The sequence below is a fragment of the Halopelagius fulvigenes genome, from assembly GCF_042662625.1.
GTDB classification, from domain to species: domain Archaea; phylum Halobacteriota; class Halobacteria; order Halobacteriales; family Haloferacaceae; genus Halopelagius; species Halopelagius fulvigenes.
In genome coordinates, this window is sequence record NZ_JBHSXH010000015.1 from 1,196,696 (window position 1) to 1,308,186 (window position 111,491).

107 protein-coding genes, 7 tRNA genes and 2 pseudogenes (1 of these 116 cut by a window edge) are annotated in these 111,491 nt (G+C 66.5%); 62 read left to right on the forward strand and 54 right to left on the reverse strand.

The genetic code is table 11. From position 1 onward, the window contains the following. From ACFQEV_RS16340 to ACFQEV_RS16360, 5 genes and pseudogenes are all read right to left on the reverse strand, one after another. Positions 1–437, reverse strand: a pseudogene (locus ACFQEV_RS16340) (DNA-3-methyladenine glycosylase family protein); the annotation flags it as partial. A gap of 83 nt (positions 438–520) precedes the next feature. Continuing rightward, positions 521–1,720 carry a M24 family metallopeptidase gene (locus tag ACFQEV_RS16345; protein ID WP_379698337.1) on the reverse strand — a complete coding sequence of 400 codons (1,200 nt, stop codon included), beginning with the start codon at positions 1,718–1,720 and terminating at the stop codon, positions 521–523. Between the two features lie 85 nt (positions 1,721–1,805). After that, positions 1,806–2,207 carry a DUF5789 family protein gene (locus ACFQEV_RS16350; protein ID WP_379698340.1) on the reverse strand — a complete coding sequence of 134 codons (402 nt, stop codon included), beginning with the start codon at positions 2,205–2,207 and terminating at the stop codon, positions 1,806–1,808. Between the two features lie 104 nt (positions 2,208–2,311). Further along, positions 2,312–3,397, reverse strand: coding sequence for a Gfo/Idh/MocA family protein (locus tag ACFQEV_RS16355; protein WP_379698343.1), 1,086 nt, complete (start codon positions 3,395–3,397; stop codon positions 2,312–2,314). 155 nt (positions 3,398–3,552) lie between these two features. Next, positions 3,553–4,542 carry an aldo/keto reductase gene (locus ACFQEV_RS16360; RefSeq protein ID WP_379698346.1) on the reverse strand — a complete coding sequence of 330 codons (990 nt, stop codon included), beginning with the start codon at positions 4,540–4,542 and terminating at the stop codon, positions 3,553–3,555. Positions 4,543–4,691: 149 nt separating this feature from the next. Between ACFQEV_RS16360 and ACFQEV_RS16365 the strand changes: the two genes are divergently transcribed. From ACFQEV_RS16365 to ACFQEV_RS16380, 4 genes are all read left to right on the forward strand, one after another. Continuing rightward, entirely contained in the window at positions 4,692–5,174 is a 483-nt protein-coding gene (locus ACFQEV_RS16365; protein ID WP_379698349.1) for a peroxiredoxin family protein, read from the forward strand. Between the two features lie 43 nt (positions 5,175–5,217). Continuing rightward, positions 5,218–5,877, forward strand: coding sequence for a helix-turn-helix domain-containing protein (locus ACFQEV_RS16370; RefSeq protein WP_379698353.1), 660 nt, complete (start codon positions 5,218–5,220; stop codon positions 5,875–5,877). A gap of 71 nt (positions 5,878–5,948) precedes the next feature. Next, positions 5,949–6,278: a HalOD1 output domain-containing protein gene (locus ACFQEV_RS16375; protein ID WP_379698356.1), complete on the forward strand. Its 330-nt coding sequence runs from the start codon at positions 5,949–5,951 to the stop codon at positions 6,276–6,278. A 113-nt stretch (positions 6,279–6,391) separates the two neighbouring features. Beyond that, positions 6,392–6,736, forward strand: a complete 345-nt coding sequence (locus ACFQEV_RS16380; protein ID WP_379698359.1) for a hypothetical protein — start codon at positions 6,392–6,394, stop codon at positions 6,734–6,736. Between the two features lie 186 nt (positions 6,737–6,922). Here the strand turns inward: ACFQEV_RS16380 and ACFQEV_RS16385 are convergent. Further along, positions 6,923–6,996 (reverse strand) — tRNA-Tyr (locus ACFQEV_RS16385). 105 nt (positions 6,997–7,101) lie between these two features. Between ACFQEV_RS16385 and ACFQEV_RS16390 the strand changes: the two genes are divergently transcribed. The 3 genes from ACFQEV_RS16390 to ftsZ all read left to right on the forward strand — a co-directional run bounded on the left by ACFQEV_RS16390 (position 7,102) and on the right by ftsZ (position 9,276). Continuing rightward, a complete protein-coding gene (locus ACFQEV_RS16390; RefSeq protein WP_379698361.1) occupies positions 7,102–7,683 on the forward strand; it encodes a double zinc ribbon domain-containing protein in 582 nt (193 codons plus the stop codon). A 210-nt stretch (positions 7,684–7,893) separates the two neighbouring features. After that, positions 7,894–8,073 (forward strand): ribbon-helix-helix domain-containing protein, encoded by a 180-nt coding sequence (locus ACFQEV_RS16395; protein WP_092537739.1) that lies wholly within the window; start codon positions 7,894–7,896, stop codon positions 8,071–8,073. A gap of 3 nt (positions 8,074–8,076) precedes the next feature. Continuing rightward, positions 8,077–9,276 (forward strand): cell division protein FtsZ, encoded by a 1,200-nt coding sequence (gene ftsZ / locus ACFQEV_RS16400; protein ID WP_379698364.1) that lies wholly within the window; start codon positions 8,077–8,079, stop codon positions 9,274–9,276. A gap of 178 nt (positions 9,277–9,454) precedes the next feature. Here the strand turns inward: ftsZ and ncsA are convergent, their stop codons facing one another. Next, positions 9,455–10,423, reverse strand: coding sequence for a tRNA 2-thiolation protein NcsA (gene ncsA / locus ACFQEV_RS16405; RefSeq protein ID WP_379698366.1), 969 nt, complete (start codon positions 10,421–10,423; stop codon positions 9,455–9,457). 351 nt (positions 10,424–10,774) lie between these two features. Between ncsA and ACFQEV_RS16410 the strand changes: the two genes are divergently transcribed. Both ACFQEV_RS16410 and ACFQEV_RS16415 read left to right on the forward strand, forming a co-directional pair. After that, positions 10,775–11,419: a DUF7095 family protein gene (locus ACFQEV_RS16410; RefSeq protein WP_379698369.1), complete on the forward strand. Its 645-nt coding sequence runs from the start codon at positions 10,775–10,777 to the stop codon at positions 11,417–11,419. 162 nt (positions 11,420–11,581) lie between these two features. Then, positions 11,582–15,298, forward strand: a complete 3,717-nt coding sequence (locus tag ACFQEV_RS16415) for a glycoside hydrolase family 97 N-terminal domain-containing protein (RefSeq protein ID WP_379698372.1) — start codon at positions 11,582–11,584, stop codon at positions 15,296–15,298. Positions 15,299–15,310: 12 nt separating this feature from the next. Here ACFQEV_RS16415 and ACFQEV_RS16420 read toward each other — a convergent pair whose 3' ends face one another. Next, positions 15,311–15,502, reverse strand: coding sequence for a hypothetical protein (locus ACFQEV_RS16420; protein ID WP_379698374.1), 192 nt, complete (start codon positions 15,500–15,502; stop codon positions 15,311–15,313). 84 nt (positions 15,503–15,586) lie between these two features. Between ACFQEV_RS16420 and ACFQEV_RS16425 the strand changes: the two genes are divergently transcribed. Continuing rightward, positions 15,587–15,802, forward strand: a complete 216-nt coding sequence (locus ACFQEV_RS16425; protein WP_379698377.1) for a zinc ribbon domain-containing protein — start codon at positions 15,587–15,589, stop codon at positions 15,800–15,802. Here ACFQEV_RS16425 and ACFQEV_RS16430 read toward each other — a convergent pair whose 3' ends face one another. The 5 genes from ACFQEV_RS16430 to ACFQEV_RS16450 all read right to left on the reverse strand — a co-directional run bounded on the left by ACFQEV_RS16430 (position 15,803) and on the right by ACFQEV_RS16450 (position 19,043). Further along, positions 15,803–16,612 carry a class I SAM-dependent methyltransferase gene (locus ACFQEV_RS16430; protein WP_379698380.1) on the reverse strand — a complete coding sequence of 270 codons (810 nt, stop codon included), beginning with the start codon at positions 16,610–16,612 and terminating at the stop codon, positions 15,803–15,805. A 52-nt stretch (positions 16,613–16,664) separates the two neighbouring features. Beyond that, positions 16,665–16,793, reverse strand: a complete 129-nt coding sequence (locus tag ACFQEV_RS16435; RefSeq protein WP_379698382.1) for a hypothetical protein — start codon at positions 16,791–16,793, stop codon at positions 16,665–16,667. Positions 16,794–16,861: 68 nt separating this feature from the next. Further along, positions 16,862–17,692, reverse strand: a complete 831-nt coding sequence (locus ACFQEV_RS16440) for a deoxyribonuclease IV (RefSeq protein WP_379698384.1) — start codon at positions 17,690–17,692, stop codon at positions 16,862–16,864. Positions 17,693–17,791: 99 nt separating this feature from the next. Continuing rightward, complete coding sequence (locus ACFQEV_RS16445; RefSeq protein WP_379698386.1) at positions 17,792–18,616, reverse strand: lipoate--protein ligase family protein; 825 nt, start codon at positions 18,614–18,616, stop codon at positions 17,792–17,794. A gap of 70 nt (positions 18,617–18,686) precedes the next feature. Continuing rightward, the gene (locus tag ACFQEV_RS16450; RefSeq protein ID WP_379698388.1) at positions 18,687–19,043 is read right to left on the reverse strand and encodes a hypothetical protein; all 357 of its coding nucleotides are present in this window, start codon (positions 19,041–19,043) and stop codon (positions 18,687–18,689) included. Between the two features lie 130 nt (positions 19,044–19,173). Here ACFQEV_RS16450 and ACFQEV_RS16455 point away from each other — a divergent pair, with 130 nt between their 5' ends. Then, positions 19,174–20,085, forward strand: coding sequence for a serine/threonine-protein kinase RIO2 (locus tag ACFQEV_RS16455; protein WP_379698390.1), 912 nt, complete (start codon positions 19,174–19,176; stop codon positions 20,083–20,085). Between the two features lie 10 nt (positions 20,086–20,095). Here ACFQEV_RS16455 and ACFQEV_RS16460 read toward each other — a convergent pair whose 3' ends face one another. From ACFQEV_RS16460 to ACFQEV_RS16470, 3 genes are all read right to left on the reverse strand, one after another. Beyond that, positions 20,096–21,292 (reverse strand): lycopene cyclase domain-containing protein, encoded by a 1,197-nt coding sequence (locus ACFQEV_RS16460; RefSeq protein ID WP_379698392.1) that lies wholly within the window; start codon positions 21,290–21,292, stop codon positions 20,096–20,098. Positions 21,293–21,507: 215 nt separating this feature from the next. After that, positions 21,508–21,870: a group I truncated hemoglobin gene (locus ACFQEV_RS16465; protein ID WP_379699918.1), complete on the reverse strand. Its 363-nt coding sequence runs from the start codon at positions 21,868–21,870 to the stop codon at positions 21,508–21,510. Positions 21,871–21,967: 97 nt separating this feature from the next. Beyond that, positions 21,968–22,606, reverse strand: coding sequence for a helix-turn-helix domain-containing protein (locus tag ACFQEV_RS16470; protein WP_379698395.1), 639 nt, complete (start codon positions 22,604–22,606; stop codon positions 21,968–21,970). A gap of 333 nt (positions 22,607–22,939) precedes the next feature. Between ACFQEV_RS16470 and ACFQEV_RS16475 the strand changes: the two genes are divergently transcribed. Further along, on the forward strand, positions 22,940–23,950 hold the full coding sequence (locus tag ACFQEV_RS16475) for an ABC transporter substrate-binding protein (RefSeq protein ID WP_379699921.1): 1,011 nt from the start codon (positions 22,940–22,942) through the stop codon (positions 23,948–23,950). A gap of 9 nt (positions 23,951–23,959) precedes the next feature. Here the strand turns inward: ACFQEV_RS16475 and ACFQEV_RS16480 are convergent, their stop codons facing one another. Together ACFQEV_RS16480 and ACFQEV_RS16485 are read right to left on the reverse strand one after the other, a co-directional pair. Then, positions 23,960–25,009, reverse strand: a complete 1,050-nt coding sequence (locus ACFQEV_RS16480; protein WP_379698397.1) for a TrmB family transcriptional regulator — start codon at positions 25,007–25,009, stop codon at positions 23,960–23,962. Between the two features lie 78 nt (positions 25,010–25,087). Continuing rightward, positions 25,088–27,157, reverse strand: coding sequence for an alpha-amylase family glycosyl hydrolase (locus tag ACFQEV_RS16485; RefSeq protein WP_379698400.1), 2,070 nt, complete (start codon positions 27,155–27,157; stop codon positions 25,088–25,090). Between the two features lie 104 nt (positions 27,158–27,261). Between ACFQEV_RS16485 and ACFQEV_RS16490 the strand changes: the two genes are divergently transcribed. Further along, the gene (locus ACFQEV_RS16490; protein WP_379698403.1) at positions 27,262–29,361 is read left to right on the forward strand and encodes a DUF7997 domain-containing protein; all 2,100 of its coding nucleotides are present in this window, start codon (positions 27,262–27,264) and stop codon (positions 29,359–29,361) included. A 6-nt stretch (positions 29,362–29,367) separates the two neighbouring features. Here ACFQEV_RS16490 and ACFQEV_RS16495 read toward each other — a convergent pair whose 3' ends face one another. Beyond that, positions 29,368–30,495, reverse strand: coding sequence for an ABC transporter ATP-binding protein (locus tag ACFQEV_RS16495; RefSeq protein WP_379698406.1), 1,128 nt, complete (start codon positions 30,493–30,495; stop codon positions 29,368–29,370). Between the two features lie 216 nt (positions 30,496–30,711). Here ACFQEV_RS16495 and ACFQEV_RS16500 point away from each other — a divergent pair, with 216 nt between their 5' ends. The 4 genes from ACFQEV_RS16500 to ACFQEV_RS16515 all read left to right on the forward strand — a co-directional run bounded on the left by ACFQEV_RS16500 (position 30,712) and on the right by ACFQEV_RS16515 (position 34,982). Beyond that, on the forward strand, positions 30,712–31,977 hold the full coding sequence (locus ACFQEV_RS16500) for an extracellular solute-binding protein (protein WP_379698409.1): 1,266 nt from the start codon (positions 30,712–30,714) through the stop codon (positions 31,975–31,977). Positions 31,978–31,986: 9 nt separating this feature from the next. Then, entirely contained in the window at positions 31,987–33,006 is a 1,020-nt protein-coding gene (locus ACFQEV_RS16505) for a carbohydrate ABC transporter permease (protein WP_379698411.1), read from the forward strand. Next, positions 33,003–34,151: a sugar ABC transporter permease gene (locus tag ACFQEV_RS16510; protein ID WP_379698414.1), complete on the forward strand. Its 1,149-nt coding sequence runs from the start codon at positions 33,003–33,005 to the stop codon at positions 34,149–34,151. The genes ACFQEV_RS16505 and ACFQEV_RS16510 overlap by 4 nt, the downstream gene beginning before the upstream one ends. Positions 34,152–34,391: 240 nt before the next feature. Then, positions 34,392–34,982 (forward strand): 50S ribosomal protein L15e, encoded by a 591-nt coding sequence (locus tag ACFQEV_RS16515; RefSeq protein ID WP_379698417.1) that lies wholly within the window; start codon positions 34,392–34,394, stop codon positions 34,980–34,982. Between the two features lie 63 nt (positions 34,983–35,045). Here the strand turns inward: ACFQEV_RS16515 and ACFQEV_RS16520 are convergent, their stop codons facing one another. Together ACFQEV_RS16520 and ACFQEV_RS16525 are read right to left on the reverse strand one after the other, a co-directional pair. Continuing rightward, positions 35,046–35,873: a CPBP family intramembrane glutamic endopeptidase gene (locus ACFQEV_RS16520; protein ID WP_379698418.1), complete on the reverse strand. Its 828-nt coding sequence runs from the start codon at positions 35,871–35,873 to the stop codon at positions 35,046–35,048. 63 nt (positions 35,874–35,936) lie between these two features. Next, positions 35,937–36,257 (reverse strand): rhodanese-like domain-containing protein, encoded by a 321-nt coding sequence (locus ACFQEV_RS16525; RefSeq protein WP_379698421.1) that lies wholly within the window; start codon positions 36,255–36,257, stop codon positions 35,937–35,939. Between the two features lie 147 nt (positions 36,258–36,404). On the opposite strand from ACFQEV_RS16525, the gene ubaA reads away from it, so the two are divergent. Next, entirely contained in the window at positions 36,405–37,214 is an 810-nt protein-coding gene (gene ubaA / locus ACFQEV_RS16530; protein WP_379698423.1) for an SAMP-activating enzyme E1, read from the forward strand. Positions 37,215–37,266: 52 nt separating this feature from the next. Here ubaA and ACFQEV_RS16535 read toward each other — a convergent pair whose 3' ends face one another. Continuing rightward, on the reverse strand, positions 37,267–39,093 hold the full coding sequence (locus tag ACFQEV_RS16535) for a methyl-accepting chemotaxis protein (RefSeq protein ID WP_379698426.1): 1,827 nt from the start codon (positions 39,091–39,093) through the stop codon (positions 37,267–37,269). Positions 39,094–39,302: 209 nt separating this feature from the next. Between ACFQEV_RS16535 and ACFQEV_RS16540 the strand changes: the two genes are divergently transcribed. From ACFQEV_RS16540 to ACFQEV_RS16570, 7 genes are all read left to right on the forward strand, one after another. Further along, positions 39,303–40,238, forward strand: coding sequence for a formate/nitrite transporter family protein (locus tag ACFQEV_RS16540; RefSeq protein WP_379698428.1), 936 nt, complete (start codon positions 39,303–39,305; stop codon positions 40,236–40,238). A 185-nt stretch (positions 40,239–40,423) separates the two neighbouring features. Beyond that, positions 40,424–43,201, forward strand: a complete 2,778-nt coding sequence (gene mutS / locus ACFQEV_RS16545; RefSeq protein ID WP_379698431.1) for a DNA mismatch repair protein MutS — start codon at positions 40,424–40,426, stop codon at positions 43,199–43,201. Next, complete coding sequence (locus ACFQEV_RS16550) at positions 43,198–43,602, forward strand: NUDIX hydrolase (RefSeq protein WP_379698433.1); 405 nt, start codon at positions 43,198–43,200, stop codon at positions 43,600–43,602. The genes mutS and ACFQEV_RS16550 overlap by 4 nt, the downstream gene beginning before the upstream one ends. 71 nt (positions 43,603–43,673) lie before the next feature. Next, a complete protein-coding gene (gene mutL / locus ACFQEV_RS16555; RefSeq protein WP_379699923.1) occupies positions 43,674–45,953 on the forward strand; it encodes a DNA mismatch repair endonuclease MutL in 2,280 nt (759 codons plus the stop codon). A 61-nt stretch (positions 45,954–46,014) separates the two neighbouring features. Then, positions 46,015–46,977, forward strand: a complete 963-nt coding sequence (gene kdgK1 / locus ACFQEV_RS16560; RefSeq protein WP_379698436.1) for a bifunctional 2-dehydro-3-deoxygluconokinase/2-dehydro-3-deoxygalactonokinase — start codon at positions 46,015–46,017, stop codon at positions 46,975–46,977. A gap of 116 nt (positions 46,978–47,093) precedes the next feature. Then, complete coding sequence (locus ACFQEV_RS16565) at positions 47,094–48,362, forward strand: PGF-CTERM sorting domain-containing protein (protein WP_379698440.1); 1,269 nt, start codon at positions 47,094–47,096, stop codon at positions 48,360–48,362. A 143-nt stretch (positions 48,363–48,505) separates the two neighbouring features. Next, positions 48,506–49,915, forward strand: a complete 1,410-nt coding sequence (locus ACFQEV_RS16570) for a dihydrolipoyl dehydrogenase family protein (RefSeq protein ID WP_379698442.1) — start codon at positions 48,506–48,508, stop codon at positions 49,913–49,915. Between the two features lie 22 nt (positions 49,916–49,937). Here the strand turns inward: ACFQEV_RS16570 and ACFQEV_RS16575 are convergent, their stop codons facing one another. Then, positions 49,938–51,146, reverse strand: a complete 1,209-nt coding sequence (locus tag ACFQEV_RS16575) for a sensor histidine kinase (RefSeq protein WP_379698444.1) — start codon at positions 51,144–51,146, stop codon at positions 49,938–49,940. Positions 51,147–51,298: 152 nt separating this feature from the next. Here ACFQEV_RS16575 and arcD point away from each other — a divergent pair, with 152 nt between their 5' ends. From arcD to ACFQEV_RS16590, 3 genes are all read left to right on the forward strand, one after another. After that, positions 51,299–52,777: an arginine/ornithine antiporter ArcD gene (gene arcD / locus ACFQEV_RS16580; protein WP_379698447.1), complete on the forward strand. Its 1,479-nt coding sequence runs from the start codon at positions 51,299–51,301 to the stop codon at positions 52,775–52,777. Between the two features lie 105 nt (positions 52,778–52,882). Beyond that, positions 52,883–53,533 (forward strand): helix-turn-helix domain-containing protein, encoded by a 651-nt coding sequence (locus tag ACFQEV_RS16585; RefSeq protein WP_379698449.1) that lies wholly within the window; start codon positions 52,883–52,885, stop codon positions 53,531–53,533. Positions 53,534–53,746: 213 nt separating this feature from the next. Continuing rightward, positions 53,747–54,442 carry a DUF6663 family protein gene (locus ACFQEV_RS16590; protein WP_379698452.1) on the forward strand — a complete coding sequence of 232 codons (696 nt, stop codon included), beginning with the start codon at positions 53,747–53,749 and terminating at the stop codon, positions 54,440–54,442. Between the two features lie 18 nt (positions 54,443–54,460). Here ACFQEV_RS16590 and ACFQEV_RS16595 read toward each other — a convergent pair whose 3' ends face one another. Next, positions 54,461–55,435, reverse strand: a complete 975-nt coding sequence (locus tag ACFQEV_RS16595; RefSeq protein ID WP_379698454.1) for a C-terminal binding protein — start codon at positions 55,433–55,435, stop codon at positions 54,461–54,463. A 191-nt stretch (positions 55,436–55,626) separates the two neighbouring features. Between ACFQEV_RS16595 and ACFQEV_RS16600 the strand changes: the two genes are divergently transcribed. Beyond that, positions 55,627–56,052 carry a CopG family ribbon-helix-helix protein gene (locus tag ACFQEV_RS16600; RefSeq protein WP_092537807.1) on the forward strand — a complete coding sequence of 142 codons (426 nt, stop codon included), beginning with the start codon at positions 55,627–55,629 and terminating at the stop codon, positions 56,050–56,052. Positions 56,053–56,061: 9 nt separating this feature from the next. Here ACFQEV_RS16600 and rdfA read toward each other — a convergent pair whose 3' ends face one another. After that, on the reverse strand, positions 56,062–56,826 hold the full coding sequence (rdfA, locus tag ACFQEV_RS16605) for a rod-determining factor RdfA (protein WP_379698457.1): 765 nt from the start codon (positions 56,824–56,826) through the stop codon (positions 56,062–56,064). 466 nt (positions 56,827–57,292) lie between these two features. On the opposite strand from rdfA, the gene ACFQEV_RS16610 reads away from it, so the two are divergent. The 3 genes from ACFQEV_RS16610 (at position 57,293) to ACFQEV_RS16620 (ending at position 61,297) form a co-directional block, all read left to right on the forward strand. Further along, positions 57,293–58,858 (forward strand): hypothetical protein, encoded by a 1,566-nt coding sequence (locus ACFQEV_RS16610; RefSeq protein WP_379698460.1) that lies wholly within the window; start codon positions 57,293–57,295, stop codon positions 58,856–58,858. Between the two features lie 73 nt (positions 58,859–58,931). Beyond that, positions 58,932–60,161: an outer membrane protein assembly factor BamB family protein gene (locus ACFQEV_RS16615; protein WP_379698463.1), complete on the forward strand. Its 1,230-nt coding sequence runs from the start codon at positions 58,932–58,934 to the stop codon at positions 60,159–60,161. Between the two features lie 77 nt (positions 60,162–60,238). Next, positions 60,239–61,297 carry an iron transporter gene (locus ACFQEV_RS16620; protein ID WP_379698466.1) on the forward strand — a complete coding sequence of 353 codons (1,059 nt, stop codon included), beginning with the start codon at positions 60,239–60,241 and terminating at the stop codon, positions 61,295–61,297. Between the two features lie 80 nt (positions 61,298–61,377). Here the strand turns inward: ACFQEV_RS16620 and ACFQEV_RS16625 are convergent, their stop codons facing one another. Further along, on the reverse strand, positions 61,378–61,548 hold the full coding sequence (locus tag ACFQEV_RS16625) for a hypothetical protein (RefSeq protein ID WP_379698469.1): 171 nt from the start codon (positions 61,546–61,548) through the stop codon (positions 61,378–61,380). Between the two features lie 250 nt (positions 61,549–61,798). Between ACFQEV_RS16625 and ACFQEV_RS16630 the strand changes: the two genes are divergently transcribed. Continuing rightward, entirely contained in the window at positions 61,799–62,809 is a 1,011-nt protein-coding gene (locus ACFQEV_RS16630) for an ion channel (protein ID WP_379698472.1), read from the forward strand. Between the two features lie 110 nt (positions 62,810–62,919). Here the strand turns inward: ACFQEV_RS16630 and ACFQEV_RS16635 are convergent, their stop codons facing one another. Continuing rightward, positions 62,920–63,252, reverse strand: coding sequence for a DUF5789 family protein (locus tag ACFQEV_RS16635; protein WP_379698475.1), 333 nt, complete (start codon positions 63,250–63,252; stop codon positions 62,920–62,922). Positions 63,253–63,368: 116 nt separating this feature from the next. Here ACFQEV_RS16635 and ACFQEV_RS16640 point away from each other — a divergent pair, with 116 nt between their 5' ends. Further along, positions 63,369–64,751: a sulfatase family protein gene (locus ACFQEV_RS16640; RefSeq protein WP_379698477.1), complete on the forward strand. Its 1,383-nt coding sequence runs from the start codon at positions 63,369–63,371 to the stop codon at positions 64,749–64,751. A 133-nt stretch (positions 64,752–64,884) separates the two neighbouring features. Next, entirely contained in the window at positions 64,885–67,071 is a 2,187-nt protein-coding gene (katG, locus tag ACFQEV_RS16645; RefSeq protein WP_379698479.1) for a catalase/peroxidase HPI, read from the forward strand. A gap of 318 nt (positions 67,072–67,389) precedes the next feature. Here the strand turns inward: katG and ACFQEV_RS16650 are convergent, their stop codons facing one another. Beyond that, entirely contained in the window at positions 67,390–67,986 is a 597-nt protein-coding gene (locus tag ACFQEV_RS16650) for a dihydrofolate reductase family protein (protein ID WP_379698481.1), read from the reverse strand. Positions 67,987–68,278: 292 nt separating this feature from the next. Here ACFQEV_RS16650 and ACFQEV_RS16655 point away from each other — a divergent pair. Both ACFQEV_RS16655 and ACFQEV_RS16660 read left to right on the forward strand, forming a co-directional pair. Continuing rightward, positions 68,279–69,798 (forward strand): annotated as a pseudogene (locus ACFQEV_RS16655) (sensor histidine kinase). Between the two features lie 221 nt (positions 69,799–70,019). Then, complete coding sequence (locus tag ACFQEV_RS16660) at positions 70,020–70,367, forward strand: DUF7344 domain-containing protein (protein ID WP_379698483.1); 348 nt, start codon at positions 70,020–70,022, stop codon at positions 70,365–70,367. Positions 70,368–70,767: 400 nt separating this feature from the next. Here ACFQEV_RS16660 and ACFQEV_RS16665 read toward each other — a convergent pair whose 3' ends face one another. The 3 genes from ACFQEV_RS16665 to ACFQEV_RS16675 all read right to left on the reverse strand — a co-directional run bounded on the left by ACFQEV_RS16665 (position 70,768) and on the right by ACFQEV_RS16675 (position 74,296). Beyond that, on the reverse strand, positions 70,768–73,812 hold the full coding sequence (locus ACFQEV_RS16665) for a PAS domain-containing sensor histidine kinase (RefSeq protein ID WP_379698485.1): 3,045 nt from the start codon (positions 73,810–73,812) through the stop codon (positions 70,768–70,770). Between the two features lie 226 nt (positions 73,813–74,038). Continuing rightward, positions 74,039–74,113: transfer RNA gene (locus ACFQEV_RS16670), tRNA-Ile, on the reverse strand. 110 nt (positions 74,114–74,223) lie between these two features. Further along, a tRNA-Asn gene (locus tag ACFQEV_RS16675) sits at positions 74,224–74,296 on the reverse strand. Positions 74,297–74,438: 142 nt separating this feature from the next. On the opposite strand from ACFQEV_RS16675, the gene cca reads away from it, so the two are divergent. Continuing rightward, on the forward strand, positions 74,439–75,806 hold the full coding sequence (gene cca, locus ACFQEV_RS16680; RefSeq protein ID WP_379698487.1) for a CCA tRNA nucleotidyltransferase: 1,368 nt from the start codon (positions 74,439–74,441) through the stop codon (positions 75,804–75,806). On the opposite strand, the gene ACFQEV_RS16685 is transcribed toward cca, so the two are convergent. The 4 genes from ACFQEV_RS16685 to ACFQEV_RS16700 all read right to left on the reverse strand — a co-directional run bounded on the left by ACFQEV_RS16685 (position 75,785) and on the right by ACFQEV_RS16700 (position 79,724). Beyond that, the gene (locus tag ACFQEV_RS16685; RefSeq protein ID WP_379698489.1) at positions 75,785–76,804 is read right to left on the reverse strand and encodes a histone deacetylase family protein; all 1,020 of its coding nucleotides are present in this window, start codon (positions 76,802–76,804) and stop codon (positions 75,785–75,787) included. The two genes, cca and ACFQEV_RS16685, sit on opposite strands and share 22 nt — an antisense overlap. A 4-nt stretch (positions 76,805–76,808) precedes the next feature. Continuing rightward, positions 76,809–77,240, reverse strand: coding sequence for a histone family protein (locus ACFQEV_RS16690; protein WP_379698491.1), 432 nt, complete (start codon positions 77,238–77,240; stop codon positions 76,809–76,811). Positions 77,241–77,390: 150 nt separating this feature from the next. Continuing rightward, positions 77,391–78,923 carry a single-stranded DNA binding protein gene (locus ACFQEV_RS16695; protein ID WP_379698493.1) on the reverse strand — a complete coding sequence of 511 codons (1,533 nt, stop codon included), beginning with the start codon at positions 78,921–78,923 and terminating at the stop codon, positions 77,391–77,393. 243 nt (positions 78,924–79,166) lie between these two features. After that, entirely contained in the window at positions 79,167–79,724 is a 558-nt protein-coding gene (locus tag ACFQEV_RS16700) for a hypothetical protein (RefSeq protein WP_379698495.1), read from the reverse strand. Between the two features lie 141 nt (positions 79,725–79,865). Between ACFQEV_RS16700 and ACFQEV_RS16705 the strand changes: the two genes are divergently transcribed. From ACFQEV_RS16705 to ACFQEV_RS16715, 3 genes are all read left to right on the forward strand, one after another. After that, a tRNA-Arg gene (locus ACFQEV_RS16705) sits at positions 79,866–79,938 on the forward strand. A 201-nt stretch (positions 79,939–80,139) separates the two neighbouring features. Then, positions 80,140–80,325 (forward strand): hypothetical protein, encoded by a 186-nt coding sequence (locus tag ACFQEV_RS16710; protein WP_379698497.1) that lies wholly within the window; start codon positions 80,140–80,142, stop codon positions 80,323–80,325. A gap of 74 nt (positions 80,326–80,399) precedes the next feature. Beyond that, positions 80,400–80,472: transfer RNA gene (locus ACFQEV_RS16715), tRNA-Arg, on the forward strand. A 486-nt stretch (positions 80,473–80,958) separates the two neighbouring features. Here ACFQEV_RS16715 and ACFQEV_RS16720 read toward each other — a convergent pair. Beyond that, the gene (locus tag ACFQEV_RS16720; RefSeq protein WP_379698499.1) at positions 80,959–81,195 is read right to left on the reverse strand and encodes a DUF7564 family protein; all 237 of its coding nucleotides are present in this window, start codon (positions 81,193–81,195) and stop codon (positions 80,959–80,961) included. A gap of 150 nt (positions 81,196–81,345) precedes the next feature. Between ACFQEV_RS16720 and ACFQEV_RS16725 the strand changes: the two genes are divergently transcribed. Further along, positions 81,346–81,996, forward strand: coding sequence for a DUF309 domain-containing protein (locus tag ACFQEV_RS16725; protein WP_379698502.1), 651 nt, complete (start codon positions 81,346–81,348; stop codon positions 81,994–81,996). A 1-nt stretch (position 81,997) separates the two neighbouring features. Here ACFQEV_RS16725 and azf read toward each other — a convergent pair whose 3' ends face one another. Next, positions 81,998–82,780 carry an NAD-dependent glucose-6-phosphate dehydrogenase Azf gene (gene azf, locus ACFQEV_RS16730; RefSeq protein ID WP_379698504.1) on the reverse strand — a complete coding sequence of 261 codons (783 nt, stop codon included), beginning with the start codon at positions 82,778–82,780 and terminating at the stop codon, positions 81,998–82,000. 99 nt (positions 82,781–82,879) lie between these two features. Between azf and ACFQEV_RS16735 the strand changes: the two genes are divergently transcribed. After that, positions 82,880–83,224 (forward strand): dihydroneopterin aldolase family protein, encoded by a 345-nt coding sequence (locus ACFQEV_RS16735; RefSeq protein WP_379698506.1) that lies wholly within the window; start codon positions 82,880–82,882, stop codon positions 83,222–83,224. Positions 83,225–83,308: 84 nt separating this feature from the next. Continuing rightward, the gene (locus ACFQEV_RS16740) at positions 83,309–83,860 is read left to right on the forward strand and encodes a DUF5790 family protein (protein ID WP_379698508.1); all 552 of its coding nucleotides are present in this window, start codon (positions 83,309–83,311) and stop codon (positions 83,858–83,860) included. A gap of 1 nt (position 83,861) precedes the next feature. On the opposite strand, the gene ACFQEV_RS16745 is transcribed toward ACFQEV_RS16740, so the two are convergent. The 4 genes from ACFQEV_RS16745 to ACFQEV_RS16760 all read right to left on the reverse strand — a co-directional run bounded on the left by ACFQEV_RS16745 (position 83,862) and on the right by ACFQEV_RS16760 (position 87,502). Continuing rightward, complete coding sequence (locus ACFQEV_RS16745) at positions 83,862–84,608, reverse strand: creatininase family protein (protein ID WP_379698511.1); 747 nt, start codon at positions 84,606–84,608, stop codon at positions 83,862–83,864. A 57-nt stretch (positions 84,609–84,665) separates the two neighbouring features. Further along, on the reverse strand, positions 84,666–86,597 hold the full coding sequence (locus tag ACFQEV_RS16750) for an ABC transporter ATP-binding protein (protein WP_379698514.1): 1,932 nt from the start codon (positions 86,595–86,597) through the stop codon (positions 84,666–84,668). Positions 86,598–86,686: 89 nt separating this feature from the next. Further along, on the reverse strand, positions 86,687–86,956 hold the full coding sequence (locus tag ACFQEV_RS16755; protein ID WP_379698517.1) for a DUF7538 family protein: 270 nt from the start codon (positions 86,954–86,956) through the stop codon (positions 86,687–86,689). A gap of 21 nt (positions 86,957–86,977) precedes the next feature. Beyond that, positions 86,978–87,502 (reverse strand): DUF192 domain-containing protein, encoded by a 525-nt coding sequence (locus ACFQEV_RS16760; protein ID WP_379698520.1) that lies wholly within the window; start codon positions 87,500–87,502, stop codon positions 86,978–86,980. Between the two features lie 86 nt (positions 87,503–87,588). Between ACFQEV_RS16760 and ACFQEV_RS16765 the strand changes: the two genes are divergently transcribed. Then, positions 87,589–87,661 (forward strand) — tRNA-Val (locus ACFQEV_RS16765). Positions 87,662–88,218: 557 nt separating this feature from the next. Here ACFQEV_RS16765 and ACFQEV_RS16770 read toward each other — a convergent pair. Then, a complete protein-coding gene (locus ACFQEV_RS16770) occupies positions 88,219–88,824 on the reverse strand; it encodes a hypothetical protein (protein ID WP_379698523.1) in 606 nt (201 codons plus the stop codon). A gap of 249 nt (positions 88,825–89,073) precedes the next feature. Continuing rightward, positions 89,074–89,721 carry an NADPH-dependent F420 reductase gene (locus ACFQEV_RS16775; protein WP_379698526.1) on the reverse strand — a complete coding sequence of 216 codons (648 nt, stop codon included), beginning with the start codon at positions 89,719–89,721 and terminating at the stop codon, positions 89,074–89,076. 311 nt (positions 89,722–90,032) lie between these two features. Between ACFQEV_RS16775 and ACFQEV_RS16780 the strand changes: the two genes are divergently transcribed. Beyond that, complete coding sequence (locus ACFQEV_RS16780) at positions 90,033–91,034, forward strand: ion channel (RefSeq protein ID WP_379698529.1); 1,002 nt, start codon at positions 90,033–90,035, stop codon at positions 91,032–91,034. Positions 91,035–91,042: 8 nt separating this feature from the next. Here ACFQEV_RS16780 and ACFQEV_RS16785 read toward each other — a convergent pair whose 3' ends face one another. After that, a complete protein-coding gene (locus tag ACFQEV_RS16785) occupies positions 91,043–91,537 on the reverse strand; it encodes an FxLYD domain-containing protein (protein ID WP_379698532.1) in 495 nt (164 codons plus the stop codon). 189 nt (positions 91,538–91,726) lie between these two features. Here ACFQEV_RS16785 and ACFQEV_RS16790 point away from each other — a divergent pair, with 189 nt between their 5' ends. Beyond that, positions 91,727–92,779, forward strand: coding sequence for a DUF7972 family membrane protein (locus ACFQEV_RS16790; protein WP_465261219.1), 1,053 nt, complete (start codon positions 91,727–91,729; stop codon positions 92,777–92,779). A gap of 43 nt (positions 92,780–92,822) precedes the next feature. Here the strand turns inward: ACFQEV_RS16790 and ACFQEV_RS16795 are convergent, their stop codons facing one another. Next, positions 92,823–93,443 (reverse strand): DedA family protein, encoded by a 621-nt coding sequence (locus ACFQEV_RS16795; protein WP_379698537.1) that lies wholly within the window; start codon positions 93,441–93,443, stop codon positions 92,823–92,825. 149 nt (positions 93,444–93,592) lie between these two features. Between ACFQEV_RS16795 and ACFQEV_RS16800 the strand changes: the two genes are divergently transcribed. Next, positions 93,593–94,246, forward strand: a complete 654-nt coding sequence (locus ACFQEV_RS16800; protein WP_379698540.1) for a helix-turn-helix domain-containing protein — start codon at positions 93,593–93,595, stop codon at positions 94,244–94,246. Positions 94,247–94,331: 85 nt separating this feature from the next. Then, positions 94,332–94,754, forward strand: coding sequence for a HalOD1 output domain-containing protein (locus tag ACFQEV_RS16805; RefSeq protein WP_379698543.1), 423 nt, complete (start codon positions 94,332–94,334; stop codon positions 94,752–94,754). A 135-nt stretch (positions 94,755–94,889) separates the two neighbouring features. On the opposite strand, the gene ACFQEV_RS16810 is transcribed toward ACFQEV_RS16805, so the two are convergent. After that, positions 94,890–95,030 carry a hypothetical protein gene (locus ACFQEV_RS16810; RefSeq protein WP_379698546.1) on the reverse strand — a complete coding sequence of 47 codons (141 nt, stop codon included), beginning with the start codon at positions 95,028–95,030 and terminating at the stop codon, positions 94,890–94,892. Positions 95,031–95,172: 142 nt separating this feature from the next. Between ACFQEV_RS16810 and ACFQEV_RS16815 the strand changes: the two genes are divergently transcribed. Continuing rightward, positions 95,173–95,715, forward strand: coding sequence for a hypothetical protein (locus ACFQEV_RS16815; RefSeq protein ID WP_379698549.1), 543 nt, complete (start codon positions 95,173–95,175; stop codon positions 95,713–95,715). A 59-nt stretch (positions 95,716–95,774) separates the two neighbouring features. Continuing rightward, a tRNA-Phe gene (locus ACFQEV_RS16820) sits at positions 95,775–95,848 on the forward strand. 422 nt (positions 95,849–96,270) lie between these two features. On the opposite strand, the gene ACFQEV_RS16825 is transcribed toward ACFQEV_RS16820, so the two are convergent. From ACFQEV_RS16825 to ACFQEV_RS16845, 5 genes are all read right to left on the reverse strand, one after another. Continuing rightward, positions 96,271–96,636 carry a DUF2892 domain-containing protein gene (locus tag ACFQEV_RS16825; RefSeq protein WP_379698552.1) on the reverse strand — a complete coding sequence of 122 codons (366 nt, stop codon included), beginning with the start codon at positions 96,634–96,636 and terminating at the stop codon, positions 96,271–96,273. Positions 96,637–96,753: 117 nt separating this feature from the next. Continuing rightward, positions 96,754–97,029, reverse strand: a complete 276-nt coding sequence (locus ACFQEV_RS16830; RefSeq protein ID WP_379698554.1) for an acylphosphatase — start codon at positions 97,027–97,029, stop codon at positions 96,754–96,756. A 132-nt stretch (positions 97,030–97,161) separates the two neighbouring features. Then, positions 97,162–98,007 carry a DUF502 domain-containing protein gene (locus tag ACFQEV_RS16835; RefSeq protein WP_379698557.1) on the reverse strand — a complete coding sequence of 282 codons (846 nt, stop codon included), beginning with the start codon at positions 98,005–98,007 and terminating at the stop codon, positions 97,162–97,164. A 100-nt stretch (positions 98,008–98,107) separates the two neighbouring features. Next, the gene (locus ACFQEV_RS16840) at positions 98,108–100,120 is read right to left on the reverse strand and encodes an alkaline phosphatase PhoX (protein ID WP_379698560.1); all 2,013 of its coding nucleotides are present in this window, start codon (positions 100,118–100,120) and stop codon (positions 98,108–98,110) included. A gap of 167 nt (positions 100,121–100,287) precedes the next feature. Beyond that, positions 100,288–100,746 carry a metal-dependent hydrolase gene (locus ACFQEV_RS16845; RefSeq protein ID WP_379698563.1) on the reverse strand — a complete coding sequence of 153 codons (459 nt, stop codon included), beginning with the start codon at positions 100,744–100,746 and terminating at the stop codon, positions 100,288–100,290. A 157-nt stretch (positions 100,747–100,903) separates the two neighbouring features. Here ACFQEV_RS16845 and ACFQEV_RS16850 point away from each other — a divergent pair, with 157 nt between their 5' ends. The 4 genes from ACFQEV_RS16850 to ACFQEV_RS16865 all read left to right on the forward strand — a co-directional run bounded on the left by ACFQEV_RS16850 (position 100,904) and on the right by ACFQEV_RS16865 (position 104,688). Further along, complete coding sequence (locus ACFQEV_RS16850; RefSeq protein WP_379698566.1) at positions 100,904–102,877, forward strand: alpha-amylase family glycosyl hydrolase; 1,974 nt, start codon at positions 100,904–100,906, stop codon at positions 102,875–102,877. 259 nt (positions 102,878–103,136) lie between these two features. Further along, positions 103,137–103,406: a hypothetical protein gene (locus tag ACFQEV_RS16855; protein WP_379698569.1), complete on the forward strand. Its 270-nt coding sequence runs from the start codon at positions 103,137–103,139 to the stop codon at positions 103,404–103,406. Positions 103,407–103,708: 302 nt separating this feature from the next. Next, complete coding sequence (locus ACFQEV_RS16860; RefSeq protein ID WP_379698572.1) at positions 103,709–104,050, forward strand: hypothetical protein; 342 nt, start codon at positions 103,709–103,711, stop codon at positions 104,048–104,050. A 194-nt stretch (positions 104,051–104,244) separates the two neighbouring features. Continuing rightward, the gene (locus ACFQEV_RS16865) at positions 104,245–104,688 is read left to right on the forward strand and encodes a hypothetical protein (RefSeq protein WP_379698575.1); all 444 of its coding nucleotides are present in this window, start codon (positions 104,245–104,247) and stop codon (positions 104,686–104,688) included. Between the two features lie 181 nt (positions 104,689–104,869). Here the strand turns inward: ACFQEV_RS16865 and ACFQEV_RS16870 are convergent, their stop codons facing one another. Continuing rightward, positions 104,870–105,007: a hypothetical protein gene (locus ACFQEV_RS16870; RefSeq protein ID WP_379698578.1), complete on the reverse strand. Its 138-nt coding sequence runs from the start codon at positions 105,005–105,007 to the stop codon at positions 104,870–104,872. Positions 105,008–105,298: 291 nt separating this feature from the next. On the opposite strand from ACFQEV_RS16870, the gene ACFQEV_RS16875 reads away from it, so the two are divergent. From ACFQEV_RS16875 to nucS, 5 genes are all read left to right on the forward strand, one after another. Then, positions 105,299–105,493, forward strand: coding sequence for a cold-shock protein (locus tag ACFQEV_RS16875; protein ID WP_092537887.1), 195 nt, complete (start codon positions 105,299–105,301; stop codon positions 105,491–105,493). A gap of 264 nt (positions 105,494–105,757) precedes the next feature. Beyond that, complete coding sequence (locus ACFQEV_RS16880) at positions 105,758–105,952, forward strand: cold-shock protein (protein WP_092537891.1); 195 nt, start codon at positions 105,758–105,760, stop codon at positions 105,950–105,952. 200 nt (positions 105,953–106,152) lie between these two features. After that, entirely contained in the window at positions 106,153–106,347 is a 195-nt protein-coding gene (locus ACFQEV_RS16885; protein WP_092537891.1) for a cold-shock protein, read from the forward strand. 268 nt (positions 106,348–106,615) lie between these two features. Continuing rightward, the gene (locus tag ACFQEV_RS16890; protein ID WP_379698582.1) at positions 106,616–107,032 is read left to right on the forward strand and encodes a VanZ family protein; all 417 of its coding nucleotides are present in this window, start codon (positions 106,616–106,618) and stop codon (positions 107,030–107,032) included. A 104-nt stretch (positions 107,033–107,136) separates the two neighbouring features. Next, complete coding sequence (gene nucS, locus ACFQEV_RS16895; RefSeq protein WP_379698585.1) at positions 107,137–107,889, forward strand: endonuclease NucS; 753 nt, start codon at positions 107,137–107,139, stop codon at positions 107,887–107,889. Positions 107,890–107,943: 54 nt separating this feature from the next. On the opposite strand, the gene ACFQEV_RS16900 is transcribed toward nucS, so the two are convergent. After that, the gene (locus ACFQEV_RS16900) at positions 107,944–109,179 is read right to left on the reverse strand and encodes a DUF7282 domain-containing protein (RefSeq protein WP_379698588.1); all 1,236 of its coding nucleotides are present in this window, start codon (positions 109,177–109,179) and stop codon (positions 107,944–107,946) included. Between the two features lie 365 nt (positions 109,180–109,544). On the opposite strand from ACFQEV_RS16900, the gene ACFQEV_RS16905 reads away from it, so the two are divergent. Further along, positions 109,545–110,075 (forward strand): 50S ribosomal protein L16, encoded by a 531-nt coding sequence (locus tag ACFQEV_RS16905; protein ID WP_379698591.1) that lies wholly within the window; start codon positions 109,545–109,547, stop codon positions 110,073–110,075. 131 nt (positions 110,076–110,206) lie between these two features. Beyond that, positions 110,207–111,085, forward strand: coding sequence for an ATP-grasp domain-containing protein (locus ACFQEV_RS16910; RefSeq protein ID WP_379698594.1), 879 nt, complete (start codon positions 110,207–110,209; stop codon positions 111,083–111,085). 45 nt (positions 111,086–111,130) lie between these two features. On the opposite strand, the gene ACFQEV_RS16915 is transcribed toward ACFQEV_RS16910, so the two are convergent. Then, a protein-coding gene (locus ACFQEV_RS16915; protein WP_379698597.1) for an Hsp20/alpha crystallin family protein crosses the window boundary here: on the reverse strand, positions 111,131–111,491 show its 3' portion. It continues 2 nt past the right edge of the window; the window shows 361 of its 363 coding nt (coding positions 3–363); only part of the start codon is in view: it crosses the right edge, with 1 base visible at position 111,491; it ends in the stop codon at positions 111,131–111,133.

The following is a 111,491-nucleotide window of genomic DNA, read 5'->3' on the forward strand; positions in this document are numbered from 1 at the left end:
TTCCACCGGAGGGCCGTCGGCGTCCGACGCGAGATGGCGGCCCAGCAGGCGGCCTCGAACGGCGTCGGGAAGCGGACGTGGTGGTAGCCGCGCAGGTCGGCGACGGCGCGCGCGAACGCCGGGTCCGAGGCGGCGGCGTCGTACAACGGCGAGGGGTCGTCGGAGAAAGAGAGGAACGAATCGAGGCGCTCCGCCACCGCGTTTCCGTCGCCCGGTTCCTCGACCCACTCCACCCGGGCGCGCACGAGGCCGCACTCGTCCGCGTGCAGGTGGGCGACGAACGGTTCGGGGGCGAACCCGCCCGTGACGACGGCCTCGCGGTGACCGGCGGTGCCGTCGGACGCGGGCGCGAACCGGTCGAGGTACTCGACCGACCGCCGGAAGTCGTACGGCGCCGCGACGGGAAGCGCGAGACTCGTCCACTTCGCAACTGCCATGGCGGGACCAGCGTTCGACTCCCCTTGAACCTCCGCCGAGAGCGGAGCGAAAGTGACCCGTTCGGCGGAAGTGGTGGGCGGAGCTACCGAATCACGTTCGATTCGAGGTCGCGGGGGTAGTACGTCAGCGTCTCCGTCCCGTTCTCGGTGACGGCGACGGTGTCGGAGTGGCGGTAGCCCGCCTCTTCCGTGTAGATGCCGGGTTCGGCGGTGTAGACGTGTCCGGGGGCCATCCGCTCGTCCCCCTCGGAGGCGTCGGCGTAGTCGGCGGCGACGTGGTCGGTCCACCCGCCGTCGATGTACGGCGGTTCGTGGCCGTCGAGGCCGATGTTGTGTCCGACGTGGTGTTGCGCCAAGTCGGCGACGCCCTGTTCCTCGAAGTACTCCGTCACGGCGTCGTCGACGTACGCTATCTCGACGCCGGGGCCGAGCGAGTCGATGGCGATGGTCTGGGCTTCGAGCATCACCTCGAAGTAGTGGGCGTCCTCCGGCGAGGGGTCGCCGACGAACATCGTGCGTTCGAGTTCGGAGTAGTAGCCGTCCACGTTCGCCGTCGCGCCGGTGATTATCGCGTCGCCCTCCGAGAGCCGTTCGTTCGGCGTGTGGCCGTGCGGAAGCGTCGTCTCGCGGCCGCTTACGTAGCCGGCCGTCACCGGGCCGTCGCCGCGGACGCGGACGGCGTATCGGTCGCCGAGGGTATCGAGCATCGTGCGCGACGCCTCCATCGAGGCGCGTTGGGAGACCGTCGCGGGGTGCGCGCCGACTTCGGTGTAGTCGGCGAGGTGGCGGTGGCCGAGGTTGGCCCACTTCGCCGACTCGCGGATGCAGTCGATTTCGGCGTCGGACTTCTCCCAGCGCATCCGTCCGACCCAGTTCTGCGTCTCCACGTCGAGAACGTCCGACAACGACGGCCCGCGAAAGCCCATGACGCCGGGCGCGCCGTCTGCGTCCGCAGCGACGCGTTCCGCGCCGAGTCCGCGGAGCATCTCAACCGCCGTCTCCGTGGGGTCGCCGCCGGGGTAGTCGAAGTAGCGGTGGACGGCGTCGATGGTCGGCGTCTCGGAGACGCGTTCGACTTCGAGGCGGGGGACGGTGATTTTGACGCGGTCCTGGGTCACCGCGAGGACGACCGGTCGCTCCGTCTGGACGTGGTGAAAGCCGGTCAGATACTCGATGCTCGTCGCGTCGAACCACACCGCCGCGTCGGCGTCCGCGTCGGCGAGGCGGCCGCGGACGAGCGTGAGACGGGTTTCGAACTCTGCGTCGGGGAGACGAGTCGCCATACGCTCACGTCGGAGGTGCGCGGATAAATAGCCACGAGAGGCGGAAACGTTCGGACGGCGGGACGGCGGACGGCGCGTCGGGGGGTCAGTTTCCGCTCGTGCGGTCGTCCTCGACGTCGTCTATCTCTTCGAGGTTTCGCTGGTCGTTCGCCTCCGCCGCGTCGACGCCGCCCTCGGGCGTGCGGTCCGACATCGCCTCGCCGGTCAGTTCGTTGTAGACGGCCTCGCGCGCCTCTTGGGCCGAGTCGTACTCGTCGTCGAGGCGGTCGAACACGCTCCCGAGCGACTCCGTCTCGTTCGGCAGGTCGCTGGTCTGGTCTCCGTACGCGCGCGATAGTTCCTCGCTTGTCGCGGGGTACTTGTGGTCGTCCAGCGAGGTGTCCGTCTCTTTGAGGATGTTCTCGACGTGTTCCGTGCGTTCGTGTCTCCGCTCGTTCGCGTCTCGGATGTCTCGTTCCGCCAGGTCGTCGGAGTCGTCCGGTGCCATGTCTGGACGGAGGGTACCGACGGGGAAGGACTCTGTGGCCCGGCAGGCGATAGGTCAGAAATCGCGGTCGAAGAGGGCGGCGGCCGACCGTTCCGCGCCGGCGCTCAGTCGTCCGACGCGTCCGAGGAACGCGGCGTCGTCCCGGCCGTCGCCTCCGAGACGGAGTCGATGTCGATGCTCACCCACTCGCCGTCGGCGCGCGCGGACTCGTAGGCCGCCTCCGTGACGGCGGTGACGCGCAGGCCGTCGTGGGCCGTCGCCGGCGGGTCCGTCCCCTCGCGGAGGGCGCGCAGGAAGTCCGCCGCGCGGTTGTGCTGTTTCTCGAAGTCCACGTACGGGACGTGCTCGGTGCTGTCGGGGTCGATGGTCTTCAGGTTGCGAGGCTCCCACTCCCGGCCTTCGAGGTACACCGCACCGTCGTCGTCCCAGACGTGGATGTGCTCTCGCGTCGCGGGCGCGTCGCCGTTCACCGCGACGGTGGCCGTCGCCCCCTCCTCGAACCGGATGCGCAGGCTTCCGACGCCGTCCACGCGCCGTTCGTCGTCGATGAACTGCATGTCGGCGGAGACCGCCGTCGGGGTCAGTCCGGTCGTCCACAGAATCGCATCGAGCAGGTGGCTCCCGGTGTCGTACAGGTAGCCGCCGCCGCTCAGGTCCGGGTTCTGCCGCCACGTGCCCTCGAAGCGGTCCACCCAATCCTGCGTCACCTCGGCGGTGAGCCAGTTGGGCGACCGGTCCGTCCCCTCCCAGCGCTTCCGGGCCGACCGGAACGAGGGGTTGAGGTGGCGCTGGTAGCCGACCATGAGCATCTCCTCGCTCTCTCGGGACCGTTCGTACAACTCGCGGGCCGTCTCCAAGTCCGTCGTCATCGGCTTGTCGCAGTAGACGTGGAGGCCGGCGTCGAACGCGGCGGACACCTGCTCGTAGTGGAGCGTATGAGGCGTCCCGACGAGAACCGCGTCCAAGTCCGTCTCCTCGTCGTACATCCGCTGGTAGTCCTCGTACTGCGAGGACTCCGGGACGTGGAACGTCTCCCCGCCCTGCTTCCGTGCGGACTCGTTCACGTCGCAGAGCGCGGTGACGCTGACGTCCGGGTGCGCGTCGAACTCACCCCCGACGGTGGTCCCGATGTATCCCAGCCCGATGACTCCCATCTGTAGCGGCGTCGTGAAAGAACGGTCGTCGTCCATGCGTGGTTTCGCCGGTAAGGCGGGCGGCGCAATAGGTGTTTGGTAAATGTCACCCCCTGGAGGGAAACGTCACGAGATGGAGAACGGGCGCGGTTAGGCAACGTTTCGATCGGTACGTTTTCTAATACGTTCGCGCGGATCGGACGCCCTCGGCGTCACCAGCGGTGGTGGACGTGTTCGCGAACGCGTTCGTCGTACACCGACTCGACGCGTTCGAGTTGGTCCGCCGAGAGGGGCGGAAGCGAGGCGGCGGCGACGTTGTCGGCGATGTGGTCGGGGTTCAGCGACCCGGGGATGATCGTCGAGACGGCGTCGAACGAGAGAATCCACCGGAGCGTGAACTGCGCCAGCGTCGTTCCCTCGGGGACGACGGCTTCCAACTCCTCCGCCGCGGTCAGTCCCTCCTCGAACGGGACGCCCGCGAACGTCTCGCCCACGTCGAACGCGTCGCCCTCGCGGTTGTAGTTGCGGTGGTCGTCCTCGGGGAACTCGGTATCTCGCGAGAGTGCGCCCGTGAGGAGGCCCGAGGCGAGGGGGACGCGGACGATGACGCCCACGTTCCGTCGCTTCGCCTCGCGGAAGAACACCTCGGCGGGACGCTGACGGAACGGGTTGAAGATTATCTGCACCGTCTCGACGCCCGGATACTCGATGGCCTTCAGTCCCTCCTCGACTTTCTCGACGCTCACGCCGTAGTGGGAGAGTTTACCGTCGTCCCGCAGAGCGTCGAGGGCGTCGAACACCTCGGGGCGGTAGTACACCTCGCGCGGCGGGCAGTGAAGCTGGAGGAGGTCCAGCGAATCGACGCCGAGGTTCTCTCTGCTTCGGTCCACGAACCGGTCGAGGTTCTCGGCGGTGTAGCGGTCGGCCTCGTGGGGGTCGAGGCGGCGGCCCGCCTTCGTGGCGACGGTCACGTCGTCCCACGCGTCGCGTTCGTCCACCACCTCGCCGACGAGTCGTTCGCTCCGGCCGTCGCCGTACACGTCCGCGGTGTCGAGGAAGTCGATGCCCTCGTCCAACGCCGCGCGGACGGCGTCGCGTCCCTCCTCGTCCGAGACGTCTCCCCAGTCGCCGCCGAGTTGCCACGTTCCGAGTCCGATCTCCGTCACGTCGTACCCCGTCGTTCCAAGCGGTCGGTGGTCCATAGGTAGCGAGTGTCGTCCCCGGCCCCTAAGTGTGGGTCCACCGGCAGAACGCGCGGGCGACAGGGCGGACGCCGTCGGAGACGTTGACGTTGTGCGCGCGGGGTGCCGGACCGCCCGGAGAATATACGGACGGCGTCCCTCGTTCGGGTGTGACTCTCGAACAGACGCAAGCGCCCGACTTCACGCTCGAAAACACCGGCGGCGGCGAGACGACCCTCTCGGAGACGCTCGACTCCGGGCCGACCGTCGTCCTCGTCAACCGCGGCCACTGGTGCAGCTTCTGCGCGGAACAGCTCCAGACGTTCAGCGAGGTGTCGTACGACCTGTGGTTCAACGACGACATCGACGTCGTCCCCGTCGTGACGGACCCGATGGACGAGGTGACGGAGATGCGCGACCGCTTCGACCTCGACATCCAACTGCTCGCCGACCCCGAGGGTACCGTCACCGACCAGTACAGCGGTACCGAGGAGACGAGTCACGGACTCACCGGCGTCGCCGCGACGTACGTCGTGGACGAGGACGGAACCGTGCGGTACGAACAGGTCGCGGACCACCCCGCCGACCGAACGTACGGAAACTGGGTCCGGTACTTCATCCGTAACGACTACGAAGACCCGTTCGAGGGCTGAACGGACCCGCCGTTTAACGGCCGGCCGGTCCCTACTACCGCCCGTGACTTCCATAGCCGACTTCCTCATGCCCGCCGCCGCCTTCCCGTTGGGGAGGGTCTTCGAAGAACGGCCGGAGGTGCGACTGGAACTGGACCGCGTGGTTCCGAACACGGACACGGTGATGCCGTTCTTCTGGGTGCACGACCCCGAGGGGGAGATGGAAGAGATCCTGGAGGTGTTCGACAGCCTCGGAGAGTTGCGGTCGGTCGTCCTGATGGAGGACTTAGGCGACAGGGGCCTGTTCCGCGCGGAGTGGGACCCCGACTACATGGGCATCATGGGAGCCATCGCCGCCACGGACGTGACCGTCGTCTCCGCTAGCGGGTCGGAGTCGGGGTGGACGTTTGAACTCCGCGCTCGGTCCTCGGAGTCCTTCTCGGAGTTCCAACGCCACTGCGACGACCACGGGATACCCGTGAGTCTCACCCGTCTCAGTCGACTCACCGAGACGACGACCGGTTCGGGGTACGACCTGACCGAAGAGCAGTACGAGGCGTTGGTCCTCGCCTTCGAGAGGGGGTACTACGACGAACCCCGGCGGACGAACCTGGAGGAACTGGCCGCGGAGCTCGGCATCTCGCGTCCGTCACTCTCGGCGCGTCTCAAGCGCGGGTATCGCAACCTCCTCGCGGCGACCATCGTCGACGACGGAACGACGTAGCCCTGCGTTACTTAAACGGGTTCTATAATTAGTGCCAGCGGTGAACCGTGCGCGGAGCGATTTCCGATCCAATGCCGAATTCTACGGGACGGGACGAGTCGGTTCCGTTCACCTACGATATCCCCTCCGAGGAGTCTCCCAGCAGTGCAGTCGTCGCGGCGGTGGCCGCGGTGGCGGGGTACAGACCCGTCGCGGCCGAACGGACGGGCGAGGACGACGCCGTCCCCGTACTTGACCCGTTGTACACCGTCGTGAACCCCGACGCCCTCGACGCGATGTTTCGAGACGACGGGTCGCCCGCCATCGCCGGCAGAGTCCGATTCACGTACCACGATTGCGACGTCGCCGTCCGCAGTGACGGCGTCGTGACGGTCACTCCGCCGGAGTGCGTCGCGGAGTGAGGAATCGACCGGTCGTACCCCCCGGCGTCGAACGCCCCGCCTCGTTTTCGCTGCGAACAAAGTCCGTCTCCCTCCCAAGAACACTATAATAGTCCGACTCCGTGTTAGGGAATATGTTAGTCACTATCTACCAGTACAAGCACGAGGAGGTCCAGTTCGACGACAATCGGACGACGGGCGAGTCCCAAACGGAGGACTCGGTGAACCCGGAGGCGGAGGAGTACTTCGGCGAGGAACTGGACATCGACGCCGAGGTGTGGGAGACGGTGGAGTACGAGGGGTCGCCGATTCAGCGCCGGGAGGTCACCCTCGACGACGTCACGGCCGTGTCGATGCCGGAGGAGGCGGAGTCGAGGGGCGGCGAACTCCCCGGGACGACGGTCCAGATCCGCCGCGAGGGAACCATCGAACAGCTCGAACACGCGACGGTAATCGAAGCGGAGGACCGGGCGCCGTAGGGAGTCAGGTCGCTGGCTCCCTTCGTCGCAGTCGCCCCAAAAACGAGTCAGTCCGCTCTCCTCGATTTGAACAGATAACAGACGGTCGGCCTCGCTCCCTCAGCCGCTGCGACTGTCATGTTCAAATCGCGTCGAGAAATCCTTCACACGCACACCGCTTGCTTCGCTCGCGGGTGTGAGGTTCAGTCCGCTCTCCCCGATTTGAACGGGGGGCAAGCCGATCTACAGTCGGCTGCTCTACCAAGCTGAGCTAAGAGCGGTCACGTTCGTCTTTCGGACTGTCGCTCTTAAGGATTATCAATTTCGTCCGATCGGAACCGACGCGTCCGAACATTGAAATACCGTCGGGAGAATCAACGTGACGAATGAGTAAGATCACGTTCCGCGCCGACGACGATCTCGTCGAGCGACTGGAGGGGTTAGATACCTCCAAGAGCGAGGTGATGCGTGACGCGTTGCGTACGTACCTCGACCGGGCGGAGCGTGAGTCGTCCGACGCCGACCGCTCTGACGCGACTTCGGCCGACTCCGTCGACGACGCACTCGCCGCCCGCGTGGACGAACTCGTCACCGAACGCGTGGACGAACTCCTCGCCGCACGCCTCGGCGACCGACGGACGCCGCCCCGCGACGTAAACGTCAACCTCACCGTCGAGGGCGCGCGGGCGACCGAAAGCGGCGTAAACGCCGACGAGAGCGCCGCCGCCGGGTCCGAAGCGCGTAAGACAGACGCCGACGAGGAGCGAACGACCGCCGAGAGTCGGACGAACGCCTGTGGGAAGTGCGGCGAGGCGGTGTCCGACGAACACGTGTACTGTCCGAACTGCGGCGAGAAAGCCAACCACCGGGTGTTCTGCGAGTGCGGGGACGAACTCCGCTCGGACTGGGCGTTCTGCCCCGGATGCGGCCGTCGTACGTCCGCGGCCGACGTACTCGAACGTCCGTAAACCGCCTCAGTCGCCCGCATACGATATTCTGAGCGGTTTGTCTTACACTCGCCGTTACATTTATAACGTATCGCTCTGTGGTAACTGTCGCGTAAGACGGTCGTCTTACACACCGGCCTCGCGGCGGGGAAACGCTCTCCGTCCTGCGTTTTCGGGTGTGTAAGACGCTCGCACATAGGTGCGCGCCGTCTTACCGGGGGAATGCAAAATATGGAGCGTGTGACACTACGAATTCCGAAGCAGCAGATCGAAGAAGTTGAACGCATGGTCGAAACCGGGGAATTCCCGAACCGGAGCGAGGCCATCCGTTCAGCGGTGCGCGAGATGCTCAACGAACAGCAGTCCGAGAACCGCGAACACTCGGGCAAGCGAACCTGGGCCAAGGTGTAGACGATGCAGGATATCGTCCGCGAGGCCATGGAACGCGATGAGGCAGAGAAAGAGGCCGCCGACATGGCCGACGACGACGAGGGATTCGGTGACCCCCGAATCGTCATCGTCGGCTGTGGCGGCGCCGGAAACAACACTATCAACCGCCTCTACAACATCGGCGTCGACGGTGCCGAGACGGTGGCCATCAACACCGACAAGCAGCACCTGAAGATGATAGAGGCCGACACGAAGATACTCGTCGGTAAGTCCCTCACGCAGGGTCTCGGCGCGGGCGGCGATCCCTCGATGGGCGAGCGCGCGACCGAGATGGCGCAAGGGACCGTCAAAGAGGTCCTCGGTAACGCCGACCTCGTGTTCGTCACCGCCGGCATGGGTGGCGGCACCGGGACCGGTGCGGCGCCCGTCGTCTCGAAGATAGCCAAAGAGCAGGGTGCCATCGTCGTGGGCATGGTTTCGACGCCGTTCAACGTCGAGCGTGCGCGCACGGTGAAGGCCGAGGAAGGACTGGAGAAGCTCCGCAACGAGGCGGACTCCATCATCGTCCTCGACAACAACCGCCTGCTCGACTACGTGCCCAACCTCCCCATCGGGAAGGCGTTCTCCGTGATGGACCAGATCATCGCGGAGACGGTGAAAGGCATCTCCGAGACCATCACCCAGCCCTCGCTCATCAACCTGGACTACGCGGACATGTCCACCATCATGAACCAGGGCGGCGTCGCGGTGATGCTCGTCGGAGAGACGCAGGACAAGAACAAGACCCAAGAGGTGGTCAACGACGCGATGAACCACCCGCTTCTCGACGTGGACTACCGGGGCGCATCCGGCGGCCTCGTCCACATCACGGGCGGTCCCGACCTCACCCTCAAGGAGGCCGAAGGTATCGCGAACAACATTACCGAACGCCTCGAAGCGTCCGCGAACGTCATCTGGGGCGCTCGCATTCAGGACGAGTACAAGGGCAAGGTGCGCGTCATGGCCATCATGACCGGCGTCCAGTCGGCGCAGGTCCTCGGCCCGACGACCCAGAAGCAGGCCAACAAGTCTCGGCAGAGCATCGAGTCGCCTTCGGAATTCGACGCGAGCAACAACGTCGAGGCCCCGAACCCGTCCGGTCGGTCCGGCACCGGCGGGTCGTGGCAGTCCGACGGCGGGCGCGACCAGTCCGAAGGAACGAACGGACTGGACGTCATCCGATAACGCACCGAACACGACCGCGGTCTCTATCGGTCGCTCACCTCGTCAACGTCAACTCGGTTCTTCGGACCCGCGCGGTCGGACCCGCCGCGCGGGCCCACTTTTGCGATACGCAACGGAGCCCGGAGCGGTCGCTCCCGTCGGAGGCGGTACAAAACGAGGACGTCGCGTCCGACGCCGGCTACACCGCTCGAAGCGACTCCAGCAGGCTACACTTCCGGCAGACGTCGCGGGCCGTCTTCGACCCGCACCGCTCGCACTCCTTGAGGTCGGCGTCGTCGTCGCCGCCGCGGTACCGGTCGGCTGCGAGTTCGGCGATTTCCTCGTACCCGGACATGATCGAGTGTCGCGTCCCCGGGTGTTTGTCCTCCAGTTCGAGCATCAGTTCCTGAATCTCGCCGCGGAACGCCTCGGAGGCGTGCGGGCACTCCGTGATGTGCGCGGGGAGGTCCTTCAGGTGGGCGTACAGGGCGACTTCCTTCTCGGGGATGTCGCGGAGCGGTTTCGCGCGCGGAACGAAGTCCTCCGAGCGGTTTCGGTCCTCGAAGCGGCCGAGACTGGCGTCGAAGTGGCGCGCCATCTGTTCGACGTCGCCTTCGAGGACGTTCATCAGCGCAGTCTCCGCCTCGTCGTCCAAGTTGTGGCCCGTCAGCAGTTTGTCCGCGCCGAACTCGTCGGCGTAGCGTTCGAGCAGGTCCCTACGGAAGACGCCGCAGTACGCGCAGGGAGCCATGTTCTCGGGGTTGTCCTCCACCACGTCGTCCATGCGGACGCCGAACTCCTCCTCGTAGGAGACGAGTTCGTGCCGCATCTGGATCTCCTCCGCGAGTTCGACGCAGGCGTCCACGCTCTCGTCGCGGTAGCCCTCGATGCCCTCGTGGATGGTCAGCGCCACCATCTCGATTCGGGGGTCGGGGCCGAACGTCTCGTCTAAGATGTGGGTGAGCACGACGCTGTCCTTCCCGCCGGAGAGGCCGATGACCCACGTCTGGGGGTTCTCGGGTGTGGCGTCTCGCGGGACGAGACTGTCCTTTCGGATGCGGCCGCGGACGCGCTTTTCGACCGAGGCGCAGAAGTGACTCTCGCAGAGGTGTCCCCCGGAATAGGCCGCGTGCATCACCGCGTCGCGGTCGCACTTGTCGCACTCCATCACCGGGTCGTTACCCGCCGGGAAGGATACCGGTTTCGTCTCCGGCCCCGGCGGGCCACGCGGCGAACCGGCGTCACCGACCGCGGCAGACGGTCCCGCCGGTCACCGGGCGTCGAGCGAAGGGGGAAGAGACGGGCGTGTGAGGATGGGGTGGGGAAGTGGTGAGGGGATGGGGTGAGCATCCGACGAGTGCGCACCGAACGGCCCGCGTGAAGGGGGGGAACGGGGAACGACCGAACCGAACGCCTCCCCGGATACTACTGGTATATTCCGTCACATCGGTTAAATGTCCGTCGATCTAACTGAACCGCTGGCGAAACGTATTCCCCGACGAAGGGCGGACCAACGCCCATGGAGCGAACGCGCGCCCTCGACCGGGTGACGGAGATACTCGACGCGGTGACGGCCGGGCCGACGCCGGTTCCCGTCCGCGAACTGTGGGTGTACGGCGACGTGGCACTCGGACTCGACCCGGTCGAGCGACTCGACGTGTACGTGACGAAGGACTTGCTTTTCCGCGGCGACGCCGACCGCGAGGAGGAGTTTCGGAAGTCCCACGGCGTCAAGGGCGTCGGCAAGAGCGTCTCCGCGGAGTGGGCCGAGGAGTACCCCGAACACCTCCGCGCGAACGCAAACGGGCACGCCGCCCCGGAGAAGTGCCTCGCCGCGCACCTGTTGGAGGACGACGAACCCGTCCACCTCGAAGTGTGCAACGCCTCCTTCGACGACAACGTCACGCAACGACTGAAGGGCGCGGTGGCCCGCGACGCGTACGAACAGATACTCGACCCGCGCGGCGTCTGCCTGTACGCCGACGGCCAGCGTTCCGACGCCGCGTTGGAGAAACTCCGCGGCGGCGAACTCGTCTTCCCCACACTCTCGGAGTCGTTGGAGATGCTCGGACTCGACGAGGCGGAAGCCGAGAAGGCGGCGGAGACGGTTCGGGACTACCGCCTCTCGCAGTCCGGCGCGACGGTTCGCGGCGACGTGGTCTGAGCGACGTACCCCTCCAGCAGTCCCGTTAGTCCCTTCTCGCGGCGTCTCGCCCCACCCGAGAGCCGTATCTAACGGCGCGTCCCGTCCGAGCGGGCTCGGTCCGGAGCCATTAATTGAAAGCGTGAATAAAATTTATCACAAACGTTCGAGTGGTGGTAGGTGATGTCAAACCAACGCGATGTGCAGGAGTCGTCTCGACTGAGTCGCCGCGGGTTCGTCGGCGGCCTCACGTCGCTGTTCGCGGCGTCGGCGTTCTCGGTGAGCGTCGATGACGCCGCCGCGGCGCAGGTGACGGAGGGTGATGATTCGGATACGCAGACGCTCGCCTCGCCGGACGGAACCGTCGAGGTGGCCGTGGACGTATCGAACGGGGTACCGAGTTACAGCGTCGTCCACGACGGAACCACCGTCGTCGAGGACTCGACGCTCGGCTTCGAGTTCCAGAATCAGGACGCCTTCCGCGAGAGGGTGACCGTCACGGGCACCGAGCGTTCGACGACGGACGAGACGTGGACGCCCGTCTGGGACCAGTACGACGAGATACGCGAGCACTACGAGGAACTGCGGGTCGGACTCCGGGAGTCCGGCGGCGAGGGGCGAGCGCTCACGCTGGAGGTTCGAGCGTTCGACGACGGCGTCGGCTTCCGGTTCGTCTTCCCCGAGGAGAGCGGGTTCGGCGACTTCGTGATAACCTCGGAACGGACGGAGTTCGCCTTCGCCGACGACTACACTGCGTGGTGGATACCGAACGACTTCAACAGCTACGAGTACGCATACGAGGAGACGCCGCTGAGCGAAGTCGGCGCGCAGAGTTCCTTCGGCGGCGTGCACACCCCGATGACGATGAAGGCGGGCGAGGACAGCTACGTGAGCGTCCACGAGGCGAACCTCGTGGACTACGCGTCGATGGCCGTCGAACCCTCCGAGGCGGGTTCGACCACGTTCGAATCGACGCTGGCTCCCCTCCCCGACGGGACGAAGGTGACGGCGTCCGCGCCGCACCGAACCCCGTGGCGGACGCTCCAACTGGCGACGCGGCCCGGCGAACTCGTGGAGTCGAACCTCGTCGTCAACCTCAACGAACCCCTCGACGAGGAGGCGTTCGCGCGGGGGACCGACTGGATAGAGCCGCAGAAGTTCATCGGCATCTGGTGGCTGATGATAACCGGCCGCGCCGACTGGGAGTATCGGGGCCCGGAGACGGGCAACCACGGCGCACAGACCGGCCGGATGAAGCGGTACATGGACTTCGCCAGCGAACACGGAATTCCGAGCGTCCTCGTGGAGGGGTGGAACCGAGGGTGGGACTCCTACCCCGGCGACGGGAGCACGATGGACTTCGACGAGACGTACCCCGACTTCGACATCCGGGAGGTGACGCAGTACGGGCAGCAACTCGACCCGCCGGTGGCGATGACGTCGCACAACGAGACGGCGGGCAACGTCTCGAACTACGAGTCCCAACTGCGCTCGGACTCCAGTCCATTCGCGTTCTACGACGAGTTGGGCATCAACTCCATCAAGACCGGCTACGTCGCCGATAGCGGCGTCACCATCGACGGGACGACGTACAACCACCACTGCCAACCGCTGGTCAACCACCACCACCTCGTCTACCGGGAGGCGGCGAAGCACCGGCAGATGCTGGAGGTGCACGAACCCATCAAGCCGACCGGCGAGCGTCGGACCTACCCCAACGTGATGACCCGCGAGGGCGTGTTGGGACAGGAGTACGACGCCTTCGGCTACATCTCGCCGTCGCACCACGTCACGTTCCCGTTCACGCGGATGCTCGGCGGCCCCGTCGAGTACACGCCCGGTATCTTCGACATGGACTCGGGGTCCGGCGGCATCGAGACGACGCGGGCGAAGCAACTCGCCATGTACCCGACGTACTTCAGCGGCCTCCAGATGGTCGCGGACCTGCCGAGCTCCTACCTCGCGGAGCGAGACGCCGCGTTCGGCGTCGGCGAGGTGGCGCAGGCCGAGTTCGGCGAGTCGGAGGGCTTCCCCACCGCCGCGAAGTGGGCCGGCGCGCAGGGCGAACGCTACGTCGCGGTGGACCCCAACAGCGCCGACGCCGGGTCCGCGGTGTCGTGGACCGTCGAGGGCGTCGCGGAGGCGGGCGAGTACGACGTCCACCTCCGCTACGCCAGCGACGAGGAGGAGAACGCCGTCCCCGCCGACACCGACCGGACGGCCACCGTGACGGTGAACGACGCCGAGAGCACGCAGGTCACTTTCCCGCCGACGGAGTACTGGGACGAGTGGGCGACGGTTTCGACCACCGTCTCCTTTGAGTCGGGCGACAACGACCTCTCGGTGGTCCTGACCGACGGGGACACCGGCGGTCTCAACCTCGACGCCGTCGCCGTCACCGAGGCGGGCGAGTCGATGCCCGACCCGGAGACGGACCCCATCCGCGGACCGACCGTGGACGCGTTCCAGTTCATCGAGGACGTTCCCGCCGCGGGGTGGGACGACACCCGGATGCTCGACGGCGAAATCGGCTCCTACACCGTCACCGCCCGCCGCAAGGGCCAGGAGTGGTACGTCGGCGCGATGACCGACGAGGACGGCCGCGCACTCGATATCCCGTTGGACTTCCTCGCCGCCGCGCCCGGGAAACGGAAGGGCCACGGGAAGGAGAAGAACGGCGAGGGACACGAGAGGAAGAACGGCGAGGGGAAGGGCCACACGAAAGGGAAGTACGTCGCGGAGATGTACTCCGACGGCGTCGACGCCGCCTACGACGAGAACCTGACCGACGTCCGCATCGACGAGTTCCTCGTGGACGCGGAGACGACGGTGCTGGCGTCGATGATAGAGTCCGGCGGCACCGCCATCAGACTCAGGCCCGCCGCCCGGGAGGACGTCTCGGAGTTGCCGACGTACGAACGGCCCGAACAGGACGTGGACGTCTCCATCTCGGGCGAGACGTTCGTCAGAGAGCAGTTCGTCGAGGCCACGGGCTCCAACGGCGGCGACTACGTCGGCGGCACGACGGTCGAACTGGTCGTGGACGGCGAGGTGGCCGCGACGGCGAACGTCCGCTTCCCGCCGAACTCCGAGGGGGCGACGTACGAGTTCTCCTACGCCATCGACGACCCCGGCACGTACGACGTGACCGTCCGGACGACGGACGGGACGACGCTGGCGTCGAAACGCGTGACGGTCAAGCCGCCGGTGACCGTCGCCTCCCTCTCGGACCCGTCGGGCGACGACGCCGGCCCCGGCGGGTACACCTACCCCACCGCGGACGCCTTCGAGGAGGGCGCGTTCGACCTGCGGTCGTTCACCGTCGAACAGACGCCGAGCGAGTACGAGTTCACCTTCGAGGTGGCGAACCTGTACAACGCCTTCGGGAGCGACCGGGGCTTCTCGCCGCAGATGTTCGTCCTCTGGGTCCGGAACCCGAACGCGGACGGCGGAACCACCTCGACGCTCGACGACCTGAGCGCCACCGCGTCGTTCGAGGAGGCGTGGCACTACCGCCTCGAAGTCAGCGGGTTCACGAAGAGCGCGGTCGATTCCGCCGGCGCGGCCCTGACCGACGCCGACGGGAACGCGGTCACGGTCGGAGAGTCCGTGGACGCGTCGGCGAACACGGTCAGTCTGAGCATCGACCGCGCCGCGTTCGACGGCGCGGACGCCGCCGAGTTGGAAGTCGTCCCGATGGTCCAATCCGAAGACAGGGGCAGTCTCCGACCGGTCGCGGAACGGAGCGCCGACTACGTCTTCGGCGGGGCGACGGCCGGAGCGGTCGAGAACGCGCCGCGCATCGCCGACTTGCTGACGCCCTCGGGCGTCGCGCAATCGGACGCACTCGCGTACACGGCGGACGAATTAGCGACGATTCCGTTCGTCTCGCTGGGGTAGTCCGCCGGTGACTCACTCGTCGCGGCGTCCGAGTTTCCGCGCCCGACGCTCCGCTTCCTCGCGGGCGAGCGACTCGGCTTCCTCGCGGTCCACCACTCGCGGATTCGACGTCTCGGCGTCGATGACCGAGTAGAGCGCGAGCGTTCCGGCGACGGAGAGGAGGGCGAAGAGGACGGCGAACAGGGCGAAGCCGGCACCTTCCATGCGCGGACGTCCGCGCTCTCGCGAAGTAATTCTTCCCCCGCCGACGGGGAAGGTATTTATCCTCATGTCGGAATTAGCGAACGTATGAGCCCTCCAGAACGCGACGACGAGAGCGGTTGCCCGAAGTGCGGCGGCACCGAAACCGAGATGGACTCGATAGCGACGAGCGGAACCGGCTTCTCGAAGCTGTTCGACGTGCAGAACCGAAGTTTCACCGTCGTCACCTGCGCGAACTGCGGGTACTCCGAACTGTACCGCCGCGGTTCCAGCGGTAACCTCGTGGACCTGTTCTTGGGGTAGTCACGCCGCCTCGGGCGCGCGCCCGACGGTGACGTCGAACGGGACGACTTCCGCGCGGCGGTAGCGACCCTCGCGCATCTGTTCGACGACGGCGCGACCCATCTCTCGCCAGTCGCGGCGAAGCGCGTCGTACTCCGCCTCCGAGAGGACGCGCCGGAGTTCCGTCTCGTGGGCGTCGATGCCCGCGCCGTTGGCCTTCCGCGCCGCGCTCTCCAGGTGGTGTTGGTCGTACGGCGGTTCGACCGTCTTCTGGTGGTAGTAGCGCCGCGTCCGCACGTCGCGCAGGCCCACCTCCTCGAACAGCGTCGCCACCCGGTCGCCGAGGGCGACGTTCGTGCCGACGCCCTCGATGTACGCCTCGCGGACGGAGCGTTCGAGGGGGACTTCGGCGGCCACCGTCGAATCGACGCCCACGTCGGCGTTGTTCGGTTCGACGGCGGCCACGAGGTCGGAGGAGACGCGGGCGAACGCCGACACCGCCGCGGCGGGGTCGGGCAGGTTCACGAGGAGGGCCTGACAGACGACTAAGTCGAACGCGTCGTCCGCGAAGGGGAGGCGCGTCGCGTCGCCGGTCAGGGTCTGGAGTCCCGTCTCCTCGCGGGCGACGCGGGTGAGTTCGGGGTCCGCGTCGAGGCAGACGACGTCGCCGGGCGTCTCGTCGTCGAGGACGCGGGCGAGTTCGCCCGTCCCGGCCCCGGCGTCTAAGACGCGCGTCCGGTCGCCCAGCGAGAGGTCCGAGAGGGCGTCGCGGGAGTCGTCCCACATGCCCTCGCGCGTCCGCCGGAGGTACGATTTCGAGAACTTCCGCACGGGCGTCGGTACCCACGGCGGCGACAAAAGAGAGTCGGTCCGCGCCGTCGGGTCAGTCGCCGCCGCGCCGCGTCCGTCGGACGAGGGCGGCGACGCCGCCGACCAGTCCGGCGAGTCCCGCGACCGGTCCGAACCCCGGCGTCGGGCCCCGGCGTCCATTCGAGTCGGGGTCGCCGGTCACCCCTAAAAGATCCTCTAATTTTTATTCGTGCAAAAGTCACCTATCTACGGGTTTCGAGACTTGTACCGTCAGTTCTCTCTGAGTTCTCTCACTCGATTGATATTCCACTCGAACCCTTTGCCGTCCTCGTTCGGCGTCTCCAACACGAGGGGGACGTCCGCGAGATCGGGGTGATTGACGAACGCGCGCATCCCCTCCTCGCCGATGAGGCCCTCGCCGATGTGGGCGTGTTCGTCCTTGTTCGTCCCGCACTCGTGTTTCGAGTCGTTCAGGTGGACGCACTTGAGGTGTTCGAGGCCGACGGTGGCGTCGAGTTCCGCCACCGTCCCCTCGACGCCCTCGGCCGTCGAGAGGTCGTACCCCGCGGCGAAGGCGTGGGCGGTGTCGAGGCAGACGTCGAGGTCCTGTTCGGACGCTTCGAGGACGTACGCCAGGTGCTCGAAGTCGTCGCCCATCTTCGTTCCGCTCCCGGCGTCGCTCTCGATGAGGACGGTCACGTCGTCGGGGATGTCGAGTTCGTCGAGGACGGAGACGGCGTTGTCGAGGCCCTGTTGTTCGCCCGCGCCGGTGTGCGCGCCGAGGTGGACGTTGACGTACGGGACGCCGAGTTTCCGGGCGGCGTCCACCTCCTTCTGCATCGAGTCCAACGACTTCTTCCGGAGGCCGTCCTTCGGCGTGCAGAGGTTCACGAGGTAGGAGGTGTGGATGACCCACGGCCCCACGTCGTTCTCCTCGGACAGCGACCGGAACTGCTCGGCGTCGTCGTCCGCGATGTTCGGGTCCTGCCACACCTGCGGGGAGTGGGTGAATATCTGCCCGCAGTTCCCGCCGTCTTCCAACTGCCTGTCGACGGCGTTGAACACGCCGCCCGCGATAGATTCGTGTGCGCCAACTCGCATGACGGAGCGCAGGAACTACGGGAGTATAGGGACTTCGGAGTGAAGACAGTCAGGCGAACGGACGCGAGAGGGGCCGACGACCCCGACGGCGGCCGACGGCTACCGACCCTTCGGACGCCGCCGGACCCACTCGTCGGCGGCGTACTTCTCCGCCGCGCGTTCGCGCGCGCGGTCCAGTTCCTCGTCGGTCCACGACCCCTCCTCGGCGTCGGCCCACTCCGCGAGGGCGGACTCGACGGCCGCCACCGCGTCCGAACGCGTCGCGTCCGAGAGTTCGTCCGCACCGACGACGCGTTCGCGGAACGTCTCGGGCGAGACGTCGTGACCCGAGAAGACGTCAAGGTGGTCCCCCGCATGCACCGAGTACGTGAGCGAACCGTGCTGGATGACCGCGTCTCGCCGGCGGTACTGGGCGTTGCCGCTTATCTTCCGGCCTCTGGCGACGATGTCGTGGGCGGGGTGAAGCGCCCGGAGGTAGCAGGCGGGCGACCATATCTCGGGGGACTCCTCCGCCGCGAAGTCGGCGTCCACGCCCATCCGGCGGAACGCGTCGAGGACGGGTTCACAGAGGATGCGGTAGCAGTCCATCAGGTCGCCCGGGAGGTCGGACTTCGGCGCGACGACGGAGTAGGAGACGTCGCCGTCGTAGTCGTGGTAGATGCCGCCGCCGCCGGTCTGCCGTCGGGTGACGGAGACGCCCGCCTCCGCGCAGCGGTCCCAATCGACGGTGTCGGGGTCCTGGTGGTAGCCGAGAGAGAGCGTGCTCGGTTCCCACCGGTAGACGCGCACGGTTCGCGGGCCGCCCGACGCCGCCGTCTCGGCGGCAATTTCGTCGAGCGCCATCTGCATCGGGCCGTCGCGGGCCTCCTCGCGTATCAGTCGCCACTCGCGGTCGGCGAGGGGTCCGCGGGCATCCACGGTCATGCTCCGGGGTACGACTGACCGCCGGAAAGTGGTTTCGTCGCCCCTCGGAAGCGTCGGCCGCGAATGGCTCTCAGGCCAGTAGCCGGCACATCAGCATGAACAACCGTTCGAGGTTCTTCGAGAGCGTCGATTGCTTCTCGCTCTGGAGGACGACGTCCTCCTTGGCCGTCTGCAGTTCGATGGTCTGACCGTGGTCCGTGTGGTCCACCATCTTCAGGCTGGTGACGGCATCGAGGGGGACGACGACGTACCGGAAGTCCTCGTCGGCGATGTCGGCGCGACAGTGTTTCCCCAACACGTGGACGCTCCGTTCGGTCACGCCCACTTCGTACCCCACGTACCGCATCCCCGCGACTTCCGCGCCCGCGCGCTCTCCTTTCACCTTCGCCTTCAGGAGGTCGTCGCCAATGAGGAGTCCCTCGACCATAGTCGGCGGTGTTCGACTGCGGATATAAAACTACGCGAGAATGTCCGGATTTCGTATCGCAATATGTAGTGTACGCCCGGCTGGGGCGAAACTCGCGTCCCTTTTACGCCTCGCGGGCGTCGGTTCGGGTATGGTGCGGAACGTCGCAGGCGTGATGGCCGAGCTCGAACCCGAGGACTTCTATCTCCTCTCGGGCGTCGAGCAGGGGATGCGCTTCAGCGAGTGGGTCAACCGCGGCAAGCTCCCCGACCTCACCGGTCTCACCCCCGAGAACGTCGAATACAGGTTGGACCGGTGCGCGACGAGAGAGCTGATAGAGCGGAAGACCATCCAGTACGAGGGATACAAACTCTCGGTGAAGGGGTACGACGCACTCGCCCTCCGGACGTTCTCGAAGCGGGACACGATACAGGGCGTCGGCGCGCCGCTCGGCGTCGGCAAAGAGAGCGACGTGTTGGAGGTGCAGTCATACAAGCCGTTGGCGCTGAAGTTCCACCGCGAGGGGTACACCAACTTCCGGGAGGTGATGCGCGAACGCGACTACACCTCCGACCGACAGCACGTCTCGTGGCTCTACACCGCCCGGAAGGCGGCCGAACGCGAGTACGAGGCGCTGGAGGACCTCTACCCGGACGTGTCGGTGCCGCGACCCGTAGACCAGAACCGCCACGCGATCGTCATGGAGAAACTGGAGGGCGTCGAACTGGGGAAGGCCAAACTCGCGGACGAACAGGCCGTGGGCGTCCTCGACCTGATTCTCGCCGAAGTCGCCGCCGCGTACGAGGCGGGCTACGTCCACGCCGACATGAGCGAGTACAACGTCGCCGTCGCCGAGAACGGCGTCACCGTCTTCGACTGGCCCCAGGCCGTCCCGACGGACCACGACAACGCCCGCGAACTGCTCGCGCGCGACGTGAAGAACCTGCTCGGCTACTTCCGCCGGAAGTACCCCGCCGCGATGCCCGACGCGGTGGACGAACCGGACGTCTGCGACGCCGTCGCCGCCGACGAGTTCGAGACGGTCCGAGACTACGCCGAGTAGTCCGCTCTTTTCACTCCGAGGCGTTCGGCGAACTCGCCGCAGGAGGGTCTCTGGCCGCCAGCGTCTCGTGGATGCCGAGGACGAACGCGGGGACGACGATCATGAACAGGTGTTCTTCGAGTGGGATGCCGAGCAGTTCGACGCCCGTCCGCAACGGGATGGCGAAGACGCCGACTTCGAGCGTGTACCAGTCCCAGACGTACGCGACGGGGTAGACGACTGCTATCGTCCGGGCCGTCCGCCGAACGGCGTCCCTCCCGGCGCGAACGAGGAGAACGGCGGCGAACGTCCCGAACAGAACCTCCGTCGCCAGATACGTGTACGGCCCGAGGACGCCGATGTCAGGGAGGGGAACGCCCGCGAGGGGACGGTACGCGACGGCGACGACCAACAGGGCGAGGAAGACGTACGCGCCGCGGATGAGAAGCATCGTCGCGAGTCGCGGCGTCGCCCCGCGAGCGACCACGACGACGGCCCCGAACGCGAGCGCCGCGACGGAGGCGAACGCAGGGAACAGGCCGGTTATCGAGCCCGCGACGACGAGAAACAGGCCGAGGCCGACGAGGGCGTCCGCGAGGCGGAAGGCGTTGGCGTACCCGAGGACGACGGCGACGGTTCGTTTGCCGATGGAGCGGTCGTACTCGTAGTCTTGGGCGTCGTCGATGACCTTGACGCCCGAGAGGACGAGCAGAAAGACCGTCGCGAAGGCGAGCGGCGTCGCGGCGACGCCGCCCGTCTGTACGTAGTAGCCGCCGAGGATGCTGAGCGCGATGCCGAGGGGGTAACCGACCGTCGCCGTCACGGGGTTCATGTCGAGTTGCGGGGCGTGAAAGAAGCCGAGGAACCAGGTGGGGACGACGAGGGCGAGGACGCCAATATCGACGAGGGAGGTGAGCGCGGCGGCGCACGCCGCGAATCCGAGCGTCGCGCCCGCCAACCCGACGTAACACCCGCGGCGACTCATCGGGTGGTCGTCGTCCTCGCCGCGGCGGTAGAAGTCCACGTAGCCGTCCTTGACGTGGGCCGTGTAGACGGCGAAGAATATCGCGGCGGCGTGGACGGCACCGGCGAGGAGTCCGAACTCGCCCGCGAGGATGGCACCGAACCACGACGCCGCGAGCGGCGGCAGCATGAACACCGGGTGCACCTGCGACGCGAGGGCACCGACCGCCGCTCTCGTCCCCGTCCCGTGGCGTGCGATGGCCATAGCGTCTCTAGCGGCGCCGACGCCGAAAACGGTACGACCGATTCGCACGCCGTGCGAGCGGTGGCCGCAGACGAGAAGATTCACGCGAAAGCGACGTGATAAAACTGAATTACAGGATATTAAACTGGTTCGTCAGGGTGACTGTCGCCGCCGGACGGAGCGACCGCTACCGACGTCGACGCGGAGAAGTGAGAAACAGGTGGGACCGACCGCGCTTAGTTCGCGACGATGGGGTCTTTCAGGGCGGCGACTTCCGACATGATGACCTCGACGTTGTCGTCTCCGACGCCGTTCTCGCGGAGTGCGCGTTCGAGGTGGTCCGCGACGGCGTCGAAATCCGCCTCGGTGATGCCGAGGTGGGCGTGCGCCTCGTCCATGTCGGCCCCGGAGTACTCGACGGGGCCCCCGGCGACGGAACTGATGAACTGCACTTGGTGCGCCCGGAGTTCGTCCATATCCATTCCGTGGAAGTATTCGACGAGTCGTTCGTCCAACAGCACCCGGTCGTAGAAATCGTCGACGACTGCTTTCACGGCCTCTTTACCGCCTATCTGCCGATATACGGATTCGGACATCAGGGACGCGCGTACGTTGACGGGGCGTCGGCATAGCGTCCACCACTCACATGTAGGGCCTTATATAAGGCGAGTGGCGAACCGCGGCGGAGGAGGGCGGTCAGACGCCGAGTATCTGGTTCAGAAGTTTCGACTGCGCGACGGCGAGGTGTTCGGTGAACGTGGAGACGGAGACGCCGAGTGCCGACGCCACGTCGGCGGAGTCGGCCTCCTTCGGGCGTTCGAAGTAGCCCATCTCGTGGGCGGTGCTGAGCACTTCGTACTGCCGGTCGGTGAACGCCGACCGGTCCACGAGGACGAGCGAATCCCCGCCCTCGGGGTCCGACCGCACCAACCGGCGGACGCCGACGGTGTCGCACCGCGCGCGCAGGTCCGAAACGACGCGCCGAACCGTCTCCACGTCGGGCGCGACGAAGGAGACGGCGACGGTTCTGCCGTCGGCGTCGATGCTCCGAACCGGGCACCCGTGGTCGGGGACGCGCCCGCACGGGCAGTCTTCGCCCGCGGCGGTGAATCGAAACACCGACCGCGAGTCGTCGCCGAACACCCGTTCCGCCTCCTCGGGGACCGGCGGGTCGTCCTCGGCGCGTCTCACCGTGACCTCGCCGACGACGGACCCGCCCCGGGACGCCGCCTGCCGGTCGGTGACGACGGACTCCACCTCGAAGTCCTCGCTCATCGGGGCGACGGGACATCCGGTGACGCCGCCGACTTCTAGTTCCGCGTGAACGCCGATCATACCGACCCAACCGCCGCCGGGCACAAGGCGTCTGCGAAACGAGTCGACCGGCCGACTGCGGCGACGCATTAGGCCGACCTAAAATCCGAAACGCACTTGTCGTATTAGGGCAGCCTAAACCTCATGGCAGAAGATTCGCGGGGACGAACCGGTTCGACGCGGTGACAGTACCTCAAAGCCGGCGGCGCACTCGTCGGCGGCGGTCTGTCGGCGGGGTGTACCGGCGGGAGCGGGTCCGAATCGACGCCCGCGGAGACGGGGACGGAGACGGACGCGGCGGCCGCTGACGGAACCGAGACGACGGCGGACGCCGACTCCTCGTACTCGGTGACGATGCCGCCGATGGGCGAGGTGACGTTCGAATCCGTCCCGGAGTCGTGGATAGCCTACTTCAGCAACTACGGCGACATGGCTATCGCTCTGGGGCAACTCGACGGCCTCCGCGGACTCATCTTCACCGAGAACTGGCCGCTGTCCTTCTACGACTACCTCCCCGGCGTGGACGTCTCCTTCGACGACGTTCCGCAGATGATGGGCGAGGGAGGACTCGACAAGGAGGTGTTCTACGAACTGGACTGCGACGTGCACCTGATGGACCCGAACTTCATCCGGCGCCTCGCCGACGAGTGGGCCGCGGAGGACTTCGCGGAGGTGGAGACGAACGTCGGGCCGATACTCGGCAACTCGATTCGCCGCCGCGGGGAGGAGTGGCACGACTACCCCTACCTCTCGCTGTACGAGGCGTTCGAGAAGATAAGCGAGGTGTTCGACGAACGGGAGCGATACGAGGCGCTTTCGGCGGTGCACGAGGAGATGCTGTCGAACGTCGAATCGAAGTTGCCGCCGGAGGAGGAACGGACGACGGTCGGTCTCCTCTCTATCAACTCCGACTTCGAGAAGGGGGCGTTCTACGCCTACCCGGTCCACGACGAGAACGGCCACAAGCAGTACCGCGACTTGGGGATGCGCGGCGCGTTCGACGACGTCATCGACGGCAGTTACGCCCAGTGGGACTACGAGCAACTGCTCGAAGTGGACCCCGACGCCCTCCTGTTTCAGTACGGGTTCTCCCACGTCTCCACCGAGGAGTTCGAGGCGAAGATTCGGCGGATGCGCCAGGACCCCGTCGGAAAACAGCTCTCGGCGGTGAAGAACGACCGACTGTACCGCGGCGGCACCTCCTATCAGGGACCCATCGTCAACCTGTTCCAGACGGAGGCGGCGGCAAAGCAGTTCTACCCCGACGCGTTCGGCGAGTGGAACGGGGTGGAGACGTTCGCCGCCGACGAGGGGCCACTGTTCGACCGACAGCGAGTCGCCGATATCGTCACCGGGGAGTTCTGACCGGGGCGCTCAGAGCAGGGAGAGTTCGACGGAGTCGGCCTCGAAGTCCTCAACGAACGCGCCGCCGCCGCCGACGCTGAACGTCTCCTCCCCGTCGGTGACGACCAGCGTATTTTCGACGGGGAAGGAGTTCGTCGACGGTTCGAGCAGGCCCTGCCGCACGTCCACGATTCGGCCTTCGAGTTCCGTCGGGCCGTCGTCGTAGTGGACCGGACGGCCGGTGACGCGCGCCGCCACGTCGTCGCCCGCGCGGAGGTGAAGCGTCGCTTGGAAGACGGCGTGCCGGAAGTCGTCGTACGTCGCGGGGAGGTCCGCCGGTTCCCGGGTGTACACCTCCGCGGCCATCGGCCAGTAGTTCCCGAGGAACGACCCGACGATGACCGGTCCGAGCTGTTCCTGCGCGAAGACGATGGCCTGCGCCGCACTGTTGGACCGGGTGACCATCTCCGCGGGGGCGACGAGTCCCGACTCGTAGTCCACGGTGAGCATCGTCGGCATCGGTTGGTCCCACGCCCGCGCGACGGAGGCGAGGCCGGACAGTTCCACGTCCGTGCCGGGTTCGACGCCCGTGACGATGAGGAGGACGAGGACGCCGCGTTCGACGGCGGCGCGCAGTTCGTCGGCCACCTCGTCGAGGAGGTGATACGGGATGCCGAGCGTCACTTCCGCCTCCGCGCGGGCGACGAGTTCGGAGACGCGCTTCAGCACCGTCACCCGTGATTTCACCACCTCGAAGCGCTCCGACCGGGGTGCCGCCCGCGAGAACCGCGACTCCAAGGCGGGGCGCATGTCGTCTAAGTCGGACGTGAGCGCCTCCACCACGTCCGCTGGCGGGTTCGCCCGAATCGTCGTCGGGACGGCGTGGTCGTTGACCTCCACGAATCCCCTGTCGTCGAGTTTCTCAGCGATGCTGTACACGTACCGCTTCGAGACGCCCGCCTCGTCGGCGATGGTACTCGCCTTCGCCTCGCCGAGTTCCAGAATCGTCAGATACGTGTCTACCTCCTTGTCCGAGAATCCGAATCGCTGCAGCATGTCGGCGAGCGACGCGTCGTCCATACCGCTACATGCAGAGGGGCCGTACTTACATCACTCGGTCAGTTCGGCCCTCGACGCGCCGTGGGCGGGCGGTTCTCGCTACTCCGCCCGGAGGACGACGGCGTCCTCGACGCGGATGCCGCCCTCCGTCGCCACCTCGTCGCCAGAGACGAGGTCCGATGACGCCACCGGGCGGTCCAGCGAGACGGTCGCGGCGTCGCCGCCGAAGTTCAGGACGACGACGAGTCGGTCGTCGTCGCCGTCGCCGTCGCCGCCGCGTTCGTAGGCGACCACGTCGTCGGCCGCCGCGCCCGCGACGTCGACGGTCACGGGTTCGACGCGGTCGCTCCGGAGGGCGGGTTCCTCGTTGCGGACGGCGACGAGGCGGCGGTGGAACGCCGTCGAGTCGCCGTCGCCGTCGTGCCACTTCATCGTGCCGCGTCGCTCGGTCACGCCGCGTTCCTGCCCGTAGTAGATCATCGGCGTGCCGGGGAGCGTCAGCGTCGCGGCCGCCGCCGCGCGGAGGGCGTCGGGCCCGCACTCCGCGAGGTAGCGGTCCTCGTCGTGGTTCTCGACGTACCGCATGTGGGCTGCCTCGTCGGGGTAGCCGCGGCGCGCAGAGTCCGCGAGGGCGTCGAGTAGTTCCGTCGCGGGGGCCTCGCCGCCGCCTATCCGCCGGAGGGCGTAGTAGAGGTCCGTGTCGTAGTGCAGGTCGAACTCGTTCTCCCGGAAGTCGGCGTCCCGCGGCACCGTCTCGTCTAAGAGGAGAAAGTCGGGGTCGTGCGCCTTCGCGCGGGCGCGAACCTCCTTCCAGAAGCCGTGGGGGACGCCCCACGCCACGTCGCACCGGAACCCGTCCGCGACGGGCAACCACTCGTCTACGACGTCGAGCATCCACTCCCGCGTCCGGAGGGAGTCGTAGTTCAGGTTCGGAATCTTCGTCCAGTTGAAGTAGTAGGCGGGCGCGCCGTCGGCCGCCCACTCGACGTCGGAGGTGTCCTCCTCGGCGGGGACGCGGCCGTACAGGTCCTCGTACCCCTCGACGCCCGCCTCGTGGAGTTGGTACGCCGGGTGGTCCCGAGAGGTGTGGTTGACGACCAAATCGAAGAGGACGCGGATGCCCGCCTCGCGGAGTCGGTCGACCAGCGACTCGAACTCCTCGCGCGTCCCGAGGTCCGAGGCGGTGTCGAACAGGTCGGTGATGTGGTAACCGTGGCGGGTCGGACTCTCGACGACGGGCGTCAGCCACAGGGTGTCGACGCCGAGGTGTTCGAGGTACGGGACGCGGCGGCGAATCTCCTCGAACGTCGTCTCGACCGTCTCGCCGGCGAACTCGTGGACGAATATCTGGTACATCGTCGCGTCGCGGACCCACTCCGGCGGGTCGGCCGGGCGGCGGAACGACGCCTCGCCGTCCTCGACCGCGAGTTCGAGGGTGTCGGCGATACCGTGGCGTTCGGTGACCGGGACGGCGTGGACGCGCGTGAGTTCGGAAATGGTGTCGACTGTGACGCGGAGTTCGTCGTCCGCGACGAGAACGTCGTCCCGCGAGAGGGAGTCCCGGTCGTCGAGGTAGAACTCGACGTCGGGTCGGGAACCGTCCGGCGCGGGGTCGGCGTCCGCGGCGACGACTATCTCGTCGCCCTCGCGTCGGCCGTCGAGTGAGACGCGGGGGCGGCCCGGCCCCTCGACGGAGACGTCCACGTCGGCGTACGGTTCGAAGCCGTCGTCGAACGCGAAGATGAGGTTGTGGTCGCCCGGCGGGAGGCGCGCCTCGACGGCCCACTCACCCTCGTCCTCGTCGAACGTCGCGCGGTGCCGACCCATCGTGAAGTCGTTGAACCGCCCGATGACGGAGACGGAATCGACCGACTCGGCCGGGACCGCCACCTCGTCGGCCGCCACGGCGACGCGGACGTTCGTTCGGGGGTCGGGGAACGCGCGGACGGTCTGTCGGTGGGTGCCGTCCGGGGCGTCCAGTTCCAGTCGGTACGCGCCGGGGACGTCGGGGTCAAGGTGGACGACGGGGCCCACTCCGACCGTCGCTTCGCTCCCTTCGGGCCGGTCGAGGAGGCGCCACGAGAACGCGGCCGTCGCGTCCGGATTTCGGGGCGCGAGTTCGACCGGCGACCCGACGTGCGTGAACCGAGGCGGTCCGGGATGGTGCATACCCACACGCCCACGCCGACCCTGTTTACTGTTTCGCTCCGAGATGAATCTGTGAACGAATATTACACCAAAAGTTATACCTCTGCGGCGGGGAGGCTCCACCAATGCAACTTCGAGACGCGCTGAACGACTACAAGCGTCACCGGGACCACGAGACGCGGTTTCCGGGCGAGTGTCGGACGACGACCGGCCGTTTCTCCGGGCTGGACGGTCGATTGGTGCACGTGGACGAGGACGGGCGACTCCGCGACTTCAGCTACCCCCTCGTCGGGCTGACGGGCGTCGCCCGGTCCAGAGTGGGCGTCCGACCGGCGGGTGCCGCGGACTCGGAGACGGCGTGGTTCGACGCCGAGACGGGCGAGCAACGGTACTACGGGAACACCGCGCTCGTCGTGACGACGCACGAGACGCCGCACGGCGTCGTCGCGCAGTACGACCTGACGCTCGGCGACGTGCACGTGACGCACGTGGACGTCTCGGAGGTCGACGGCGAACTCGACGTGGTCGCGTGCGTGGGGTTCGCCCCCGACGGCCGCGACACCCGCATCGGCCAACTCCGCCACGGCGACGCCGTGGAGGTGTACCACGCCGAGGAGCACGACTACCTCGCCAGCGCGACGGGGTTCGAGACGCTCCGCGGCGAGGCGTTCGGCGACTTCAGCGGACTCGTGGGCGACGCCCCCGACCCGTACCCGCGCCCCGTCTCCGACGACCGGTACGAGGAGGGTCAGTTGAGCGGCGACGTGGTGGGCGTCCTCCCCGCGCGCGAGGGGTCGGCGACGTTCGCGACGCTCCTGACCGACCGGGCGGAGTGCTCCCGGGCCGACGCCCTCGACGCCGTTCGGGCCGCCGCCGAGGAGTACGCCGACGCGTCGGCGCTGGAACGGGCCGCCGAGACGCAGGTCGGCGACGTCTCCGGCCCGCACGCCGACGCCGTGGCCGCCGACCTGCGCGTCCTCTCGCTCCTGTCGGGACCGCGCGGCCTCCGCACCGCCGGACCGGATTTCGACCCGTACTACGTCTACTCCGGCGGGTACGGCTACACGTGGTTCCGCGACGACTCCGAGATATCGCTGTTCCTCCTCGAATCGGACCGCCGGTTCGACCTCGGACTCTCGGAGTGGCACGAGAAGAGCGCGCGGTCGTACCGCGAGACGCAGTTGGAGGACGGGTCGTGGCCGCACCGCGTCTGGCCGTTCGACGGGTCGTTGGCCCCCGGCTGGGCGAACGGCCGACTGGAGGCCGGCGGCGACGTGGAGTACCAAGCCGACCAGACCGGCAGCGTCGTCTCCTTCCTCGCGGCGTACCTCGCGGACGCCGACGTTGACAAGGCCGACGAGGTTCGAGCGACGCTGGAACGCGCGCTCGCCGGGATGGACGACACGCTGGCCGACGACGGCCGCCCCGCGACGTGCCAGAACGCGTGGGAGGACGCGTCGGGCCGGTTCGCCCACACCGCGGCGACGTTCCTCGAAGCGTACTCCGCGCTGGCGGCGGCCGGTATCGAGGGCGTCTCGGAGCGAGCGCTCGCCCGCGCCGAGGACGTCTACCGCGCCGTAGACGACCTGTGGGTCCCGGAACGCGGCATCTACGCCCTCCGGGAGTACGGCCCCGACGCCGACGCGGCGGGCGAACTCGACGAGCGCTGTGACTCCGCGGCGCTGGCACTCGCCGCCGCGCACCGCGCATACGCCGACGTGGGCGAGGTGGACGGGCGGCGACTCGACCGCCTCGTCTCTCACGTCGAGACGGTCACCGAGGAACTGTACCGCGACCCCGAGGAGAGCGACGTGGCGGGACTCGTTCGCTACGAGGGCGACGGGTGGCGGACGCGCGAACAAGGGGCGGAGAAGATTTGGACCGTCTCGACGGCGTGGGGCGCGCACGCCGCCGCCAGTCTGAGCGCCCTCCTCTCGGATCGCGGCGACGACCGGGCGGAGTCGCTTGCGGCGACGGCGCGCGAACTCCTCGGGCACGTCCTCCCCGGCGGGTCGCTCTGTCTGCGGAACGGCTACCTCCCGGAGCAGGTGTTCGACGAGGGGACGCCCGATAGCGCGACGCCGTTGGGGTGGCCCCACGCCCTCCGACTGGCGACGGTGGCGCTGATGGACGAGTACGAGATGATAGAAGCGGGGGCGGCGGCGACGGAGCGTCGGCCGCCCCGACGGAGCCCGAGCGTCGGCGCGCCCGACGCCGACGACTGAGGGCGACTACGCCGCCGCTTTCTTCCGTTCGGTCGGTTCCTCCCACAGGAGCGACTCGCCCGACTCCGCGTCGAACAGGGTGACGTCGCGTTGGTCGAACGTCACGCGGATCGTGTCGCCGTTCGACGGTTCGACGTGGGAGTCCACGCGGGCGATGAAGTCCGGCCCGAGGTCCAAGTGGAGGTAGTTGTCGCTGCCGACCGGTTCGACGACTTCCACAGTGGCGCGGAGGCCGTCCTCGTCCTCCGCCACCGTCACGTTCTCCGGGAGGACGCCGAGGCGCGCCTCGGTGACCCCCGTCCCGGAGGCGGCGCGCGCCGCCTCGCCCGTCAGTTCGTACGCGAAGCCGTCGTCGTTCGTGAGGGCGACGCGTCCGCCGTCGCCCTCGACGGCCACGTCGACGAAGTTCATCGACGGCGACCCGACGAACCCGCCGACGAACTCGTTGCGCGGGTTGCGGTACACCTCCGTCGGCGCGCCCGTCTGCTGGAGGACGCCGTCGTTGAGGATGGCGATGCGGTCGCCCATCGTCATCGCCTCCTCCTGGTCGTGCGTCACGTAGATGGCAGTGATGTCGAGTTCGTTCTGGAGGCGTTGTATCTCCGTCCGCATCGTCGTCCGGAGCTTCGCGTCCAAGTTCGAGAGCGGTTCGTCGAACAGGAACACGTTGGGTTCGCGCACGATGGCGCGTCCGAGAGCGACTCGCTGCTTCTGGCCGCCGGACAGTTCGTTCGGCCGGTCGTTGAGCAGTTCCTCTATGTCCATCATCTCGGCAGTCTCGCGAACCCGTTCCTCGCGTTCGGCCTTCGAGAGGTCGGTGCTCATCCGGAGGCCGAACGCCATGTTCTGGCGGACGGTCTTGTGCGGGTAGAGCGCGTAGTTCTGAAACACCATCGCCACGTCGCGCCGGCGGGCGTGGACGTCGGTCACGTCCTCGCCGTCGATTTCGATGGTCCCCGACGTGGGCGACTCCAGACCCGCCAGCATCCGGAGTGTGGTCGATTTCCCGCACCCCGAGGGACCGACCACGGTGACGAACTCTCCGTCCTCGACGTCGAGCGATACGCCGTCCACCGCGACGATGCGCCCGTTGTCGAACTCCTTTCTGAGATTATCGAGCGTTACGGTTGCCATTGCCCCGTGACTTGGTACGACGGTGTATAGTTCTTACCCTCTCGCGTGTATTTGTGATGCACTATTTCGTAGTTCTTTTCGCGTTCTGTGCTACCGAGACGCGATGTGCGGCGCGTTCGGCCCCGACGCCGCCGTCCTCGGCTTCATCCGTATGATAAAGAGTGAGGAATCCGAATGAGTTAAGTCGTGAACGAATAATTCATCTCACGTTCAGCCATGACCATGGAACGCAGAACGCTGCTGAAACGCCTCGGAACCGCGGGCGTCGCCGCGATGCTCGCCGGGTGCGTGGGCGTCCAGAGCCAAGGAGACCAGACGGCGCAGTCGGGCGGCGAGTCGTCCACCGCGGGCGGGTCGGGCGAGTCCGCCGGAACCGCGAAGGCGTGGTACGCCCTCCCCGACACCGAACTCCCCGCCCGGAAGTCCGCGATAAAGCAGTTCAATCAGAACTCAGCGCATACCGTCGAAGGGGCGGACATCTCGGACATGCAGAAGAAGACGACGAGCGCGATTCCCGCCGGACAGGGACCGCAGACGTTCGAGTGGGCCCACGACTTGGCGGGCGACTACATGGAGCGCGGCTTCATCGTGGACCAAGGGGACAAGTTGAACGTGAGCCTCGACGAGTTCACCGACGCGGCGGCCGAGGCGGCACAGTACGACGGGAACGTCGTCGGTCTGCCGCACACGGCCGAAACCGTCGCCCTCCTCTACAACAAGGAACTCGTGGACGAAGCGCCGCAGACCGTCGCGGACATGAAGGCCGTGATGGAAGAGCACCACGACCCGAGCAACAACAAGTACGGCCTCGGGATGCCCTTCGCGGACCCCTACTTCCTGAGCGCGTGGGCGCACGCGTTCGGCGGCTACTACTTCGACCACACCAAGGAGGAGCAACTCGGCGTGGCCAAACCCGAGACCGTAAAGGGCGTCCAGTTCGCGGTGGACAACTTCGTGCCGTACATGCCGAACGACCCCACGTACGAACCGCAGGCGTCGGCCTTCGCGGAGGGGAACGCCGCGTTCGCCATCAACGGCCCGTGGTACCTCTCGACGCTCAACGAGAAGGGCGTCGACTACGGCATCGCCAAACTGCCGAAACCCGAGGGCGGCGACCCGAGTCCGTTCACCGGAATCACCCTCTGGTACTTCTCGAAGAAGATGGGCGAGGGCGGTCCCTCCGCCGCGGCGGCGCGCGCCTTCGCCGAGTGGTACGTCACGAACGAGGAACTCCTCCTGAAGAACGCCGAAGAGACGGGGAACATCCCGGTGCTGAAGAGTCTCGCCGAGAGCGGCGACCTGCCGGAGAACGTGCAGGGGTTCGCCGAGGCGGTCCAGCAGGGCTACCCGATGCCCGCCCACCCGAAGATGAACAAGGTGTGGGACCCGGTGAAGGCCGCGCTGACGAAGGGGTTCAACGGGAAGGACGTCCCGAAGGCGATGGAGACGGCCGCCGAGGAAATCCGCGGAAACTGGGAGTAACGACGACCCATGAGCACTGCTTCACGCGTTGCACGCCGCGTCGAGGAGGTGCCGTTCCTCGACAAGAGCGACGTGTCGCTCCTCTTCGTCCTGCCGGGCCTGTTCGTCTTCTCGGCGTTCATGCTGTTTCCGGTGCTGTACCTGCTCGGCATCTCCTTTACGAACGCCGCGCCCGCGAACCTGTTCGCCGGCGAAGGCGCACTGTCGGTGCTGACGTTCGGGGAGGCGGCGTTCGTCGGCCTCGAAAACTACGCCCGGGTGCTGTTCGGCGGCACGTTCGACCTCGTGTTGTTCGGCGAGACGCTCCTCACCCTGCCGATCAACGGCCAGTTTTGGAACTCCTTCGGCGTGACGTGGCTGTTCGTCGCCACGAGCGTCACGCTGAAGATCACGCTGAGTCTGGCTATCGCCCTGGTCGTCACCGGCGAACGGGTCCGCGGCAAGCGGTTCATGCGTTCGTTCATCATCCTCCCGATGGGTCTGCCCGCCATCTTCACCATCACCGTCTGGCGCGGCATCTTCAGTTCCGCCGAGTTCGGACTCGCGAACCAGGTTCTCGCGATGCTGGGGTTGGAGACGGTGTCGTGGCTCAGCAACCGGTGGATGGCGTTCGTCGCCTACAACGTCACGGAGGCGTGGTTGGCCTACCCGTTCATGGTCATCATCACAGTCAGCGCGTTGCAGGACGTCCCCGACGAACTCCACGAGGCGGCGATGGTGGACGGCGCGGGCTACGTCGCGCGCTTCTTCCACGTCACCCTCCCCTCCATCAAGAAGCCGGTGCTGTTCGCGTCGATTCTGACCGCCGCGGCGTCGTTCCAGCAGTTCCTCATCCCCTTCGTGTTCAACGAGGGCGGCCCGGCGCGGCAGAACGAACTCATCGTCGTGTACGGCTACCGCGAGGCGTTGTCGTTCTCCCAGTACGGCCGGGGGGCGGCGATAAGCCTCATCGCCGTCGTGTTCATCGGCGCGTTCATGTGGTTGAACGTCAAGCGCGGACGACTCGCTGACGGGGTGAACGAAGCGTGAGCCTCTTCGACGGCGTCGGTCGGAAGGTGAAAGAGGACGCGCGCGACGTCGTCTCCGCACCGCTGGAAGTCGCCCGCGACGCGGCGTACACCGTCGAGGGCGTCCGCAACGGCGAGATATCGCCCGCCGAACCGCTGAAGACGGCGGGCGCGACGCTCGGCGCACTCGTCGGCGTCCTCTTGCTCCTGTTTCCCATCTACTGGATACTCATCGCGGCGCTCTCGGGGACGGGAGGCTCCATCTACTCGTCGAGCGGTCTGAAACTGTTCCCGGAGAGTCCGTCTTTGGTGCCGTTCCTCTGGGTCGTCGGCGACCTCATAATCCCGGCGTACAGCATCTCGCTCAATATCCCGTCGAGCGACATCGCCATCGTGTTCAACACGCCGCAGGTGGTGTTCCTCGACGTGAGCGCGTTGAAACCGGGCACCATCGGGCGAATCGCGTTCGGTTCGGCCGAACTGTTCCCCGGATTCGGCGTCCAACCCATCGAGAACCCCTCGACGTTCAAGAAGTTCTTCTGGAACAGCCTCACCGTGGCGATTCCGACGGTCATCATCTCGCTGTGCCTCGTCGTCCCGGCGGCGTACGCCCTCTCGCGGCGGGAGTTCATCTTCCGCCGGAAGATTCTGTTCGTCTACGTGTTGATGACGCAGGTGGGGAGCGGACTCGGCATCGCTCTGCTCATCGGACTGTACACGGTGTACGTCCAGTTCGGCATCAACGACAACAAGCTCGCACTCGCCGTCTACTACGCGGCGACGGCGGTGCCGTTCAACACGTGGCTTCTGAAGACGTACATGGACGGCATCCCCGTCTCCTACGAGGAGGCGGCGGTGGTGGACGGCGCGCCGCCGTGGCGCGTCGTCACCGAAGTCATCATCCCCCTGTCGGCGGCGGGACTGGCGACGGTGTTCATCTTCACGTTCCTGACGGGGTGGACGGAGTTCGTCGTCGCCCAAACCCTCCTCGGGACGGAGAACTACACGCTCCCGGTCGGGTTGTTCTCGCTCATCAGCGAGTACTCCATCCCGTGGGCGCGGTTCTCGGCGTTCGCGCTCACGTTCGCCGCGCCCATCATGCTCGTGTACCTGTTCGCCCAACGGTACATCGAGGGCGGTCTCTCGTTCAGCGGGATGGAAGGCTGAACCCGGCGACTATTTTTTCTTCGCGTGCGCGCGAACCGGCCCGACGGAGGACGGCGACGAACGCACCGACAGGCGTTCGCACGCACGGGGACGAGGATTCGAAGTCGTTAAAGGCGAACCGAGGGAACGTTCGGTAACTCGCTGGTCAGACGGGCACGCCAGCGGGCACCCGTGAGAACGGGACGAAATGTGGAGGAGCGTCGAACGCCCCTCCGAATCGCAAGCGCCCGTGGTGAAACTATGGCACGAAGCTTCTACTCTCACATCAAGGAGGCATGGAAGCAGCCCGGCGACGGCAAACTCGCCGAGCTGCAGTGGCAGCGAAAGCAGGAGTGGCGCGACCAGGGCGCGATAGAGCGCATCGAGCGTCCGACGCGCCTCGACAAGGCCCGCGAACTCGGCTACAAGGCCAAGCAGGGCATCGTCGTCGCGCGCGTCTCCGTCCGCAAGGGGAACGCGCGCAAGCAGCGCCATAAGGCCGGACGCCGGTCGAAGCGGCAGGGCGTCAACCGCATCGGTCGCCGCAAGAGCATCCAGCGCATCGCCGAGGAACGCGCTTCGCGGAAGTTCCCCAACCTGCGCGTCCTCGCGTCGTACTGGGTCGGCGAAGACGGCTCCCAGAAGTGGCACGAAGTGATTCTCGTGGACCCCGAGCACCCCGCCATCCAGAACGACGACCAACTCAACTGGATCTGCAGCGACGACCACAAGGGCCGCGCCTTCCGCGGTCTGACGAACTCGGGCAAGTCGAACCGCGGCCTCCGCAAGCGCGGGAAGGGTTCGGAACACACCCGCCCGAGCGTCAGCAGCAACCGCCGCCGCGGCAAGTAACGCGCCGCTCCGATCCGAATTTTCTTTCGTAACCGCTCGGCCAGCGACCGCTCCGTGCGACGGTCAGGAGAGCACGACGACCAGAAGCGACAGCGTCACGAAGACGACGTGGGTGCCGGCGTGCGCGAGCATGGCGGCTTCGAGGTGGTACCGCCACGCGAACCACCCGTAGACGACGCCGCCGAGGGCGTTCAACAGCACTGTCCGAGCCACGACGGACGGCGTGAGCGTCCCGATGCCCGCCACCGCCGGGAGGTGGCCCAGACCGAAGAGGAGGGCGGTGATGCCGATGGCGGGCCACATCACGGTCGGTCCGGGTCGGCGGACGCCGCCGGTGGCGCGCCACCCCACCCACGCGACGGCGGACAGCACCCCCCACCGGAGGATGAGTTCCTCGGTGATGCCGCCGTAGAGGAACCTGACCGGAACCGACGCGAACACTTGGAGGAAGGTCGGTCGCCCCTCCACCGCGGGCGTCGCCCCCAACGGCGCGAACACGACGTCGAGCGACGCCAAGAGCAGTCCGACGGCCGCGCCCGCGCCGACGGCGTACGGGGCGATATCGCCGAGTTCGGGGAGGACCGGCGTCCCGTCCGTCGCTCGGTCGGCGACGAGGGAGCGAAGCCCGACGCAGGGGGCCGCCCGCGTTCCGAGGAGGACGGCGACGATGAGGAACGCCGTCGGAGCGACGAGGGTGAGAAGGAGCACCGCGAGCGTCGAGAATCCGGGAACGTCGGGGAGAGCCCCCGTGAGCGCGACTGTCGCCCCGAGGGAGGCGACGCCGACGAGGCCCAACCCGAGGAGTGCGCCCGCGCGCCGCAGGTACGACCCACCTCCGGCGTCGGGTCCGACGGACCCGGCGGACGCGTCGGTAGGTGCTTGCATCGTCATAGCGGGAACATGTCCGGTGAGCGGATAAACGCGGCGACGAACCGCGGGTCGATCGCCTGCCGGTCAGTCGTCCGCCGACTCGGTGGGGCCGTCCCACGCGTCGAACCCGCCGCTGAGGCTGGAAACGTCGGCGTCGAGGCGCGAATCGAGTATCGAGGCGACGCGTCGAGAGCTCTTGCCGACGTAGCAGGCGACGACCACCTCGTCGCCCCACTCGCGATCCAGCGTCGCCGCCGAGAGGCGTCGAGCGGGGACGTTCTCCGCGCCGGCGACGTGGCCCTCGGCGTACGCCGAGGGGTCTCGGATGTCGAGGACGGTGAGGTCGGTCTCTCCGTCGGCGTCCAGTTTCGACGCCAGTTCGTTGGGAGTCGTCTCGGTTACCATACGGGGAGGTTCGGACGGCGACTGAAACCGACTGCGGTTCGGCGTCCCGTGCGTTCGCCTCCGCCGCCGCCGCGTTCGCCGTCCGGAGTACCGGCACGTCCGACCGGGCGGGGAGGAGTTATCCGGGTCCGCTTCCGACGTAGGGGTATGCCCCTCTCGCTCGACTCCACGCAGTTGGACAGGTACTCCCGGCACATCATCATGGACGAAGTCGGCCCGGAGGGACAGGAACGACTCCTCGACTCGCGCGTCCTCGTCGTCGGGGCGGGCGGACTCGGATCGCCCGTCGTCGAGTACCTGGCGGGCGCGGGCGTCGGCACCCTCGGCGTCGTGGACGACGACGCCGTCGAACGGAGCAACCTCCAGCGTCAGGTCATTCACGGCGACGACGACGTGGGGCGGCCGAAAGTCGAGAGCGCTGCGGACTTCGTGGCGCAACTCAACCCCGACGTGACCGTCGAGACGTACGAGACGCGACTCGACAAATCGAACGTCGAAGACGTCGTTCCGGGCTACGACGTGGTGGTGGACGCCTCCGACAACTTCCCGACGCGCTACCTCCTCAACGACTTCTGCCGCCTCCGGGAGATTCCGGTCGCCCACGGGGCGATATACAAGTTCGAGGGGCAGGCGACGACGCTCGTCCCCGACGGCCCCTGTTACCGGTGTCTGTTCCCCGAAGCGCCCGAACCGGGCACCGTCCCCGACTGCGCGACGACGGGCGTCCTCGGCGTCCTCCCGGGCACGGTCGGCTGTCTGCAGGCGACGGAAGCCGCGAAACTCGTCCTCGACGTGGGCGAACCCCTCGTCGGCCGCCTCCTCTTCTACGACGCGATGGACGCGACGTTCGAGACGGTGTCGTACCGGCGGAACCCCGACTGCCCCGTCTGCGGCGACGACCCCATCGACTCCGTGGCGGACGTGGAGTACGCGGACGCCTGCGCGGTGTCGCAGTAGTCGCGTCGCTCCGGGGCGTGAGACGTAGAGAACGGAGAGAAGTCGCGTCGGGTCAGTCGTCGAACTCGAAGCCTCCGTCGGACTCCGTCAGACGTGTTCCCGCATCTGACGATGCGTGACCGCCGTCAGATTGCATCTGTCGTGCTCCCACGTCGGGAGACGCGTGACCGCCGTCAGACTGCGCCTGACATGTTCCCGCATCTGACGATGCGTGACCGCCGTCCGGGCGCGTCTCGACCGCCGCCTCGTCGCCCTCCGAACTTGCGCCGCGAGCGTCGAAGTCGACGTCCACGTCCGTGGAGGAGGCGTCGCCGCAGAGGCGGGTGACGCGTTCCGTGAGTTCGTCGAGGGCCATCGTCTGGTCGGCGGTGGCGTCGGTAATCTCCGCGGACGCCTCCTCGGTGTCGTTGGCGTGCGTCTGGGCGGACTGAATCGTCGTCGTGACGCCCTCGATGTTGGAGGCCTGACTGTCCGTCGCGCGCGCGACTTCGGAGACGCCGTTGGCGGCGGCGTCCGCCGCGTCGGCTATCTCCTCGAGCGAACCGAGCACGTCCTCTATCTCGCCGGAGGCGACCTGAATCTGCTCGTGGGACTGCTCGGAGGCGTCCACGGTCACGTCGGCCTGTTCCTGAATCTCGTCGATGCTCGCGGCTATCTCCTCGGTGTGGGTGTGCGTCTGGTTGGCGAGTTGCTTCACCTCGTCGGCGACGACGGAGAAGCCCTCGCCGGCCTCGCCCGCCCGCGCCGCCTCGATGTTGGCGTTCAGCGCCAGCAGGTTCGTCCGGTCCGCGACTTCCGCGATGACCTCGACGACTTCCTCGATGGCCCCCATCCGCTCTTGGAGTTCGGTGACGCTCTCCAGTAGGTCGTCGGAGATTTCGATGACGTTGTCGGTCGCCGTCCGGACGGACTCGCCGGCTTCGCGGCCGTTCTCCGCCGCGGACCGGGCCTGTTCGGCCGCGGTGGCGACTTCGTCGGAGGTGGCCGCTATCTCCTCCATGCTCGCAGAGAGGTCCTGCATCTCGTCCGCGCCCGTATCGAGGAGCGTGCTCTGTTCGTTCACCTGCGATTCGATGCGCGTCGCGGCGTTCGCCGCGCGCTCTATCGCCTCGCCGAGGTGGGCGGCCTTCTCGTCCACCTCGTCGGCGAGTCGTTCGAACCGGGAGGCCATCGCGTTGAACTCGGGGACGATGGTGAGGACGTCGTCGGCGAGGACGCCGCGTTCGTCCTCGTACCCGACGCGCGCCGACAGGTCGCCGTCCGCGAGAGCGCCGATGGTGTCGAGGAGTTCGTGGACGAGTGCGAGCGACGCGTTGTCCCGCGCGACGGTGTCCGTCCGGTCGTGGACGACTTCCATCACCGCGACCGGTTCGTCGCCATCGAAGATGGGCTGGGCGACGAAGCGGATGTGGCGTTCGACGCCGTCGGCGGTCACCATCGTGCTCGCATCCTCGAAGGCCACCGTGCCCTCGACGGGGGTGACGCCGAACCGTTCGTCGGCGTCGCGCGGCGCTTCGAGCACCTTGTCCGCGAGCGTCTTCGCGCGGCGGCCGTCGGGGTAGAACGCCTCGCTGGCGTGCTGCGAACCGAGCGCCTCCGCCGCGGAGACGCCGGTGAGCCCCTCGATGGGCCGGTTCCACGCGACGACTCGTCCGTCCGCGTCGAGGACGAACACGGGCGACCCCACGCCGTCGAGTAGTTGCGCCGGTGCGAGCGAACACGCAACTCCCGTTACGGTCCGTGCGCCACCGGTGGCGACATCGCCGAGGGAACCTCGGCGGGCCGCCGAACTTCGTCCGGCGACGCCACCATCCGCCCGGGTTCGCTCGCCGCCGAACGGCAGTACCGCGGCGAGTCGCGAGAACAACGAGTCTGACATCGTGAACACCTCACACATACCCAACATAACTCTGTCGCGCTGATTACCACATCCGATAATTCTCGGGCGGGCGGACGGAGCGCAGCGCGACCGAAACGCTCGGTCTGCGGGTTCGGTATCGGCGTGCGGACTCCGACCGCCGGGGGGACGCACAGAGGCCGCGGCGGGCCAGTTTTGATACGCGCCGCGCGCGACTGCACGGGCACAGGATGAGTTCTCGCGACCAGGGGCGCGACGACAGTGCGGTCAGAGACACGTTCGACCGCGCTCGAAGCGGCGCACCCGCCGCGGGCGGCGCCGTCAGGGACCGCTTCTCGACCGACGAGATATTCCAACGCGTGGTCGCCACCGCCGACGAGGAGGTCGGAGCGCCGACGGAGCGACTCTACCTCAGCGGTCTCGCCGCGGGGTTCGCCATCACGCTCACCTTCTTCTTCTACGCCTCGATGACGGCGGCGGCGGAGGGTATCGACGCCGCCGGACTCCTCGCTCCGCTTCTGTACCCCGTCGGCTTCGTCTACATCATCATCGGGCGGTACCAACTCTACACGGAGAACACGCTCACGCCCGTCACGCTGGCGTTGACCCGCGTGACGAGCGTTCCGTCGGTGCTCCGCGTGTGGGTCATCGTCCTCGCGGGGAACCTCACCGGCGGGGCCGTCGGCGCGTTCGTCCTGGCGAACACCGGGGTGTTCTCCTCGGCCGCCGCCACCGCCGCCGTCGAAATCGGCACCAAGGGCGTCGAGACGCCGTGGTGGGACCTCGTGTTCAAGGGGATGTTCGCCGGGTGGTTGGTCGCCGGGATGGTGTGGCTCGAACACGCGGTTCGGGACTCCATCTCCCGCGTCGTCCTCGTCTACCTCGTCATCTTCACCATCCCCGCGACGGGGCTGAACCACATCGTCGTCAGTTTCACCGACGCCGTCTACGTCGTCTTCTCCGGCGAGTTGGGACTCCTCACGGCCCTCGTCCAGTTTCCGCTCCCGGTTCTCGTCGGCAACACCCTCGGCGGGGTGGTGCTCGTCACCCTGCTGAACTACGGTCAGACCGAACACCAGTTCCCCGACGAGAACCGACGCCGTCGCCTCTCCCTCCGGGAGTGGTTGTTCGAGCGTCACACCGGGCGCGTCGAGGACGCCGACTGACGGACGAAGGGAACCGAGAGGCGACAGAGAGCAGGAAGGAGGGAAGACGTGGAGAGAAGGAGAGACCGGCGAAGCTCACTCGCCGCCGTCGGTGACGGTGGGCGGTCGAGCGACTGACGCGCGCGGCGGCGGGGAGGGACCCCCGGACCACAGCGTTTTATCCGCGCGAACCCCCACCTTCGGGTATGACTTCGCAGGGAATCGTCGGGGAGTTCCTCTCTCTGAAGTCCGAGACGGACGCGGACGTCCTGACGATGCAGTGCGGCGACTTCTACGAGTTCTTCGCCGAGGACGCCGAGTTGGTCGGCGAGGAACTCGACCTGAAGGTCTCACAGAAGTCCTCCCACGGGTCCTCGTACCCGATGGCGGGAGTGCCCCTCGACGATCTGACACCGTACCTGAAGGCGTTGGTCGAACGCGGCTACCGGGTGGCCGTCGCGGACCAGTTCGAAGACGACGGCGGCGGTCACTACCGCGAGGTGACGCGCGTCGTCACCCCCGGGACGCTACTTGAGACGACGGACGACGACGCGCGGTACATCGCCGCCGTCGTCGCCGAGCAAAGCTCGGCTGACCGCCGGACTTCGTCCGGCGACGTGGCGGACGACGCCGGGGCCGACGGGGGTGTCGGCCTCGCCTTCGCCGACGTGACCACCGGCCGGTTCTTCGTGACGGAGGCGGCGGACGCCGACGCCGCCCACTCCGAGTTGTACCGCTTCGCGCCCGTCGAGATACTGCCCGGGCCGACGGTTCGGGGCGACGACGAGTTCCTCCGCCGCCTGCGGGAGGGGACGGACGCCTCACTGTCGCTTTTCGAATCCGAGTCGTTCGCCCCCGGCCGGGCGAAACACGTCGTCCGCGAACAGTTCGGCCGCGAGACGCTCGAGAGCGTCGGCCTGGACTCCGAACTCGCCGTTCGGGCCGCGGGCGGCGTCCTCCGGTACGTCGAGGAGACGGGCGCGGGCGTCCTCCGGTCGATGACGCGCCTGCAGACGTACGAGACGCGCGACCACCTCGAACTGGACGCGACGACCCAGCGCAACCTCGAACTGACGGAGACGATGCACGGCGAGCGGAAAGGAACGCTCGTGGACGCCATCGACCACACCGTGACGAGTCCCGGCGGCCGCCTCCTGCGGGAGTGGGTGACGCGCCCCCGCCGCGACACCGAGGAACTCCGCCGCCGCCTCGACTGCGTGGAGGCACTCGCCGCCGAGGCGTTGGCGCGCGAACGCGTCCGCGACGCCTTAGACGGGGCGTACGACCTCGAACGACTCGCCGCCCGCGCGGCGTCGGGAAGCGCCGACGCCTCCGACCTGCTCGCCGTCCGCGACACCCTCGCCGTCCTGCCGGAACTCGCCGAGGCCGTCGAGGGGAGTCGCCTCGCCGACTCCCCCCTCGCCGACGTGGTGACCCGCCCCGACAGGGAGGCGGCCGCCGACGTCCGCGCCGAACTCGAAGCCGCACTCGCGGAGGACCCCCCGAAGACGGTGACCCAGGGCGGCCTGTTCAAGCGAGGCTACGACGACGAACTCGACGAACTCATCGACCGCCATGAGTCCGCCGAACGGTGGATAGACACCCTCGCGGAACGCGAGAAGCGCCGGCACGGCCTCTCGCACGTGACGGTGGACCGCAACAAGACGGACGGCTACTACATCCAAGTCGGCAAGTCCGTCGCCGACAGGGTGCCGGAGCACTACCGCGAGATAAAGACGCTGAAGAACTCGAAGCGGTTCGTCACCGAGGAGTTAGAGGAGAAAGAGCGCACGATACTCCGTCTGGAGGAGACGCGCGGCGACTTGGAGTACGACCTCTTCGGCGAGTTGCGCGAACGGGTGGCCGCCTGCGCGGAACTCCTGCAGGACGTGGGGCGGACGCTGGCGGAGGTGGACGTGTTGGCGTCGCTGGCCGTCCACGCCGCCGGCAACGACTGGACGCGCCCGACGCTCTCGCCGTCGGGACCGCTCCGCATCGACGCCGGGCGACACCCCGTCGTCGAACGGACCACCGAGTTCGTTCCGAACGACCTCCACATGGACGAGGAACGCGGCTTCCTCATCGTCACCGGGCCGAACATGTCGGGGAAGTCCACGTACATGCGACAGGTGGCGCTCATCGTCCTGTTGGCGCAGGTGGGGAGTTTCGTCCCCGCGCGCGACGCCGAGATCGGCCTCGTTGACGGCATCTACACGCGCGTCGGCGCGTTGGACGAACTCGCGCAGGGTCGCTCGACGTTCATGGTGGAGATGCAGGAACTGTCGAACATCCTCCACTCCGCGACGGAGGAGTCGCTCGTCATCTTAGACGAGGTGGGCCGCGGCACGGCGACGTACGACGGCATCTCCATCGCGTGGGCCGCCACGGAGTACCTCCACAACGAGGTGCGAGCCAAAACGCTGTTTGCCACGCACTACCATGAACTTACATCATTGGCCGACCACCTCCGACGCGTGGCGAACGTTCACGTGGCCGCGGAGGAACGCGACGGAGATGTGACGTTCCTGCGGACGGTCGAGGAGGGCCCGACGGACCGGTCGTACGGGATTCACGTCGCGGAGCTCGCCGGCGTCCCCGGACCGGTGGTGGGACGGGCGGACGAGGTGTTAGAGAAGTTGCGCGAGGAGAAGGCCATCGAGGCGAAGGGAAGCGGCCGGAGCGGCCCCGTGCAGGCCGTCTTCGACCTCTCGTCCGGACAGTTCGCCGCGTCGAACGGCGGGCGCGAGTCGGACCGGTCGGAGGCGGGCGACGGCGACGCCGAGTCGGCGTCGGCGCGCGACGGGTCGCCGTCGAACGGTGACGCCACCGTAGTGGAAGGGCACACGACAGGACGAACCATGGACCCCGAGATGGAAGCGATACTCGACGAACTCGAATCGACGGACGTGAACCAGACGTCGCCGCTCGAACTGATGCAACGGGTGCAGGAGTGGCAGGACAGACTCGGCGGTGACCGGCCGTGACCGAACGACCGCTTCGCGCCACGGTGAGTCTCCGCGGCGTCCTGTTCGGCCCGCGGGACGACGTTCTCGTCGTCAAGCGCACCACCGACGGCGGGTGGGAACTCCCCGGCGGGCGACTCGGCGCGCAGGAGGACGCCCCCGAGGGCGTCTACCGCGAGATAAAGGAGGAGACCGGTCTGGACGTGGACGTGTGCCGACCGGTCCACGCCATCTCGTGGCGCAACGACGACGACGACGGGCGGTTCGGCGTCTACTACCGCTGTCTCGCCCCCGAGACGGAGGTGTCGCTCAGCCACGAGCACACCGACTTCGACTGGATGTCGCCGCGGGACGCCGCCGAGCGTCTCAGCGACGCGCAGGGAAAGGCTGTTAGGCGCGCGCTGGAGGAACACGACCAGTGAGCGACAGAGAGACGGAGACGGACGGGGACGGCACCGACCGGACGGAGGCGGACGCCGAGGACGCGCCGACCATCACGGCCCTCGACGACCGCACGATTCGACAGATAGCGGCCGGCGAGGTGGTCGAGCGTCCCGCCTCCGTCGTGAAGGAACTCGTCGAGAACAGCCTCGACGCGGGCGCGAGTCGCGTCTCCGTCGCGGTGGACGCCGGCGGCACCGAGGGCGTCCGCGTCCGCGACGACGGGCGCGGCATGACCGAATCGGAGGTGCAACTCGCCGTCGAGGAGCACACGACGAGCAAGATAACCGACATCGGCGACTTGGAGTCCGGCGTCGGCACCTTGGGCTTCCGCGGCGAGGCGTTGCACACGATCACGGCCGTCTCGCGGACGACCGTCCGGACGAAACCGCAGGGCGGCGAGGCGGGGACGGAACTCCGCGTCGAAGGCGGCGAGGTGACCGACGTGCGCCCGGCGGGGTGCCCGGAGGGAACCGTCGTCGAAGTCAAGGACCTGTTCTACAACACGCCCGCGCGGCGGAAGTTCCTGAAGACGACGGCGACGGAGTTCGACCACGTCAACACCGTCGTCACCCACTACGCGTTGGCGAACCCCGACGTGGCCATCTCCTTGGAACACGACGACAGGGAGGTGTTCGCCACCGAGGGGCGCGGGAGCCTCGAATCGACGATTCTCTCCGTGTACGGCCGCGAAGTCGCGGAGTCGATGATCCGCGTCGACCACGAACCCGAGGCGGAGCCGATAGCGTCGGTGTCGGGACTCGTCAGTCACCCCGAGACGACCCGGAGCACGCGCGAGTACCTCTCGACGTTCGTCAACGGCCGGTACGTCACCGCGCGCGTCCTCCGCGAGTCCGTCCTCGACGCCTACGGCGGGCAACTCGCCTCCGACCGCTACCCCTTCGCGGTGCTGTTCGTGGACCTGCCCGCCGACGCGATAGACGTCAACGTCCACCCGCGGAAGATGGAGGTGCGCTTCGACGACGAGAGCGCGGTGAGAGACGCCGTGGAGGAGGCCGTGAAGTCCGCGCTCTTAGAGGAGGGGCTGATTCGGACGTCCGCGCCGCGGGGGCGGTCCGCCCCGGACGAAACCGCCGTCTCGCCGGAGTCGCCGACCGAAGAGGTGACCGGCGGCGCGGGGCACAGCCCCCAACCCGAATCGTCGGGCGGGCGGACGACGCGTTCCCGTTCGCGTTCGCTCAGCGGGGGCGCCGGACGGTCGGCGCGCGCCGGCGAGGGCGCGGAACCCGAGTCCGCCGCGGGTGCGGCGGGGTCGAACGCGGACGACGACTCGACGCAGACGTCGTTCGAGGGCGTCGCCGAGTCGGCGGACGGCACGGGAGACGGTCCGACCGGCGCGGACGACTCCCTCGACGCCGACGACGACGGCGGATGGACCGCTTCGGCGGACCGCACCGCCGACTCCGCGGAGGCTTCGACGGCCGGTCGGACGGACCCGAACGACGACGACGCGTGGACCGTCTCGACCGGAACCTCCTCGAGCGGGGCAGGGCGGTCGAAGCGCGACTCCGGGCGCTCGGCGTCGTCGCCGGGGAGGGACGCCTCGCACTCGAACGCCAACCCGACCGGAGGGGACGATTCCAGCGCCGACCGGGGTCCGGCGACCCCCCGAACGGAGTTCGGCGGCGTCGAGGGGCCGACGGTGCAACGCGACTTGGACGGCGGCGAGGCGTCGCTGGAACCGGAGTTCGACAGACTGCCGTCGATGCGCGTCCTCGGCCAACTGCACGACACCTACATCGTCGCGGAGACGGCGGAGGGCCTCGTCCTCGTGGACCAACACGCCGCCGACGAACGGGTGAACTACGAGCAACTGCAGGCCGAACTGGACGGCGACGTGGCGACGCAGACGCTCGCGGACCCGGTGGAACTCGAACTGACTGCGCGGGAGGCGGCCCTGTTCTCCGAGTACCGCGACGCCCTCGCGGACGTGGGCTTCCGCGCCGAACGGACGGACGAGCGAACCGTCGAGGTTCGGAGCGTCCCCGCGGTGTTCGCGTCGGCGTTGGACCCGGAACTGCTCCGCGACGCCCTGACGGCGTTCGTCGCCGAGGGCGACGACGGCGGGCGCAAGACGGTGGCGAGCGTGGCCGACGAACTGCTCGCCGACTTGGCGTGTTACCCCTCCGTGACGGGCAACACCTCGCTCACCGAGGGATCCGTCGTGGACCTCCTCTCGGCACTCGACGACTGCGAGAACCCCTACGCCTGCCCGCACGGGCGGCCGGTGGTCATCGAGTTCGACCGCGGGGAGATAGGCGACCGCTTCGAGCGAGACTACCCCGGCCACGGCGGACGGCGGGCGGAGTAGTCCGCGCAGTCCGTCGAACAGACCTCCCGAACTTATGTACCGGTCCGATGAACGGTGGTTTATGAGCGACCTCGTCACGTTCGGGGAGACGATGCTTCGGTTGTCGCCGCCGCACGGCGAGCGACTGGAACGGACTCGCACACTCGACGTCCAAGCTGGCGGCGCGGAGAGTAACGTCGCGGTGGCCGCCGCGCGCCTCGGCGTGGACGCAGTGTGGCTGTCGAAGCTGCCGGACTCCTCGCTGGGCCGGCGCGTCGTCTCGGAACTGCGGAGTCACGGCGTCAGAACCGGTATCGTCTGGGACGACCCCGCCGAGTCGCGCATCGGCACCTACTACCTCGAACCCGGGACCGAACCCCGCGGCACCGACGTCATCTACGACCGGGCCGACGCCGCCGTGACGACGACGGTGCCGGAGGAACTCCCGCTAGGCGCGATTCGCAACTCCGATGTGTTCTACACCAGCGGAATCACGCCCGCCCTCTCGGAGACGCTGGCCGCCACGACGGAACGCGTCCTGGCCGCGGCGCAGGACGGCGAGTCCACGACGACGGTGTTCGACCTGAACTACCGGTCGAAGCTCTGGTCGCCCGCGGAGGCGCGCGAGGAGTTCGAGTCGCTGTTCCCCGCCATCGACGTCCTCGTCGCGGCGGAACGCGACGTGCGGTCGGTCCTCGAACGCGAGGGCGACGCGCCCGAACTCGCCCGCGGACTCGCCGATGACTTCGGTTTCGAGACGGTGGTCGTCACCCGCGGGGAGAACGGGTCCGTCGCCCTCAACGAGGGGCAGGTGTTCGAACAGGACGTCTACCGCGCGGAGACGGTGGACGCCATCGGCACGGGCGACGCCTTCGTCGGCGGGTTCCTGGCGAAGCGACTCCACGGCGGCGGCGTGGGCGAAGCGCTCGAATACGGCTCCGCCGCCGCCTCGCTGAAACGCACCATCAACGGCGACTTAGCGGTCATCTCGCCGGAGGAGGTGGACGCCGTCGTCGAACACGAGGCCGGTGGGATCTCACGATGAACCGGGATAAAGCCGGATTGTCGTGATTTTTCAAAATTAAACGCCGCCTTCCCTAAACTCGTAAAAACATATGTCGTAAATAATATCAACTAGTGACGATTGTTCGTCGAGACGCAATGAAACGCGTAGCAGTGGTGTTGGCAGCGATGCTCGTCGCCGCCGCAGTTGCGCCCGCCGCGGGCGCGGCGACGGCGACCGAAGCACGGGAGAGTTTGGCGTCGGCGTACGCCGGGACGCACGTCGCCTTCGACACCGAGTCGAACGCGGTGACGAACTACACTGTGAACGGCGCGGTGATGATGGATTCGCTCCGCGTCGAAGCCGCAAGCGGGTCCGAATCGTCCGGTAGCGCCGGTCTCGACGCGGACGTCTCGCTCTCGTCGGCGGCGAATATCGGCGGAAGCGCCGTCTCCGTGACGGCGAGTGCGGAGACGAACGCCACCGTCGAAACCGAAAGCGGCGCGACCCTCCGGGCGCACGACAACCCGAAGGGGAGCCTCGTGGTCCGGAGCGGTAACGGGACGCAGGTCGTCCGCGCGAACGTGAGCGACGACGCGACGGCGTCCGCCGAGGGCGACTCCCGCGTCGTCGTCGAACGCGAGAACGCGATGGGCGTCTTCATCGCCGTCGGGAACGCCTCGGTGAACGTCACCGACTCCGGCGACGTGAGCGCACGGGTCGAAGAGGACGGTCGCGTCGTCTTCCGCGCGTACGCCGGAGAGCGCTCCGAGAGCGACGAACGTGCCGAAGCGTTCATCGCCGACGGAACCGCGACGGCGCAGGTGTACGTCGACGAGCGGAACGGTTCCCGGACGACCGACGTGGTGAACTACGATTCGAACACCACCGTCGAGTTCGAGGAGAGTTCCGACGGGAACGTCACCATGACCGTCGAACGGCCCGTCCACAACGGCACCGTGGTGCTCACCAGCGTCTCCGACGCCGTAGTGAACTCCGCGGGCGGCCTGAACGTCTCCGTCGACGGCGAGGCGGCCGCGGAAGCCTCCTCGTACGCGGAACTGACGTCCGCCGCCGACGGCGGCGACCGGTCGGCGTTCCTCGTCGCGAACGAGTCCGCCGACGCCGGCGCGGAGGCGCAGACCGACGTGTACGTGGCGATCAACCACTTCTCCGAGCGAACCGTGACGGTGCAGTCGGAGAACGGGACGACCGAGACGGCCACCGAAACGTCGAACGAGACGGCCGACGCCGCGGCTACGGACGAATCGAGCGAGACGACCGAGGCGTCCGACGCGACCGGATCGTCCCACGCCTCCGAGACCGGCCACGGTGAGGAGACGTCGTCCACGTCCGCGCCCGGGTTCGGCGCGGTGGTCTCCGTCGTCGCACTCCTCGGTGCGGCCCTCGCCGCCCTCCGCCGGTAACGTCCGCGCGGTACCCGGAGCGTAGAGACACTCGGAGTCGCGGCGAACCGCCCGGAGGGTCGGACCCTCCCGAACCGCTATCCGTTCTTTCGAACGCCCCCGTTCTCCCGAACCACTATCCGTTCGCGCGCCTCTGTGTCGGTATGACACACGTACTCGTCGTGGGCGCGTACGGAAGTGCGGGCGTCGCCGCCGCGGAGGGGTTGCTCGACGCGGTGGGCGAGGACATCGACCGCCTGACGCTGGTCGACGACGGCGAACCGGGCGGCGGACTCTGCATCCTCCGCGGGTGCATGCCGTCGAAGGAGGTGCTCTCGGCGGCGGAACACAGGTATCAGGCGCGGCACGACGACAGACTCGTCGGCGACCCCCCCGAGATGGACCTCGAACGGATCGTCGCGCGGAAGGACGAACACGTCTCGGACTTCGCGGCGCACCGCCGGGGTGCCGTTCACGAGATGGCGGAGCGTCCCGGCGTGGAGTTCCGCCACGAACGCGCCGAGTTCGTCGGCGAGCGGACGATTCGCGTCGGCGACGACAGCGTCGAGGCGGACTACGTCGTCGTCGCCACGGGCTCTGAACCGGACGTGGCGGACATCCCCGGCATGGACGAGGTGGAGTTCTACGGGAGCGCGGACACGCTGGACGCGACGGAGTTGCCCGACTCCGCCGTCGTGATGGGGTTCGGCTTCGTCGGACTGGAACTCGTGCCGTACCTCGCGGAGGCGGGGGTGGACGTCACCGTAATCGAACACGACGAACGGCCGTTGGACGAGGCGGACCCCGCCTTCGGCGAGGAGATGCTCTCTCTGTACCGCGAGGAGTTCGGCGTCGAAATCCTGACCGAGACGTACGAACGGCGGGTCGAACCGACCGACTCGGGCGTCCGGTTGCACGTCGAGGGTGCCGACGGCGACCGGTCCGCCGTGGACGCCGAGGGGTTGTTCTGCTTCACGGGGCGACGGCCGAACGTGCGGGGACTCGGGCTCGAACGGGCGGGCATCTCCGTCGGACCGAAGCGGGTTGCCGAGACGATGCGGTCGGTGGACGACCCGCGCGTGTTCGTCCCGGGCGACGCGAACGGCAAAGAGCCCATCCTCCACGTCGCGAAGGAGCAGGGGTACCTCACCGCCGAGAACGTCCTCGCGGACCTTCGCGGGGATGAACTCCGGGCGTACGAGAACGTCCACCACCACGTCGTCTTCTCCGGGGCGTCCGTCTACCCGTACGCCCGCGTCGGCCACTCGGAGGCGTCCGCAGAGGCGGCGGGCCTCGACTACGTGGTCGCACACAGGGAGGCGTCCGACGACGGCGTGTTCAAGACGAAAGCCACGCCGCGCGGACGGGCGACGCTCGTGGCGGGGACCGACGGCACGGTTCTCGGCTATCAGGGGTTGCACTACCACGCGGACGTGATGGCCAAGACGATGCAGGTGGTGGTCGAACGCGGGATGGACGTGCGGACGGTCCCCGACAGGGCGTACCACCCGACGACGCCCGAGATTCTCGACGGCCTCGTCCGACGGGCGGCCGAGAAGGTAGAGCGGGCGTGAACGCCGGCGCGCCGTCCGGCGTTCAGACGTCCGGGCCCGCGCCGCCGACGGCGACGGAGTCCCCGTCGGTCCCGTCGCCGTCGGGCGTCGGCGCGGCGTAGCCGTCGGACGCGAAGCGGTCCCCGGGCGGGCGCGGGAGCGACACGGTGACGGCCGTTCCGACCGACCGCTCCTCGAAGTCGAGTCGGCCGCCGGACTCGGCGACGACCCACCGGACGAACCAGAGGCCGAGGCCGCTGGAGTGGCTGAGCGGCGTCTCGACGCCCGAATCGAGGACGGCGAGTTCCGCCTCGGGGATGCCGGGGCCGTCGTCGGCGACGCGCAGGACGACCGCGTCCGGGCGGACGGTCACGCGGACGGAGACGAGGGGCTCCGGGGAGGGGTTGTGGACGACGGCGTTCTCCACCAGGTCGTCCACCATCGCGTCGAGGAGGGGGACGGTGGAGACGTGCGCCTCCTCGGGAAGGTCGGCAGCGACGGCGGCCTCCGGGTGATCCACCCGAAGGGCGTCGAGTCTGTTGCGGACGACCGCCGCGAGGTCCGACCGCATCGAGGAGACGTCCTCGTTCTCCGCGAGCAACTGTTCGAGTTGGCGGGCCTTCTCGCTCAGGTGGAGAATCTCCTCGGACTTCCGTTCGATGACGGCGGCGCGGCGTCGGGCGTCGGCCCCCTCGGCCTCGCCCGCGGCGATGAGCGAGGCGTACCCTTGGACGACGTTCACCTCGTTGCGCAAGTCGTGGCGGAGGACGCGGTTCAGGACGTGAAGCCGTTGGCTCAACCACTCCGCGCGGCGTCGCTCGGACCGCAGGCGCGCCGCGGTTCGGGCCGCGCGCGCGTCGTAGACGCCGACGAGGAGTCCGACGAACGCGCCGCCGGTCGCCGCGTTGGCGACGAGGAACCACCACCGTTCGAGGGCGATTCCCTCGGCGCGGAGGTACAGCACCGTGAGGACGCCGAGAGCGCCGACGGCGGCGACGGCGGCGAGCGTCCAGCGGACGAGGTGGGCGACGTAGTCGCGGCCCAAGCCGGTTCGGAGGAGCCACCCCGTCGCGAGGAGGAACGTCGCCGACGCGACGAGGGGGCCGAGCGCGGCGAAGAGGAGCGACGCGTAGCCGTGCGTCTCCCCCCGCACGTCGCCGGCGAGGTGGACGACGTGGACGAGGCTCAGAGCGCCCCCGACGGCCCAGAGTACCGCCGGGCCGTACCGCGAGAGTCGGGGGGTCGTCGCCATTCTACCCCATCTGTTCGTTCCCGTCGCATTAGGGTTTCGTCGCGGCGAAGGCGTCGCGGACAGGTGCGAGGTACCACGACCCACGAGAGCGAATACCCATGGGACATTCTACCGACGAATACAAATGCGCCACCCGCATATTCGGCCTGAATATGGCGACATTATCGTTCGAACCGCTGACGTACGAAGACATTCCCGAGGACGAGCGACCGACGCTCGGGCAGGCGCTCGTCCCCATCGTCGGGATGCTCGTCTTCCTGAGCGTCGGCGCGATTATGCTCGACCTCGACCCGCAGATACCGCTCCTGTTCGGTATCGCGCTGACCGGCCTGGTGGGTCGGTACTGGCTCGGGAAGTCGTGGCAGTCGATGTACGAGGGCATCGCCGACGGGCTCCTGATGGGGATGCAGGCGATCCTCATCATCTTCGTCATCTACATGCTCATCTCCACGTGGACGGGCGCGGGCACCATCCCCTCTCTCATCTACTACGGGTTGGAGCTGCTCACGCCGAGGGTGTTCCTGCCGATAGCGACGCTCTTGGCCGCCGGCGTCGCGTTCGCCATCGGGTCGTCGTGGACGACGGCGGGGACGCTCGGCGTCGCGTTCATCGGCATCGGCGCGGGCCTCGGCGTGCCCGAACCGATGACGGCGGGTGCGGTCCTCACGGGCGCGTACACCGGCGACAAGATATCGCCGCTGTCGGACACGACGAACCTCGCGGCGGCGGTGACGAACACCGACCTGATGACCCACGTTCGGACGATGCGCGTCGGGACGGGCATCGCGCTCGTCATCTCCTTGGTGCTTTACACCTACCTCGGATTCTCCGCGACGGGCAGCATCCCGCCGGGCCGAATCGAGACCATCCAGTCGGCCATCGCGAACAGTTACGTCGTCTCGCCCGTGACGTTCGCGCCCCTCGTGTTGACGTTCGCGCTGGCGCTCCGCGGCTATCCGGCGCTGCCGGCCATCACGTCCGGCGTCTTCGCGGGCATCGCGACGCAGATTCTCGTACAGGAACCGCTCACCTCGGAGGGACTGGTCGCGGCGATGGACGTCGCGCAGTCCGGAACGACCGTCGAGACGGGCGTCACCCTCGTCAACGACCTGTTGGCGACGGGCGGCCTCGTCGGGTCGGCGTGGACGATCACCGTCGTCATCTCGGCGCTCGCGCTCGGCGGCATCCTCGAACGGACGGGCATCCTCGCGGTCATCGCCTACCGCATCGGGCAGTCGATAAACAGCGTCGGCGGACTCACCGCGGGGACGGCGCTGTCGGCGTTCGGGATGAACGTCCTCGCCGCCGAGCAGTACATGTCCATCGTCGTCCCGGGGATGAGCCTCCGCGGCCTCTACGACGACTTCGACCTGGACAGCCGGAACCTCTCGCGGGCCGTCGAAGCCGCCGGGACGACGACGAGCGCGCTCGTCCCGTGGAACGCGGGCGGGGTGTACATGGCGACGGTGCTCGGCGTGCCGACGCTGGAGTACGCGCCGTACTACTTCCTCGGCTTCCTCTCGCCCGCCATCCTCATCGTCATGGGCGTCACCGGATGGCGCATCACGAAGCAGAGCGAGGACACGACGGCGGGCATCAAGGGTGCGGTCGAGTCGCTGAGCGACGACTGACGACCGACCCCCTCGGACGCTCTCTTCGCCTTTTCGACCCCCGAACGGCGCGGGACCGAACGCGCTCGGGGAGCGGTTCATGTGTCTACGGTGCGAACGACTCGCATGACCACGCCGACGGTCATCGCCGAAATCGAACTCACCCACCCGGAGTTAGTCCTCACGCGGACGATAGAGGCAGTTCCGGCGATGAAGACGGAGCTGGAGTATCAGGTCGTCGCCGAACCCGGGACGTACTACCTGTTCTTCGAGGCGCACGGCGGGGACTTCGACGCGTTCGACGCCGCCGTCGCGGAGGACCCGACGGTGTCGGACAGTACGGTGATAATCGACGCGCCGGAGCTCCGCGTCTACCGGATGACGCTGACCTCGACGGAGCGACTGGTGCTGCCGAAGGCCGCGGAGTTGGGGATGCGGATACTCACCGCGAAGAGCGGCGAGAGCGGGTGGCTCGCCACGCTGGAGGTGCCCGAGTTGGAGACGCTCAAGGCGTTTCGGTCCCACTGCGCCGAGCGAGACGTGGCGGTGAAGGTGAAACGGCTCTACCACCCGGAGGACAGACGCGGCGCGCAGTACGACCTGACGCCCGTCCAGCGCGAGACGCTGGTCGCCGCCTACGAGCGAGGCTATCTGGAGGTTCCAAGAGAGGCGTCGATACAGGAACTCGCCGAGGCGTTAGGCGTCTCCACCTCCTCGGTCAGCGCGCGACTCCGGCGCGGCACGAAGAACCTCGTCGAGAACACGCTCCTGCGGTGACGACCGTGCCCGAGTCGGTATATAAACACACGAATTATGGAGGCCTCGCGCTCAATTCAGTAGAGACACTACATACTATCGGTGGTTCGTAGCCGTCGGCGCGGAGGACCACCGTCAGAGGCACCCTACACACGCTCGGTTTCTATTTCGTCCGCGCCCCCTCCTTCCGTCGGAATCGTCCGTCTTATTCGCCGCCGCGCGTAAGCGTCGCGCATGGACTTGACGACGACGGGTCGATACCGCGTGTTGGGGCGGCCGCGCGACTCGGACGAACTCCTCCTCATAGACGCCGCGGAAGGAAGTTCCGCGAGCCGCCGGACGGTGTCCGGCGACGTTGATATCGACGCCGACGGCGACGCCGGCGGCGCGGACGCCGACGCCGAGGCGTTCGGCCCGACGTACGTCGCGGCGACGGGGTACGACGGCGAACTCGGCGAGGGAGTCGCGTCGCTGGAGGCGGGGAACCTCGTGGACGCCCGCCTCTCGTGGGCGGACGGCGACCCGCGGTTCGAGTCCGTCGAGGTGATCGCCGAGACGACGTTCGAGTTCCTCGACGGCGTCACGGGGATGTTCGAGGCGGCCAAGGAGACGTGGTGGGCGGCCGAGGCGGACGGCGAGGCGATGAACGGGCGCGTGACGAGAGACACCGACGGCGAACCGAACGGCGCGCTCTACGTCTTCGCGAAGCAGTCCGGCGCGCGCGACCTGTTCGAGGAGTTCAAAAACGGCGTCACGCCGCTCGAACCCCTCGTCGAACGCGCGAACGAGGGCGGGGACCGCGCCCCCGAGACGGAGCAACCGCGCGCGGTGTTCGTCATGCGACCGGCGGACGAACCGTTCCTCGTCGTCTACATCGCGTTCCGGCGCGACGGGATGCTCGCGCGGACGGTTCGGGACACCTACGCCTGAGGCGTTCAGCGGTCGGCGTCAGCCCCACTCGGGGTCCACGGCGGACTCCGGTTCCTCGCCGTCGAGGACGCGCCGAACGTCCGAGGCGACGCGCCGGTTGAGTTCCTCGACCGCCTCCTCGGAGTACCACCCCGCGTGCGGCGAGAGCACCACGTCCTCGCGGTCGGTCAACGGCGACTCCGCCGGGAGGGGTTCCTCCTCGAACACGTCGAGGCCGGCGGCGGCGACGTCGCCCGAATCGAGCGCGGAGACGAGTGCGTCCTCGTCCACGACGGCCCCGCGGCCGGTGTTGACGAGAATCGCCCCGTCGCGCATCCGCGAGAACGCCTCCGCGTCGAACATCCCGCGCGTCTCCGGCGTCGCCGGGGCGTTGACTGACACGTAGTCCGACCGGTCGAGGAGTCCCTCGAAGTCCACGAGCGTTACGTCCGCGTCGAACGCTTCGAGGCCCGACTCGTCGAGGTACGGGTCGTACGCGACCACGTCCACGTCGAACCCCGAAGTCAGTTCGGCCAGTCGGCGCGCAATAGCGCCGAACGAGACGAACCCGAGGGTGCGCCCTCGGAGGCGGCGGAGGTTCCGCGACGGGAACGACGGCCACTCGCCGCGTTTGACCGACTCGTCGTACTCCGGAATCGCCCGTACGCACGCGAGGAGAAGCGCGAGGGCGTGCGTCGCCACCTCGTCGGTGCAGTAGCCGGGGACGTTGGTCACCGTCACACCCGCGTCGGCGGCCGCGGCCACGTCGATGTTGTCGAACCCGACGGCGGCGCGGGCGACGACCGAGAGGTCGAGTCGTTCGAACGCCTCCGCGGTGACGGGCGTCCCGACGTCGGTGATGACCGCGTCGGCACCGACGGACTCGCAGGCCGCCACGAGCGCATCGACTGAGCCGAGTTCCGCGAACGTCGCCTCCGCCGAGGGGCCGAGATGCTCCCGAATCGAGTCAGGCCGAATCATGTGGAAGTCGCTGACGACGACTTGGTGCGACATCTCGTCGGGACGTTCTCCCGGTTCGCACTTCAACGCCCGTTCGATTCCCGCGAGCGGAGAAAGTAGATGGGGCGACAGAGGCGACGAACCAAGGTGAGAGAGCGGAACAGCGAATCGACAGAATCACTCCGGGCACCGGGTCGGAGGCGGGGATACCAGTATTTAATACCGAAAACGCCCTCGATTAATACATGACCGTTGTCAGTGTCTCCATGCCGGAGGAGTTGTTGGAGCGCATCGACTCTTTCGCGGGCGAACACGGCTACACCGGACGGAGCGAAGTCGTCCGCGAGGCCGCCCGAAACCTCCTCGGCGAGTTCGAGGACAAGCGCCTCGAAGACAGGGAACTGATGGCCGTCGTCACGGTCATCTTCGACTTCGAGACGACGGCCGTCGAAGAGAAGATGATGAAACTCCGCCACGAGTACGAGGGACTGGTCGCCTCGAACTTCCACAACCACGTGGGGAACCACTACTGCATGGAACTGTTCGTCCTCGAAGGCGAACTCGAAGACATCTCCAACTTCGTCGGGCGCATCCGCGCCACCAAGGACACCCTGAGCGTCGACTACTCCGTGATGCCCGTGGACGACTTCACCGCCATCACGACGGCGTAAGGCCCCCCGTCAGGCGACTCCGAGCGACGCGAATGCGTCGAACAAAGGAACGAACTGCTCCGACGTCGACGTCAGGAGGCCGAACGCCGTCTCCGCGGGGAGGACTCCGAGCGACGACTCGCGTTCGGGGGCGTCCGAGTCGGAGTCGGCACGCGCCGCCCCTCCGAACGCGGAGTGGTCGTCGCAGACGTACCCGCGTTCGACGGCGTCCGCCATCGAGACGGCGGCGCCGCAGTCGGGACACGAGAGCGTCACGTCCACCTCGACGGCGGCGTCCGCCGCGCCGCGGAGTCGGTCCTTCGAGGAGAGGGACCGCAACGCCGCCCGGGCTTTCTCCTCGACGCGCCCCCGCGCCACGTCCACGCTGTTTACCTCCCAGTCCGTCGTCGCGGCCGCGCGGGGTTTCTCGCCGCCGAGACAGTCGTTGAGGTGCCGACGCATCGTGCTCCACGAGATGAACGCCCGCCGCGCCGACTCGGGGTCGATGCCGTCCCGCCGTAAGTCGTCGGCCACCTCCGCCCGGCGCGCGTCGTCGGCCCCTTGCAGGGCCTCGTACTCGCTTTCGACGCGGACGCCCGTCGCGGTGCGGTCGTGTTCCTCGTAGATTCGCGCCAGCAGACGGCGGTTGAACCACTCGGTCAGGGATTTGTACCCCGCGCTTTCGGCCTCCCCCCGCCCCGTCCACCGAGCGAGGAGGTACGCGTCGAGCGAATCGTACTCCGACGACGGGGCCGCGAGGCCGTACCGGTCGGTCACCACGTCCACCTTACACATTGTCTCGCCGTCTCCGGGTTCGCCGCGGGCGAGTAATAAAACTGCGCCGCCCGCCCGCCGCCGGTGACGCCTCCTTTCTAACAACCGCTTATCCGTTGTCGGCTGTTTCAACCTGTTCTTCGGTGGAAAAAGACTATAGGAAAACCGGCGAAGAGTGTACGTGCCGCGAAAGCGGCGTCGGCGCGACGCGGGTAGTCGGGTCAGTCGTCTCCTCGAACACCGCACCGTTGGCATTCCGTCCCCGAACCCGACCGACGACGACTACCGGTCGCGCCGAGCGACGGCCGCCCCGGTCCGACACGGCGTCCGACTCCCCTGCTGAAGTCAGCGTCGCGTCGGCGGGCGGCGGTCGAGACGGAGACGCTCGTAACGCTCGGAGGCGCGCCCTCGGACACCGCTCTCCGTCTCGCGGCGTTAGCGAACCGTACCGACTTCGTTTTGTGACTCGCGCGGCAACGGAAGCCGTATGAGCACGGGGGAACGTCCGCGGAGGCGGACGCGAGCGACGACGGGCGCGCGTACCGCGGGTCGGACGATACTCGTCGCGCTTCTGGTCTCACTCGCCGCCCGCCCCGCCGCCGCGCACCAGTTCTCCTCGCGGTTCGACGCGCCGATTCCGCTCGAACTCCTCTACGGCGGGGCGGCCGCCGCCGTCGCCGCGACGGCTCTCCTCCTCGCCGCAGTGAACGAGACGCCGACGCTCCGGCGACGACTGGTCGCGGTGCCGCGGGGCGTCGCACGCGCGGCGGCGGCGTCGGCGCGCGCGGCGTTCTTCCTCGCGTTCGTCGGCGTGTTGGTCGCCGGCCTCGCCGGACCGAGGGCCGCCGCGGAGAACTTCGCGACGCTCTTCACGTGGTCGATATGGCTGAAGGGCGTCGGACTCGTCGCCGTCGTCGCGGGGAGTCCGTGGCGGACGCTGTCGCCGTGGCGGACGCTGTACGACGCGCTCTGCCGACTCGAAGGCCGGGAGATACGGCTGCGGTCGTACCCTTCCGGGCTGGGACACTGGCCCGCACTCGCGTGGTTCGTCGTCCTCGTCGGCGTCGCGGAGAACCTCACGCAGGTCCCGCAACTGCCGGCGGCGACGGCCGTCGTCGTCGCCGTCTACGCCCTCGTCACCCTCGGCGGCGCACTCCTGTTCGGCCGCGAGTGGTTCGAACGCGGCGACGTCTTCGAGGCGTTGTACGACCTACTGGGTCGGACCGCCCCCCTGTCTGCGACGCCCCGCGACGGGGAGTGGGCGATCGAACTCCGCGCGCCGTGGCGCGACTGTTCGGCACCGCTCTCGACGCGGACGCTGACCGCCTTCGTCGTGGCGATGGTGTACACGGTCACGTTCGACGGCTTCGCGGAGTCGCCGCTGTATCAGAGCCTCTACTTCGGGGTTCGGGAGGCGTTCGACGTCGGTCCGTCGGTGAGCGTCGTCCTCTACGAGGCCGGACTGTTCGGCTTCCTCCTCGCGTACCTCCTCGTCGTCGTCGCCGTGGACCGACTGACCCGCATCGCCCGGGACCGGTCCGGGGCGGAGGCGGGCGCTTCGCGGGCGGGCGCGGACGCCAAAGCCGACGGCGGCGACGGGTCCGACGCCGCCTCTCCCCCGGCGTCCGCCGCACTCGCGTTCGGCGGGACGCTCCTCCCCATCGCGGCGGGGTACGAAGTCGCGCACAACTACGGGTTCGTGGCGACGTACCTCGGCCGCCTCCCGACGCTGGCGGGGTTCGACGCCGCGGATCCCCTCTGGTGGCTGTCGATTCCGGCGTTTTGGATCTCGCAGGTGCTTTTCATCGTGGCGGGACACGTCGTCGCCGTCGTCGCCGCCGACGCCGTCGTCCGGCGAAACCTGACCGCCCGTCCGTCCGGCGACGGTGACGAGCGAAGCTCGTCGGCCCACTGGACTCCGTCCGGTGACGCCGCGCGCCGTCGCGCCCCGCCGAAGCGGTGGGCGCTTCTCGCGCACGCGCCCCTCGTCGCCCTGATGGTCGGGTACACCGCCCTCTCGCTTTGGGTCGTCTCGCTCCCCGTCGCGGGGTGACCGAGGTGGTCCGACGGCCGAACGCCGACCGAGATGCGGGCGCTTATCTCCGTTCCCCCGCGTAGACGGAGCGATGAGAGTCGTCACGGCCCTCGTAGCACTCGTCGTCGCCGGCGGACTCCTCGCCGTCGCGGGATACGGACTCGTCGGCGCGGACGGCGCCACCCTCTCGGCGTCGTGGGTGAGCGACACCGGCCGCCAGATTTCCTCGAACCACCACGCCGTCGCGGTCGCCGACGGGAGCGTGTACGCCCCGATCAGCGGCGCTGACGGGAGCGACCGGTGCGCCCTCGTCGCCATCGACGCCGAAAGCGGCGCGACGACGTGGCGGTACGGAATTCCGCCGGCCAACTGCACGATTCACTCGGTGGCCGACCCCGCGGTCGCGGACGTGACGGGCGACGGCGCGCCGGAGGTGGTGGCCGCGACGACGGAGAAGGAGGTGACCGGGTTCGACCCCGAGGACGGCGAGGTGACGTTCCGACACGGACTGTCGGACTACGGCTACACCAAGCCCGTCGTCGCCGACATCGCGCCCGCGCCGGGCGAGGAACTCGTCGTCGCCGACGTGACGGGCACGGTGTTCGTCGTCGGCGCGGACGGAACCGAGCGGTGGACGTACGCCTTCGACGAGTACGTCTGGTCGCAACCGGTCGTCGCCGACTTCGACTCCGACGGGGAACCCGAACTGCTGGTCGCCGGCAAGAGCGGAACGGCCGTCCTGTTCTCGGGGAACGGGAGCGTCGAGTGGCGAAGCGCAGTCGCCGACGGCGACGCGGTCACGTGGGCGACGACCGGACAGGCAGACGACGACGCGGCCCTCGAAGCCGTCTTCTCCACCGTCGACGGCGACGCGGTGGCGGTGGACGGGTCCGACGGCGACGTCGAGTGGCGGCGGAACGTCGGGGAGTTCGCCGCCGTGAACGCGTTCTCGGCGGGCGGTCCCGACGCCGCCGCGACGGTGTACGTCACGTCGAAGGACGGGCGCGTGCGGGCGCTCGACGCCGAGACGGGGGCCGTCCGGTGGACGACCGAAGTCGTCACCGAACGCGTCCAGATGATGCCGCCGCCGAGTCTGGGCGACGTGGACGGCGACGGCGCGGCGGAACTCGTCGCGCCCGGAAACGACGGGAGCGTCACCGTCCTCGACCCGGCGACGGGCGACGTGGTAGCGACGTACGCGCGGGACGCGCCCATCTTCGCCCCGGCGACGCTCTCGGACGCGGACGGCGACGGTACGTCGGAGGCGTACGTCATCTACGCCGACGGGCGAGTCGTCCGCTTGAAGTACGAGGCGTCGTAGTTACCCCGTCGCCCCTCTTCCTCCCGTTCGACGGGTGCACCAGAACCCGTATCCCCCCTCATCTCTCGAATTCGACCATGCAGCGACGCCGCGCTCTCGGCGCGTTCGGTACCGCGGCCTTGGGGTCCCTCGCGGGGTGTCTGGGCGGCGCAACGAGCCTCTTCGAGACGACGCAGAACGAGGAACCGCCGTTAGTCGAGAACCGCCCCGACGCGGTGTACGTCCCCACGCACGTCGAGGGGATGGAGATGGTCGGAACGACGGACGCGGGCGACCTGAAGGTCGGAGTGATGTACTCGTACCCCCACCGCTTCTGGGTCGTCGAGAACGAGGGCGGCGAGTACGTGACGAAGCAGACGCCGATCGAGGGCGACGACGCCGTCCACCTGATGGCGACGCCGTGGAACCCCGAGACGGGGACGGTCGTCCCGAACGTCGGCCTGTCGCTGGAGATTCTCCGCGACGGGTCGCTGGTGTCCGAGGAGGTCATCTACCCGATGCTCTCACAGCGCATGGGCTTTCACTACGGCGCGAACTTCCCTCTCGACGGCGACGGGACGTACGAGGTTCGGGTGAGCGTCGGCGGAACGAACGTGGCGCGGTTCGGCGCTCTGGCGGGGAAGTTCGAGGGCGGCGGCGCGGGCACCGTCGAGTTGGAGTTCTCCAACCGGGACCTGAACGACATCCAGTACCGACTGCTCGAAGACCGGCAGGGGCAGCGAGGCGCGCTCACACCGATGGAGATGGAGATGATTCCGACGGGTGACACGCCGGACCCCCTCCCTGGGATGTCGCTCGGGCGCGGGACGAGCGGTGACGCCGCGTTCGTCGGGAGCGTCGTCGAGGACGACCGGTTCGGCGAGAAGCCGTACCTCGTCGTCTCGGCGCGGACGCCGCACAACGCCCTCACGATACCGGGGATGGCGCTCTCGGCGGCGGTTGACGGCGGAGAGACCTTCGGCGGCCGGTTGACGCCCGGCCTCGACCCCGAACTCGGCTTCCACTACGGCGCGCCCGTCGCGGACCTCTCCGGCGACGCCGACGTGACCGTCAGCGTGGACGTGCCGCCGCAGGTGGCCCGCCACGAGGGCTACGAGACGGCGTTCCTCGATACGGGGTCGTTCGATCTGCGGTGAGGCGGCGGGCGCGAGAAGAGTCGCCGCCGCCGCGACGGCGAGAGGGAGGGATATTTAAACCGGAGTCGGTGCTCGGACCGTCACTCGGGTTTTATCGTGACCCTCCGTACCTCTACGTCGTTCTCCCGAATTCGTTCGAAGGTGCGCCCGTCGACGTCGCTTATCTTACCCTCGATGCGAACACGAACTTCGTTCTCCTCGGGCACCGTCTCGGTGACCCAGGTGATTTCATCCCAGTTAGCGTTCATCAAACTGCTCCACCCCAACGAGAGGACGTACGCGCTGCGCGCAGGTAAATATCATTATTAATTTCACCCTATTCGCGTGGGAAGACCGTACAGTCGCACCGATGGGGAACGAGACGGAAGGCGCAGACGGACGATACAGGCGGCACGACGGCCGAGTTGCGTCGTCGCGTCGCTCGGACGAACACAATATTTGAGTGTCGCGCCGGCGTATGTACCATGCGATGGTTCCACGTTTTAGCGCGGGGGACTCCCCGTGAACCCGGCGTATCTCGCACTGGGTGGGCTCCTCCTCGTCGGCACCGTCGTCGACATACTCTGGACGACGCTCTGGGCCGAGGGCGGCGCGGGTCCGTTCACCTCGAAGATGATGCGGTGGACGTGGAGCGCGTTAGAGTGGGGAAGCGGCGGGCGGTCACGCGTACTCACCTTCGCCGGACCGGTTATCCTGACTCTCACCCTCGTGTTCTGGCTTCTGTTCATCTGGATGGGGTGGGCGTTGCTCTTCGCCGGCGGGACGGACGCCATCTACAACACGGGTACCGGCCGGGCGGTCTCGTGGGCCGACACGATATACTTCGCCGGATACACCGTCTTCACCCTCGGGAACGGCGGCTTCTCGCCCAAGGAGGGCGTCTGGCAGATGGCCACGGTGCTGGCGACGGCGAGCGGGATGCTGTTCGTCACGCTGAGCGTGACGTACCTCCTCTCGGTCCTCAGTGCGGTCACGCAGAAGCACGCGTTCGCCGGCGGCGTGACCGGACTCGGGACGGACGCCGACACCGTCGTGCGGGCGTTCTGGGACGGCGAGGGGTTCCGCGGCGTCGACCACCAACTGGACACGTTCTCCGACCAGGTCAACACGCTCACGGCGAACCACAAGGCGTACCCGATTCTCCACTACTTCCACAGCAAGCAGGCGGAGAACGACCCCATCGTGGCCGTCGTCGTCCTCGACGAGACGCTGACGCTCCTCCGGTTCGGGCTCGCGGAACGGAACCGGCTGAGCGGGGCCCTCCTCAAGGGGGCGCGTTCGAGCGTCGAGGACTACCTCAGCACGCTCGACGCACTCAGCACGTCGGCCGGTTCCGTCGACCGCGACCCGCCCCCGCCGGACCTCGACTCCCTCCGCGACGCCGGCCTCCCGACCGTCTCCGGCGAACGGTTCGCCGACTCCTTCGACGACGACCTGAACGAACGACGGCGGACGCTACTCGCGTTCGTCGAGAGCGGCGGACGGGAGTGGCCCTCCACGAAAGAGCAGTAGTACTCTATCCGCGAACGTGATGTCCGACGGGACGGCCGACGCGGCATCGAACGCGGGCCGTCGCTATCGTCGGCTGTTTCTCGGGCAGGTACGGCGGCGAGAGAGCGGGATCAGCGGTGGATCAGACCCAGTATCCGACTCCGAGCGTCGTCGGCGGAGTCGTACGTCTGATTGTCGGTCGGAGCGAGCACTTCTTCGAGCGACTCCTCTCCGCCTCGCGTTTGGATCACGTAGTCGCCGTACGCTTCGACCAACTCGTCGGTCGTGACCGGGTACTCCTCCGATTCGAGCGCTTCGTCGAGGTCACCGAGTCGGTTATCGAGGTCACCGCTCATCGGTTTGTCCTCGTCGGCGCGGTCGCGCGCCTCCTCCATCTCCCGCTTTCGCTGGCGTTTCTCTCTGTCGTCGGCTTGCTTGTTTCGGCCCTTTTTGTCGTCTGCCATCCCCCGTGCTAAGAGATTGAGTCGGATAAGAGCGCGGGCGGTTCTCGACGGGACCGAACGGTCGCACGTCCGACGGGTATCGGGGCTTAAGTCGCGCACCTCCGCAGTGAGAACCAATGCGAGTAGTGTACATCGACATCGACTCCCTCCGCCCGGACCACATCGGAGCGTACGGGTACGACGCGCCGACGACGCCGAACCTCGACGAGTTCGCGGAGGACTGCGTCGCGTTCGAACGGGCGTACGTCGCAAATTCGCCGTGTCTCCCCTCGCGGGCCGCGTTCCTGACGGGGCGGTACGGGCTTCAGAACGGGGTCGAAACGCACGGGCCGCAGTCGCAGCAGCTCCACCACCCGTCGAACGAAGTCGATTGGGCCGGGACGTGGGCGGACCACGTGCCGGAGCGACAGTGGTGGAGTCTGCCGCGGCTGTTCTACGAGGAGCGCGTTCCCGCGTTCGCCGTCTCGTCTTTTCCCCGGCACCCCGCACCCTGGTTTCACGACACGTGGCACGAAGTTCACCAACCCCAAGAGCCCGTCGGCGAGAACGAGTCGTTCCAGACGCCGCGGGCCGAATCGGTCGTCGACGACGCCATCGACGTACTCGCCCGGCACGAAGGCGGAGACTTCTTCGCGTACGTACAGCTCTGGGACCCGCACGGTCCGTATCTCCGCTCGGCGGAGGAAGTCGCGGCGTTCGAGGACGTTCCGATGCCGCCTCACCCGACCGCCGAGCAGATAGCCGACCACCGAGAGTGGGACGCGTGGCGTTCCGCGGACCACATGGGCGTCCGGGACCGCGACGACCTCCGAGCGCTCATCGCGAACTACGACGCGGAGATACGCTACGCCGACCGCCACGTCGGCCGACTGCTCGACCACCTCCGAGAGAACGCGCTCTACGAGGACTCCCTCGTCGTCGTGACGGCGGACCACGGCGAGGAGTTCGGCGAGCACGGCCTCTACCGCGAGCACTGGAGCACCCACGACGGGACGCAGCGCGTCCCGCTACTGGTCAAACCCCCCGCCGACACCGAGTACGAACCCGGCCGCCGGTCGCAGCTCGTCACGAACGTCGATATGCCGCCGACGCTCGCGGAGTACGCGGGCCTCGAAACGCCCGCCCGGTGGCAGGGCGACTCGGTACGCCCGCTTCTGGAGTCGGCCGACGAACCGTGGCGGGACGCCGTCGTCTTCGACCACGGCCTCTACACCGCCCAACGCGCGATACGGACCGACCGCTGGAAGCTCGTGAAGACGTATCACGCCGGCATGTGGGAAAGCGTCGTCCCCGAGACGCAACTGTTCGATATGGACGCCGACCCGTGGGAGCAGTCGGACGTGTCGGAGACGCACCCGGACGTCGTGAGTCGCTTGGAAGGACGCCTAACCGACTGGGTCGAGGAGCACAGGGAGGGCGACCGAGACGCGTTGCGGGCGGTCTCCGAGAGCGGCCCGATGGGGTGTCGGGCGTTCGGCGACGGATTCGACGGCGTCTGAGCGCGGGTGTATCGCTAACACAGTTTCAGGAACGAGAAAAAGTTCTTCACTCGAAGTTGTGCTCTTATTACCAGATTGTAACACAATTTGCGAATGAGGCAACCTTAACACGGGACGGGTCGATTGTCCGGTGATGGGTAAGTCCAACCGAGACTGGTGGCCGAACAGGTTGAACTTGGAGATACTCGATCAGAACGCTCGCCGCGCCGATCCGATGGGCGAGGACTTCGACTACGCCGAGGAGTTCCAGACGCTCGATCTCGACGAGGTGAAGGCCGACATCGAGGAGGTGATGACGACGTCGGAGGATTGGTGGCCGGCCGACTACGGCCACTACGGACCGCTCTTCATCCGCATGGCGTGGCACAGCGCCGGCACGTACCGCACCACCGACGGCCGCGGCGGCGCGTCCGGCGGCACGCAACGTTTCGCACCCCTCAACAGCTGGCCCGACAACGCGAACCTCGACAAGGCGCGCAGGCTGCTCTGGCCGGTCAAGCAGAAGTACGGCCGCAAACTCTCGTGGGCCGACCTGATCGTCCTGACCGGGAACGTCGCCTTAGAGTCGATGGGCTTCGAGACGTTCGGGTTCGCCGGCGGGCGCGAAGACGAGTTCGCGCCCGACGCGGCCGTCGATTGGGGCCCCGAGGACGAGTGGGAAGCGTCCGACCGCTTCGACGAAGAGAGCGAGCTCGAAGAACCGCTCGCCGCCACCGTGATGGGCCTCATCTACGTGAATCCGGAGGGACCGAACGGCGAACCGGACCCGGAAGGGTCGGCGGAGAACATCCGGCAGGCGTTCAGTCGGATGGCGATGAACGACGAGGAGACGGCCGCGCTCATCGCCGGCGGACACACGTTCGGGAAGGTCCACGGCGCGGACGACCCCGACGTGCACGTCGGCGCCGTGCCCGAAGAGGCGCCGATCGAGCAACAGGGCCTCGGCTGGGAGAGCAGTCACGGCTCCGGGAAAGGGAGCGACGCGATAACGAGCGGAATCGAGGGGCCGTGGAACTCCACCCCGACGCAGTGGGACATGGGCTACCTCAACAACCTGCTCGATCACGAGTGGGAACCGGAGCGGGGCCCCGGCGGTGCGTGGCAGTGGACCACGAAGGACGATTCGCTCGACGGCGTCGCACCGGGCACCGAGGACTCCTCGGAGAAGGAGGACGTGATGATGCTGACGACGGACGTCGCTCTGAAGCGGGACCCCGACTACCGGGAGATAATTGAGCGCTTCCAGGAGAACCCCGAGGAGTTCCAAGACGCCTTCGCGAAGGCGTGGTACAAACTCATCCACCGGGACCTGGGCCCGCCGTCCCGGTTCCTCGGCCCGGAGGTCCCCGACGAGGAGATGCTGTGGCAGGATCCCGTCCCCGACGCCGACTACGACCTCATCGGAGAGGAGGAAACCGCCGAGCTCAAGGAAGAAATCCTCGACTCGGACCTCTCCGTCTCTCAACTTGTCAAGACCGCCTGGGCGGCGGCGTCGACGTACCGCGACAGCGACAAGCGCGGCGGCGCGAACGGCGCTCGCATCCGCCTCGAACCCCAGAAGAGCTGGGAGGTCAACGAGCCCGCGCAGCTGGAGACGGTGCTTTCGACCTACGAAGCGATTCAGGAGGAGTTCAACGGCTCGCGGTCCGACGACGTGCGCGTCTCGCTCGCCGACCTCATCGTGCTGGGCGGCAACGTGGCCGTCGAACAGGCCGCGAAGGACGCCGGGTACAACGTGGACGTACCGTTCGAACCCGGCCGCACCGACGCCACGCAGGAACAGACCGACGTCGAGTCCTTCGAGGCGCTCAAACCGGAGGCCGACGGGTTCCGTAACTACCTCGGAGACGGCCACGACCAGTCGGCCGAGGAGTTGCTGGTGGACAAAGCCGACCTCCTCGATCTGACGGCCGACGAGATGACGGTCCTGGTCGGCGGCATGCGCGCGCTGAACGCGAACTACCAGGACTCCGAACTCGGCGTCTTCACCGACCGGCCGGAGACGCTGACCAACGACTTCTTCGTGAACCTGCTGGACATGAGTTACGAGTGGGAACCGGCCTCGGGGTCCGAAGACAAAGACATCATGGAGCGGGAATCTCCCTCGGAGGACATCGACGACGTCTACGAGTTGCGCGACCGCGAGACGGGCGACGTCGAGTGGAAGGCTACCCGCGTGGACCTCGTCTTCGGGTCGAACTCCCGGCTGCGAGCCATCGCGGAAGTCTACGCGCCCGACGACGCGGAAGAGGAGTTCGTGCGCGACTTCGTGGACGCGTGGAGCAAGGTGATGAAACTCGACCGCTTCGACCTCGAGTAATCTCGGTCGAGAGCCTCCGGACCGGCGACCGCGTCCGACACCTCGACGGTGCGTAGCCGCGGTCCCCGCTCCGACCTCGCAGACGGCTGGTAGGGAGATACCGAGTCCGACACCCTGACGGAGTCGAACGGTGGTCGTTCCGCTCGGTTCACTCCCGAGTTGACATCACAGTCGTCTCTCGGGGACAGCGAGGGGTCTCTCTCGTCCCCACTCGCCGAAGTCGATTTCCGATTCTCCAACGGTCTCCCCTTCTCGTTCGTCGTGGAGACGGCCCGGTCCGCGTTCGTTCCGGTGAGAGAGGACGGGGGGTTCGATCGGTTAGTTCTCGGTGGACTGCTGAACCTCGTAGGTGAGAACCGCAAAAACGTCCCCCCGTTTCTCCACATCGACCAGTTTCAGGGGCGGATCTGTGATCCGACGGGGCAGTAGCGGCGCACCCGAAGCGAGCGTGACGGGAGCGACGCTGAGAACGATCTCGTCCAAGAGACCGCGGTCGTGGAACTGTCCAACGAGGTCGCCGCCGCCGACGAGCCAGACGTTCTCGCCGTCTGCGGCCGTCACCATGTCCGCGTGGACGGGCGCAACGTCTCCCTGCACGAAGCGGATGTCCGCACCCTCGACCGCCGGCAGTTCCCGAGTGCTGAACACCCACGTTGGATCCTCGTACGGCCACTTTTCCGGGTTCTCCAGGAGGTTTTCGTGCTCGACGATCCACTCGTACGTCGTCGAGCCCATGGCCACGGCGCCGATTCGATCCATGAATCGGGCGTAATCGTCGTTCACGCCCTCGATCTCCTCGATATCTCCGAACTGAAAGAGCCAATCGAGGGAGTTGTCCTCGTCCGCGAGATACCCGTCAATGCTCGTTGCCGTGTAGTATTGGGTCTTCACTGGCGATCTCTCTATGTCCTTCAACGCGCTTGGCTGCCCCGGTCGTCCTCACCACGCTCAGAGAGCTGGTATCAGAGTGGTGCAGAAGACCGATGGGCTCTGACGGATTCGAACGTCGGTCACTCACTCCGCTCGCAGATCTCCAGTGAGGCGGATTGGAGAGGGCTCATCGCCAGTCCAACGGAGTGGTAGCGACTGGCGACTGATTCTCCTCTTCGGTGTGAATACACCAAATCAGACCGGCGCAAGCGAGATGAATGATCTCATCGAGTTCCGCATAGTAACGCTATAGGAGCCTCCTTGCGGATTACGGATAATGGGCCTAAGGGGATGGACCTATTCCGACGTTGTTGGGAGGCAGTTTATCGTCGCCCTCGGTGGTATTTTCGTCGCGCTGGCAGTCAGCTATCCGTTCCTTCCGATCGTTACCGATGCGTCGTCCAACGTCTGGGCAGTACTTGGTGTTCTGGTCGGTATTCCGGGCCTCGTCCTGTCGTACGGTGGCTATCAGTTGCCCCGCTCCGACATCCGTTGCGAACTCTATCCGACCGTCGGGAAGTGGTGTCTCCGCGGTATTCTGGTCGGCCTCGCCATCCTCGCTCCAATCGTTCTCGCTAGTGACGAGCCAGATATCGTCGGAAATACGCTCTTACTCACGGCATTAGGTAGTTTCGCGGGCTTCGGCGCGGGGAGGTACGACGCGCGAGCCAAGACCCGGCAACTCGAACTCCAAGAAACGGTCGATCGACTCGAAGCCTCGAACGAGCGCCTAGAACGACACCGGCAGTACACCGACGATATTCTCGACGCGATCGACGACGTGTTCTATGTGATAGACGAAAACGGGTCTCTCAAACGTTGGAACCGGAGCCTCTCGGAGGTTACCGGCTACACGGACGAGGAGATATCCTCGATGGCTGCAGCCGACTTCTTCGATGACGACGACCGTGATGCCGCTATGGCTGCGGTCCGAAACGGCTTCGAGAGCGGCTCGGTGAACGTAGAGATCGATGTACGCACCGAGGACGGCGATACCGTCCCCTTCGAGTTCGTCGGATCCGCGCTCGAGGACACGTCCGGAGACCCTGTTCTGGCCGGCATCGGGCGTGACGTTACGGACAGGGTCGAACGCGAACAGCGGTTCAAAGAGTCCAACGAGCGCTTAGAGCAGTTCGCCTACGCCGCCTCCCACGACTTACAGGAGCCCCTCCGGATGGTGTCGAGCTACCTCCGACTCCTCGAACGTCGGTACGGCGACGAACTGGACGAGGACGGCGAGGAGTTCCTCGAGTTCGCCGTCGACGGGGCCGGTCGCATGCGTGATATGATCTACGGGCTACTGGCGTACTCCGCGTTGAGACCCAGGGAGAACCGTTCGAACCGGTGGACCTCAACGAAGTGGTTAGAGACGTGCTCGACGATCTCGGCGTACAGATTACCGAGAGTGGTCCCGACATAGACATCGAGGAGTTGCCGCGTGTGGTGGGAGACAAAAGTCAGCTGCGGCAGGTGTTTCAGAACTTGGTGAGCAACGCGCTCGAATACAGCGGGGACGACTCGCCACACGTACACGTTTCCGCCGAACGGAACAGTTCGGCGTGGAAGGTGTCGGTCCGGGACGAGGGAATTGGGATCGAACCGGACGAGCAAGATCGTATCTTCGAGGTGTTCCAGCGGCTCCACGCTCCCGGCGAGCACGGAGGCTCGGGCATCGGGCTGGCACTGTGCGAGCGGATCGTCGAACGTCACGGCGGCGAAATCTGGGTCGAATCCGAACCGGACGAGGGATCGACGTTCTCGTTTACGCTTCCGACGGAGGACGACCACGACGAGTGAGCCCGCGGGTGGCGAGCAATCGACATCTCCCTCGTCGCGGATGGTGAAGCCGGACGGCGTCGGTCAGTTGTACACATCTCCTGAGCGGTCAGTCCGACGAGTGATTGCGAAGCACCCAATCTTCAGTCGGAAGAATTGGATTAGATGACATACATTCTCCAGCTCACCAAACTCTTTAGGGAGATATTTTTCATAGGTAGAGTACATCCGGAGAAGTAGAAATGGCAGTCAAACAAGACGGCACTCCGTCCGGGCGTTCGACGATTGACTCTCTCGCCGTCCTTGACGACAAGCACCGACTCGCCGCAGTCGGTATCCTCGCAGCAAAAGACCGTTCAGTCACCCTCTCGTCTCTTGCAGAGGGGGTTGCCGCGGAGATACGAGACGTCGAGCGAGGGAAGATACCCAAGCGGGATATCGAACAGGTGGAGATAACGCTCCACCACAACCACCTGCCGAAGTTGGACGATGCAGGTGTTCTCGAATACTCCCCCGAGGACCACCGCGTCGTTCCGACCGACGGCCTGAAAACAGCAGAGACGCTCACGAAAACGATCGATACGAACTAACGGTCTCGCGGGCTCTTTCGGATCTCGTGAGGTTTTCGAGAGGAGGTGTTCGTGACGGTAGGGTTACCCACCGGTCGAAGTCAGGGATAGCTGATGTCGAACGGTGTATCTTACATCGGCCTCCGTGGCAATTATCCTAACAACGTAGGGGTGTGACATATGCCAGTCCGCAGTACACTGTACGTTGTATGGCAACGAATATTTCCTGCGAATCTTGCGGATGCAACCTGTTGGCGTTCTCATCCCTCGGTGCGAAGCCAATCGGGAGAGACGAATGCCCCAGGTGTGAAGGCACGGATTTTTCCTTTACCAAGTAGTCCGTCCGCAGGCGGGAGGCCGACCTTTGCGATAAAGCGAGAAATCCTGAGCGAAGCCGGCGAACAACAGTCGGTGGTATGTCTTACGTCTCGAAATTACTCGCAACAGGGAGTGTGAACGAGAACGTCGAACCCCGGCCGGGGTCGGACTCGACCCAGACATCGCCGTTGTGGCGCTCGATGATGCGCTCAACCAGCGCGAGACCGATACCAGTGCCTGCGTGTTCGTCCCGGGTGTGCAGGCGCTGGAAGACCTCGAAGATGCGGTCAGTATCCTCCGGAGCAATACCGACGCCGTTGTCCTCGACGGACACGAGCCACCGGTCGCCGTCGCGCTCGGCGTCGATGTGGATCCGCGGGGGTTCGTCGTCGCTGTACTCGATGGCGTTGTCCAGCAGGTTCTGGAAGACCTGCCGTAACTGCCCACGATCGCCCTCCACGCGAGGGAGGTCTTCGGCGGTAATCTCGGCGTTGCTCTCTTGGATCATTACTTGCAGGTCGTCACAGACCTCCGAGAGGACATCGTCGAGGTCGACGGCCTCGAACGGTTCCCCCTGGGTCTCAACGCGTGAGTACGCCAGCAGACCGTCGATCATGTCACGCATCCTGTCGGCGCCGTCGACGGCGAACTCGAGGAACTCCTCGCCGTCCTCGTCCAGTTCGTCGCCGTACCGACGTTCAAGCAACTGCAGATAGCTCGAGACCATTCGGAGCGGCTCTTGGAGGTCGTGGGAGGCGGCGTACGCGAACTGTTCGAGTCGCTCGTTGGACACCTCTAGCATACGTTCGTATTCCCGTCGCTCGGTCACGTCTTGGATCACGATCATGCCCGCGTACACCTCGCCGTCGGCGTCACTGACAGGGAGTGTGTGGGCGTGCAGATGTCGGCCGCGGTATTCGATTTCGAAGGAGCCTGCCTCACCGTCGAGTGCGGCCCGGAAATGCGGTTCTAACTCCTCAACCAGATCCGATGTATGGAGTTCAGTAAAGCGGTGTCCGATTCGATCCTCCGGGCCGTAGTCGAATCGGTCGAAGAGCTGACCGCCAATAGCGGTGTACTGCAGGTCCTCATCGAACAGGCCCACCGCTCCATTCGGGAAGTTTTCGGCCAGCGTTCGGTAGCGGCGTTCGGACTCCTCGAGCGCGCGTTGGGCCTCACGGCGTTCGGTGATGTCTGTTAAAGTAGCCACGCCGCGGGTCACCTCGCCGTGCTCGTTGCGGACGGGCATCCCCTCCAGCCGGACGACCCGGCGCTCGCCGTCGACCGCCTCGATCTCGTAGATGTCCGGGTCGAGTACCTCCTCGCCGTCGATGACCCTCGCGAGCGTCATCTCGTCTGGCTGGACGCGCTCGCCGGAATCCGCGTCCCAGACCGGGTACTGCTCGTACTCCTCGACGGACTCGACGTCGAAGACATCGCCGCCCCAGATCTCGTGTGCAACGTCGTTGGCTTGGACGATCCGCCCGTCGGCCTCCGCGACCACGACACCGACGGGAAGGACCTCGAAGAGGGTCTCCAGCTGTTCGTTGTTCCGCTGGAGTTCTAATTCGGCGCGTTTGCGTTCGGTGATGTCGGTGAGCGCCCCCGGGAAGCGGATCGGCTCGCCGTCGTCGCACTCGACGTGCCCGCGAGCGACAACCCACCGGAGATCGTCGTCAGCATTCCACACGCGGTATTCTTCCTCGTAGTCGCCGCACGTCTCGACGGCCTCCTCGATTGCCGCCGTCACTCGCTCACGGTCATCCTCGTGGATGGCTTCGATAAACTGATCGAGCGACACACCCTCGCGGGCGACATCAGGATCGATGCCGAACGTCCGAGCGAACGTCGTACCGACGACCATCTCGTCCTCTGGAATATGCCATTCCCAGGTCCCAACCGCGCCGGCTTCTGTCGCTGCCTCTAACCGCGACTTGGCATCCTCGAGGTACCGTTCGTATTCCCGGCGCTCGGTAACGTCGCGAGCGATGGCGAGGACGTACTCCTGATCGAGGTCAACGTAGGAAGCGTTGACCTCAACCGGGTACGTCGAACCGTCCTTACAGCGGTGGTGTCCATCGAAGGTCAGTTGCCCCTCGGCACGCAGTTCCTCGACGAACGACCGCCACGCCTCCTGGTCGGGAATCTCGGTTTCGAGATCCGTGACCGTGAGCTCAAGGAATTCCTCACGCGAGTACCCCCGCCGCTTACAGGCAGTGTCGTTGACGTCGAGATAGCGGCCCGTCTCTGGATCCACCACCAGCACGCTGTCGTTCGAGTGATTGAGCAGGGTGCGGAACAACTCGAGTTCGCGCTCGTGCTGCTTGCGCTCGGTGATATCGCGGTCAGAAACGATGATGGACACGACCTCACCGTCGTTGTCGGTGACGGGTCGGTAATAGCCGCTGATGGTGTACGGCTCGCCGTCCGAGCGGGTGAGGTCGGCCTCGAACTCGACGTACTCGCCCGCAGCCGCCTGCTCGATCCACTCTTTCACCTGAGACTGGACGCCGTCGCCCTCGCCCCACCACGGCGTCTCCCAGAACGGCTCGCCCCGTACATCCTCGAGATTGGCGTCGACGTACTTCATGGCCGTCTGGTTGATGTCCCGGACGGTCCCATCGGGGTCGAGCAGGCCGACGAGGATGTTGGGATCCTCGAAGATGGCCTCGTACCGGCGCTCTTTCCGCCGGAGTTCACGTTCGCGCTCGCGGAGCTCCTGTTCCGTCTGTTTCCGGTCCGCGATGTCGCGTACGACCCCGATGCTCCCCTCGAACGTCCCCTCTTCGACGAGCGGGTGTAGCTCTAGTTCGCAGGGGATGGTCTCGCCGTCGGCCATCCGGGCGGTGAACTCGATCGGTTCGCCCTCGCGGTCGCCGTCCACAAATCGCCGGTAGATCTCGCGCTGGATGCGATCGGCGTCCTCGTCGTCAAGCACGATCGAAGCGTGCTCGCCGAGAAGTTCCTCCCGGGCGTAGCCGGTCAACCTAACTATGGAATCGTTGACCGCGACGAACCGCCCCTCGGCGTCGAGCTGATAGATGCCATCGTCCACCATATTGACGAGCGTGGAGTAACGCTCGACTGCACGCTCGCCGGTAGCGTCTGCCCAAAACCCACCCTCTGGAGTCCCGGCTTGATCGCTCATACGAACAATGATGAATCTCGGGGAGGAAAAGGTCGTTGTGTACTGGCCGGGCCCGGAATCGCTCTTGGATTGAATACGATGAGACGGCGGTTGATCAGTAACCGACGTAGTACTTGTCGTGCTCTCGTCCCAACTCGTCGGGCTCCATCGGAGGGAGATCACTCCGAGTTCGATTCCGTCACAACAGAATCGAAGCACTGCTCGCTTACGCTCGCGGGTTTCTTCATGGGCCCTGACGGATTCGAACCATCGACCACTCGGTTATGAGCCGAGCGCTCTAACCAGGCTGAGCTAAGGGCCCTCGTACGTTCACCACTTCCCCCGGGCACCTCTTTAGCGTTGTCGTTGTCCGCCGGACGAACCGACCGACGGAGCCCCGACTCGGCGGTCGGAGACGAGAGGAAGTGGAAGCGCCGTCGCCAGGACTCGAACCTGGGACCACCTCGTTAACAGCGAGGTGCTCTACCAACTGAGCTACGACGGCTCGGGCTTTCTCCGCACTCCTTCGTACACCGAGGTTGTTTGTAGGGCTTTCGTTTTGGAGCGATAGTGCGCCTTGTCACCGTGCGTCCGGCGGCGGACGCACCGACACCCTTTCGCCCGCCCGCGGTGAAGCCGAGACGACCATGGCCGACTCGGAGGACATCTCGCGCGTCGTCGAACGCGTCCGGGAGCGAATCGACCCGGACGAGGACGAACGGACCGCGCTTCGCGAGACCGCGTCCGCGCTGACTGCCCGCGTGGCGGACGAACTCGCGGACCTCCCGGTCGAAGCCGACGTGATTCGGGTCGGGTCCACCGCCCGCGGGACGTGGCTCTCCGGCGACAGGGACATCGACCTGTTCGTCCGCTTCCCCGCCGACGTAGATAGGGAGTCGCTGGAGTCCTACGGCCTCGAAATCGGCCGCGCCGTCCTCCCCGACGGGCGCGAGGAGTACGCCGAACACCCGTACGTCACCGGCGAGTTCCGCGGCTTCGACGTGGACCTCGTCCCCTGTTACGACGTCGAGGACGGGTCCTCGCTCCGGTCGGCGGTGGACCGCACGCCGCACCACAACGCCTACCTCCGCGAACGCATCGACGACGGACTCGCCGCGGACGTGCGCGTGTTCAAGCGCTTCCTGAAGGGCATCGGCGCGTACGGGAGCGACCTCCGAACGAGGGGGTTCTCGGGCTACCTCACCGAACTGCTCGTCTTGGAGTACGGCGGGTTCGAGGAGCTCCTTCGGGCCGCCGCCGACTGGCACCCGCCGGTCGTCTTCGACCCCGAGGACCACGGCGAACGGTCGTTCGACCATCCCCTCGTCGTCGTGGATCCGACCGATCCGACGCGGAACGTGGCGGCCGTCTGCTCCGCGGAGAACGTCGCCCGACTCCAACACTACGCCCGCGCGTTCCTCGACGAACCCGACGAGTCGTTCTTCTTCTCGCCGGACCCCGACCCCCTCTCGCCCGACGAGGTCCGCTCGCACGTCGAACGGCGGGGAACGACGCCCGTCGCCGTCGTCTTCGACGCACCCGATATCGTGGAGGATCAACTGTACCCGCAGCTCCGCAAGTCGCTGTCGGGCGTGCGGTCGGAGCTCGACCGCCGGGGGTTCGGTCCCCTGCGAGCGACGACGTTCGCCGAGGACCGGGCGGTCCTCTTCGTCGAGCTCGCGCACGCGACGCTTCCGACCATCTCCCGCCACGAGGGGCCACCGGTGCACGTTCGCAACCACGCCGAGGGGTTCTACGACGCCTACGCCGACGGTGACGACGACTACGGCCCGTTCCTCGACGGCGATCGGTACATCGTCGAACGGGACAGAGCGTACGCCGAGGCGGCGGCGTTCCTCGAAAGCGACGCCATCTTCGACGTCGGACTCGGCTCTCGGGTGGAGTCTACCCTCGAAGAATCGTACGAGGTGCTCGTCGGCGGGGAGGTGGCGGAACTCGCAGAGACGGAGACGTTCGGCGTCGAGTTCGCCCGTTACTTCGAACCGAGTCCGTGAGCCTCGCGCACGTCCGAGACGAGCGTCTCCGTCTTCTCGTTCGGTTCGTCGTCCGGTTCCATGGGCGACCGGCCGTCGAACGTCTCGTGGACGATTGCGACGCCCTCCGAGAGCGTGTCGAGACCGTACCCGCCCTCTAAGACGAACGCCAGTCCCGCGTCCACGTCGTCGCAGATGCTCCTCACTCGGTCGGTCATCAGCGCGTACCCCTCCGTGGAGACGCGCATCCGGGAGATGGGGTCGTGTCGGTGCGCGTCGAACCCCGCGCTGACCAAGAGGAGATCCGGGTCGAACCGTTCGAGCGCCGGGCGGAGGAGTTCGTCGACGACGAGGAGGTAGTCAGAATCGCCCGCGCCCGCCGCGAGGGGGGCGTTCAGCGTCGCGTTCTCGCCGTCGCCCTCGCCCGTCTCCTCGATTTCGCCGGTGCCGGGGTAGAGGCCGTCCTCGTGGACCGACGCGTAGAACACGTCGCCCCGGTCGTAGAAGATGTCCTGCGTCCCGTTGCCGTGGTGGACGTCCCAATCGAAGACGGCCACGCGTTCTACGTCGAGTTCGTCGTCGTCGAGTACCGTCTGCGCTGCGACGGCGGCGTTGTTGACGAAGCAAAAGCCCATGGCGTCGTCTTCGACGGCGTGGTGCCCCGGCGGGCGTCCGAGGGAGAAGGCGGTGTCTCTCGCGTCCGCGCCCTCGACCGCTTGGCGGGCGGCCCACTGCGCGAGGCCCGCCGACGCGAGGGCGGCGTCCCACGTCTCCTCGGAGGCGACGGTGTCGGGGTCCCAACTCCCGCCGCCGTCCTCGCAGAACTCGCGGATTTCGGCGACGTAGTCGGGGTCGTGGACGGACGCCACGTCGTCGTCGGTGGCGGGGTCGGCGTCCACGTACTCGACCCCGTGGCGCTTCGCGAGGGCGCGCCTGATGGCGCGGAGTCGGTCGGCCGTCTCCGGGTGTCGTTGACCGGTGTCGTGCGCGAGACAGGTCTCGCTGTAGCCGAACTGCATCGGTCTACTCGAAGAGGGCGAAGTACGTCTCGATGTCTTCGGCCTGTATCGTCCGCCGGTCGGCGTGGCGTGCGAGCTTCGCGGCGGCGCTCGCGACGTTGTCGGCGTAGTCCTCCAAGATGTCGGCGAGTGCGATGCGCGCACCCATCGACACACGATACCGGTCGTCGATGTCGAGTCGGGCGATGCGGTCCACGGGGGCGATTGGCAGCTCCAGTTCCTCCCGTTCGACCACCTGTTCGACGCCGAAGTCCTCGGCCATCAGGGTCTTTCGGCCGTCTTCCTCGGCGCGTTCGGCCGCGTCGGCCGAGAGGTCGGACCCGCGACGTTGGATGCGCCGGGCGAGTTCCTCGGACGCGTCGGCGCTGACCCGAAGCTCGCCGGCGTTGCGCCGGATAATCGTATCGACCGGGGCGAACGGTAACTCGACGCTCATACCCTCATATGCCGTCCGTGCGGCGTATAATCCTTTCCGTAGCGGCTCTCGTCGGTTCTCGGCACCTCTCGAGCGCTCTCGACGCCACGAGGCCGGTGTCACCGCTGCGCGCGCCGTTCGCTCGCCGAAAGGGGGAGCGTCGCCCGCCGTCTACCGGTTCTCCAAGGCGACTTCGGTCGCCTCGATACGACCGTCGCGCACCGCCCCGCGAACCGTGACCTCCTGACCGAGTTTGAGCGACTCGTTCGTCTCCACGCTCCGCGTCTCGGTGCCGTCGTCGAGGACGACGGGGTCGCCCGCCTGAACGACGGTCCCCGTGAACTCCTCTATCTCGCCGTCGTCGGGGTCCGGCTCCGAGGACCCGCCGGACGACGAACTACCGGACGACGAACTGCTGGACGACGAAGCGCCGTTCGCCGCGGACGGGTCGGACGACCCGCCGGAGTCGCCCGTATCACCGGACTGCGTCTGGTGGCCTGACGAGCTTTGCTCGTCAACGTCCTCGAACGCGCCGAGTCCCTGCGACTGCGACTCCGACTGCGACCCGTCCGCGCCACCCGCGGCGTTCGCACCGTCGGGAGCCTCGTCCATCACGCTGATAGTGGACCGCCACCCGGCGGAGGCTTCGAGGTCCTCCTGCCAGCCGTCTTTTATCTCCACGTCCGTGAGGACGACGTAGTCCGCGAGGTCGACGTCGGTGTCGGCCTTCTCGCCCCACATGGCGACGCGGATGTCGTCGGTGTCGTCTTTCACGCGGATGTTCCGAACCTGTCCCTCGGACCCGTCGTCGCGATCGAACGTGCGCTTGGGGTCCGTCTCGATGACGCCGCCCGCGATGTCGACCGTCTCGCCGAGTTCGAGGTCCGCGATGTCCGTCGTCTCGGGGACGTACTCGATGTCCTCGTCGAGTTCCTCGACCGCGCCGCGGTTGCCGACGTGGAGTTCGAGCGACCCGTCGCGTTCGCGGACGTACCCGTCCACGACTTCGACGGTGTCGTCCGGTTCGAATTCGTCTACGAGGTCGGCCTTCTCGTCCCAGAGGGTGACCCGGATGCGGCCGGTCGGGTCGCCCACCGTCAGGTTGGCGACGCGGCCCTCGGACCCGTCGTCCCGGTCGAACGTCCGCACCGAGTCGGTGCTGAGGACGCGACCCTTCAGATTCACGTCAGAGAGGCCGAGCGAGAGGTCCTCGACGCGGTAGGTGTCCTGCATCTGGACGTCGACTTCGGCGTCCGGGTCGGGTTCGACCTTGTCGACGCTGACCTCGACACCGTTGTACCCCTCCTTGGGTCGGCCCGCGATGCGGAGCACGTCCCCCGCTTCGAGGCTTTCGAGGGCGTCCACGGCGACGTTGTCCCAAAGCGAGATGCGGATGCGCCCCGTCTCGTCGGCGACTTCGACGTTGAGGACGCGGCCGTCCTCGTCCTCGCCGTCGCGTTCGAAGGTCCGGAGTTCGCCGATGCTCATCACCTTGGTGAGGAACTTCACGTCCTCCATGCCGGGTTCGATGTCGGCGACGCCCTCGACCTCCTCGTCGCGGAGTTCGTGCGCGATGAGCATCGCCGCCGTCTCCTCGTCGGCGAGTCCGCCCATCTGTTCGACCTTGTCCTCCACGGCGGCTTCGAACTTCTCGAACGGGACGTCGGTTTCGAGGTCCTCGTAGACGTCTTCGATCGCACCCATCTACTCGACACCTCCGTCCCGTCGTCCGCGTCCGACGCTGCGAAGAGAGAAACCCGTGGTTCGGGCGATAGCGGCCATAATCCTATCATCGTCCAAGGTAGGCCCGCGCTTAAGCGTTGTCTTCGCGGGAGTACCCCGGCGCAGTCGGGCGATTAGGTCGACGAGTCGGAACACGGGAAGCCGTGGCCGCCCGGTCGTACAAAAAGTCTCGTCTCGGCGGCGACTGCGCTCGAAAGCGGTCGCTCAGCGCTCCTCGCGGGCCACCTCGCGCTTCCCGTTCACGTCGTCGTGGACGACGACGACGGCGGAGGGGACGGTGCCGTCGAGTGCGACGCGCGCCTCGTAACCGAGGTTCTCCAGCGCCTCGGTGCACATCTCGTCGTCGTCGCGTTCCTCCACGGCGGCGACGACGAGCGTCACCAGCCCTTCCTGGCCGTCGTAGGAGAGGTGTTCCAGCGAGGGGACCGTACAGCCGTTCTTGCCGACGATACACCCGGTGACGGTCACGCCCTCGTCGTCGAAGGCGACGCTGGCTTCGCCCGGCGACGGGCACTCGTCGAGGGGGGTGAGCGACGACTCGGTGAAGCGGGGGTGCGTCCCCGACGCGCCGCCGCCCGACCCCGTCGTCGGTAACTCGTCGGTTCCGGTCGCGTCCGTCTCGGTTCCCGTTTCGGTCTGTTCTGTTTCGGTCTGTTCCGTGTCGGTGGTCTCTCCGTCGGAGCCGGAGGAGCCTCCGAGGCAACCGGCGAGGGCGAGTGGGAGGAGCATTGCAGTTCCGGCGAGGACCGTTCGGCGGTTCATACCTGACAGTCTCGCCCTCGGGAAATAGCCGTATCGTAAGCACAAACGGTCGTTGGTGCTTTCCGCGCGGCGGGGTGGCACACCGCGAGGGAGTACCCGCATCGCAAGCCATTTCAAAGGGTGCCGCCAATCAACGAGTGAGTCCTGATAGGGTAGTGGACTATCCTCTTGGCTTGCGGAGCCAGGGACCGGAGTTCAAATCTCCGTCAGGACGCTCATTTCATTCGCGACCTGACTTGCCCTACGCTCGCGTTCGCTCGCGTAGGACTCCGTCAGGACGTCGTTCTACCGAGGCAAGACGGCGAGAGCCTTCCGTGGCTCTCGCCTCTGCCGAGGATGTTGACTCAGACACGGAGATTTGAACAGGGAGCGACCAGAGAGCGCCATTTTTGAGAGTGACAGGTAACAGAGGCGTATGGACAGATTGAGTCGGGTTCTCGTCCGGTGGAAACTCGTGTTCGGCATCCTGCCGGTTCTGTTCGTCGCACTCGGTGTCCTCTCGGAGAACTTTGTGGCGGTGGCCGGCGGTGTGTTCCTCGTCGGAATCGCGCTGAGCGTCGTCTACCTGTTTGCCGAGTACGCGCCGGCGTCGGCCGAGTAGTTAGGTGGTGCCGTCCGAACGTCACTCGCACACATCGTAACCGTCTTAAGCAAACGAGGTGTAGCGAAGGATGAGTCCTGATAGGGTAGTGGACTATCCTCTTGGCTTGCGGAGCCAGGGACCGGAGTTCAAATCTCCGTCAGGACGTTCACTTCGTTCACGACCTGACTTGCCCTACGCTTGCGTTCGCTCGCGTAGGACTCCGTCAGGACGCTACTTTCCGAGAACTACACCGCGAGAGCCCTCTATGGCTCTCGCGTCCATTCGAGGTTATGCGGTCACCACGGAGATTTGAACAGGGAGCGACCGAAGGGAGCGACTGAGTTCAAATCTCCGAGAGGGTACTCACTTCGTTCGCACCCTCACGTGCTTCACGCTCACATCCGTTCGCGTGAAACTCCGTCAGGACGTTCACTTCGTTCACGACCGACTTGCCCTACGCTCGCGTTCGCTCGCGTAGGACTCCGTGAGATCACTTGTGGCCTCACGTGGCCCCGTTCACGCTGTTCACGGGGCCTCCGTCAGGACGTTTCTGCGAGGCGCTACGCGACGAGCGACAGAGAGAAGGGAAAGATTCTGCAGTCTGGAGGCCACGTTCGGCCGTCCGAACAGAGCGTTCGTACCCGACGCGGACTACTCCTCGTCGTACCTCGACGGAACGTCGTGCTCGTCGTCGCTCTCGTCAATGGGGCGAACCGACGGCGTGCGACGCTTTCGAATCGGCCGCGGCGACGGGTCGCGAGAGGAGTCGTCCTTCGGCGAACCGACCCACTTCTCGTGACAGTCCGGGCAGTAGTTGCCCTTGTACGTGCTGGTGAACGAATACTCGGAACCGCAGGCGACACAGACTGGTTCGTGCGTTCGCTTCATTCCGTCACCTCCAGAATGGTCGGATTGCCGACTCGTTTCATGTGCTATCACGGGGCCTACGGTACGAATACGTATAAGCGTATCACCGCGCCGCTGAGGCCCGAACGGGCGAGCGTCGGCTATTTAGGACGCGGACGACGTGTCCGGAGTATGGAACGAATACTCCGCGTCGGGGCGGCGGTGTTCAACGCGGGCGACCACCACGCCGCCCACGACGCGTGGGAGTCGCGGTGGCTCGAACTGGCGGACGGGACGCCGGACGAGCGACTGCTCCACGGCCTCATCCAGTACACGGCGGCCGTCCACCACGCGCGGAACCGAAACTGGAGCGGTGCGACCGGGTTAGCGACGAGCGCGCGCGAGTACCTCGGGGACGTGGACGATGCGGACGAGAACTACCGGGGCGTGAACGTCGGCGCGGTGCGGCGGTATCTGGGTCGCCTCGCCGCGGACCCGGAGTTCGCCGAACGCGCGCGCCCGCTTCCGTTGCGCATCGACGGGCGAGTCGTCCGGGCCGACGACCTGCCGTTCGAGGGGGTCGTCGACGCCGCCAGAGTCGTCGCGGAGGACTACGACGCCTACGACGAGGCGGTCATCGAACGCGCGGTGGAGTACGCGACGGAGGAAGTGGAGGAGGACGACCCGGGCGTAGGCGGCGGGCGGTCGGGGACGCGGTACGTCGCGTTCCTGTTCGACTTCGTCGGCGACAGGGAGAACCGCGATATACTCTACGAGAGGCTGTTCGCGCACGTCGAGCGAGAACGCGCGAGAGAACGCGACGTGTCCGGACTGTTCGAGTGAGTCACTCCTCGTCGCCGCCTTCGTCTTCGAATTCCGCGGAGTTGTCTATCGGGTCGAAGCCGAGAACCTCCTTCGCGCGGTCGATGGAGTAGTACTTCCGGTCGTTGTTGCTGATGCCGTAGACGGTCTCGAACTCGTAGTCGGCCTCGATGCACCGCGCGAAGAGGTGCGCGCAGTCCCGGTACGAGAGCCACATCGCCTGTCCGCGTTCGTAGTCGACGGGCGGGTGGCCCTCCGTCAGGTTGCCGATGCGCACGTTGACGACGGAGATGCCGTACTCGTCGTGGTAGTAGCGGGTGAGAATCTCGCCCGTCGCCTTGCTGACGCCGTAGAGGTTGCTCGGGCGGGGGAGTTCCGTCCCGTCGAGTCGGAAGTCGTCGTGCGAGCGGTACAGGTCGGGCGTGCGGTCCGCCGTCTCGTAGTTGCCGACGGCGTGGTTCGACGAGGCGAAGGCGAACTTCTCGACGCCCGCCTCGGCGGCGGCTTCGAGGACGGTGTGCGTCCCGTCGATGTTGTTCTGCAGGACGCTGTTCCACGGCGCTTCGGGTCGCGGGTCGCCCGCGAGGTGGATGACCGCCCGGACGCCGGAGACGGCTTCTTCGACGGCCTCTCTGTCGGTGATGTCCGCGGCGTACACCGCCTCGTCGGCGACCCCCTCTGGAATCTTGTCGTCAGACAGCGGTTCGCGGTCGAGCAATCGCCAGTCGTAGTCGGTCCCGATGTGGCGGAGAATAGCCTGACCGACGCGCCCACCCGCCCCTGTCAAGAGAACCGGGTCGTCCATTCGGTCGTTACTGGGCGAAGGATGGCTAAGAAAGGCCCGATTCGCGTCTGCGAGGAGCCGAGGCGATACGCCTATCTTCGGGCGGACGAGAGAGACCCCATGCCGAGTACAGCAGAGACGGCCTGCTTCGAGGCGGGAATCAAGTTCGGGTCGCTGTACCACCAGTTCGCCGGGACGCCGATCAGTCCCTCCAGCGCGGACTCCCTCGAGAGCGCGATGGAGGACGCGATAGAGAACCAACCCCACTGCGAATCGGTCGAGGTGGACATCCTCGTGGACGACTTAGCCTCCGAACTCGCCGACTCGACGGCGGACTACGCGGAGTTGACGGGACGGTTCATGGAAGTCGAGATGACCGTCGAGTACGGGGGGACGCGCGTCCGCACGCGGATGGAGATGGAGGACGACTACCCCACCATGCGTCTCGTCTCCGTCGAGGACTGAACGGGCGTCAGAACCCCTCCCGGCCGAGATTTCACTTTCACTTTCGGGCATGTATTTAAACTACCGCGCGTCGAAGTGACGGGTATGAGTAGTCAAAGCACACTCGGGGACGACGACCTGTTCGGAGAGGCCGCCGAAGAGATGCGCTCTGAGGTCGAAGAGCACCTCGACGCCGTGCGGGACTCCCTACCCGACGCCGACGCCATCTGGGACACCGAGGCGCAGAACGTCCTCGGCGTCCTCAACGGTCTGAAGTCCGCGCTGGACGTCGAGGAGGCCGAGGAGAACCTCCGGCAGGCGAAGAAGACGTTCATCGTCGGCCAACGCGCCGACGCGTTCGACGACCCGGACTCCCTCGAATCGGAGATAGCGTCCGTCCAAGAACTGCTGGAGACGGTGACCGACGCCGAGGAACTCGTCGGCGAACTGACCAGCACCATGCCCCAGTTGCGGAGTCAACTGCAGGACGCCGCCGACGCGGCCGAGGAAAGGGACGCGGACGAAGCGGATACCGATGAAGCGGATACCGACGGAGCGGACGCCGACGAAGCGGACGCCGACGAAGATGAAGATGCGGAGGAAGAGGAAGCGGACGCCGACGCAGACGAGGACGAGGACGAGGAAGACGAAGAGTAACTCAGCCCCGCCGACGCGGCCGTTCGACGTCGCGTTCGGCGACGGCGTCGAGGAGTTCGGCCAACGACTCGGCCGACAGGTCGAGGAGCGCTTCTCCCAGCGACGCGTCCCCCTGCGTCGGGTCGCCGACCACGCCGTTCTCGGTGAACTCCGCGGAGTCGTGCGCGAGATTCACGCCAGATACCCACTCGCCCCAGCGGTCGCTCCCGCCCGCCGCGGCGTCCTCCACTCTCTCCTCGCGGACGAGTTCCGGCCGGAGGTGTCTGAGGAGGGCGGTCTCTAGGGGTCCGCCGTGGCCCATCTTCGCGGCGTGTTCGCCGACGGCGTCGAACCACGTGAACGCCACCGCGTAGGCGTCGCCCTCGCGGGTTATCGTCCCCGTCACCTCGCGCAGGGCGTCCACGTTGCCGCCGTGACCGTTGACGACGACGACGCGGCCGAACCCGTGTTCGGCGAGACTCGCCACCGTCTCGCGGACGGCCGAGCGGAACGTCTCCGGCGAGAACCACACCGTGCCGGGGAACTGGCGGTGTTCGGCGGCGACGCCGACGGGGAGGGTCGGAGCGACGGCGGCGTCGCCGTCGTACGCCTCGACGCCGGCCTCGGCCACCGCCTCGGCGGTGAACGCGTCCGTTCCGAGGGGGGCGTGCGGGCCGTGCTGTTCGGTGCTGCCGACGGGTACCAGCGCGATGTCCGTCTCCGCGGCGAGGTCCGACACGTCGGTCCACGTCGCCTCCGAGAGTCGCATACACGGCGGTGTGCGCTCGGACGGCTTGTAACCGCCGGATGCGGACGGGACGATACCTCAGTCGTCGTCGTCGTTCTCGACGCTCGTCCGCGAGGCGCGGCGACTCGCCCGTTCGACGAACTCGTCGGGGAGTTCGTCTATCTCGCCCGCTTGGACGCCCCACAGGTGGGCGTAGAGGCCGTCCTCGCCGATGAGTTCCTCGTGCGTGCCGCGTTCGACGATTCGCCCGTCTTCGAGGACGACTATCTTGTCGGCGTCCTTGATGGTCGAGAGGCGGTGGGCGATGCTGAACGTCGTTCGGTCCTCCGTCAGACGGTCCAAGGAGCGCTGGATGAGCATCTCCGTCTCGGTGTCCACGTCGGAGGTCGCCTCGTCCAAGATGAGAATGTCGGGGTCCCTGAGGACGGCGCGGGCGATGGAGAGACGCTGGCGCTGGCCGCCGGAGAGTTTCACGCCGCGCTCGCCGATTTCGGTGTCGTAGCCCTCCGGGAGGTTCCGGATGAAGTCGTGGGCTTCCGCGGCCTTCGCGGCCTCGACCACGTCCTCGTGGTCGGCGTCGAACGACCCGTACCGGATGTTCTCCTCGACCGTCCCGTAGAACATGAACGTGTCCTGTCCGACGTAGCCGATGGCCTGCCGGAGGCTCGGAATCGTCACGTCGCGTACGTCGGTGCCGTCGATGCGGACGGCTCCCTCGTCCACGTCGTACATCCGGAGGAGGAGCTTCAGGACCGTCGATTTCCCCGCACCGGTCGGGCCGACGAGCGCGAGGGTGTCGCCGCCGGGAACCTCGAAGGAGATGTCCTCGACGATGGTCTCGTCCTCGTCGTAGCCGAACGTCACGTCGTCGTACTCGACGCGGCCGTCGCCGACGACCAACTCCTCCGCGCCGGGATCCTCCTCGATGCGGGAGGGTTCGTCCATCAGGCCGAACATCCGAGCACTGGAGGCGTACGCGCGCTGGTACATGTTGATGATCTGCCCGAACTGCGCCATCGGCCAGATGAACCGCTGGGTGAAGAGGATGAACGTGACGAACTCCCCGGGCGCGAGCGTCCCGGTGAAGAACCACGGCCCCGCGCCGTTCAGCACCCAGAGGCCGCCGACGGTGAACGTCAGGACGAAGCCGATGCCCGCGAGGATGCGCAGGCCGGGGAAGAACTTGATGCGGGTGTCGATGGCGTCCCAGTTGGCGTCGAAGTAGTCCATCGACACGCCCTCCACCCGGTCGGACTCGTAGGACTCCGTGTTCGACGTCTTGATGACGGAGATGCCGCCGAGGTTGTTCTCCAACCGGGAGTTGACCCGCCCGACGGAGGAGCGGACTTCTGCGTACTTCGGCTGGATGGTCTTGATGAAGAAGTAGGTGAAGACGGCGATGAGGGGCACCGGAAGTAGGGCGACGAGGGCGAGTTGCCAGTTCAGCCAAAAGAGGATGCCGGCGATGCCGAGGACCATGACGCCGAGGCGGAACGCGGCGTTCATCCCGTCGTTGAGGAACCGTTCGAGGCGGTTCACGTCGTTCGAGAGGATGGACATCATCTCGCCCGTCTGCTTGTCGGCGAAGAACTCCATGTTCAGCCGTTGCATCTTGTCGTAGGTGTCCGTCCGAACGTCGTGTTGGATGTTCTGCGCGAAGGAGTTCCACCCCCAGTTACGCGTCCAGTGGAACGCCGCCCCGCCGAAGAACGCGACGGCGATGAGGCCGATGGTGAACCACAGTTGCGCGTCCCGCGCCGCGGGAAGCCACGCCTGCGGGAGGATGGGGAGGTCGAACGCGCGTTCGTCGAGGAAGATGGCGTCGACGGCGATGCCGAGGAGCAACGGCGGCAGGAGGTCGAGCAGTCGCGCGCCCACGCTTGCGAGGACGCCGACCGAGAACTGCGGCAGGTTCCGCCGCCCGTACTCGGCGAACAGACGCCGCATCGGATTCTCGGCTCGCTCCCGTTGTTCCTCGAACGGGTCGTCGTCGTCCGGGGAGGTAGCCATTACCCCGTCTTCGGGGGCCCAGCACACTAAACCGTTTGATACGAACCGAAACAGTCAGCGCGGCGAGAGCGACGCGGACCGGCGACGGCCTACAGCACTCTGCCTTCCACGTCCGGGTCGATGGCCGCCTCGGAGAGGTCCTCGCGGATGCGCGCGCGGAGGGGGTCGGGGACGGTGTTCCGCCCGACGGGAACCGCCGTCTCGCCGTCGTCTTTCACCTTCCAGTAGAGGACGCACTCGGAGGGTTCGTAGAACTCGATGCTGTAGTGGTCGTCCGCGCCCCGGTAGTGGACTCGCGCCGCGAACTCCTCTGCGCGCCACCCCTCTAACTCGGCGAGTGCCTCGACGTGTTCACCCATGCTCTCGGCTTCGGGGCCGCCTTACGTCGTTGTTTTGCCTTCCGAATAGTCGCCGATTCGGATGCGGTCGCCCTCGTCGATGCACGACCGGTTCGTGTAGCCGTAGGGAACTTCGAGGACGTACTTCCCGGTGCCCCTGTATTTCGTCAGTTCCTCGCCGGAGGTGCCCTCGGGCGGGAGTTCGGCGTGGTGAATCTGCGTGATGGTGCCGTTGGCGTCAACGAAGACGATGTCGAGGGGGAAGGACATCTCGCGCATCACGTACGCGTGTTCGCCCTCGTTCTGGTGGACGAACAGCATCCCCTCGTCCTCGCCGAGCGATTCGGTTTCGCTGAGTCCGGTGTAGCGCTTCTGGTGGGTGTCCGCGATGCGGACGTCGACGGTCGCCAGCGTCTCGTTGTCCGCCTCGTCAAGAACGGTGACCGTCGTCCGTTCGTACTCGCCCGTCGGGAACGCCGCGGGGTTGAACGCGTAGACGGCACCCGTCACGGAGGCGAGGACTAACACCGCGAGTGCGGCGGTAGCGAGCGTCTGCCGCGAGACCATACACGGAGATAGGACGGAGTGCGCCTAAGGATTCCGGCGACCGAATTGGAAACCGTTATCCCGACGTGGAAGTAGAATCGAGATGCGGGCTCGTAGTCTAGGGGTTATGACGCGTCCCTTACAAGGACGAGATCGGTGGTTCGAATCCGCCCGAGCCCACTTCTGACGCTAACGCTGATAATCGACAGACGGCGTTGAGATTCGTCGCCGGGCACGGTCAATAGGCATGCCCCCATGAATAGTTAACTTGGGTGATAAGACTGCTTTTTCGATAAATGTATGTGTTGACACAGAAATCAGTCGATATGGAACGAAGCAGAGCGCTCACAGTTTATCTCATCGTTCCGTGTTTTCTCTATGGAACTGCCTTCGTAATCGTGTTAACCCAGTTTTCGGATGTAGTCGGTACCAGCACGCTAAGACTGTCTCACACGATATGCGGAGCGCTTATAGCGGTAGTTCTACTCGCCAAAAAGGACGAGCTATCAGCCGATGAATAAGCAGCTCTTATCGACCAGCTGTTTCAGACTAAAATGCGTCTAAATTATAGTATTTAAACGTATCTGTCTTTCAAAGTCGGTGGAGCCAATTCATCTTCACTTCGTCGGGAGATTTAGAATCGGTCGAAGTGAGGCTTCTCCGTTTCATCTGTAGTCGCAATCGAATTTCCTTCACGGAATTCTTGCCAGCGACGACCGTAAAGAGGAGAGCGATGGTCAGATTTCGTACCCCTCGGTTTGCAGCGCACGCCTGGCCGCTTGATCGAACCGTACCCGGAGGCCAGGTTCGAACGTCTCGATACGCTCGTCGGATTCCATCAGTTCGGCGTACCGTTCGTCACCGCCGGACTCGTCGTCGAGAGCGTGGTACTTTTGGGTGAATTTCCGGCCGTCGTCTCCGTAGAGGACCACGACGATAGATTCCTCACCCGTCTGTTCTTCGTTATCCGACTTCTTCGCCCCCCCGGTGACGTTCGTCCGGTCGAAGCTGGTGAGGTTCGTGCTGAGGCTACCGATCGCGAGTTTCTTTTCCAGCGACTCACGCTCCCATTCGCGCTGCTCGCCCGTTTCCGTATCCGTCCCGACGACCCTCTTCCGCCCGATCTCTTCGACCGTCCACTTTCTCAGGGTCGGAGAGTCGAGTTCCTCCTCCGTTCGCGAACGGATATCCCCCTCTTGGATAACGTCGCCTTCTTCGACGCGGATGTACTGTGGAGTCTCGGCGGGAACGTCGATGAATATCTCACCCGACTCGGTGTTGACTAGCGCGTCTGCTCCGTCGATGGTACGGGATATCAATTTTCGAACTTTGTCGGTGCTCATTGCTTTCACCCAATATAATTGGTTCTGAACCGACCTAAGGTTGACGATATTTAGTACATATCCTATAATTCCGTATGTTCGTTCTAAAACAGACGACGCTTCTCGTGCCGATACGTCCTCCGTATCCAGCAACCAGTTTGTGTCACCACCGAGGGCACTCCGGGAGGGAAAGGGAGAGCGCGGATGGACCACGGTGAGCCATCGTGTTCGAGATCCACCCGAAACACCCAGACAGACGCCGTTGCAGGACTATCGGGCGACCGCAAACGCGTGCGACCACGTATCAAACTCGGCGCCGACCCGAACCCAGAGGGGGACGAGAGCCTCCAGATACCGGGCCGACGTGATATCGCCGACGTCGAGTGCACCCGGCCAGCCCAGTTCGACGAGGATAGCCTCGGTTCGCTCCTTCGCGTCGGCGTCGTCGCCGCAGATCATCATCGGCGGCGTCTCCTCCTGGAACACGGAGTCGATCATCTGAGCGTTCGAGACGGTGTTGAAGCACTTCACAACCCGTGCGTCGGGGATTCTCGCCTGAACGCGTTCGCCCAGGGAGTCAGTCCCGCCGAACAGGAGGTGCGGCGGCATCCCGCCGGAGAAGTCGAGGGGGTTGGTGGTATCGAGGACGAGTTTGTCCGCGAACGTCTCGGCTCCGACCAAGTCGAGGACATCCGCCGCCGCCTCGCCCAAGACGGCGAGGACGACGAAGTCGCAGTGCGCCGCGGCGGCGGCGAACGACCCGACGGACACGGTGCTGTCGGTCTCGTCGGCCCACTGCCGGAGCGTCTCCGGACTCCGCGTTCCGAGTTTCACGTCCCATCCGTGGCGGGCGAACCCGCTGCCGAGGGCCTGTCCCACATCTCCGCTTCCGAGGATACCGATTCGTTCATTCGACATAGAGTATGATAAGCCATCTCAGGCAATAAGGTCGCGTCGCGGACGCGGACTGTCGCGTTTCCTCCGCCGCGGACGAGACATCCGACGACGCGGCATCGAGTTGTCGAGGATTCCTAGCGCGCCTTCGACATCTCCCGGCACCCGTCACTCGCGAAGACATACAGACGAGAGCGTATTCGAAGCGTCTCGACCAATCCTAAGAAAGTTACCAGTTGGCCCGCAACGGCGTCTATGTCGAACCACCGACTCGAACGGGAGCACCGCAGTTCCGAGACGAGAGGCGACGGAGGGGTCCGCCTGTTGGACTCGTCGTGAATCCGTTCTATCTCCTTCTCGGTGCGGCGATGTTGGTCCTCGTCATCGCAGACCTCCTGTGGACGACGCTGTGGGTCGACGGCGGCGCGGGGCCCCTCTCGTCTCGCCTGTCGAATGGGGTGTGGCGTCTCCTCAGGCGTGTCGGAGAAAGGCACTCTCGACTGCTGAGTCTCGCCGGCCCCCTCATCTTGACGCTCACCCTCGCCACGTGGGTCGGACTCATCTGGTTCGGATGGACGTTCGTCTTCGCGGGCGGCGAGAACGCGCTGATAGACACCCGCGACGGCGGCCCCGTCGATTGGACCAGCAGGCTGTACTACGTGGCCTACACGATGTTCACCGACGGGAACGGCGACTTCACGCCCAACGGGAGCGTCTGGCAGATGGCGTCCTCCTTCACGACGGCCAGCGGGATGCTGTTCGTGACGTTGGGCGTCTCGTACGTGCTCGCCGTCCTCGGAGCGGTCGCCGAGAAGCGCGCGTTCGCGAACAGCGTGACCGGATTAGGGCTCGAAAGCGAGGAGTTCATCCGCTCGGCGTGGAACGGCGAGGACTTCCACAACATCGACCTCATGTTGGATACGATCTCCTCGAACCTCAACCAACTCTCAGAGCAGCACAAGTCGTATCCGATACTTCACTACTACCACAGCGAGGGCGAAGACGAGGCGTCGGCGATGGCGGTCGCGGTCTTGGCCGAATCGACGACGATTTTCGACAAGGGAGTACCGGAGGAGTACGGACCGAACGCCACCCTCATCGAGAGCACCCAGTCGAGCACCCAAGACTACCTCCAGACGCTCGACAACGCGTTCATAGAGCCCGCCGAACAGGCCCCGCCTCCGCCCGACCTCGACCGCCTCCGTCAGGCGGGCATCCCGACGGTTTCGGACGCGGAGTTCGCCGAGGCCCTCGAGGACGCCGACGATTCGCGGCGAAAACTGCTCGGGGCGGTCGAGGCCGACGCGTGGTACTGGCCGTCGCGGGAGAACAGGTAACCAGAGAGTCACGCGGAGATACCGACGGTGGCGATATCGTACGCCGCGATGTCCGAGGCCGAACTCAGGAGGATCACCTCGAACCGCCACCGCGACTCGGGAGCGAGGTCCCGCGTGGTAGACAGGAACTGACCGAGGTGAGCACCGTCGGCGTCGTACACTCGAACGCGAACCTCCGCGTACGCTATCGAGGAACCGCCCGTGTTCGAGACGACGCCTCGCACGGTCGGTCCCTTGTACCCGTCCTGAACCGCGTACTCGTGTGTCTCGAGCGAGAGGGATCGGAGGGGGTTGGCCGCTTGGTTGGCCTCCGTCGTCGCGAGGGCCTCCGCGGCGACCATCTGTTCGGCCGTACGCTGACTGCCGTTCGTCTGGTTGACCTGTCCCTCCCGATACGTCGGTTCCTCGCTCGCCCCCACGCACCCGGACAGGGCCGCCGCCGCGCCGCCGCCACAGGCGACTACGAGGCGGCGACGCGTGATGCGGTCCGAGCGAGCGTTCATCCTCTCACCACCGTCCCGCGGTCCCGACTGGAAGCTAGCACGCCCGAACAGACGCCCGGGAGACATTTCAATATGGTCGCGGGCACCGCCCGCCTTCGACGCCGTCGGGGAGACCGGTCGCCCGACCGGACGCCGACGCGGGAGCGTCGGGCCCCCATTTACTTTGGGCGGTCGCGCCGTAGACGGCCTATGGGTTCTGCCGGGTCTACCGATAGTGGAGACGCCTCCGAGGTCGAGAGAGGAGAGCGGGTAGGGTCGATAGGCCGGTTCGTGGAGTGGGTGAAAGTGGACGGAGATCGGCTGCTCCTCACGCTCGGCATCTCGGTGGCGGTCCTCGCGTTCCTCCTCGTCCTCCACGCCTTCGACGTGATCGCGTTCAGAAACCAGAATTCGATCACGCGGATGGCGAGCGGGATGATCGCGGGGTCGTTCTCCCTCGTCACGCTCGTCGTCTCCGTCAACCAGTTGATCCTCTCTCAGGAGTTCTCCCCCGCGGGTAAGCACCGAAACCAGTACGCCGGCGTGATGGAGTTCCGGCGGGACATCGAAGAACGGAGCGGCGTCTCGACGGCCCCGATAGAGCCCGCGCGGATAGTCGCGGTGATCGCCGACGCCATCATTCGTCGGGCGAACGAGTTAGCCGACGTTATCGAGGGGCACCCGGACGAGGAGTTCGAGCGTCGGGTCGTCGAGTACACCGAACAGCTCGAAGGGGACACCGAGTGGATAGACGAGCAGTTAGACCGGTCGAGCGTGGAGACGTTCGACGCGCTCTCGGTGGCGGTCGAGTACGACGACGGGTGGCAGATATCCGCCGCTCGCTCCCTCCGGAACGACGCGCCGGAACTGACGGACGAGACGGCAGCGGCGTTCGAAGAGCTCATCGACACGCTACGGCTGTTCAGCACCATGCAGGAGCACTTCAAGACGGTGTACCTGCAGCGCGAACTGACGCGGTTCTCGCAGTTGACCATCTACTGTGGCGTCCCCGCGATACTGGCGGCGGCGTTGATTGCGCTCCTGTACGGCGACGTCGGAGGGGCGGCGATAAACGTGCAGATCCTCCCCTACGTGACGGCGTTCCTCACGACGGTCGTGTTCGTTCCGCTAGCGCTACTCGCCAGCTACATCCTGCGGACCGCGACGGTGACCCGGCGAACCGCGACGACCGGTCCGATGCTCTTGGAGAAACCGACCAAGGAGCGCCCGGGCGACGTCCGAGAGAGCGGGACGGAGCGATAGGGTCCCGGAATCCGCCGCGGCGGAGGGCGTGTTACGGTCGCCCCTACAGTATCCCGCTACTCGACCGCCTTCTGACGGCGACGCCGACGACGAGCAGAGCGAGTATCGCGCCCGCGACGAGGGCGGGTCTGTCCGCCGCGACGGCGAACGCCGCCGAGAAGAGCGACTGCTGGCGGCCGTAGTAGACGACACCGCCGGTGGCCGCGTAGAAGCCGACGGTTCCGGCCGCCGTGAACGCGCCGAACCGCCGAGAGTCCATCCCCGCGAGACCGGCCGGAATGGAAACCACGGAGCGTAACGCGGGGAGGAACCGCCCCCACAGGACCGACGACCGCCCCCACCGTTGAAACCACTCTCTGCCGCGTTCGATACGCTCCTCGGAGACGTTCACGCGGTCCCGAATCCAGCCGCTCCCGCCGACTCGGTCGCTGCGAAACACGTAGTACGGGACGTACGCGCCGACCGTTCCGCCGACGGCGGCGGCGAGGACGAACACGAGGAACGACGTGACGTCGGTGATGATGAGTGCGGCCGCGACGGGGACGACGACTTCGCTCGGGAGGAACGGAAAGAGCATCGACGTCTCGAGGAAGGTGAAGAGGAGTAACGCGAGCGGTCCGTACAGGCGTACGAATCGGAGCGCTACGTCCGTCGGGTCGACCATAGGCCGACTACGCGGCGACGCCGTAACACACCTACGGCGGCTCCCCGCGGCGGTGCGGACGCGGGACGTTCGACGAGCGAACGAGGCCGCCGACGAACTCCCGTCGGAGGGGGTCCAGAGATTATCCCTCTGGACCGCCAACCGCACCTATGGCGACGGTAGCCGAGTTCACGGTGCCCGGCGACTCGTTCCCGCTAGGCGGTATCTTCGGGCAGTTCCCGAGGGTGACGGTAGAGCTGGAGCGAATCGTCCCCACGAGCGACGCGATAATCCCGTACTTCTGGGTTCGGGGAGCGGACGACGCAGAGGAGGACAGAATCGAGGCCGCGTGCGCGGCGCATCCGGACCTCCGGTCCGTCGAGTTGATAGACGAGGTGGACGGCCAGTTCCTCCTTCGCGTCGAGTGGAACGAGGAACACCGCGGCGTGCTCGGAGCGGTGGCCGCCACGGGCGTGAATCTCATCTCGGGACACGGATCGGGCGACAGGTGGTCGTTCGAGGTGCGGAGCGACGAACGGGCGGGAGTCGGCGAGTTCCAACAGTACTGCCGGGACCGCGGCATCCCCATCGAACTGACGGCGCTACACGCGCTCTCGGAGGTCGAGAGCCGGTCCGAGTACGACCTGACCGAGACGCAGCGGACCGCCCTGCTCCTCGCCCACGAGAGGGGGTACTTCGACAGTCCGCGGCGGGCGACGCTCGCGGAGATCGCGGAGGACTTAGACATCACCCGCCAATCGCTCGCGTCGAGACTCCGGCGCGGGCACAAACGTCTCATCGAAAACACGCTCGTCAATCAGTAGACAGCACTCCCGACCCGTCTTGATCGTTCTACTTAGTAAGGGGTAACTCTAAGCCCTCCACTCGGCGTATCGAACGCACCTCCCGATGAATCCACCAGGAGACTCATCTCGCGGCCCCGGCGACTCCTCGCAGGAGATGCACGGCGACTCCGCCTCGGAACCAGCGAGTACTCCCCTTCCCGTCGATTCAGTCGACTCCGCGACCGGGTTGACCTACCACGACGCGACGGCGACGTACCGGATGGAGTACGACCTGAGCGCGGACGCGCCGCAGGAAGTCGTCGTTCGGGCCGTGGCCGCACTCGAAGGCTGTTCGCCCCTCGACCTCGAACCCCTCCACGCCGCCATCGACCCCGACGCCCTCGACCGACTGTTCGCCCCGACGAACGTCGGACGCCACCTCGGCGACGGAACGGTGACGTTCGGCTATCAGGGGTACGAGGTCACGCTCCACAGTTACGGCGTCATCGCGCTTCGACCGGCCGGCGGCCGACCCGAGGACGACTGAGAACCGCCGTTCGCCGACGGGTCCCGGACTGCGTACGAACCCCCGCGAGCGACGCCGCCGTGCGCTCAGTCGGACGATTGCCGTCGCCGACGGCCTCGCGAGTCGTTCACCGTCGCGCCGGCCGACCCGAGCGAATCACGTGTCGGATGTCTCCGGCGCGTTGACCGCCAGAACGGAGAGCATGTACTGCCGACCGCAGTCGCACTCTAGGAATCTCTCTTCGGAGTCGCCCTCGATCCAGTCGGAACAGTTCTCGCAGGACACCTTCACTTCCATCGTTCGCCGTTCCGCTGGACGACGTTTATCGATTCCGTGACTACGAAGATAACAACAGTGTCTCTCGCGGAGTAACGAACCGCGGGCACCGCGCACACGAAGGCATCAGCCACAGGGGTGCGACGCTCCGAGTTACGAGGACATGAGTCGTGTACTCACCTTCGGAACAGTCCTCCTCGTCCTCGTTTCGGGGGCGGGCGGAGTCGTCGCCGCCGACGCCGCCGCCTCCCCGTTCGGAAACGGAACGACCGGCACCTCGCAGGCCGTGACCGCCCAGCAGAGCGCTTCCGACCGTTCCGCGGCCGCCCAAGCCAAAGGCAACAAAGGCAAGAGTCGGAACGGCAACCTGCGCTTCGACTTCCAGATTCGGAACGTCGAACGCTGCGGCCTGACATGTCGCGACGTGACCGTCACGGCGACGAACACGAAAAACACGACGGCGCGGAACGTCACCTTCGTGACGAAGATGTACGCCGGCGGCAACGGCGACAACCTCGTCTGGCGCGGAAACGAGACGTTCCGGAAGGTCGAACCGGGCGAGACGAAGAGGGTGACGAAACGCGTGAACCTCGGCCTCTTCGAGGCGGCACAGGTAAGACAGAACGGCGGGTTCGTGACCGCCAAGACGAACGTGACGTGGGACTCGGGCAACGAGTCGTTCTCCGAGCGTCGAAAAGTGACGTAAGGCGCGGCGGAATCACTTCGAAATCCTTTTTTGTATAACCAGCATCCCACAGAATGCGCGCCGCCTTAGCTCAGACTGGGAGAGCACTCGACTGAAGATCGAGCTGTCCCCGGTTCAAATCCGGGAGGCGGCATCATTCTACGGCCGACAACGCGAACGAGCGTAGCGAGTGAGCCGTCGGCCGTGAATATGCGACTGACCGGATTCTGAACCAGCGAGCGACTGAAAGGAGCGAGCGAGGTTCAAATCCGGGAATCCCTCTGCTACCGAATCGTCGAAACCTCCATTATACGACGCTTCGGGCACTCTCCCCATCGATAGGCCTTTTTGCGAGACGCGGCTACGAGAGGTGAACGAGGGGACGATCAGCTTCCACCACGAGAAACGGCGCGACCGACGCGGCCGCCCTCTTTCGTCTCGTCTCGCTCGAAGAGGTCGACGAGGAGTTCGTCCATACCGGACGGTGGAGCAGGACACCGAAGGGCGTTTGGGCGGGTCCGAATCGGGGTCGAACCGCGCCGAGAAACGAGTTCGCAGGGGCGTTCGTCCGGGGGATTACTTGCAGGACCGGTGAGCGATTTCGTTGTCCTCGTTGGGGCCTCGCGGTTCTCCCGCCGCGATGGGTTCGCCGCAGACCGCACAGCGGAGTTTCGAGTCCCCGTCGCCCGTACCGAGGCCGACGGTCTCCGCCAACTCCTCCGTGTCGATGTCCGTATCGACGCCGACGGTCTCCGTCAACTCCTCCAACTCGTCGGGTTCGGCTGTCATGGTGTAGCCGAGTGCGAGTGCGCCGCCGCCGGCCAGCAGTCCGCTCAGCCGTCGGCCCTTTCTGAGGGAACTGATAGCCACGGCCGCGAGGCCAGCGGCGAGGAGTACTCGAACGAGCGGTTCTCGGTCCTCGATAGTTTCGCGGAGGTCCATAGAGGCGAATCGGGCTGCGAGCCCTTGTAAGTCACCGCCGACCGGACCCGTTCCGACTCCGGGGAGATGCCGGCCGAAAATCGCCGTTCTGCGGGTAGAAGGAGCGCGTACCGCCGGTCAGTGCTTCTCGAAGTCTTCGAGGTCGCCCTGCGGTTTGCCCTCTTCGACTTCGACGTCGGTCACGTCGGCCTTGACGGGTCCCCGTTTGCACCACTCGATCATCGTCTCGACGTCCTCCTCGCTCCCCTCGAAGAGGGCTTCGACCCGTCCGTCGTCGAGGTTCCGAACCCACCCCTTGACGTCGTGTGCGCGGGCGGTCTCGTGGACGTTGTCGCGGAAGTGAACCTCCTGAACGTCGCCGGAGATAAAGACGTGAGCGCGGGCTTCAGTCATCGCGTTCACGTCCGGGTTCGACGCTGAAAACGGCTGGGTAGGGAGTCTCTGAAAGTCCGATACGAGCCAACGTCGGGTGCGGACGACGGACCGAAGGCGGAGCGTCGCCGAGTCGCCGCCACGTCAGTCGGCCTACCGCGAGGAGTCGTCGTCGGCGGATTCGTCCGGCGAGATGGCGTTCTGTAGCCGGTCGATGTCGGTTATCTTATCTAAGTCGCCCATCGTGAGTTCGGTCGTCTCGTCGGCGTTCTCGCCCGCCGCGACGCCGCTCGTGAGGATGCTCCGGACGCCCTCCTCGATGGTCATATCGACGTCGTGGACGTTCTCTCTGGGGACGTGGGTGAGAAAGCCGCCGGTGACGGGGTTCGGGGCGAGGGGCACGAACACCGTCACCATGTCGTCGTGGCCCGTCGCCGCGGACACCGTCTCCGGGGAGCGACTCGTCTCGAAGCCGATGACGTAGACGTCGTCGCCCAGCAGTTCGACGAGTTTTATCTCCTGGAAGTTCTCGGCCTCCTGGTCGAGCATCACGTCGCCCATCCGGCGGAAGCTCTTGTAGACGGTGCCGACGCCCGGAATCGACGTTATCGCGAGGTCCACGAGGTCGATGATCCGCTCGCCGTGGCGGTTCTGGCCGACGGACCCGACGACGACGACGACGCCGAGTAGCACGAAAACCGCGATCAGTTCGGAGAAGAAGTTTATCACCGTCGAGTAGACGTTCAACTCGACGAGGAACAGGACGAAGCCCGCGCTCTCGACTAACTCGATGACGCCCAACCACCGCAGGAGGTCGACCACCGGGCGGAGAGCGGACCTGATGAACTCTAAGGCGACATTCAGGATGTACAGCGTGACTACGAAAGGGATGATGATACCGACGCCGGTCATCAGCACGTCGAGCGTGCCTTCGTAGATGGATTCGCCGGCTTCCTTCGCCGTCGGAGGGGAGCGGTCAGACGAGTCTGAACCAGACATTCGGACGTTCGTGGACACTCCCCGATCACATCAACCTGTCCGTTCCCTCCGGCCGCGGCCGGTACGACGGCGTTCGGGTCCGGGGGCGGACGGTGGGTCCCTACGACTGTTCGCGCCGTTTCCCGGGCCGTTCGTCCTCGCCGGGGTTGTATATCCATATCATGTTGTTCTCGTGACCGGCGTTGCTGCTGTCCTCGCCGATGATCACGCGCCCGTCGTCCATCACGACGATGTTGTCGGGGTTGGCGATGGTCGTCGTCGGGTCGAACCCGTGCTTGTCGAAGACGGATTTGAGCTTCTCCAGACCGACGCCGACGAACCCCTCCTCGCTCTCGTTGGTTGGGTTGAACGAGCAGTCCCGACAGACGGTGCTCGCGGAGTCCGGTCGCGCGTCGTAGGGGCACCCGCCACAGATATTGGCGTTCGGGCCGCCGGCGACGACGGGAACCAGATCGAGAACGTCGTAGTCGTGGTCCGCGGAGCGTCCCTCGACGGTTTCGCCCTCCTCGCGGAGCTGCAGGCGGTAGACGACGCCCCAGTCGTCGCCGTTTATCTGGAGGTCGTCGTCGGGGTCGGTGTTGCCCTCGCCGGCCTTCTCGTTCGGGAGGAACGTCTTGGTCGTCTCCGACATGGCGACGTAGGCGAAGTCACCGGGTTCGGCGCCGCGGCGGACGTTGATGCCCTCCATCTTCCGGAACTCGTCCGTCGCGCCGACCGCGCCCGCGGCGCGGGTCGATTCGAGGAACGCGACCCGGTCGTCGTCGGCGTTACCCGCGGCCCACTCCCTCACCTCGGCGTCCGAGATGTAACTCGTCTCGCCCTCCGTGTAGTCGGCCTGCGTGATACCGTCGTACTCAGCTATCCACGACTCTATCTCCTCGTTCGTGGCGTGGCCGAGTTCTATCCACTCGATGCCGAAGCTCACGTCGGCGGGGTCGCCGCCGACGGGACCCTTCTGGGAGGCTTTCGCCGCGTAGAGCGTCCCCGAGGAGAGGTCCTCCGCTTCGTCGGCGACGAACTTGAAGAACCCCTCGCCGGTGCCGTCGGAGGTGGTGTACGCCGTCTTCCCGTCGGGCATGACGACGGCGTTCTCGTGCGTCGCCCGCCCGAGGGTGAAGTGCTTCACGGGGGTCGGCGTCTCGGCGGTCGGGTCCCGTATCTCGACGATGTAGCCGTAGCGGAACGGGTTGGGGTACTCCTCGTCGTAGACGCCGTCGTCGTTCGGTTCGTGGCCGAGGTGGCGCGCCACGTTGACCGCCTCGTCGGACACGTCGGAGTCGGGGTTGTTCCACTGGTCCGTCGAGGGTACCTCGTAGTTCTCCTCCGAGGTGAGGGGCGTCCCCCACGGCGACACGGTGCCGAAGCAGTTGTTGTACGTCCCGCCGACGTCGCGGAACTCCAGATTCTCCGCGTCGTGAACCCGCCACGGGCCGTCGCCGCGCGAGGAGATGTGCATCCGACTGACCATGCCGGGGCGCGTCTCCCAGTTCGTGAACAGGTAGCCCTCGTGGCGGCCGTCCTTCGAGTCGCCGCCCTCGACCGGAACGTAGCCGTTGTAGTCCGCCTTCGAGGTGATGTACTCCTCGGCGTCGGCGAGTTCGCCGTCGGGGGTCAGCGGAACGCCGAGTTCCTCGCCGTCGCCGAGGTCGGCGCCGCCCTCCATGAGCGGTTGGTAGCCGCCGTAGGCGGTCTGGATTATCGAGTCGTAGGACTCGGGGACGCCGTCGCCGAGTTCGTCGTCGTAGTCGAAGTCGTCGCTCGCGGGGATCTGCACGGAGGGGAAGTCCTCGGGCAGGTCGTGGAAGTTGAAGCCCGAAAGCGCCCCGACGAGGGCCGCCTCTGACCCGTCTTTCAGGTCCCGGTCGGGGTGTTGGACGTTGAAGAAGAAGCGACCCGACTCGGTGACGAAGATGCCGGTGACCTCCGAATCGACGATGGAGGTGGCGAACCGGTTGAGCGTCGGCCCGCCCTCCTCGTGGTGGCCGTCCTCGTGACCCCTCTCTCCCTTGCCTGCACCGCGCCCGTTGCCGCCCCGAGCGGTACTGCTGTACGTTACGCCCGAGGTGACGAGCGCGAGAATCGCCTCCCGCCGCGTGAAGTCCAGTTGAGACATCGACGGGACGACGTACCCCGAACGCGGTCATAATCCTATATATTTGATAGATAGATGTCGGCGGAGACGGACGTACCGTACGGAACGGTACGAAGGAGACAATAGCCGTACGTATCGGTTCTCGCGCTGAGAACGTCGCCTTCGGAGGACGTTCCCCTCGTGGGGGTCTACTCGTCGGCGCGCCGGTCCGCGAAGCGTCGCTTTCGGACCCATAACGCCGCGAGACAGCAGAGCCACAGCACCGCCGTCGCCGGGCGGGAGTGGCCGCCCACCGGAACGCCGACGTGCGCCGTCGAGAGCGGATAGAAAAGCGGGACGCCCATCGGCGTCGTGCTGTCGATGAGGAGGTGCGAGGCGTACCCGACGCCGACGCCGCCCGCCGCGGCGCGACTCCGAGTCGCCGCGACTGCGACGGCCGCGCCGACGACGAGGGCGGTGTGCGTGAGTCCCCGGTGCGTCAGCGGAAACTCCCACGCCAGGGGTAACAGCAGGTCGATGTCGGCGACGACGCCGCCGATGACGCCCGCGCGCGGCGCGTCGAACGCGAGCGTGCCGAGAGTGTACCCGACGAGTGCGTGCGTGGCGATAGCCGCCGCGAGATACCCCAGATGCGAGAGCGTGACCACGACCCGCGGATTCGGGCGTGCGCGCCTAAAACGCCCCGATAGGGCGGCGCGAGATGGGACACGAGACGAACGAGGGGACGAGGGCGGCGACGCCCGGCCTCGTGGCGGCCGGAGCCTTTTCGCGCCCTCCCCCACATCGGTGGATACCCTCGCTACCATGGAGAACGGATTTCCCGACGTTCGAGAAGAGGGAGCGCTCCGCGTCCCCGTGACGGACGCCGACCGGGTCGAAGTACGGTTCGCGCCGGTGCTCTCGCGCGACCGGTTCGACCCGAACGACTGGCGGCGCGAGACGCTGGACCCCGTTCCGGACGCCACGGACTGGTACGAGGTCGATGTGAACGGCCTCGACCTCCCGGACGGCAGATACGAGTACGAGTACGTCGTCCACCGGGGGGACGACGACCCCGTCGTCGCGGCCGACCCGTTCGCGGAGGAGATTACCCGCTTCCGCGGCCACCGCGGGACGTTCCGGATCAGACACGGAGAGCGGTACCGGCCGTCGTTCTCGTGGGAGGACGAACTCCCCGAGGGGGGCCTCCCGGAGAACAACGAGTTGGTCATCTACGAACTACCGCTTCGCTGGGCCGCGCCCGCCTCGCCGATGAACGAGAAGCGGAACGTCCCCGACGGCGACTTCGAACACCTCCTGACGGAACACCTCGACGAACTCGCGGAGTTGGGCGTCAACGCCATCGAACTGCTGCCGATTCAGGACGCCGCGGTCACCCTCGATTGGGGGTACGGAACGCGCTTTTTCTTCGCGCCGGACCTCGACTTCGGCGACCCGATAGACGCGAAATTCCTCGTCAAGGAGTGCCACAAGCGCGGGATTCGCGTGCTGATGGACGTGGTGATGAACCACGCCAGAGAGTGTCCGTTGGAGGTCCTCGCGGGCGATACGTTCTTCCTCGACCCCGAGGAGAAATCGGACCGTCCGGACTGGGGCGGGCGTCGCTTCGACTACGAGGTGTTCGTGGACGGCTATCACCCCGCCCGAGAGTTCCTCCACCGGATGGCCGAGTTCTGGATTCGGGAGTACCACGTGGACGGGTTCCGCATAGACGAGTTCAAGGGGATGGACAACTGGGAGTTCGTCCAGGAGTTCCGCGACCGGACGCGGGCGGCGCACCGCGAGGCGTTCCCGGATCGGCCGTTCCTCGTCGTCGCCGAGGATTCGTGGGGGCGCACCCGAATCGTCCGCGACGTGGAGGGGAACCCGGAGGACCGAACGGTCGTAGACGGCATGTGGAACTTCGACTTCCGGGACGAGTCCCGGCGGTTGCTGCGGGACGAAATCGACACCGAACTGGGCGAACCGTCCCGGAGCGACCGGATCCGGGCGCTGATTTCGGGCGACCGGACGTGGGACGACACGGATCGAAAGTTCGAGGAGGGGTTCACCGACCTCTCGCAGGCGGTCAACTACGTCACCTCCCACGACATGGGCCAACGGGGCGAACAGCGGTTGATGAACTACGTCTTCGGCGAACTCGTCCGCGAACGAGGGCTGGGAGACGGGTCGGTGGAGAACGTGAAGTACCTGCTCGACAATCTCGTCACCGCCGCACCGGGGGTGCGGATAGACGCCCACGAGGAGGCGGTGGACCGGGTTCGGGGCTCCTTCGCCCTGCTTCTGACCTCGGTTGGTATCCCGATGTTCCTCACGGGCGAGGAGTTCGGCGACGTCCACGATCTGGACTACACGGACTGGCAACTGAAGATGGAGGACCCGGTGGACTGGAGTCGGCGCGACTACCCCGGGCACGACGCCCTCCCGGAGGGCGTCGGGGACCTGATAGACCTGCGCACCTCGACGGCGGCGCTACAGCGGAACGAAGTGGAGTTCTTCTACGAGCACCCGACGTTAGACGACGAGGACGGAGTGCGCGCGTTCGCCTACTGCCGGACCGGCGGCCGGGAGTTGGGGAGCGAGGATCAGGTCGTCGTCGTCGCCAACCTCGGTCCCGAGGGGTTCGAGGCGTTCGATATCCCGTGGCCGTGGACGGACACCGACCGAATCGAGGAACGCGGCGACCCGATTCGGGGGACGCCGCCCGAGTTCGTCCCCGAGGAGGAGGGGGCGACGCTCTCTCTGTCTCCGTTCCAAGTGCGGGTGTTCACGACCTGAGACGCCTCAGTCCTCGCGGACTCGGTCCGCGCTCCGTAAGTTGCTCGTACGGGCCGCGGTAGAGGTGCGCGCACTCGTTTCGGTCGCCGCCCTCGCGGAGGGGTGAAAGATGTTCAGTCGGGTTGGACAATTTACGGATATTCATCAGTCGGTACTCGTATCCGCCGACGAACTTCCACCGAAACCGGATGAAAATCGAACGGTGGCCTGCACACGACGGCAGAATACGGAAGTGAATATGAGCCAACATCCGAATGCAATGGCACTCTTCCAGCAAGGATCTCAGCAGGAGTCTCGTATCGAACAGAAAGGCGAGGAAATGGTCGAAGAGACGCCGATGTCGGCCGGAGACCCGGTCGCGACGCTCGCCGTCGGGTCGGTGCTGCTCTCGTGGTACCAGTTCTACGTGAAGGGCGACAAAGAGAGCGGCATCTTCGTGGGCCTGTGGGCCCCGACGCTGCTCGCGGCGGCGAGCTACGTCCAGCAGAAGGACATCGCGCGGAAGTTCAAGCAGGGCCTCTCCTTCTAAGGCGACCCTTCCGCCGTCTACGCGACCGAACGCCGGGGTGACGTCGAACCCCGTGCGCGACGGACGGCGGATTCGAGGCGGCGTTCGTTCTCGCCCGAGACTTGCGAGATACGTCGCCCTCCGCGCCCGAACTTCGGGCGACGCTCGCGTCACGCCGTCTCCGAAAGCGGCGTCTCCGGTCGGTATTCTCGGAAGTCGTCGGATCGGGATACTCCGCCGAAACGAGTGTTGTCGGGGGTGTACCGTCTGTTTTGCCACGCCGTTGAAGTGCGTCGAATCCGAATCACGAGTGGTGTATTACGATGGCCGACGATGACCAAAACCGAGCGCGAGAAGCGGACGCAGAGCGCGAGGCCGAAATCGACTCCGAGATGAAACGCGTCGATCAGGACCCCGACCAAGTCACGGAGGGAAGCGAGAGTCTGGGTACGCAGAACGCTGAAAGCGGCGCGCCGGAGGGCGAACGAGCGCCGATGGACGAAGAAGAAGAGGAAGAAGAAGAGGAAGAAGAGGAGGTTCCCCCGGACGAGGGAACGGACGACGAGAACCAGTACGGCGGCGAATCGGAGGGCGACATCGACGCCGTCGAGCAGACGGAGATGGTGCAGGGCGACGAAGACGAGGACGAGGACGAGGACGGCTAACGCCGCGACGCGTCCGTACGCCGCGGCCGTCCTGCTTCGCTCACCCCGGGACATCCTTCGACGTAGCCCTCCGATCCGGCGTTTCTATCAGAAATAGCACCCTATCGAGACCATCATCATCGACCCACGTAGTAGCGCTGTACCTCCAGACTTTTAACGATGAACGAGAGAAGGGGAGCGAGGTAAGCGACCATATGTTTGATATCCAACCTACGTTGATGGGGTCGCTCTTGACCGCGAGCGCCTCGCTGTTCGGCGCGCTAGTGGGTGCGGTCGTGCCGCAGCAGATTAGCATGCGAAACAGGCGGAAGAACCTCCGGCTCGCCCTTCGGTCGGAGATAAACCAGATATTCCTCCACGAGCTCCACGTGGACGTTCTCGCGGAGTTCACCGAGGCGGGAAACCTGAGCCAGCTGCTTCCGACGACGGTGTATCACGCGAACGCGGGGCAGATCGGCCAGCTGTCGAGCGACGAAATCGAGGCGATAGTCACGGTGTACAGCAAGATAGACAGCATCACCCTATACTTCGAGCGAACGTCGCACGAAGAACTGTCGTGGGAGTACCTCGACCGGTTCTCCGCTGACTTCGCGGAGGCGCACTCGAAGGCGATAGCGGAGATAGACAAGCGGTTGTAACCCGACCAGCGGTCGAGGTCCACCGACACCCGGAGGACGAGCCGTTTCAGTCGACTCCACGATGTCTCCGAGTTGTCCCTCGCGAGCGCGTCGCTCATCCGAGTGACCGCGCCTTCCGGCGGATCGTCGGTGCGTCGTACACCCCCTCTCGGTCAGCCAACGTCCTCGTCTCCGTGTCCGCTCACCGCTTCGAGAGGAGGTGAACCGCCCCGTCGGAGCGAATCCACGCGTTCTCGTCGTCGGCGTCGTACAACTCGACGCACCCATCGACTACTCGTTCTCGACACTCGGGCCACCCGTACGTTCTATCTCGCGCCATGGACTGTTGGCGTCCGACGGTTCTACAACGATATAAAGATGCGCTCGGGGGCCGCCGAACCGCCTCCGCGACGCGCCGGCGGCGGACGCTGCGCGGACGTGAGAACTGCCGTCTCCACAGAAAGAACCGACATCGGCGTCGGATACGTCGCCGATTCCGCCGAGGAGCGACTAAACAGTCACCTTTGACCACTATTTCGCGCCTATCGGAGACAATCGTCCAATCTAATCCGCCCGTGGTACCACGACACTCGCAATCCTTTTCCGTGCGGTGGGCATACGTTAATTTGCAATGGCGAAAGGAAACGTTGACTTCTTCAACGACACAGGCGGCTACGGTTTCATCTCGACGGACGACTCGGACGACGACGTGTTCTTCCACATGGACGACGTCGGCGGCGACGACCTCGAAGAGGGGCAGGAGCTCGAATTCAGCATCGAGTCCTCCCCCAAGGGCCCCCGCGCGGCGAACGTCACCCGACTCTAACTACCGGCTACTGACCGTCGGCGACGACGGTAACTAACCGATTCATCGCGTTTCCGACAGAGCGGACGCGGCCGCGCCCGAGTTACACCGGGAGGCGGGACGTCTCTGGATTTTCTGTACCCCGACCGACGAGCGACGGGTTCGTCCGACGGCGACGTTCGCTCAATGGAGAGTATCCTCTCTGACCGAACGTTCGCGCACGAAACAGGACGTTCACACGTCTCTCGGAAGGGTTAACCGTCGTCCGCCCCAGGTACGGTTGCAATGGCAACTGGTAAGGTTGACTTCTTCAACGACACGGGCGGCTACGGTTTCATCGAGACTGAGGATGCGGACGACGACGTGTTCTTCCACATGGAAGACGTCGGCGGTCCGGACCTCGAAGAGGGCACGGAGATCGAGTTCGAGATCGAAGACGCCCCCAAGGGCCCCCGCGCGAAGAACGTCACCCGACTCTGAGGTAACGTCGCGGCTCTAGTATCGACGGACGGAACACACTTTTAACGGATCTACACCGCGACCGGCGGGTCTCTCCCGGAGCGACAGCTACCGCGACGCGCGGAACGAGTTCCGGCACGAGAGCGGTTCGTGGCGACCACTACCGTGGTAACCGTAGTCGCGCAAGCGTTATTTATAGAGGGCCACTCCATACAGAGGCAATGGCAACTGGTAAGGTTGACTTCTTCAACGACACGGGCGGCTACGGTTTCATCGAGACTGAGGATGCGGACGACGACGTGTTCTTCCACATGGAAGACGTCGGCGGTCCGGACCTCGAAGAGGGCACGGAGATCGAGTTCGAGATCGAAGACGCCCCCAAGGGCCCCCGCGCGAAGAACGTCACCCGTCTGTAAAGCGGACTTCTGAGACGCGAACTACGGTAGCGAACGGAGGCTTGCGGCGTCGCGGCGATTGAGTTCGGACCGGATGCGGCAGTTCTCCAAACTACTCACTACTCGTCCAGCGACGGCAACGGCGGCGGGGTGAGCCTCGTCGAGCGTCGGGCTCCGCCGACGCCGACCTGTCGCACATTCTTCGGACCGTCGAGGCGAACAGCGGTCGCTCTCGCTCGGAGCGACCGCGAAGGCGAACGCTCAGGTCGGAGGCGGACGAGAGGCGACCATGGGCACTGACGGACTCGACCGACCGCGCCTCCGCCGCGTCGCACCGGTCCTCTGCTGGGCGACGGTGCTCGTCGTCGCGTCGGTGATACCCGCGTCCGGCGGCCTCTCGGCGCCCGGCCCGTTCGGAGTCGGCGCGGACAAGTGGCTTCACCTCGGGGGCTACTGGTCGGTGACGCTCCTCGCCGCCGTCGCGTTGGAGGCACGCGGGCGTCGGACGCTGCTTCTCGCCGTCGCATTCGGCGTCGCCCTCGGTGCGGGGTTGGAACTCGTGCAGGCGGCGCTTCCCGCGCGGGCGTTCGACCCCGCGGACGCGGCGGTGAACGGCGTCGGCGCGGTTCTCGGGGCGGTGACGTACGTCCTCTGGCGACGCGTTCGAGACGCGCGCGGCGGGCGTCCGGGGAACGACGGCGGGTGAGTTCCCTCCGCCTCGCTCCGCCGACGCGACGGGGCGGCGGAGAACGGCCACCGACGCGCCATTTTTACCCGCAGACGCCCAACTGTCGGGTGATTCGGAGTCCCATGACGGCCACCACGCTCCACCGCCCGACGCACCGCGACGCGTTGTCCCTCCTCGAAGCGGCGTTCGGCGACGGACGCCTCGTCACGGTGTTCGGCCGGTGCACGGTGGAGTACGACGGACGCGCGTCGTCCACGCTCGGGGCCGGCGACAGACTCGTCGTCTGCAAACCCGACGGCACGATTCTCGTCCACACCGACCAGAAGCGAAAGCCCGTGAACTGGCAACCGCCGGGGTGCACCCACCGCGCGAGCGTCCGCGACGGACGCCTCCGCATCCGGAGTTCGCGCGCGACGCCGGACGAGACGCTGGACGTGCGGTTCGAGCGACTCGATCAAGTGACGGCGTACGAGGTGAACGACCGGAGCGACCTGACCCTCCGGGGGAGCGAGGAGGACCTCAGACAGCGCATCCTCGACGACCCCGCACTCGTCGAAGAGGGGTTCGAACCCTCGGCGACGGAACGCGAGACGGCGGCCGGACCGGTGGACATCTTCGGCGAGGACGCCGAGGGGAGACCCGTCGCCGTGGAGTTGAAGCGCCGGCGCGTGGGTCCGTCGGCCGCGAGCCAACTCCAACGGTACGTCGAGGCCCTCCGGACGGAGTTCGCCGCCGACGACGTGCGGGGCATCCTCGTCGCGCCGTCCGTCACCGACCGGACGAGCGAGTTGCTCGAAGAGAACGGACTCGGATTCGTCGCCCTCGAACCACTCGGGCGGGAGGCGGCGGACGGACCCGACGGCGGGGCCGGGTGAAACCGCGGCGACGGCCGAGCGTACGGAGTCGATCAAAAAAGAGACGGCGGAGTCTCAGTTGCTGGTGGAAACGTGGGTCGTGGTACCGTTTTCGGTAGTTCCGTTTTCGGTGGTACCGTTTTCGGTGGTCCCGTGGTCGTCGTTTCCGTTGTCGCCGTTTCCGTGGTCGTCGTTTCCGTTGTCGCCGTTTCCGTTGTCGCCGTTTCCGTTGTCGCCGTTTCCGTTCTCTTTCTTCTCGTGTTTCTCCTTCTCCTCGTCCTCGTCGTCGTCCTCGTACTCGTCTTTGTCCTCCACGACGAGGGCGAACCCGAGGTCAACGACTGCCTGCCCGTTCTCCGTGAACGGGCCGTCCTCCTCGCCGCCGGAGGAGACGAAGTCGTACGTCTCGTTGTCGTTGGTGTCGTAGTGCGGCATCGGGATGAGCGGTTGGTCCGAGTACAGTCTGTCGTCGTCGAAGTCCGCACCCTCGACGTCGAACAGTTCCACCTCGATCTCATCGTGCTCGCCCGCCTCGAGGTACTCCGAGACGCCGATGACGCTCTCCGTGACCTGCCCTTCGAGGAGTCGGGCGTCGTGGATGGCGACGAACCCGCCCTCCGAGAGCGTCACGTCGTCGAGTTCTACCTCCTCGCCCTCGGTGCACTGGTTCTCGAAGTCGAGGAGGGCAAAGGAGTCCTCGTCGTCCTCCATCCCCGCGAGACCGAGGTCTACGACGGGGTGTCCGTTGTCGACGTACGGCCCGTCCTCGGAGCCACCCGACGAGACGAAGTCGTACGTGTCGTTGTCGTTCGTGTCGAGGTGCGGCATCGCGACGAGGGGGTCACCCTCGCTCAGACTCGACTCCTCGTCGCTGAACTCCCTGCCCGGAACTCCGGTGAACAGGTCGACGTCCACCGAATAGTGCGCGCCCGCTTCGAGGTACTCGGAGACGCCGACGACGCTCTCCGCGACCTTCCCCTCGAACAGTCGGGCGTCGTGAATCGCGACGAATCCGCCCTCCGAGAGGACCGTCGAGTTGACGACGACGGTGTTTTCGTCCGCCATCTGGTTGCTGAACTCGACGGTGGCGAACGGTTCGTCCTCCTCGTCGTGACCGTTGTCGTCGCCGTTCGAATCGTCGCCGTTCGAATCGTCGCCCCCTGCGGCGACGCTCGCACTCGACGCGGCGATACCGGCCGTCGTCAGTCCGACCGCCGACGCGGACAGGAACGTCCGGCGGGACGTCTTCGGTCCGATTCCGTCGCTCGATTCCTCGCTCGCTCGCTCGTCTCTGTTGTTGGTGTCGTCCATGGTGATACCCAGGTTACAGCTCCGCGAGTGGTACGTGGGGCGAATACCACATATATGTTAGCAGAATTTCAATAAAGTGGAGGTCACTCGTGGACGACCGTCCACTTTCTGAGAGAGGCACGGAAATCGTCAGATAGCGTCTCTAACGCTTCGACCGCGCCGCAGACGAAGATCGAACGCCGGCGTCGACGTTGCTTCGAGCGAGAGTTCGTGTCAGAAATTTAGAGAAGTCTCGTCGGCCGGTCGGTCGTCGAGCGTCGGCCGCGTCGGAACGTCGGAATCCTCGTGCGAGGAGTTCTCACGGCGACGGGACGAGGCTTCGAAGCGCTTTTACCCCGGATGGGCGTTATTCACCACAAGTAACTATGGCAGACAAACCGGCCTCCATGTACCGGGAGATCTCCAAGGCGGCGTACACCCGACGGGAGTACATCACGGGGATCCCCGGCTCGAAGATCGCACAGCACAATATGGGTAACCTGCAGACCGGCCCCGACGACTACGAGGTCCAGATCAGCCTCCGCGTTGAGGAGGAGTGCCAGATTCGCCACGGTGCGCTCGAATCCGCGCGTCTCTCCGCGAACCGCGTGATGCTGAAGCAGGTCGGACAGGAGAACTACAAGATGGTGCTCCGGAAGTTCCCCCACCACGTCATCCGCGAGAACAAGCAGGCGACCGGTGCGGGTGCGGACCGTGTCTCCGACGGAATGCGGCAGGCGTTCGGGAAACCCGTCGGCACCGCCGCGCGCATCAAGCGCAACGACCGCGTGTTCACCATCTACTGCAACCCCGAGGACGCGGACGTCGCGAAGGACGCGCTCCGCCGTTCCTACAACAAGATTTCGCCGCCGTGCCGCATCGACGTCGAGAAGGGCGAAGAACTGCTCGTCGCGTAATCTGAGCGCCTTCTCTCGTCGCTTTTCCGCCGACCGACGCTCCCAGCGACGGCCACGCCGCCGCCTCCCGCGCCGGTGTTCCGCCAGTTCAGTCGGGCGATTTTTCGTCCGGCGGTCCCTCTCCTCGGCCGATGCTTCGACTCGCGGTCGCCACGGAACGCCAGACGTTCGAACGGATGCGCGACCCCCTCGGGGCCCGCGGTATCGACGTCGCCCACCTCCCGGCGAAGGAACGGGCGATTCGACTCACCGACGCGCCGACGCGGGAGTTCGACGTCGGGTTCGTCTACCCGCCGCGACTGATGGAGGGGGGAGTCCTCGACGTCCTGTACGACATCCCGTGGGTCAACGGCCGCGAGGCGGTGCTCACCTCCCGGAACAAGGCGGGCGTCGTCGCGCGACTCTCGCGGGCGGGGCTTCCGGTGCCCGAGACGCGCATGGTGTCGAACCCCGCAGCCGAGAGCGACGTGCGCGAGGCCGTCGCCGGACTCGACTTCCCCGTCGTCGTCAAGCCGAACTCGACGACGCGCGGCGTCGGCGTCGCGAAGGCGTCGGACCTCGATTCGCTCCTCGGCGTCGTCGATTACCTGAACCTCGCCCACGACTACCGCGCGACGGGCGACAAGTCGTACCTGGTTCAGGAGTTCCTCCCGGACGCGCGCGATTACCGCCTCATGGTCGTCGACGGCGAGGTGGTCGGCGGCGTCGAACGCCGACTGTCGGCGGCGGCCGTGGCGGAGGGGCGGTGGAAGCACAACGTCCACCTCGGCGCGGAGGCCGTCGGCGTGGACGTGCGCCCCGACCACCGCGAACTCGCCGTCTCCGTGGCCGAGACGCTCGACATCCCCTACCTCGGCGTGGACCTGTTGGAGTCCGGGGAGCGAACCGTCGTCTCCGAGACGAACGCTCGGCCGACCATCGACGACAGCGAGAAGTACGAAGCGGGCTTTTGGGACCGACTCGCGGCGTTGGTACGGAAGACGGCGGACGAACGAGACGGTCGAAACTGACGGAGAAGGGAGACCCGAACGAGATGCGCCTCGGAGGGACGTCGGTTACTCGACGTCGATGGGCGCGGAGTCCTCCGCCTTCTCGAAGGAGACCTGGAGGACGCCGTTGTTGAAGGAGGCGTCCGCGGAGTGTTCGTCCACCCGGACGGGGAGGCGGATGCGTTCGTCGAACTCCCGGCGGTCGCTGGCCGCGCTAATCGTGAGCATCTCGCCGTCGCACTTCAGGTCGATACCGTCCTTCTCCACGCCCGGTAGGTCCGCGACGAGTCGAATGGTCTCGCCCTCATCGTAGACGTCGACGTGCGTCTCCGAGGCGAATCCGGTAGAGTCGCTACCGGTCATCTCGTTCATCATCCGTTCGATTTCGTCGAAGATGTTGTCGAACGGATCGTCGCGTTCATCTCTC

Bases quoted from the DNA above. Each gene is read 5' to 3' on its own strand.
- ACFQEV_RS16750 (WP_379698514.1), bottom strand. From the start codon at position 86,597: ATGGCTACCTCCCCGGACGACGACGACCCGTTCGAGGAACAACGGGAG.
- ACFQEV_RS16860 (WP_379698572.1), top strand. From the start codon at position 103,709: ATGGCCGACGATGACCAAAACCGAGCGCGAGAAGCGGACGCAGAGCGC.
- ACFQEV_RS16490 (WP_379698403.1), top strand. From the start codon at position 27,262: ATGCAACTTCGAGACGCGCTGAACGACTACAAGCGTCACCGGGACCAC.
- ACFQEV_RS16360 (WP_379698346.1), bottom strand. From the start codon at position 4,542: ATGGACCACCGACCGCTTGGAACGACGGGGTACGACGTGACGGAGATC.
- ACFQEV_RS16835 (WP_379698557.1), bottom strand. From the start codon at position 98,007: ATGTCTGGTTCAGACTCGTCTGACCGCTCCCCTCCGACGGCGAAGGAA.
- ACFQEV_RS16875 (WP_092537887.1), top strand. From the start codon at position 105,299: ATGGCGAAAGGAAACGTTGACTTCTTCAACGACACAGGCGGCTACGGT.
- ACFQEV_RS16440 (WP_379698384.1), bottom strand. From the start codon at position 17,692: ATGCGAGTTGGCGCACACGAATCTATCGCGGGCGGCGTGTTCAACGCC.
- ACFQEV_RS16725 (WP_379698502.1), top strand. From the start codon at position 81,346: ATGGAACGAATACTCCGCGTCGGGGCGGCGGTGTTCAACGCGGGCGAC.
- ACFQEV_RS16485 (WP_379698400.1), bottom strand. From the start codon at position 27,157: ATGCACCATCCCGGACCGCCTCGGTTCACGCACGTCGGGTCGCCGGTC.
- ubaA (WP_379698423.1), top strand. From the start codon at position 36,405: ATGCCCCTCTCGCTCGACTCCACGCAGTTGGACAGGTACTCCCGGCAC.
- ACFQEV_RS16495 (WP_379698406.1), bottom strand. From the start codon at position 30,495: ATGGCAACCGTAACGCTCGATAATCTCAGAAAGGAGTTCGACAACGGG.
- ACFQEV_RS16825 (WP_379698552.1), bottom strand. From the start codon at position 96,636: ATGGACCTCCGCGAAACTATCGAGGACCGAGAACCGCTCGTTCGAGTA.
- ACFQEV_RS16525 (WP_379698421.1), bottom strand. From the start codon at position 36,257: ATGGTAACCGAGACGACTCCCAACGAACTGGCGTCGAAACTGGACGCC.
- ACFQEV_RS16445 (WP_379698386.1), bottom strand. From the start codon at position 18,616: ATGACCGTGGATGCCCGCGGACCCCTCGCCGACCGCGAGTGGCGACTG.
- ACFQEV_RS16815 (WP_379698549.1), top strand. From the start codon at position 95,173: ATGAGTCGTGTACTCACCTTCGGAACAGTCCTCCTCGTCCTCGTTTCG.
- ACFQEV_RS16380 (WP_379698359.1), top strand. From the start codon at position 6,392: ATGTTAGTCACTATCTACCAGTACAAGCACGAGGAGGTCCAGTTCGAC.
- ACFQEV_RS16425 (WP_379698377.1), top strand. From the start codon at position 15,587: ATGAGCCCTCCAGAACGCGACGACGAGAGCGGTTGCCCGAAGTGCGGC.
- ACFQEV_RS16635 (WP_379698475.1), bottom strand. From the start codon at position 63,252: ATGGCAGACGACAAAAAGGGCCGAAACAAGCAAGCCGACGACAGAGAG.
- ACFQEV_RS16785 (WP_379698532.1), bottom strand. From the start codon at position 91,537: ATGAACGCTCGCTCGGACCGCATCACGCGTCGCCGCCTCGTAGTCGCC.
- ftsZ (WP_379698364.1), top strand. From the start codon at position 8,077: ATGCAGGATATCGTCCGCGAGGCCATGGAACGCGATGAGGCAGAGAAA.
- kdgK1 (WP_379698436.1), top strand. From the start codon at position 46,015: ATGAGCGACCTCGTCACGTTCGGGGAGACGATGCTTCGGTTGTCGCCG.
- ACFQEV_RS16810 (WP_379698546.1), bottom strand. From the start codon at position 95,030: ATGGAAGTGAAGGTGTCCTGCGAGAACTGTTCCGACTGGATCGAGGGC.
- ACFQEV_RS16390 (WP_379698361.1), top strand. From the start codon at position 7,102: ATGAGTAAGATCACGTTCCGCGCCGACGACGATCTCGTCGAGCGACTG.
- ACFQEV_RS16855 (WP_379698569.1), top strand. From the start codon at position 103,137: ATGGCACTCTTCCAGCAAGGATCTCAGCAGGAGTCTCGTATCGAACAG.
- ACFQEV_RS16355 (WP_379698343.1), bottom strand. From the start codon at position 3,397: ATGGACGACGACCGTTCTTTCACGACGCCGCTACAGATGGGAGTCATC.
- ACFQEV_RS16775 (WP_379698526.1), bottom strand. From the start codon at position 89,721: ATGTCGAATGAACGAATCGGTATCCTCGGAAGCGGAGATGTGGGACAG.
- ACFQEV_RS16700 (WP_379698495.1), bottom strand. From the start codon at position 79,724: ATGAACCGCCGAACGGTCCTCGCCGGAACTGCAATGCTCCTCCCACTC.
- ACFQEV_RS16735 (WP_379698506.1), top strand. From the start codon at position 82,880: ATGCCGAGTACAGCAGAGACGGCCTGCTTCGAGGCGGGAATCAAGTTC.
- katG (WP_379698479.1), top strand. From the start codon at position 64,885: ATGGGTAAGTCCAACCGAGACTGGTGGCCGAACAGGTTGAACTTGGAG.
- ACFQEV_RS16640 (WP_379698477.1), top strand. From the start codon at position 63,369: ATGCGAGTAGTGTACATCGACATCGACTCCCTCCGCCCGGACCACATC.
- ACFQEV_RS16690 (WP_379698491.1), bottom strand. From the start codon at position 77,240: ATGAGCGTCGAGTTACCGTTCGCCCCGGTCGATACGATTATCCGGCGC.
- ACFQEV_RS16410 (WP_379698369.1), top strand. From the start codon at position 10,775: ATGGAGCGAACGCGCGCCCTCGACCGGGTGACGGAGATACTCGACGCG.
- ACFQEV_RS16505 (WP_379698411.1), top strand. From the start codon at position 31,987: ATGAGCACTGCTTCACGCGTTGCACGCCGCGTCGAGGAGGTGCCGTTC.
- arcD (WP_379698447.1), top strand. From the start codon at position 51,299: ATGGCGACATTATCGTTCGAACCGCTGACGTACGAAGACATTCCCGAG.
- ACFQEV_RS16345 (WP_379698337.1), bottom strand. From the start codon at position 1,720: ATGGCGACTCGTCTCCCCGACGCAGAGTTCGAAACCCGTCTCACGCTC.
- ACFQEV_RS16460 (WP_379698392.1), bottom strand. From the start codon at position 21,292: ATGGCCATCGCACGCCACGGGACGGGGACGAGAGCGGCGGTCGGTGCC.
- ncsA (WP_379698366.1), bottom strand. From the start codon at position 10,423: ATGGAGTGCGACAAGTGCGACCGCGACGCGGTGATGCACGCGGCCTAT.
- ACFQEV_RS16710 (WP_379698497.1), top strand. From the start codon at position 80,140: ATGGACAGATTGAGTCGGGTTCTCGTCCGGTGGAAACTCGTGTTCGGC.
- azf (WP_379698504.1), bottom strand. From the start codon at position 82,780: ATGGACGACCCGGTTCTCTTGACAGGGGCGGGTGGGCGCGTCGGTCAG.
- ACFQEV_RS16585 (WP_379698449.1), top strand. From the start codon at position 52,883: ATGACCACGCCGACGGTCATCGCCGAAATCGAACTCACCCACCCGGAG.
- nucS (WP_379698585.1), top strand. From the start codon at position 107,137: ATGACGGCCACCACGCTCCACCGCCCGACGCACCGCGACGCGTTGTCC.
- cca (WP_379698487.1), top strand. From the start codon at position 74,439: ATGGCCGACTCGGAGGACATCTCGCGCGTCGTCGAACGCGTCCGGGAG.
- ACFQEV_RS16770 (WP_379698523.1), bottom strand. From the start codon at position 88,824: ATGAGCACCGACAAAGTTCGAAAATTGATATCCCGTACCATCGACGGA.
- ACFQEV_RS16850 (WP_379698566.1), top strand. From the start codon at position 100,904: ATGGAGAACGGATTTCCCGACGTTCGAGAAGAGGGAGCGCTCCGCGTC.
- ACFQEV_RS16685 (WP_379698489.1), bottom strand. From the start codon at position 76,804: ATGCAGTTCGGCTACAGCGAGACCTGTCTCGCGCACGACACCGGTCAA.
- ACFQEV_RS16395 (WP_092537739.1), top strand. From the start codon at position 7,894: ATGGAGCGTGTGACACTACGAATTCCGAAGCAGCAGATCGAAGAAGTT.
- mutS (WP_379698431.1), top strand. From the start codon at position 40,424: ATGACTTCGCAGGGAATCGTCGGGGAGTTCCTCTCTCTGAAGTCCGAG.
- ACFQEV_RS16840 (WP_379698560.1), bottom strand. From the start codon at position 100,120: ATGTCTCAACTGGACTTCACGCGGCGGGAGGCGATTCTCGCGCTCGTC.
- ACFQEV_RS16415 (WP_379698372.1), top strand. From the start codon at position 11,582: ATGTCAAACCAACGCGATGTGCAGGAGTCGTCTCGACTGAGTCGCCGC.
- ACFQEV_RS16455 (WP_379698390.1), top strand. From the start codon at position 19,174: ATGGTGCGGAACGTCGCAGGCGTGATGGCCGAGCTCGAACCCGAGGAC.
- ACFQEV_RS16610 (WP_379698460.1), top strand. From the start codon at position 57,293: ATGAGCACGGGGGAACGTCCGCGGAGGCGGACGCGAGCGACGACGGGC.
- ACFQEV_RS16760 (WP_379698520.1), bottom strand. From the start codon at position 87,502: ATGGTCTCGCGGCAGACGCTCGCTACCGCCGCACTCGCGGTGTTAGTC.
- ACFQEV_RS16375 (WP_379698356.1), top strand. From the start codon at position 5,949: ATGCCGAATTCTACGGGACGGGACGAGTCGGTTCCGTTCACCTACGAT.
- ACFQEV_RS16745 (WP_379698511.1), bottom strand. From the start codon at position 84,608: ATGCGACTCTCGGAGGCGACGTGGACCGACGTGTCGGACCTCGCCGCG.
- ACFQEV_RS16570 (WP_379698442.1), top strand. From the start codon at position 48,506: ATGACACACGTACTCGTCGTGGGCGCGTACGGAAGTGCGGGCGTCGCC.
- ACFQEV_RS16350 (WP_379698340.1), bottom strand. From the start codon at position 2,207: ATGGCACCGGACGACTCCGACGACCTGGCGGAACGAGACATCCGAGAC.
- ACFQEV_RS16660 (WP_379698483.1), top strand. From the start codon at position 70,020: ATGGCAGTCAAACAAGACGGCACTCCGTCCGGGCGTTCGACGATTGAC.
- ACFQEV_RS16900 (WP_379698588.1), bottom strand. From the start codon at position 109,179: ATGGACGACACCAACAACAGAGACGAGCGAGCGAGCGAGGAATCGAGC.
- ACFQEV_RS16665 (WP_379698485.1), bottom strand. From the start codon at position 73,812: ATGAGCGATCAAGCCGGGACTCCAGAGGGTGGGTTTTGGGCAGACGCT.
- ACFQEV_RS16695 (WP_379698493.1), bottom strand. From the start codon at position 78,923: ATGGGTGCGATCGAAGACGTCTACGAGGACCTCGAAACCGACGTCCCG.
- ACFQEV_RS16830 (WP_379698554.1), bottom strand. From the start codon at position 97,029: ATGACTGAAGCCCGCGCTCACGTCTTTATCTCCGGCGACGTTCAGGAG.
- ACFQEV_RS16720 (WP_379698499.1), bottom strand. From the start codon at position 81,195: ATGAAGCGAACGCACGAACCAGTCTGTGTCGCCTGCGGTTCCGAGTAT.
- ACFQEV_RS16515 (WP_379698417.1), top strand. From the start codon at position 34,392: ATGGCACGAAGCTTCTACTCTCACATCAAGGAGGCATGGAAGCAGCCC.
- ACFQEV_RS16905 (WP_379698591.1), top strand. From the start codon at position 109,545: ATGGCAGACAAACCGGCCTCCATGTACCGGGAGATCTCCAAGGCGGCG.
- ACFQEV_RS16880 (WP_092537891.1), top strand. From the start codon at position 105,758: ATGGCAACTGGTAAGGTTGACTTCTTCAACGACACGGGCGGCTACGGT.
- ACFQEV_RS16475 (WP_379699921.1), top strand. From the start codon at position 22,940: ATGCCGCCGATGGGCGAGGTGACGTTCGAATCCGTCCCGGAGTCGTGG.
- ACFQEV_RS16470 (WP_379698395.1), bottom strand. From the start codon at position 22,606: ATGATCGGCGTTCACGCGGAACTAGAAGTCGGCGGCGTCACCGGATGT.
- ACFQEV_RS16420 (WP_379698374.1), bottom strand. From the start codon at position 15,502: ATGGAAGGTGCCGGCTTCGCCCTGTTCGCCGTCCTCTTCGCCCTCCTC.
- ACFQEV_RS16540 (WP_379698428.1), top strand. From the start codon at position 39,303: ATGAGTTCTCGCGACCAGGGGCGCGACGACAGTGCGGTCAGAGACACG.
- ACFQEV_RS16450 (WP_379698388.1), bottom strand. From the start codon at position 19,043: ATGGTCGAGGGACTCCTCATTGGCGACGACCTCCTGAAGGCGAAGGTG.
- ACFQEV_RS16800 (WP_379698540.1), top strand. From the start codon at position 93,593: ATGGCGACGGTAGCCGAGTTCACGGTGCCCGGCGACTCGTTCCCGCTA.
- ACFQEV_RS16575 (WP_379698444.1), bottom strand. From the start codon at position 51,146: ATGGCGACGACCCCCCGACTCTCGCGGTACGGCCCGGCGGTACTCTGG.
- ACFQEV_RS16865 (WP_379698575.1), top strand. From the start codon at position 104,245: ATGTTTGATATCCAACCTACGTTGATGGGGTCGCTCTTGACCGCGAGC.
- ACFQEV_RS16740 (WP_379698508.1), top strand. From the start codon at position 83,309: ATGAGTAGTCAAAGCACACTCGGGGACGACGACCTGTTCGGAGAGGCC.
- ACFQEV_RS16885 (WP_092537891.1), top strand. From the start codon at position 106,153: ATGGCAACTGGTAAGGTTGACTTCTTCAACGACACGGGCGGCTACGGT.
- ACFQEV_RS16890 (WP_379698582.1), top strand. From the start codon at position 106,616: ATGGGCACTGACGGACTCGACCGACCGCGCCTCCGCCGCGTCGCACCG.
- ACFQEV_RS16480 (WP_379698397.1), bottom strand. From the start codon at position 25,009: ATGGACGACGCGTCGCTCGCCGACATGCTGCAGCGATTCGGATTCTCG.
- ACFQEV_RS16595 (WP_379698454.1), bottom strand. From the start codon at position 55,435: ATGTCGCACCAAGTCGTCGTCAGCGACTTCCACATGATTCGGCCTGAC.
- rdfA (WP_379698457.1), bottom strand. From the start codon at position 56,826: ATGTGTAAGGTGGACGTGGTGACCGACCGGTACGGCCTCGCGGCCCCG.
- ACFQEV_RS16805 (WP_379698543.1), top strand. From the start codon at position 94,332: ATGAATCCACCAGGAGACTCATCTCGCGGCCCCGGCGACTCCTCGCAG.
- ACFQEV_RS16615 (WP_379698463.1), top strand. From the start codon at position 58,932: ATGAGAGTCGTCACGGCCCTCGTAGCACTCGTCGTCGCCGGCGGACTC.
- ACFQEV_RS16590 (WP_379698452.1), top strand. From the start codon at position 53,747: ATGGACTTGACGACGACGGGTCGATACCGCGTGTTGGGGCGGCCGCGC.
- ACFQEV_RS16535 (WP_379698426.1), bottom strand. From the start codon at position 39,093: ATGTCAGACTCGTTGTTCTCGCGACTCGCCGCGGTACTGCCGTTCGGC.
- ACFQEV_RS16790 (WP_465261219.1), top strand. From the start codon at position 91,727: ATGGGTTCTGCCGGGTCTACCGATAGTGGAGACGCCTCCGAGGTCGAG.
- ACFQEV_RS16600 (WP_092537807.1), top strand. From the start codon at position 55,627: ATGACCGTTGTCAGTGTCTCCATGCCGGAGGAGTTGTTGGAGCGCATC.
- ACFQEV_RS16520 (WP_379698418.1), bottom strand. From the start codon at position 35,873: ATGACGATGCAAGCACCTACCGACGCGTCCGCCGGGTCCGTCGGACCC.
- ACFQEV_RS16910 (WP_379698594.1), top strand. From the start codon at position 110,207: ATGCTTCGACTCGCGGTCGCCACGGAACGCCAGACGTTCGAACGGATG.
- ACFQEV_RS16500 (WP_379698409.1), top strand. From the start codon at position 30,712: ATGACCATGGAACGCAGAACGCTGCTGAAACGCCTCGGAACCGCGGGC.
- ACFQEV_RS16565 (WP_379698440.1), top strand. From the start codon at position 47,094: ATGAAACGCGTAGCAGTGGTGTTGGCAGCGATGCTCGTCGCCGCCGCA.
- ACFQEV_RS16755 (WP_379698517.1), bottom strand. From the start codon at position 86,956: ATGGGTGAACACGTCGAGGCACTCGCCGAGTTAGAGGGGTGGCGCGCA.
- ACFQEV_RS16620 (WP_379698466.1), top strand. From the start codon at position 60,239: ATGCAGCGACGCCGCGCTCTCGGCGCGTTCGGTACCGCGGCCTTGGGG.
- ACFQEV_RS16870 (WP_379698578.1), bottom strand. From the start codon at position 105,007: ATGGCGCGAGATAGAACGTACGGGTGGCCCGAGTGTCGAGAACGAGTA.
- ACFQEV_RS16795 (WP_379698537.1), bottom strand. From the start codon at position 93,443: ATGGTCGACCCGACGGACGTAGCGCTCCGATTCGTACGCCTGTACGGA.